The sequence below is a fragment of the Brachybacterium sp. GCM10030268 genome (assembly GCF_042666305.1).
Taxonomy (GTDB): domain Bacteria; phylum Actinomycetota; class Actinomycetes; order Actinomycetales; family Dermabacteraceae; genus Brachybacterium.
In genome coordinates this window covers 1-113,726 of record NZ_JBHTCW010000001.1, presented here as the reverse complement: position 1 = coordinate 113,726, position 113,726 = coordinate 1, and the positions used below count along the sequence as shown (strand labels likewise).

The window sequence follows — 113,726 nt, the reverse complement described above, 5'->3', positions numbered from 1 at the left end:
CCTGGATTCCAAGGACTTGGAGTAGACGGGCACGGACTCCGATTCGATCTCGATCGAGCCCTCGATGTCCTGCCATTCCCCGCCGTTCACGGAGAACTGCCCGGTGAATGTCGTGGTGAGGGTGATGTCGTACCAGCCCTCCTGCGTGTACGTGCTGGAGACGGCCTCGGAGGGGTATGGCTCGCCGGGGTTGTCCGTGGTGATCGTGTTCCCGTCGCCGAGGTCCCAGTGGTACGAGACGGGCGTCGCTCGGACGGCGACGGGGGTATCGAGGAGCGTGACTTCGAGTTCCTGGGACTCGGCCTCGGCGTAGAGCACGTTGACCATGTTCACCGGGAGCCAGCCATCGACCGGTCCGGCATGAGGCTTGAGCGGATCGACGGGCATCTGCGCGAAATCGCTCTGGGTGACAGTGATGACGATCGGTTCGGCCTCGGCCATCTCAGGAGACCCGGGCATGGCGCACCGGAACCCCATGTCGGTTTCTTCTCCAGTCTCGTTGTCGATACGCGTGCCGCGCTGCGTGACTCCCTCACTGTCGGTGTCGCCTCCGCCGCCGCCACCGCTGGAGTTGTACATGACGTCGCCATTGCCGCGCATGGGCGCGCTGTCTGATTCGCAGGATGCAGCGTCCGGGTCGCACTGCCACGCGGCGTCGGCGGACATCTCGCAATCGTCGAATGCGGAAACGGCTTCCCAGACATAGCTGTATTTTGGTGCGTTTCCATCCGATGAATCGTTTGTCGTCGATGAGGAGTCGGTAGACTCGCCCGAGTCTGTCGTGGCATCTTCCAGAGACGCTGCAATTTCTTCTGGCGTTAATTTTCCTTCTACTGGCGGGTCGTCTGCTTCGGCACTGAGTGGGGCGGAAAATAGAATGATGGCGGCGAGAAAGATCGTGACTAGATTGTGTTTTCGGTGGATGTGTCGATTAGCTGTGAGCATTCTCGCTCCACTCAATGCTCATTTCGCTGACAGTCCACTCTCCAGACGTCCAGCTCATCCCGCCGATAGCTGTGTACTCGAGATGGGTGACATTCTGTCGACCAGAGAAGTCGGGGCTCGGGCGGGAGTGTGGGCCAAGCTCGAATTCGTATCCGATCTCGTGTTCAAAGTTGGGTGATTCATGGATTGCTGTGGCGATGTCAGTCACTTCGACCTCGCTCCAATAATGTCCGCCGTCTGCAATTTGCTTTAGGTCTTCGTTCAAGTATGCGCAGCCTTCGCACGCATCGGATTGCAGCGTCTTGAGTAGTTCGTCGCTCCCCGTCTGGTGCGCCCACATGGAGACGGCGATGTAATACCGGAACGCCTGCTCCGCGCCCTCCGGCGTGTGCTCGTCCATGCCTGCATACTCCGCAGGATCGGGAGGGGGGATATCGGGGGCGGCTGCGCTCGGGTCCGCTTCGCCGTTGCCGCCGCCATCGCTGGAGTTTCCGCCGTCGCTGGGCGCGCCCTCGCCATCGGAGCCTCCTCCGTCGCTGGCACCTCCGCCGTCGCTGCCACCGCCGGTGACGGTAACGTCAGGGGGCGGGCTGGTGACGGGGCCGTCACTACCGTCGCCGCATGCCGCGAGGCCGAGGGTCAGAGCGGCGGCGGCCGCGGCGGAGAACAGGCGACGGGGCATGGAGATGCCTTCCGGGAGTGCGTCAGGTCACCTGCACGCTATCTGGCCCGCGTCTCCCGCGTCCTCCAGTCGCAGAGATTGTGGATAACCGGCTCAGCCGAAGGCCTCGACCGTCTCGGCGGGGTCGAGCACCGCGGCCGGGTGCGGGCCGGCCTTCTTCCACGCCGCCCGCCACGTCTCGACCTCGGGTGACGACAGTGCCCCGCCGGCGAGAAGCACCATGTTCCCGTCGGCCGGATGCGACAACAGCGTTGCGTGAGTCAGCGTCCAGACCCCGGAGAGGCCGCGCGCGGCCGCCGCCTCCTCGAGCTCGCGCACCTGACGTGCGAGGAATTGCTGGCCGGCGTCGTCGCCGACGTTGACCAGCAATACGCCGTCGTCCGTCAGGTGCTCGAGCGCCTCCACATAGAAATCCTGCGTGGCCAGATGGGCGGGGGAGGACTCGCCGGAGAACACATCGAGCACGATCGCCTCGAATCGTCGGACTCCCATGGCCGCGAGCTCGGCGCGGGCATCCCCGATCACCACGTCCAGATCCGTCCCGGTGGGCAGGGGCAGCGCGGAGGTCACCAGCGTCGGCAGCTCGCGCTCTATCTCGACGACCACCTGCGCGGAACCCGGCCGGGTGGCCTGGACGTACCGCGCCAGGGTCAGGGCGCCCGCCCCCAGGTGTGCGATCCGGATCGGCTGGCGACGCGGCCATGCCTCGTCCAGCACGTTCGCCATCCGCCGCAGGTACTCGTGCACGAGGTGCGTCGGATCCTCGAGGTCGACATGGGACTGCTCCACCCCGCCGATCTGCAGGACCCAGCCGCCGTCGACCTCGTCCTTCACGATCCACGCTGGCTGGTCGGAGGTGCTCAGTTGCACGGTGCGGCGCGCGGAGGGAGGCAGGTCGGATGCAGACATGGCGACATTGTCGCGGACACGGGAGGAGGTCAGCGGATTGAGGGCGTCGCCTGCGACGCCGCTCGCGGTGGCTGCACGTATCCTGCGCGTAACTCCGAGACCGAAGGACGAGCACTTGGCCGATCGCGAGCAGGATGCCGACGACCTGACCGCGGTGGCGGCCGAGGTGCTGGAGGAGCTGGCCTCGCTCGAGGACCCGCGAGTTCGGGCCGTCAACGAGAAGCGCGGCGACGACCATGGCGTGAATCTGTCCGCGCTTCGCGCCCTTGCCAAGCGACTCAAGACGCAGCCCGATCTTGCCCGTGAGCTGTGGTCGACCGGCGAGACCTCTGCCGAACTGCTCGCCGTGCTCATCTCGCGGCCCAAGGAGTTCGGCCGCGATGAACTCGACGCCATGCTGCGTGAGGCTCGCGCTCCCAAGGTCCACGACTGGCTCGTGAACTACATCGTCAAGAAGAGCCCACACCGCGAGGAGCTCCGCCAGGCGTGGTCGGCGGGCCCGGATCCGGTCGTCGCCAGCGCCGGCTGGGCGCTGACCAGCGACCGGGTGGTGAATAACCCGCACGGAATCGACCAGTCCCGGCTCCTGGACATCATCGAGGCCGAGATGAAGGACGCCCCCGATCGTCTGCAATGGTCCATGAACCACTGCCTAGCGCAGATCGGCATCCACACGCCGGAGCTGCGTGAGCGGGCGCGGCGGATCGGGGAGCGGCTCGAGGTGCTCAAGGACTACCCCACGCCCCCGAACTGCACATCGCCCTATGCCCCGGCCTGGATCGACGAGATGGTGCGACGCCGGGAGGCGATCTCCTGAGATCTACGTGAGCGGGCGCGAGAAGTCGAAGACGAGACCAGGAGCGTCGTCGACGGTGACGGAGGCCGAGCGCTCGCCGTAGTCCATGTCCTGTGGCTGCCGGACGGCGCGGGCGCCGCACGCGACGGCCTCGCGGAACGACTCGTCGACGTCGTCGGCTGTCAGGTGCAGTACGAGATTGCCGGTTGCGGGCTCGCCGTCCGCCGGGGCGTTGATCCACAGAGGGACGTCTCCCGGGAGCTGTAGCGCTGCGAACGTCCCGAAGTCGCTCTCCACGCTCCAGCCGAATACGGTGCTGAGCGACCGTGCTGCCCGGGAAGGGTCCGGCAGCAGCGCCGTGAGGGCTCGGATCGCGGGCATCTATGCCTCCTTCGGCTCCCGCCGGATCGTCCGACGGATCGGCTCCCGCCGGATCGTCCGACGGATCGTCTCGTACCGCGAACCTACGCCAAAGACGTGGTCTCCGTCACGCCGTTCCGGATCGGGAATGTGCGGCGCATCCCCGTAGTTGAGTCGGGTGTACTCAAGTTCGATGCGTCCCGGATTGACAACGATCGCGACGGGTCCTCTACTTGAGTGCGTACAGCTCAAGGCTTGCCGCCGGCCCACGGCGGCCGGCATCGCACGAACCCGTTTGCGGCGTTCCCGTCGCAGAAAGGCAGGCACTCATGTCCCGTGTCGTCGGAATCGACCTCGGTACCACCAACTCCGTCGTCTCCGTCCTCGAGGGCGGCCAGCCCACCGTGATCGCGAACGCCGAGGGCGCTCGCACCACCCCGTCGGTCGTCGCCTTCTCCAAGCAGGGCGAGGTCCTGGTCGGTGAGGTCGCCAAGCGCCAGGCCGTGACCAACGTCGACCGCACCATCTCCTCGGTCAAGCGCCACATGGGCACCGACTGGAGCACCGAGATCGACGACAAGAAGTACACCGCGCAGGAGATCTCCGCGCGCATCCTCGGCAAGCTCAAGCGCGACGCCGAGTCCTACCTGGGCGAGGACGTCACCGACGCGGTCGTCACGGTCCCCGCGTACTTCAGCGACGCCGAGCGCCAGGCCACGAAGGACGCCGGCACCATCGCCGGCCTCAACGTGCTGCGCATCGTCAACGAGCCCACCGCCGCGGCCCTGGCCTACGGCCTCGAGAAGGGCAACGACGACGAGCAGATCCTCGTCTTCGACCTCGGCGGCGGCACCTTCGACGTCTCCCTGCTCGGCGTGAGCAAGGACGAGGAGGGCTCGACCATCCAGGTCCAGGCCACCGCGGGCGACAACCGCCTCGGCGGCGACGACTGGGACCAGAAGATCGTCGACTGGCTGATCTCCCAGGTCAAGAACAAGGAGGGCGTGGACCTCTCCAAGGACCGCATCGCTCTGCAGCGCCTCAAGGAGGCCGCCGAGCAGGCGAAGAAGGAGCTGTCCTCCTCGACCTCCACGAACATCTCGCTGCAGTACCTCTCGATGACCGAGAACGGGCCGCTGCACCTCGACGAGAAGCTCACCCGGGCTCAGTTCGAGGACATGACCTCCGACCTGCTCGAGCGCACCAAGGCGCCGTTCCACCAGGTCATCAAGGACGCGGGCATCTCGGTCTCCGAGATCGACCACGTGATCCTGGTCGGCGGCTCCACCCGTATGCCGGCTGTGACCGACGTCGTGAAGTCCCTGACCGGTGGCAAGGAGCCCAACAAGGGCGTCAACCCCGATGAGGTCGTCGCCGTGGGCGCGGCCCTGCAGGCCGCGGTCATCAAGGGTGAGCGCAAGGACGTCCTGCTCATGGACGTCACCCCGCTCAGCCTCGGCATCGAGACCAAGGGCGGCGTGATGACCAAGCTCATCGAGCGCAACGCGGCCATCCCGACCAAGACGTCCGAGGTGTTCTCCACCGCGGAGGACAACCAGCCCTCCGTGGCGATCCAGGTGTTCCAGGGCGAGCGTCAGTTCACCCGGGACAACAAGATGCTGGGCACCTTCGAGCTGACCGGCATCGCCCCGGCTCCCCGCGGCATCCCGCAGATCGAGGTCACCTTCGACATCGACTCCAACGGCATCGTGCACGTGACCGCGAAGGACCGCGGCACCGGCAACGAGCAGTCCATCCAGATCACCGGCGGCTCCGCCCTGTCCGACGAGGACATCGACCGCATGGTGAAGGACGCCGAGGCCCACGCCGCCGAGGACGAGGAGCGCCGCAAGAACGCCGACGCCCGCAACACCCTCGAGCAGCTCGTCTACCAGGGCGACAAGGTCCTCAAGGACAACGAGGGCAAGGTGCCGGATGCAGATCGCACCAAGGCCGAGGAAGCCATCAAGGAGGCCAAGGAGTCCCTCGCCAGCGAGGACACCTCCACCGAGGACCTCGAGTCCAAGCGCGACGCGCTGAACGAGGCCCTGCAGGCTGTGGGCACCGCGATCTACTCCCAGGCCGAGCAGGAGGGTGCCGAGGGCGCCGCCGGGGCCGAGGGTGCCGAGAGCGGTTCGACCTCGTCGGACGATGACGACGTGGTCGACGCCGAGGTCGTGGACGAGGACGAGGAGAAGAAGTGATGAGCGAGGACCAGAGCACTCCCGACGACGCGCAGCGCCCCGAGGGTGAGCCCCGGTTCTCCTTCAACGACAAGCGGAAGGTGAACCCGGAGGACGGCAGCGTCCGTGACTCCGGCGCCTCGGAGACCGCCTCCGCCGGGAACGAGCAGGACCCGGCGGAGGGCGCCGAGCCCGTCGACCCGATCGAGGCCGAGGCCGCGAAGCTCTACGAGCAGGCGGCCGAGGGCGATGACTCCGGCAGCGGGGTCCCGGCAGATGCCGGCCGGGTGGCCGAGCTCGAGGGCCAGGTCACCGAGCTGACCGAGCAGCTCAGGCGCGAACAGGCGGAGTACGTCAACTCGCGCCGGCGCATCGAGGGCGCCGCCGAGGCGGGCAAGGAGGCGGCCGTGGGCCGTGTCCTGACCTCGCTGATCGGCGTCCTGGACGATGTGGAGCTGGGGCGTCAGCACGGCGACATCGCCGAGGGCACCCCCTTCCACTCGATCGCCCAGAAGCTCGAGGACACCCTCGGGTCGCACGGTCTGAGGCGCTACGGCGCCGTCGGGGAGGAGTTCGATCCGAACCTCCACGAGGCGCTGATGCACGAGCAGGCCGACGACGCCGAGACCACCACGATCGCGCAGGTCATGCAGCCCGGCTACGCCCTGGGCGAGCGCGTGCTGCGACCGGCGCGGGTGAGCACCCGCGGCCCGGCCTGACCGGTCGCACCTAGGGGCGGCGCGGGGCCCTGCCGGCCATCACCCGGCCGGCAGGGCCCCGCCCTCCCCGCCCCGGCGGGCGTGTCCCGTCGGCCCCATATCTCTCACCCACCGACTCACCGCCCACCGACCCCAGGAAGCCCCTGACGCTCCCGAAAGGAGACGCACATGTCCGGACAGGACTGGCTCGACAAGGACTTCTACGCGGTCCTCGGCGTCTCGAAGGACGCGAGCGCGCAGGAGATCAAGAAGGCCTATCGGGCCAAGGCCAAGAAGTTCCACCCCGACCGTCATCCCGACGACCCCACGGCCGAGGAGAAGTTCAAGGAGGTCGGTGAGGCCTACTCGGTGCTCAACGATCCCGAGCAGCGTCAGCAGTACGACGCGATCCATGCCATGGGTTCCGGCGGCGCGCGCTTCTCCGCGGGCCAGGGCGGCCCCGGCGGTGCAGGCTTCGAGGACGTCTTCTCCTCCATGTTCGGCGGCCAGGGCGGCGGCTTCTCCGGCGCCGGGGCACGCGGCGCCCGGGGCGGCGCGGCAGAGCCGGATCTCGAGGACATCCTGCGCATGTTCGGCGGGCAGGCCGGCGGTGGCTACAGCAGCGGTCCGGCCGGATTCGGCGCCACGGGCGGCTTCGGCGGCGCCGGTGGACCAGGCGGCGCCCCGCCGAAGGGGGCCGACATCTCCGCCCGCACCCGCATCGGCTTCCGCGACGCCGCGCTGGGCACCGAGATCCGCCTGAACGTCGAGGGACGCACCGTGACGGCGCGCATCCCGGCCGGCGTGCATGACGGCCAGAAGATCCGGCTGCGCGGCAAGGGACGCCCCGGTCCCGGCTCGGCCCCGGCGGGCGACCTGCTGCTGACCCTCGACGTCGAGGAGCATCCCGTCTGGAGCAGTGACGGCGCGAACCTGCGCCTGACCGTCCCGATCTCCTTCGACGAGGCGGTCCTGGGCACCACGCTGTCGGTGCCGCTGCTCGACGGCGGCTCCGTGAGCGTCAAGGTGCCACCGGGCACCCCGTCGGGCCGCACCCTGCGGGTGCGCGGCAAGGGCATCACCACGAAGAAGACCACGGGTGATCTGCTGGTCACCGTGCAGGTCGCGGTGCCCACCCACGTCGAGGGCAAGGCCAAGCGGGCCGTCGAGGATCTGCGCGAGGCGCTGGCCGACGAGGACCCGCGGGCAGGACTGGCGGAGGCCGCCGCCCGCTGACACCCGCTCCGGCGGGGCGGCCTCGCCGCTCCGCCGGCGCGGCCTCTCGCCACCGAGTCCTCGTGCGCCGGCTGCCGCCGGCGGCAGGCCCCGGCCTGGCAGAGTAGGACGGAGCAGAGAGCAGACCTCGCCCGACGTAGGTATCCCGCGTAGAACTGGCGCAGGAAGGAGCATCCCCGATGGCCGGCCCGCACCGCATCGACGAGCGCGCACCCGTGTTCGTGATCTCCGTGGCCGCGGAGCTGTCCGGGATGCACCCGCAGACGCTGCGCCAGTACGACCGGCTGGGCCTGGTCTCCCCGCAGCGCACCCGCGGGCGGGGCCGGCGCTACAGTGCGCGCGACGTCGCGAAGCTGCGCGAGATCCAGCGACTCTCCCAGGACCAGGGCATCAACCTCGCCGGGATCAAACGGATCATGGAGCTGCAGGACGAGGTCAACGACCTCGCCGACCAGCTCGAGAGCGTCCAGGAGACTCTCGACGCGATGACCCCCGCGCAGCGGCGGGTGTTCTCGGCCGACCGCGACGGGGAGATCAGCGCGCTGCGCCGGGGCGAGAGGCCCCAGCGGCGCGGCGGAGGCGCGCTCGTACTGTGGCGTCCCTCGCGTCGGCAGTGAGACCGCGCGAGCGGCGATGGGGCTGCACGCCCGTCAGCCGGTAGATCTCCTCGAGCCGGCGGGCCACCGAGCGCAGATCGACGTCCTCGGCGGCGAGCCGCCCGGCCTCGGTGAGGTCCTCGAGCCGCCCCTCCAGCAGATCGGTGAGCTTGCGCGCGACCTCGGCCGGGAACTCGGGGCCGTCGCCGGCGACCTGGTGGGTCAGCACCCCGTCGGGCATCCGGTCCCGGTACAGCGGGATGGCCCGCACCAGGGCGGGAACTCCGCAGGCCAGTGCCTCCCACAGCACGATCCCCTCGGTCTCCTCCTTGGTCAGGAAGCAGAACACGTCCGCGCCGCAGTAGGCCTCACGCAGCTTGTCGGGGCGGAGGTAGCCGGGGAACAGGGCGTTCGAGGGCGCAGTGGCCAGAGCGCGCTCGACGTCGGCCGTCAGCAGGCGCTCGTCCGTGCGGCCGTACCAGACGAAGGTGACCTCGGGCATCCGTCGGGCCACCTCGACCCAGTCGAGGATCCCCTTGCGCACCAGCTGCATGCCGACGCTGATGACCACCTTCGCATCCGGGGCGATGCCGAGGGACTCGCGCAGCCGCGGCCGCGCCTCGGGATCCGGACGGAAGAACGTGGTGTCCACGCCGTTGGAGAGCACATGGATGCTGCTGGTGATGCCGTACTTCGGGTCCGAGACCAGCTCCCGGGAGTACTCGCTGGGCGTGACCACGGCATCCCCGAGGCGGTACAGGTGCGAGATCCACCGCCGGAACAGCGGCGCGAGCTGGTTGGAGCCGGGGAAGGAATCGCGGAAGTCGTTCTCCGTCGAGTGCGCCCACACCAGCACGGGCCGGCGCCATAGACGGGCCCAGCGCGCGAGGAGCGGGGTGTCCGGGAAGGGGGTGTTGAGGTGGACGACATCGAAGGGGAGCAGCGGATTGGTGACCACCTTGTGCCCGAGCGCGCGCACCACGGACTCCTGATGCCGGATCGCCGCTCCGATCCCGGATTCGCGGGCGAGCCCGGCCATGCCGTGCGGCATGAGCACGCGCAGCGGCTCATGGGTGCGCACGTTGCGGCGCGGGTGCCGCCCGGGCAGGAGAGTGTGGACGACATGGTCCAGCCAGTGCACGGCCGGGTCCCAGGGCCGGCGGGGGCGCCTGACGGCGCGGGTCCTCATGAGCATGACTCTCCTCCGTTCACCAGGGCAGGACGCGGAGCAGGATGGCGCTGGCGCCGAGCCCGTACGCGATCAGGGCCCACGGCTTGCACAGCAGGATGATCGCCGCGTAGGTGCGCCACCGCATCCGGGTGGTCCCGGCGATGTAGCACAGCAGATCGTCCGGCGCGATCGGCAGCGCGATCGCGAGGCCGAAGGCGCGGGTGAAGTGGGCGTTGCGCGTCCAGCCCAGGAATTTCTCGACCGTCCGCGGGCGGAAGATCCGTTCGATGAGCGCGAGGCCGACGTGCCGGGCGATCAGGAAGTTCAGGAGCGACCCGGTGCACACGGCGATGTAGTTCAGCAGGGTGCCTTCGACGGGACCGAACAGGACCGGGCCGGCGATGACCAGGAGGCCACCGGGCACGATCGGGAACACCACCGAGGCGGCGGAGACGATCAGGAAGGCGACCGGTCCCCAGGCTCCGAGGGAGTCGATGAAGCTCTGGAGGTTCGCCAGTGACTGCAGCACGCCCGTCTGCAGGCCCCACCAGATCAAGCCGATGCTGAGCCCGAGTCCCAGCAGCGGGGAGAGGCGGGCGGCGATCCGCACGGGGTCCCGACGGGCCGGGGCGGCGGGGCCGGTTCCGAACCCTCCGAGCGCTCCGAGCTCCCCGTGGTCCCCGATGCGCGGTGGCGCGACGGTCCCGGGCTCCCCGGCGAGCTCCAGCGTCGAGCGCTCGGCGCGCGAGATCCCGCCGGGGACGGCCACGGCGGTCGGTGCGGACTGGATCGCGGTGCTCATGCCACGGCCGCCATCCGGGTGATGACGCGCGGGGAGTGACGCAGCAGCGTCTGCTGGTACACCTCGAGCACGGAGCGGCCGAACCGGCGGGCCCCGAAGGTGGCCGCGGCGTGCTCGACCGCGGCCGCAGCCATCTCGCGGCGCGTGCGCGGGTCATCCAGCAGTGCCGAGAGGTGCTGGGTGAACTCCGCCGCGGTCTCGTACTGGTGGCCGGTGCGGCCGTCGAGGACCACGCTGGCCAGCGACGGGTCCCGGTGGCACAGGAGCGGCAGGCCGCTGGCGAGGGCTTCGATGAAGGTCAGGCCCTGGGTCTCGCTCAGGGAGGCGCTGACGAACACGTCGCCGACGCGGTACCAGCGCTGGACCTCGGCGGGCTCGACCACGCCCGTGAACACGACGCGATCGGCGATGCCCAGCTGCCGCGCGCGCTCCTCGAGCTCCTCGCGATAGGGGCCCTCGCCCACCAGCACCAGGACCACGTCGCTGCGATCGGCGGCCGCGACCATGTCCAGGACCTCGTCGAGGTTCTTCTCCTTGGCCAGGCGGCACACCGAGACCAGCACCTTGTGGTCCGCGCCGATGCCCAGCCGCGAGCGCAGGGCGGCGGTGTCGGCCCGCTCGGCCTCGGAGGCGGCCGGCCGGAAACGCTCCAGATCCAGCCCCGTGGGGACGACGTGGACCGGCCGGCGCACCCCGTACCCGCTCAGCAGCGCGGCGACCTTGGCGGTGGGGACGACGACGGCGTCGGTGCCCGAGAGCACGCGCCGCGAGAAGGTCGCGACCACCTTGCGGCCGACGGTGCGGCTGGGGGAGTAATAGTGCGTGTAGTCCTCGTAGATGGTGTGGTACGTGTGGATCAGCGGCACCGAGAGGGTGCGGGCGATCCGGCGGGCCCACACATGGGTGGAGAACTCGCAGTGGGAATGGATCACATCCGGCCGCCAGCGCAGGATGTCCCGCAGAACTCGACGGCTGGCCGGCATGCCGATCCGCGCCCGGTCGTAGAACATGGCCGCGGAGACCGAGCCGATGCGGTAGACGCCGGGTTCGCTGCGGGTGCGGATCCCCTGGGAGAGGGTGAGGACGCGGACGTCGCAGCCCAGCGCGATCAGTTCCCGGCGCAGAGTGGCGACGGAGGCGACGACGCCGTTGACGACCGGCTCCCACCAGTCGGTGGTCAGCAGCACCCGCAGCGGTCGCTGCTCGCCGCCGGTGCGTTCACCGCCGGCACGCTCCCCGCCGCGGCGCTCGCCCCCGGTCCGCTCGGCGGCGGTCCGGGCGGTGGCCGCCCGGTCGGCGGGGCGCATCTGGATCACGTTCACCCCTCGACCTTCGCACTCGGAGGCGTCTCCGTCGTCCGTCGAGCGGATGAACGGGGTCAGAATCCGGTCTGATATCTGCCTCGTCCACTCACCGTGGGATGTCCTCGACCTCATGGTTCGAGCCTACGGGCGGCGATCTTCGACCACGACGGGGCACGCCCGAGCCGTCGCGGAGTGTTTCCCCCTGGTGCGTCAGTTCGTAACCTGGTAATGCGCGGTGAGCGAGGTGGAGGCCAGCTGCTGGCTGAAGATCGCGAACCGGGCCCCGATGTGCGGGCCGTCGGGGTCCGCACCCAGCGTCTCGACCGGCAGGGCGTGGACCGTGAAGGTGTAGCGGTGCGGCGGTCCGGCCGGCGGCTCGGGGCCGTCGTACCCGCGGTTGCCGAAGTCGTTGACGCCCTGCTGCAGGGAGGGCTCCTCGCGGGGGACGCCGAGGGGCAGCGAGGTCGTGGTGGCAGGGATGTCCCACGCGATCCAGTGCCAGAAGCCGGAACCGGTGGGGGCGTCCGGGTCGAACAGCGTCACCGCGAACGAGCGGGTGCCCTCAGGGGCGCCCGACCAAGTCAGGTCCGGAGAGAGGTTCTGCCCGCCGAGGTTCTCCACCAGCTGCTGGGGAGCCACCTCGGTGCCGTCCGGGGTCGCGTTCGAGGTCACGGTGAAGGTGTTCTCGCTCATGCCTGCCAGCGTAAGCAGGTGCGGGCGCGCTGTCGACCGGCCGGCGGCCCGGCCTACCGCTCGGCCGACCGCTCAGGCGACCGCTCTGCCCGCGCCGCCGTCGGTGGGGGCGTCCGGCTCAGAATCCGTCGGCCGACGGTCGCGGGTAGTGCTGGAGGAACTTCTTGACCTGGTTCGCCTGGGCGGCGAGGACGTAGGCGCGGCGCCGCGGTCCCTCCGGGCCGTAGGACAGCGGGTGGACGGTGCAGCGCCGACCGATCTCCCGCACCCGCGCGCGCAGGTCCGGATCGATGATGTACCGGCGCAGCAGCATCCAGGGCACGATCGAGTAGAGGATCTCCTGCTGCGGGACCATCCGCTCCGCCTCGCGGTCCTCGACCAGATCGGCGACGACGGGCACGGCGACATTCGCGCCGGCCGCGGTCATGTAGTAGTTGTTGCGACCGATGCGGGGATTGACCTCGAAGAACTTGGCGATGCCATCGCGCGGATCGATCTTGACATCGAAGTTCGCATAGCCGCGGTAGCCGGTGTGCTCGAGGAAGCGCACGGACTGCTCGAGCACGTCGGGCAGGTCGGTGGTGTACATCGCCGCCGGGTTCCCCTGGGCGATGGGTGTGTGCTCCTCCAGCAGCACCTGCGCCCCGCCCAGCAGCGTCACCTTCCCGCGGGTGTCGACGTACGCGGTCACCGACAGCATGGACGTGTCATCGCCCGGGATCATCTCCTGGACCACGAAGCGGTCGGTGTACCCGGCGGCGCTGAGCCGGCCGACCAGGTCGAGCAGCTGGGCGCGGTCGTGGAACTCGAAGACCTTGCGCTTGCCCGGGAAGGAGACCGCGTTGTACGCCGAGGAGCGGGAGGCCTTGGCGACCACGGGCCAGCCGAGATCGAGCTCGGGCACCTCCGGGGTGGAGCCGCCGGCGAAATCGAGCACGACGGTGCGCGGCGTGGGCACCCCGATCTGCTCGCAGACCTCGCTGAATGCCGCCTTGTCGGCCACCGTGGCCAGCACGTCGTCAGCGAGCAGGGGGAGATGGAAGTACTGGCTCAGGCGGTCGCGGTGGGCGGCCAGCAGCGAGACCAGGAAGTCGGCATTGGCCAGCAGGATCGGGCGGTGCCCGGCCGGCCCGGAGGCCTTGCCGGACCCGACCTCGAGCAGGGCCCGGATCAGCTCGTCCTCGCTCGCGGACATCCCGACCTCGACGGTCTCCAGGATGGAGGAATCCGCGACGGGGCCCACGACCCTGCGGGTCACCACGGTGGCCCGGATCCCGTACTCCTCGTGGAAGGCGCGGGCCAGCGCGTAGATGCCGATGTCACCGCCCAGCAGCACCAGGTCGATCCCGGGCGAGGGATCGACGGCGAAGGGGCGGGCGGGGGTGTCGGGCATCGGGGCGGGGTCCTTCCCAGGATCAGAATCCGGTGTCGGTGGGCCGCGGGTACACGGCGCGGAACTTGCGCACGAAGTTCAGGCCCGAGAGCACGGAGTAGGCGCGCATCCACAGACCTTCAGGACCGTACCGGAAGGGGTTGCGCAGGGAGGTGCGCGCCACGCGGCGGATCCGGTCCCGCAGCGCGGGATCGCGCAGGTAGCGCAGCACCAGGCGCACCGGCAGGATCGAGTACACAACGGTGTCGGTGACCACGACCTGCTCGAGGTCCCGGCCGTGGACGCGATCCTCGACGACGTGCCGGGCCACGGATTCCCCGGCTGCGGTGACGTAGTAGTTGTTGCGGCCGATGCGCGGGTTGATCTCGAAGAAGCACTCGCGGCCGGTGCGCGGGTCGACCTTCACATCGAAGTTCGCGAAGCCGACGTAGTCCACCGCGTCGAGGAACCTCTCCGCGGCGGCGGTCAGGGACGGGAAGTCGCCGGTGACCATGGCGGCGGGCCGGCCCAGGGCATCGGGGGTGTGCTCGCCCAGCAGCACCTGGGCGGCGCAGAGCAGGGTGACCTTGCCGCGGCTGGAGCGGTAGGCGGTGATCGAGCGCTGGGCGGTGTCATCGCCCTCGATGAGCTCCTGGAACAGGAATCTCCCGGTGAAGCCCGACTCGCGCAGCCGCCGCACGAGATCCTGCTGCTGCTCGGCGGATTCGAGGAAGAAGACCTTCCGCTTCCCGGGGAACTGCACGTGGTGGTACTCGGCAGTATTGGCGGCCTTGCCGACCACCGGGTAGGCCCACGGCAGCTCATCGGTGCCGTTCCAGTCGCTCTCGCCTGCCCGCGCGAAATCGACGATCACCGTGGGCACAGTGCCGATGCCGAGCCGCTCACAGATCTCGGCGAACTCCGCCTTGTCGGCCAGACGCGCGAGCAGATCGGCGTCGACCTGCGCCAGGAGGTAGTGCTCCTCGAGGTCGGCGCGGAAGCGGTCGATGAAGTCGATCAGGGAGTCCGCGTTGGTCAGCAGCAGCGCCGGGCGCCCCGGAGCGCGCCGGGAGGCGAGCTCGAGCAGAGCATCGCGCATGTCCTCATCGCTCGCCTCGGCTCCGAGCACCTCGAGGTCGGTGGTCACGGTGTGCTCGTTCATCGCCACCGGGATGCGCACCACGGTGGTGCAGCGCATCCCGTACTGCTGATGGAAGGCGATGGTCAGGTTCAAGGAGTTCAGACCGGCCCCGAGGACGACGACGTCGAACCCGGGATCGGCCGGGGCAGTGGCGGGCATGCGGAAGATCTTATCCGCGAGCGGCACGTGCAAGAATGCGCAAGCTCCTGCAGAGCGGCGGGGCGCGGCGCAGCGGCAACCCGCGGGGCCACGGCGGATCCGAACGGGGCCGCTAGCATGGAGCGGTGACCGCACCGACCTCCTCCCGCACCAGCTACGACTCCTCCCGCCAGCGCAGTGACGAGATCTGGAAGCAGATCGAGAGCGACCCCTCGGGGCTGCGCATGCTGACGGGGGACCGCCCCACCGGCGCCCTGCACATCGGCCACTACTTCGGGTCGCTGCGTAACCGGGTGCGCCTGCAGGAGGCCGGGATCGAGACCTGGGTGCTGGTCGCCGACTACCAGGTGATCACCGACCGCGATGTCGTCGGTGACATCCGCGGCTCGGTGCGCGAGCTGCTGACCGACTACCTCGCCGTCGGCCTGGACCCCGAGAAGTCCACCTTCTTCGCGCACTCGGCCGTGCCGGCGCTGAACCAGCTGATGCTGCCGTTCCTCTCGCTGGTCACCCAGCCGGAGCTGGAGCGCAATCCCACCGTCAAGGCCGAGCTCGCCGCGGCCGGGAAGTCCGCGATGGGCGGGCTGCTGCTGACCTACCCGGTCCATCAGGCCGCGGACATCCTCTTCTGCCACGGCAACGTGGTCCCGGTGGGCAAGGATCAGCTGCCCCACATCGAGCAGACCCGTGTCATCGCCCGGCGCTTCAACGAGCGCTACGCGGACGGAGAGCAGGTCTTCACCGAGCCCGACGCGCTGCTGTCGGACGCCCCCACCATCCTGGGCCTCGACGGTGCGGCCAAGATGAGCAAGTCGCTGGGCAACACCGTGATGCTGCGGATGAGCCCGGACGAGACCCTGAAGAAGATCAAGAAGGCCAAGACGGACTCCGAGCGACGGATCACCTATGACCCCGAGGGGCGCCCCGAGGTCGCCAACCTGCTCACGATCGCCTCGGAGGCCACCGGGCGCACGCCCGAGGAGATCGCCTCCGAGGTCGGCGACGCCGGCTCCGGCACCCTGAAGATGCTGGCCGCCGAGGCGCTGAACGAGCACCTCGCCCCGATCCGCGCACGCCGGGCCGAGATCGAACAGGACCCGGAGTACCTGTTCGGGGTGCTGCGCGCCGGCGACGAACGCGCGAACGAGGTCGCCGAGCAGACCCTGGCGCGCGTGCGCGAGGTCATGGGCATGGTGTACTGACCGGTTCCTCGCCGGGCGCGCCGCCGCGTCTCAGCGCTCCGTGGCCGGCGACTGGCCTCGCAGGATCGCGGCGATGCGCTCGAGGGTGGCGGGCATGCCGGCACGGGCTGCCTTCCGGCGGATCTCGATCTGCCTCGCGGCATCCTCGCCGTGCCGCTCGGCGAAGACCTTCTCGGCGCGCTCGCCGAACCGGGTGTACTGGATCAGCTCGGTGCCGCCGTCCTGTGGCTGCATGCGGTAGCCCCAGATCACCTCCGCCGGGCCCACGGACCACGCGAACTCCCGGCCGGGTTCGTCGATGACGACCGTGGAGACGGTCTGCCATGTCCGCTCCGGCGTGCGGTTACGACCGGTGAACGTCGCGCCCACGCCCCGGGCCTCGGAGTTCCATTCGGCCTTCTCGGTCTGGACGCTCCATTCGCCGGTGCGCGTGATGTCGCTGAGCAGTGCGTAGACCTCCTCCGGGGTGGCGGGCACGCAGAGGGAAGCGTCGAGCTCGTACGTCATGGCGCGAGCCTATGCGCTCAGCCGCGGGAGCTGTGCAGCCTGTGGACCCGCTCGAGGGGGTGACCCGAACCCGGGACTCCGCGGGTGCTGCCGAAGGACGGATCCGGCCACGGCCGTTCCGAGTTCCCGTTATGCTCGGGGAAAGTGCCCCTTTGGGGCTCCGGGAGATCCAGTCCACAGGAGGAAGCATGCCCGTCTACGAGAACGTCTCCGAACTCGTCGGCCGTACCCCGCTGGTCAAGCTCAATCGCCTCGGCGACGACGTCAAGGCCACCGTGCTCGCCAAGCTCGAGTTCTACAACCCCGCCAACTCCGTCAAGGACCGCATCGGCGTCGCCATGATCGATGCCGCCGAGGAGTCCGGCCAACTGCAGCCCGGCGGCACCATCGTCGAGGCCACCAGCGGCAACACGGGCATCGCCCTGGCCATGATCGGCAGCTCGCGCGGCTACAAGGTCATCCTCACGATGCCGGAGTCGATGTCCAACGAGCGCCGCATGCTGCTGCGCGCCTACGGCGCCGAGCTGATCCTCACCGAGGCCGCCAAGGGCATGAAGGGCGCGGTCGAGAAGGCCGAGCAGGTCGCCGAGGAGACCGGTGCCGTCCAGGTCAAGCAGTTCGACAACCCGGCCAACGTCGAGATCCACCGCCGCACCACGGCCGAGGAGATCTGGGACGACACCGAGGGCTCGGTGGACGCGGTCGTCGCCGGCATCGGCACCGGCGGCACGATCAGCGGCGTCGGTCAGGTGCTCAAGGAGCGCAAGAGCGAGGTCACGATGATCGCGGTCGAGCCCGAGGAGTCCGCAATCCTCAACGGCGGCCAGCCCGGCCCGCACAAGATCCAGGGCATCGGCGCGAACTTCGTGCCCAGCATCCTGGACCGCGAGATCTACGACGAGGTGCTCGACATCGACGCGGAGACCGCGATGGAGCGCGCCCGCGCCACCGCCCGTTCGGAAGGCCTGCTGGTCGGGATCTCCTCCGGCGCCGCGATCGAGGCGGCCGTGCGCGTCGGCTCCCGCGACGAGTACGCCGGCAAGACCATCGTCGTGATCGTGCCCTCCTTCGGCGAGCGGTACCTCTCCACGCCGCTGTTCTCCCAGTACGCGGACTGATCCCTTGGCTCTCGTCCGCGGCCTGGTCGGTCGCGCCATGGGTGCCGTCGCGACGGTCCGCGAGGACCTCGCGGCGGCACGCCGGCGCGATCCCGCCGCCACCGATGACCTCTCCCTGCTGCTGACGTCGCCGGGACTGCATGCGATCTGGACCTACCGCCTCGCCCATCAGATGTGGGAGCGCGGGGCGACGCTGTCGGCGCGGATCATCGCCCAGGGCGCCCGGTCGATCACCGGCGTGGAGATCCACCCGGGTGCCACCATCGGCCGGCGCTTCTTCATCGATCACGGCATGGGTGTCGTGATCGGCGAGACCGCCGAGGTCGGGGACGACGTCATGCTGTACCACGGCGTCACCCTCGGCGGCCGTTCCATGGAACCCGTCAAACGCCACCCCACCGTCGAGGACGGAGTCACCATCGGCGCCGGGGCGCGGGTGATCGGCCCTGTCGTGCTCGGACAGGGATCCCAGATCGGTGCCAACGCCGTGGTGGTCAAGGACGTGCCGGCGCTGGCCACCGCGGTGGGTGTGCCCGCGCAGGTGCGCACCGGTGCCGCCCACCCCCAGGAGCAGGTCGACCCGGCGATCTGGATCTGAGTCGACCCGACGAGACACCGACACGCTCCCGGCGCTCGGCCGTTCATCGCCCGGCGGGCCCGCCTCAGAAGGGGCGGAGGAACGAGGTCCCGCCGACGCCGTTGACCTCGCGCTCCCACTCGGGCAGCACCTCGTGGGCGTCCTCGGCGATGACATGATCGAAGGCGGCCCTCAGCGCAGGGTCCTGCGGCGGATCGACGTCGATCAGCACCGTCGTGGCCCCGTGCGACCGGGCGGTGGGTGCCAGCTGCGCCGCCGGGAACACGACACCGCTGGTGCCGACGGCGACGAAGAGGTCCGCCCGCTGGGCAAGCCGCGTCGCGAGGTCGAGGGGGCCCTGCGGCAGCATCTCGTCGAACAGCACCACGTCCGGCCGCGTCGGCGACCCGCACAGGGGGCAGCGGGCGGGGACCCCGTGGTCCTCGGGGCGCTCGCCGTCGCCGGGTTCGACCCGGCCGCGCCACGGGCATCCCGACCCCATGCAGGTGGCATGCAGCGCGCTGCCGTGCAGCTCGGCGACGACCTCGCTGCCGGCGGCCTGGTGCAGCCCGTCGATGTTCTGCGTGATCACGGGAGCACCGAGACGTGCGATCGCGCGGTGCCCGGGCGTGGGCCCGTGCTCGAGCGCGATCCGGCCCATCCTGCCCCAGACCTTCCACAGCAGCGGCAGCGACCGGGGCAGCTGGTCGGCGTGCATCGCCTGCTCCGTCTCCGGCTCCAGCGCCCACAGGCCGTCCGGTCCGCGGAACGTGCCCAGGCCGGTGCGGGCGCTGAGGCCCGACCCGGTCAGGAAGACGATCTCGCGGTGCTCACCGCCGGGTGAGAACCGGTCCTCCCGGCTCACCACTCCTCGTGCTCGCGGGAGTCCCAGGCTTCCTCCTCGCCCAGGTCCAACGTCGCCAGGAGCTCGCGATCCTCGTCGTCGAGGGTGATCTGGTCGAGGGTGGCGTTGGTGAGCTGGCGCTGCGGGTCGCTGGACTTCGGGATCACCACGATGTCCTGGTCCACGGCCCAGCGCAGCGAGACCTGGGAGGTGGTCACGCCGTGCTTGTCGGCCACCTTGCGCAGGGCGAACTGCGCGCCCAGCCCGTCGCGGCCGCCCAGCGGTCCCCAGGCCTCGGTGACGATGCCGTGCTCGCGATGGAAGGCGACCGCCTCGCGGCGCTGGAGCGCGGGGGAGAGCTGGATCTGGTTGACCTCGGGCCATACGCCGGTGGCGTCGACCAGCTCCTGCAGCTGCTCGGGGCGGAAGTTCGAGACGCCGATGTGCAGCGCCCTGCCCTCCTCCTTGAGATCGATCAGCGTGCGCCAGGTCTCCAGGGCGAGCCCGCGGGAGGGGTTCGGCCAGTGGATCAGCACCAGGGCGGCGCGCTCGAGCCCCAGGCGCCGCAGCGACTCCAGATACCCGGTGCGGGCCGCCTCGCGCCCCTGGTCGCCGCCGGCGATCTTCGTCGTCACCAGCACCTCGTCGGCATCGACGCCGCTGCGCCGCACGGCTTCGCCCACCGCGGCCTCGTTGCCGTACTGGGCGGCGGTGTCCAGCAGCCGGTACCCGGCGCGGATCGCCGCGGCGATGGACTCGCAGCCGTCGGCGCCCCGCAGGCCGGCGGTACCGAAGCCGACCAGCGGGAAGGGCGAGCCGTCGGCGAGGGTCGTGGTCGGGATGGACAGCGTGGTCATGGGGGCCTCCTGCGGGAACGACGTGCGGACACCGCCAGCGTATCGATCCGCGCCCGGCACGTCTCGGGGTGTTTACTGGCGTCCCCGTCCCCGTCCCCGTCCCCGTCCCCGTCCCTGCCCTCGCCCTCAGGAGAACCCATGGACGCTGCGTCCCGACAGACCCGAGAGCACGACCAGGCCGGAGTGCACGACGAGATCTCGCCGCTGCGGCGGGTGATCCTGCACGAGCCCGGCGCCGAGCTCGAACGGCTGACCCCGGACACTCGCGAGCGGTTCCTGTTCGACGAGGTGCTGTGGCGCGATCGCGCCCGCAGCCAGCACCGTGAGTTCTCCGCCCTGCTGCGCCGCGAGGGCGTCGAGGTCCTCGAGCTGAGCGAACTGCTGACGGACCTGCTCGAGGTGCCTGAGGTCCGCAGCGACCTGCTGCACCGGGCGCTGGATCCGACGGTGCTGGGAGACATCGCCGTCCAGGACCTGACCGAGGCGCTCGGCGAGATGCCGTCGGCCGCTCTGGGGGAGGTGCTGATCGCCGGGATCACCGTCGCCGAGCTGCGCGGACTCGGTGTCACTCCCCGGTCCATCGCCCTGCAACGGATGGGGGAGGAGCACCTGGTGCTCGATCCGCTGCCCAACCATCTGTTCACGCGCGACTCCTCGGCGTGGATCGGGGACGTGGCCGCGGTCAGCCCGATGCGGAGGTCGGCACGGCGCCGCGAGAGCCTGCACCTGGAGGCGATCTATCGGCACCATCCGCGCTTCGCCGGGGCATCCGGCCCGCGACGCGTCGTCGGCAGCGGCGGCGCAGGTGCAGCCACCGTCGAGGGCGGGGACGTGATGATGCTGTCCCCGCGGGTGGTCGCGCTCGGACTCTCGGAGCGCACCAGCGCCGTCGGCGTCGAACGGCTCGCGGGCGACCTGCTCGAGGACGGCACCGTGGACCGCGTGATCGCCATCGCCCTGCCGCACCGGCGCTCGATGATGCACCTGGACACGGTCACCACCGTTGTCGACCACGACTCGATGCTGCGCCACGGGCCGCTGGGGCCGTTGGAGACGTTCGAGATCGAGCGGCCCGGTGACCGTCTGATCTCGCGCTCGCGTGCCGCCGACGAGATGGATTCCGTGCTCGCCCGCGGGCTCGGCGTGGACGCACTGCGAGTGCTCAGCGCGCCGCTGGACCCGTACACCGCTGCACGCGAGCAGTGGGACGACGGGTGCAACGTGCTCGCCCTCGCCCCGGGGCGAGTGGTGGCCTACGAGAGAGCGGCGGCGACCAACGACTACCTCCGCGCCCAGGGCATCGAAGTGCTCGAGTTCGCCGGCGACGAGCTGGGTCGCGGTCGCGGCGGTCCGCGGTGCATGAGCTGCCCGGTCGCCCGCGGTTGACCTCCCCCGGGCGCCACCGAGAACCGCTCAGCGCCGTGTGGGCGGCGGAGGATCGGACTCCGACTGGATCATCAGCGTCTGCTCCGGCAGCGGATCCTCCAGCGAGCGTTCGAGCAGCAGCTGCTGGGTGCCGAACTCCTCGAGCCCCTTGCGGACGGTGAAGCCGAGCTTGCGCAGCAGGGCCACGCTGCGCTTGTTGCGGGTCTGGCTGACGGCGATGACGTGGTCGTCCTCGAGCTCGTCGCGGGCCCAGGCCAGCAGCGCCACGCAGGATTCCGCGGCATAGCCCCGTCCCGTCCACTCGGGCAGCAGCGCGTAGGAGAGCTCCAGCTCGCCCCGGTCGTAGTCCAGCGTGATGGACCCGATCATGGTGTCGTCCTCCGCCCGGGCCAGCACCCAGCGTCCCCAGGTCAGCCCCAGCGGGGAGAGCTCGAGCGCCTGCCGGGAGGCGTAGTCCAGGGCTCCGCCCAGGTATTCCCGGGTGACGGGATCGGTCATCAGGCGGATCATGGCGTCGCGGTCGCCATCACCGGGCGGCCGGATCACCAGACGCTGGCTGCGGATCCGTATCGGCCACTCGGTCGTGCCTTCCTTTGTCACGGCCTCCACGGTACAAGCTGGTCCCCGGGCGCTCGGCACCTTCGGGTCGCTCGGCCTCGCGGTGACCGGCCGACGGTGCGGACTGCGTGGTCACAGCCGCATGACGCCGGACCGAGCGGCCGCGTCGCGCCCTGCCGGGCGGTAGGGTGAGGCCTGCGGCGGCCGGATCATCGCACCGGGGCAGGCCGCCGGCGCGCCCGGTCCGTGCCGCGAGATGGACGGGCGGCGCTCGCTCCGTGGCGAGCACAGAACGAGAAGGAGCACCATGGTTGAGCAGGCCCTGCGCAGCACCGCGCTGGAGGCGATCCACGAGTCCCTCGGCGCGACCTTCACGGACTTCGCCGGCTGGCGGATGCCCGTGCGCTACGGCTCCGACCTGGCCGAGCACGCCGCAGTCCGCGAGCGTGCCGGACTGTTCGACCTCAGCCACATGGGCGAGATCCACGTCCAGGGCCCCCAGGCCGGGCAGGCCCTCGACAACGCCCTGGCAGGCAAGCTGTCCGCCATCTCCGTGGGACGAGCGAAGTACTCGCTGCTGCTGACCGAGGAGGGCGGCGTCATCGACGACGTCATCACCTATCGCCTCGCCGAGGAGCACTACCTCGTCGTCGCCAACGCGGCCAACGCGGAGATCGACGCCCAGGAGATCACCGCCCGCGCCGAGGGATTCGACGCCCGCGTCGAGGACGCCTCGGACCGCACCGCCCTGATCGCGGTCCAGGGCCCCCGCAGCCAGGAGATCCTGCTGCGCGTCCTCGCCGGCGCCGAGACGGGCATCGAGGGCATCGCCGCCGAAGACCTCACGGAGATGAAGTACTACCGCGTCGCCCAGGGCACCTACCGCGGCCGGCAGCTGCTGGTGGCCCGCACGGGATACACCGGGGAGGACGGCTTCGAGCTGTACGTCCCGGCCGATCTCGCCGCCCCACTGTGGGAGCAGCTCACCGTCGCCGGAGGCGAGGATCTCACGCCGTGCGGACTCGCCTGCCGCGACACCCTGCGTCTCGAGGCCGGGATGCCGCTGTACGGCCACGAGCTGGGCCGCGACCTGCATCCCGCCCAGTCCGGCATGGGCCGCGTGGTCGCGCTGTCGACCAAGGACGACTTCGTCGGCCGGGCGGGCGTGGAGAACACCGACGTCTCGTCCCGTCCTGTCCTGGTGGGGCTGGTCGCCGAGGGTCGCCGCGCCGCCCGCGCCGGCTCCAGCGTCCGCACCGCCGACGGAGTCGAGGTCGGTTCCGTGACCTCCGGAGCCCTCTCGCCGACTCTCGGCCACCCGATCGCCATGGCGCTCGTACGGCCGGACCTCACCGAGGCCGGCACCGAGCTCGTCGTCGACGTCCGCGGCAAGCCCCTCCCGGTCCGCGTCGTCGAGCTGCCCTTCTACTCCCGCCGCTGATCCGCCCCACCGCTGACCCCAGCACCCCCATCCGCCCGAGCCCCGCCCCAGGAAGGACCATCGCCATGACCGAGGAGATCCGCTACAGCAAGGACCACGAATGGGTCCGCGTCGAGTCCGACGGCATCGCCGTCATCGGCGTGACGGACTACGCCGCCGAGCAGCTGGGCGACGTCGTCTACGTCGACCTGCCCGAAGCGGGCACCGAACTCTCCGCCGGATCCGAGATGGGCGAGATCGAGTCCACGAAGTCCGTCTCGGACCTGCTCTCCCCGCTCGACGGCACCGTCACCGAGATCAACCAGGACGTCGTCGACTCCCCGGAGCTGGTCAACTCCTCTCCGTTCGACCAGGGATGGCTGCTGCGCGCGCGCTTCGAGTCGCTGCCGGAGGATCTGCTCAGCGCGGAGGACTACAAGGCCTTCACACAGTCCTGATAAGGCGCGGCGGCCCCGCTCCGAGCCCGGCCGGTCCCGCGCACATCGCCTGACGACGCACCACTCCCACGACGCGACACCCCAGGGGCACCCACCTCATGACCGCTTCGCCCGTCCACGACCACGAGTCCTTCGTCCGCCGTCACGTCGGCACCGACCCCGCGGCCCAGCGCCACATGCTCGAGACCCTGGGCTACGAGAGCCTGGACGAGATGCTCACCGCTGCGGTGCCCGGGACCATCCTTCTGGCCGGAGACGGTGCGGAGACCGGATCGGCGGTGCCCGAGGGCATCAGCGAGACGGCGGCGCTGGCCGAGCTGCGCGCACTCGCCGATCGCAACACCGTGCGCCGCTCGTTGATCGGCCTTGGGTACCACGGCACCCACACCCCGGCCGTCATCCAGCGCAACGTGCTGGAGAACCCGGCCTGGTACACCGCCTACACGCCGTACCAGCCGGAGATCTCGCAGGGACGGCTCGAGGCGCTGCTGACGTTCCAGACCATGATCTGCGATCTCACCGGGATGGAGGTCTCCAACGCCTCCACGCTGGACGAAGCCACCTCCGCCGCCGAGGCGCTGATGCTGGCCCGCCGCACCGCCAAGCGCAACGGCAACGTGTTCCTCGTCGACGCCGACACCCTTCCCGCCACGAAGGAGGTGCTGCGCGGGCGCGCCGACGGGCTCGGCATCGAGCTGCGCGAGGTCGACTTCGCCGCCGGCGACATGCCCGACGGCGAGCCGGCCGACGGCGAGTACTTCGGGGCGCTCATCCAGTACCCGGGCGCCTCCGGCCGGGTGTGGGATCCGCGCGAGACGATCGCCGCGATCAAGGAGACCAAGGCCGTCGCCGTCGTCGCGGCCGATCTGCTGGCGCTGACCCAGCTGGCCTCCCCGGGCACCCTGGGCGCGGACGTCACCATCGGCACCACCCAGCGCTTCGGCATCCCGCTCGGCTTCGGCGGGCCCCACGCCGGGTTCGTCGCCGTGCGCAAGGGACTCGAGCGCCAGCTGCCCGGCCGGCTGGTGGGCGTCTCCGTCGACGCCGAGGGCAACCCCGCCTATCGGCTCTCCCTGCAGACCCGTGAACAGCACATCCGGCGCGAGAAGGCGACCAGCTCGATCACCACCGCCCAGGTGCTGCTGGCCGTGATGGCCGCTATGTACGCCGTGTACCACGGGCCCGACGGCCTCGCCCGCATCGGTCGCCGCGTCGCGGCGCGCACCGCAGCGCTGGCCGACCACCTCGTGCGCAGCGGTTTCGAGCTCGAGAACGACTCGTTCTTCGACACCCTCGAGGTGCGCGCCACGGGCCTCGCCCACGACATCGCCGCCTCGATGGCCGAGGCCGGGTTCCTGCTCCGCCCCCTCGGCGACGACGTCGTCCACCTGTCCCTGGACGAGACCGTCACGCCGGCCGACCTGGAGGCGATCGCCGCCGCCTTCGCGCCCTATGCCCCGACCCCGGGGCAGGAGCTGCGCGACGTCACGGCGCTCGGGAGGGACGACGATGAGCTCGACGCCGACGCCGACGCCGACGCCGACGCGGACGCCGACGCCGACGCCGACGCGGGCAGCGAGGCTGCGACCGGTGCCGGCCCCGGCGCACGGCAGCGGTGGGGCGCCCTGGCCCGCCAGGACCGATTCCTGCAGCACCCCGTCTTCTCCTCGTTCCACTCCGAGACCGCGATGATGCGCTACCTCCGCCGCCTCGCGGACAAGGACTTCGCGCTGGACCGGGGCATGATCCCGCTGGGCTCGTGCACCATGAAGCTCAACGCCGCCACCGAGATGGCCGGGGTCACCTGGGCCCGGTTCAACGCCCTCCACCCCTTCGCGCCCCGCGAGGACGTCGAGGGCTACCTCGACCTGATCGAGCAGCTGGAGACCTGGCTGGCGGATCTGACCGGGTACGACACCGTCTCCCTCCAGCCCAACGCCGGGTCCCAGGGCGAGTTTGCCGGACTCCTGGCCATCCGCGCGTACCACGCCTCCCGGGGGGAGAGCGGCCGCGAGGTGTGCCTGGTCCCCAGCTCCGCGCACGGCACCAACGCGGCCTCCGCGGTCAATGCCGGACTGCGGGTGGTCGTGGTCGGCTCCGACGATCGCGGCAACATCGACCTCGAGGACCTGAAGCAGAAGCTCAAGGACCACGGGGACGAACTCGCGGCCATCATGATCACCTACCCCTCCACGCACGGCGTGTACGAGGAGGAGGTGCGCACCGTCTGCCAGCTCGTCCACGACGCCGGGGGACAGGTCTACGTCGACGGTGCCAACCTCAATGCCCTGCTGCAGGTCGCCAGGCCCGGGGAGTTCGGCGGCGACGTCTCCCATCTGAACCTGCACAAGACGTTCTGCATCCCCCATGGCGGCGGCGGCCCGGGAGTGGGCCCGCTGGCGGCGAAGTCGCACCTGGCTCCGTTCCTGCCCGGCCACCCCGCCATCCAGGAGGAGAAGCACCCGGTCGCCGGGCGGGACGCGCAGGTCCACGCGGGGCCCCCGGTCTCCCAGGCGCCCTACGGCTCCCCCTCGATCCTGCCGATCTCATGGACCTACATCCGTCTCATGGGTCCCGAGGGGCTGCGCCACGCGACTGCCGCGGCCGTGCTGGCGGCCAACTACATGGCCCGTCGCCTCTCGGAGGCCTACGAGATCCTCTACACCGGGGAGAACGGCCTGGTCGCCCACGAGTGCATCGTCGACCTGCGGCCCCTGACCGCGCGCACCGGGATCACCGTCGACGACGTCGCCAAGCGGCTCATCGACTACGGGTTCCATGCCCCGACCATGTCGTTCCCCGTCGCCGGCACGTTCATGATCGAGCCCACCGAATCCGAGGATCTCGCGGAGATCGATCGCTTCGTCGACGCGATGCTGATGATCGCCGAGGAGGCCGACGAGGTCGCCTCCGGCAGCTGGCCGGCGGATGACAACCCGCTGGTGGGCGCCCCGCACACGGCGGCCTCCATCGCGACGGGGGAGTGGAGCCACCCGTACTCGCGGGAGGTGGCCGTCTACCCCGGCAGCCGGTCCGCTCCGGAGGATCTCTCGGTCCACGACAGCGCCCAGATGCGGATCCAGTCGAAGTACTGGCCGCCGGTGCGACGCATCGACCAGGCCCACGGGGATCGCAACCTGGTCCCGACCTGGCCCCGCGACTGACCTGGCCGCGCGACGGACCGTCGGCCTCGGAGCGCGTCGATATGAACCGCTGTGACGGCCCGGTTTCCTGCCGCGATCGAGGGCCCATAACCTCGATGCCATGACAGAGATCCTCACCACCACCGCCGGTTCACTGCCACGCACTCCGGAACTGCTCGCGGCCAACGCCGCCCGACGCTTCGACGCCGACGGTCTGACGCCCCTGCCCTCGGCGGAGTTCGATGCCGCGCTCGCGGCCGCCGTCGACTCCGTCGTCACCCGCCAGCAGGAGATCGGGATCACCCTTCCCGGTGACGGCGAGTACGGCAAGGCGATGACCACGACCTTCAACTACGGCGCGTGGTGGAGCTACATCTTCCACCGCACCGCCGGCCTGGAGATCGTCGAGGAGGACACGTTCGTCTCCCAGCCGCCGACCGCGGAGAACGCCGACGGTCTCACGCTGACCTCGTTCGGCAACCGCCGGGACCGCCAGCGCTTCCCGGACGTGTACGCGAGCGACGCCGAGGTGAACAAGGCGACCCCCAAGGAGGGCGCGCTGACCTTCCCCGTCGCCTCCGGCGAGCTGGCCTACACCGGCCACGAGCAGATCGCCTCCGACGTCTCCAACTTCTCCCGCGCGCTGAAGGCCCAGGGCATCGAGCGGGGCTTTCTGACCTCGCTCTCCCCGGGCTCCGGCGCCCGCATCCAGGATCGCCACTACGGGTCCGAGGACGCCTTCCTCGAGGCATGGGCCGACGCCCTGCACGAGGAGTACAAGGCCATCACCGACGCCGGGCTGATCGTGCAGGTGGACGACCCCTCCATCGCCGAGAACTTCGATCAGATCGACCCCGAGCCGAGCATCGAGGACTACCTGCGCTTCACCGGCAAGCGCGTCGAGGCGCTCAACCACGCCCTCGAGGGGCTGCCCACGGAGCAGCTGCGCTTCCATCTGTGCTGGGGCTCCTGGCACGGCCCCCACACCACGGACATCGAGTTCAAGCATCTGGTCAAGCTCATGCTGGACATCGACGTCACGTACTACTCGTTCGAGGGCGCCAACGCCCGCCACGAGCACGAGTACGTGGTCTGGGACGACGTGACGCTGCCGGAGGACAAGATCATCGTGCCCGGAGTGGTCACCCACTCCACCAACGTGGTCGAGCATCCCGAGCTGGTCGCCCAGCGCATCCAGCGCTACGCGAAGCGCGTCGGCCCCGAGCGCGTCATCGCCTCGACCGACTGCGGCCTGGGCGGGCGCATCCACCCCGACATCGCGTGGGCCAAGCTCGAGTCGCTGGCCGAGGGAGCACGGATCGCCTCGCAGCGCGCCTGATCGCTCCCGGCGACGAAAAAGTTCACCTGGGCGTCGACGACACGTCACGCGGGCGTGAGCCCGAATCCGGCGGCGAAGAGGATCATCTCCGGTGTGAGGATCCTCTTCGTCGCCGAGTCCTTCCTGCCGCACATGAACGGGGTCACCAATTCGGTGCTCCGCGTCGTCGACCACTTCGCCGCCGCCGGTGATGATCTCTCCATCATCGCCCCGCAGTGGCCCCGTGCCGACAAGTTCCTGCGCACCGCCTGCGGGCGCAAGATCCGGGTGCGACGCATCGCGTCGGCCCCGCTGCCGGGGTACGCCGACGTGCGCGTGGCCACCACCAGCGCCGCCACGATCCGACGCCGCATCGATGATTTCCAGCCCGACGTCATCCACCTCGCCTCGCCGACGATCCTGGGCGGCCGCGCCGTGATCGCGGCCCACAAGGCAGGGGTGCCGACCGTCGCGGTCTACCAGACCGACATCCCCGGCTACACGGCCCGCTACGGGATGCCGTTCCTCGAGAACGCGACCTGGCAGCTGCTCAAGGACGTGCACAACCGCGCCACGCTGAACCTCGCGCCCTCGACGGCGACCCGCGATCAGCTCGTCGAGCACGGCATCAAGCGCGTCCAGCTGTGGGGGCGGGGCGTGGACACCTCGCTGTTCTCGCCCTCGCTGCGCAGCGAGAAGCTGCGCGCGAAGTACGCGGATCTGGGCGAGAAGCTCGTGGTCTACGTCGGCCGGCTCGCCCCGGAGAAGCAGGTCGGTGACTTCAAGGTCATCCATGACATGCCCGGGGTGCGACTGCTGATCGTGGGCGACGGCCCGGACAAGGACGCGCTGCGCCGTGCCATGCCGCGCGCGCGCTTCGCCGGCTTCCGCTCCGGCACGGACCTCGCCACCCACCTGGCCAGCGCCGATCTGTTCATCCACCCCGGCGAGCTCGAGACCTTCGGGCAGACCATCCAGGAGGCCATGGCCTCGGGCCTGCCCGTGATCGCCCCGCGGCGCGGCGGCCCGGTCGATCTGGTCGCTCCCAGCCGCACCGGCTGGCTGTACACGCCGGGCATGCACGACGAGATGCGTCAGCATGCCGGCGACCTGCTGTTCGACGACACGAAACGGCTCGCCTTCGGGCAGGCGGCGCTGGAGGCGGTGCACAAGCGCACCTGGCCGGTGCTGTCCGAGCAGCTGCGCGGCTTCTACCGCACTGCGATCGAGCAGCACGAGAGAGTGCACTCCTCTCACTGAGTCGTCCCACTGAGGTCGTCCCCCTGAGTGAACGCCCCGGGACAGCCGTGTCATCGCCCCGGGCGACTGCCTGCTCGATCCCGGTGCGTCATATTCCGCCACACAGCTCGCCCCGCACGTCGCGCGGGGAGTGAACTGTGGACGTCGCCGATACGGGCGGCTCGGATCTCCGCGGAAGGACAACTCATGGCGCAGCGCACCTCCACCCGTCGCCCGCTCATCGGCGTGACCGCAGGGACCCGCGCCATGATGACCGGCGCCTGGGCGGGCCATGACGCCGTGGTGATCACCGAGCACTACGTGCGCGCCCTCCGCGAGGCCGGAGCCCGCCCCGTCATCATCGCCCCGCAGGACCAGTGGAGCGACGAGGAGGTCGGCGAGCTCGACGGTCTCGTCCTCACCGGCGGCACCGACCTCGATCCCGCCGCCTGGGGCGAGGACGCACTGCCCACGGACATGACCCCGGACCCGGAGCGCGACGCCTTCGAGACGGCTCTGTACCGCGCCGCCCGCCGGGCCGACGTCCCCGTGCTCGGCATCTGCCGCGGACTGCAGATCATCGTCGTCGCCGAGGGCGGCACCCTGCACCGTCACCTGCCCGAGGACGTCCCGGCGCACCCGGCGACGGGCGTGAGCCCCACCCGCGTCGAGGTCGCCCTCGAGGCGGCCAGCGACCTCGCCCTCGCGCTGGGCACCCGTGCCGGTGTCACCGCGTACCACCATCAGGGCGTTCGGGACGTCCGCGGTGACCTCCGGGTCGTCGCTCGCCATGCCAGCGCTCTGCCGATGGCCGTCGAGGCCGCCTCCGGGTCGACCGTGCTCGCGGTGCAGTGGCATCCCGAGATCGACGGGGCCGACGGCAGCGCCGTGTTCGAGAGCCTGCTCACCGCCATCGAGCACCGGGAGGCGGCAGCACCGCAGCGCTCGCTGGTCTAGGATGGACCCTGACCGTGCGGGCCTTCGGGCCGCCGGAGGACCCAGGCGAAAGCGGAGGAAGAGGCACCATGAGCAACCAACGGGTCGCGATCGGCACCGACCCCGCCGATCAGCAGGAGGGGAAGGTCGCCTCGAGCGGCAACAGCCTCGTCCTCAGCGTGGTCCTGTTCCTGGTCCTGTTCGGCCTCTTCGCCGCCGGTCTCTACGTCATGAGCCTGTTCACGATGTGGACGTTCCTCGGCGGGCTCGGAATGTGCCTGGTCGCGCTGTTCGCCTCCCTCGAACTGGTTCCCCGCTTCCTGACCTGAGCGGGCTCCTGCGCTCGCCGCAGCAACCGGCCAGTCCCCACGTTCCTCGTGCCCGGCGCCTCACGGCGGCCGGGCACGACTGCATCCGCGAGGGCGTGCAGCTGCATCCGCGACGAAGCCCAGGCCACCGGGAGTGTCCGCCGGCCGCGTCCGCAGAGAGCACTCGCATGGATTTCGCGCGTCGGTTCCCGGACAATGAGTCCTCGTGAACGTTCCCTCCCCGGCCCGTACCGCGGCCGCCGACGCCCCGCCGGACGCCGTGCGGCGTGCCCGATGGGCCGTCTCCCTGCTCTTCTTCCTCAACGGCGCGTCCTTCTGCGCGATCCTGCCGCGCTACCCCGAGCTGGTCGAGAGCATCGGCCTGTCCCACACCGCCTTCGGGCTCGCCGTCGGCATCGGGCCCGTCGGCGGCCTGATCGCGGGGCTGACGGTGGCCGGCCTGATGTCCCGCTACGGCTCCGCGCGGGTCAGCGTCGTCGCCCAGGTCATCGCCTCGACCACCCATCTGGCGGTATACGTGTCCGGCTCGTGGCTCTGGCTGGCGGCGTCGCTGGGCCTGGCGATGGCGGCCGACGCCGTCACCGACATCTCCATGAACGCCCACGGCATGCGCGTCGAGCGCCGCTACCGCCGCTCGATCATGAACAGCTACCACGGCTGGTGGTCCCTGGGTGCCGTCACGGGAGGACTCCTCGGTGCGGGCAGCGCCCAGATCGGTCTCGCGCTGTGGCTCCAGGGAGTGCTCGGGCTCGTCGTGTTCGGGGCCCTGGGCGCCGCGTCGCTGCGCTTCATGCTGCCCGGGCACGACGCCACCGAGCGCACCCCGAGCGGGGGTCCGGCGGCCGGGCCGTCGGCCGGCTCCGCCGCGGAGGTGCCCGCCGAACCGGTCCCGGCCGGCTTCCGCCTGGCGGGGATGAGCCTGCGCGCACTGGGTCTGGTCGCGGCGCTGGGCATGATCCTGGTCTTCGCGGGGTCGACCGAGGACGCCGGCAACACGTGGGGCGCGCTGTTCATGACCTCCACCTTCGAGGCGACCCCGTTCGTGGCCGGACTGGCCTTCGTCGCCCTGCAGGGAGCCCAGACCGTGGGCCGCTTCACCGGCGACTTCGTCGTCGACCGGCTGGGGGACCGGCTCGCCGCCCGGCTGGGTGCCCTGGTCTCGATCTGCGGCATGAGCGTCGCTCTGCTGATGCCCACCCCGGCCACCGCGGTGGTCGGTTTCGCCGCCGCCGGGTGGGGCGTCGCCACCTTGTTCCCCGCCGCCTACCGGGCCGCCGACGACATGCCGGGCGTGCCCCACGGGGTGGGCATCACCGTGGTGGGGTGGTTCGCGCGGTTGGGCTTCTTCGTCACGCCGCCGCTGGTCGGGGCGCTCGCCGACGCCCTCACCCTGCGCTACGCCCTGTGGATGATGCCGGTGTACGCGCTGGGCATCCTGCTCTTCTCGGGGGTCCTCAGCAACCGCCCGTCGGCCGATGCGACCGCCGGTCGTGGCTGATACCGGTCCTGGCACCCGAGGGCACCCGCGGGTGCATCCACCGGCCCAGGTCAGAAGCGGCTGATGTCCCCGGCGCCCTCCCGAGCGATCTCGACGTCGCCGCCGGAGAGGTCGACGACCGTGGTGGGCTCGGTGCCCACCTCCCCGGAATCGATGATCACGTCGAGCTGATCGCCCAGCAGGTCCTGCACGACCCAGCCCTCCGAGGGGGATTGCTCGTGACCGGGCAGCAGCAGCGTCGAGGAGACGATCGGCTCGCCGAGCGCACGGACCAGCGCATGGGCGACGCGGTGATCGGGGATGCGCACCCCCACGGTGAGCTTCTTGGGGTGCGCCATCCGCCGCGGCACCTCCTTGGTGGCCGGCAGGATGAACGTGTACGGGCCCGGGGTCGCGTTCTTGACCAGCCGGAACGTCGGGTTCGAGACGATGACGAACTGGCCCAGCTGGGCGAAGTCCGCGCACACCAGCGTGAAGTGGTGATTCTTGCCGACCTGGCGGATGCGGCGGATCCGCTCGAGCCCCTCGTGCGCTCCCAGCGAGCAGCCCAGGGCGTAGGAGGAATCCGTCGGATAGGCGATCAGCCCACCGGCCTTCAGCACGTTGACGGCCTGGTCGATGAGCCGTGGCTGCGGGTCGACGGGGTGGATGTCGAGATAGCGGGCAGAGCGTGATGATCTGGCCATGCTCGATGCTACGACGGCGGCGCCGCAGGCCGCTATGGGGCTGCGGAGGTGTGCCTCGCGCAGCTCAGGCGACGACGACGAACTCCCGGCCGATCCACTTCGTGCGACGCAGACGGAGCACGGCCCCGACCGGCAGCGGCCCCTTGATGTGCGGATAGCCGCGGCCGCCCCCGTCGTCGTCGGCCTCGATGTCCACCGCGACGCCGGCCGCCTCCACGCGCGCCACGTCGATCTCGAGGATCACGAGATCCGAGGGGCGATCGGGGTAGACGCGCTTGGCGACCATGGAGACCTGCTCGGGCCAGGACGCGTGGATATAGCCGACCTCGGAGAGGTCGCGGCCCCGGGTGGCTTGGGTGTACGAGCCCTGCCGGGCTGCCGCCTCCCAGGCGGGCAGCTCGGTGATGTGCCAGATCAGGGGCGCGGGCATGCCCGGCAGTGTACCGTGACCGGCATGGATGAGACCTCCGCCGGACCGGGCGCGGTGCGCCTGGTCCATGACGACGACAGAGACCGCTACGAAGCGCTGGACGGTTCCGAGCTGCTCGCCGTCCTGTACTACGGCGATGAGCCCGCCGCCGACGCGAGCGAGAGCGCCGGGACGGCCGAGGGCCAGAGCGCGGGGGCCGCCGCCGGCCCCGGGCCGGCCACGGTGCGCGATCTGCGCTCGACCGTGGTCGCCCCCGAGCACAACGGCCGGGGAGTGGGCTCCGCGCTGGTCCGCTTCGCCCTCGACGACGCTCGCGAGCACAGCCTGCGGGTGCGCGCCACGTGCTGGTTCGTGCGCGGCTGGATCGAGCGGCACCCCGAGTACGCCGATCTGCTCGAGGAGCCCAGCGCCGGCAGCGGAACGGAGGGTCGATGAGCTACCGCATCCTCACCGTGTGCACCGGCAACATCTGCCGCTCCCCGATGGCCGAGTACGCGCTCCGCGAGGCGCTCGAGCAGGCCGGTCTCGATGACCACGTCGAGGTCGCCTCCGTCGGCACCTCCGGCTGGGAGGTCGGCAACCCCGTCGACGCACGGGCCGGAGCGCTGCTCCAGCGCCACGGCCTGGACGCCTCCGCCCACCGGGCCCGGCAGATGACCGCGGCGCTGCTGCGGGAGGCGGACCTCGTGCTCGCCCTGGACCACGACCACGTCGAACCGATCCGTCGCGCCATGGGCGACCGGGCCCGCGGCCGCCTCTACATGCTGCGCGACTTCGCGTCGGAGCCCGTGCAGGACACCGGCATCCGCGACCCCTGGTACGGGGACGAGAGCGGCTTCGAGATCGCATGGGAGCAGATCATGGACGCCGCTGACGGGATCATCGATCACGTCCGCTCCGAGCTTGCCTCGCAGGACGCCTCCCGCTCCAGCGACAGCCGTCGATGACCGCAGCGAACGGGGAGGAGGTGCTCGGAGCGCTCGAGACGGCCGCCGCGATCCGGGCGGGCGAGATCGACATGCGCGAGCACACCGAGCGCGCCCTCGACGCCGCTCGTGGCACGGGAGCCCGGGTGGGTGCGTTCGCCCACGTCCTCGAGGACCTCTCGCGCCGGCAGGCCCGGGCCGCCGCCGAGCGCCTCGCGGACGCGCGACGCACCGGAGATCTCGCGGGACTCGCACGTGACCTCCCGCTGCTCGGAGTCCCGATGCCCATCAAGGACCTCACCCAGATCGCCGGAGAGCCCTTCGAAGCAGGCAGCACCGCGCTGCGCGGCACCATCGCCCCGGTCACCGACGGCGTCGCGCAGCGAGTCATGGACGCCGGTACCGTGACGATCGGCAAGACCACCACTCCCGAGTTCGGGATGCCTGCCTACACCGAGCCCGCCACCGGAGCGCCGGCGCGCACCCCGTGGGATCTGCGCCGCACCGCCGGCGGCTCCAGCGGCGGGGCCGCCGCCGCGGTGGCCGCGGGAGTGGTGCCGCTGGCGCACGGCTCGGACGGAGGCGGGTCCGTCCGGATCCCTGCGGCCTGCTGCGGCATCGTGGGCATCAAGCCCTCGCGCGGGCTCGTCTCGCCCGGTCCGTACGGCGCCGAGGGCGTGGGCCTGGTCACCGACGGCGTGCTGGCCCGCACCGTGCGGGACCTCGCGGCGGGCCTGGACACGATCGCCGGCGACCGCCCCGGGGACTCCACCCCGCTGGCCCGCCGCGAGCGCCCCTACCTCGACGCGGTCGGCGAGCAGGCGGGCCCGCTGCGCATCGCGGTCCTCACCGAGCCCCTCGCCGCCGAGACCGACGTGCACCCGGCCGCCCTGCGCGGCCTCGAACGCGCCACCGAGCTGCTGCGCGGGCTCGGCCACGAGACGACGAGCATCCCGGCGCCGTTCACGGCCACCGAATGGGCTGCCTTCATGCCGCTGTGGACCGTCGGCGCCGCCGCCATCGAGCTCGACGCGGTGCAGGAGGGCAAGCTGCTGGAGCTGACCCGGTGGCTGCGGGAGCGGGGCCGCACCTACAGCGGCATCGACGTGGTCAGAGCCATCAGCGCCATGCAGACTCTCGCCCGGCGCACCGGGGAGGCCTTCGCGCCCTACGACGTCGTCCTCACACCGACCCTGGCGGGACCGCCCGCCTTCCCGGACGAGCTGCAGCTGCCCGATGGCGCCGCGGATTTCCAGGCGCAGTGCGAGTTCACGCCGTGGACGAGCACCTGGAACATGCTCGGCCGCGCCGCGATGTCGGTGCCGCTGCACCGGGAGCACGTCGACGGGGTGGAGCTGCCCTTCGGCGTCCACCTCGGGGCGACCCGGCCCGGGGATGACGCCCTGCTCCTCTCGCTGGCCGCGCAGCTGGAGGCGCACGATCCGTGGCCCCTGGTGCGGGAACCGGTCAGCCCGTGAGCACGCCCGGAACCGGCACCGGTCCGCAGTCGGTGCGGCTGGACGTATGGCTGTGGAGCGCTCGGCTGATGCCGACCCGCTCGGCCGCCACCACCGCGTGCCGGGCAGGGCACGTGCGCCGCAACGGGGAGCCGGCGAAGGCCTCGCAGCGCATCACCGTGGGGGACGAGCTGCGTGTCCGCTCACCCGGGCGCGAACGCATCGTGGTCGTCACGACGATCCTCACCAAGCGCGTCGGCGCCCCGGTCGCGCGGGAGGCCTATGAGGACCACAGCCCCGAGCCACCGCCGCAGCTGGCCGCCGCGCCGCCGCGACGCGAGCGCGGGACCGGCCGTCCGACCAAGCGTGAGCGTCGCCAGTTCGAGCGCCTGCGCGGCCGCGACGAGGACTCGCGCCGCTGAGCACAGCAGCCGCGGTCGAGTCGGGGACCCCGGTCGGCTAGGAGCCGGTGTGACCGGCCCTCGCGAGCAGGGCCTGGCGATTGGTGGTGAGCCTGCGCAGCAGGTCGGACTCGAGGGCGACCACCTTCGGGTTCGCGCCGTCGGCCAGCAGACGCTGGCGCACCGAAGCCAGGTCCGCGCTCTCCCGGATGAACTTCTTCATCAGCGGCTTCGCGCCCAACTGGTTCGCCCACCGCTTGCCCTCGCGGCGGCCTTTCCACGTGCCTAGCATGTCCACCTCCTCATGCGTGAGCCATCCGTGATTGGCGTAGTCCCCCAGGCGCACCCGCGTCAATCGTGATTCGTCCCAGACGAGAATCGCGATGAGGATCAGCCATGCCAGGGAGATGAGAGCCTCCAGGGCGTACATCACCAGCAGGGCGATGATGCCGGAGAAGAGGGTGGCCCCGAGGTTCCACAGAGCGTGCAGGAGCATGCCGGGGATGAGGGCGGGGATGAACGCCAGCAGGCCCATCACCGTCCCCCACTTCCTCACCACGAAGCCCACGGTGATGCCGGTGAGCGAGGTGTAGATGGCATGCCCGAAGATGTTCAGCACGCCGCGCATGACCACATTGATCAGCAGGCCCACCTCGCCCGCGCCTTCGAGAGCCCGGGTGTAGTAGAGGATGTTCTCGGTGAAGGCGAAGCCGCCGCCGATGAGCGTGCCGTAGATGAGCCCGTCCAGGGGGCCGTTGAAGTACCGCCGGCCCAGGAGCATCAGCAGCAGGAGGCCGAGCCCCTTGGTGGTCTCCTCCACCAGAGGGGCGCTGATGACTGGGCCCACGAAGTTCGCGGCGGCCTCGCTGCCGGTGACCCAGAAGGTCAGCATCGAGTTGGCGGTGTTGAGCAGATAGCTGAGGCCGGCCCCGACCGCCGCGCCCCAGAGCACGGCGACGATCAGCAGAGGGATCGGCTGCGGATCCCAGCGGTCGGCCAGGATCATGATCCCGATGATCACGATCAGCGAGATCAGCGCGAGGAACGCCGTCACCGGCCACCAGATCGGACTCGAACTCGAGCTGATGACGAATCCGAGGAAGAACAGACCCAGGATGACGATCAGCAGGATGCCCAGCATCGCCGCGACGATCCAGGACACGACCGTCGTCACCGGCACCTTGTTCGCGCTCTGGGAGACCTCCTGCGCACGTCGGGCCTGGGTGGTAGTCCACGCCGAGGGCGGCTGTTCCTGATCCGGCTGCCGGATCCGGGCCGGGGCGTACCGCGCGGCTGTCAGCCCGGACGCCGGTCGCACCGAGGTGTCGTAGGCGCGAGGATTGCCGTAGTCGACGTAGCGGGGCTGGGGCGGGCCCGACGGGGAGCCGCCTGCGGACCCCGCGCCGGGGCGCGGGCGCCCGTTGGGCATGTACTGGCCACTGGGCGGCTGCTGCGGCGGGTGGGACATGATGGCCTCGGTTTCGTCGGCAGAGGGACGGGAGCGCAGGGACGGTCGAGCGCCCCGGGACGTCGTCGGTGTCTGGTCCCCCACACGACAGGGCGATCGGCTGCCTGCGATGCTACAGGTGCCGATCCCCATCCTCGCCGATGACGAGACCCGAGCGGAGCCGATTGTGGACAGAACCCAACCTTGAGCGGAATAGACTCAACCTTGGCGTCGTTGCACTGGTCGCAGGACCGCCCGCGGGGCCGCTGACAGACCGCCGCGGGCCGCGCGCAGCGATCGCGGAACCACAGCGATCCTGCGGGCACGCCGCACAGAGATCGAGCAACCACACGGACCGCGCGATCACACCGACCGCACGGTCCAGGCAGGAGAGGAAGCGCCGTGGAGTTCCAGTTCACCACTCGTTCGCAGGAGGCCGTCACCGCGGCCGCGGAGAAGGCAGTCGAGCTCGGCAACCCCCAGATCAGCTCTCTGCACCTCTTGTGGGCGCTGGCACTCCAGAGCGATGGCATCGGCGCGGCGGCCCTCACGGAAGCCGGCGCGGATCCCCGCGACGTGGCTCGGCGTGCCGAGGAGGCCATCGGTGCACTGCCACGGGTCAGCGGCAGCGGCGCGCATCCGACCTTCGTCGGCGACGGCTTCGACGCCCTGGAGGCGGCGCGGCACGAGGCCGATGCCCAGCAGCGGACCTATCTGTCCACCGAGCACCTGATGATCGGCATCGCGCTCGGCTCGGACGAGGCCGCTCGCCTGCTGGCCGCCGCCGGCGCGACGCCGGCGGCCCTTCGCGATGCCGTGACCCGACTCTCACCAGGAGATGAGCGCATGACACAGATGGACACCCAGAACCCCGAGGGCACCTTCCAGAGTCTCGAGAAGTTCGGCATCGACCTCACCGAGCAGGCCCGCGAGGGCCGGCTGGACCCGGTGATCGGCCGTGACGCCGAGATCCGCCGCGTGGTCCAGGTGCTCTCGCGGCGCACCAAGAACAACCCCGTGCTGATCGGCGAACCGGGCGTCGGCAAGACGGCCGTGGTCGAGGGACTCGCTCAGCGCATCGTCGCCGGTGACGTCCCGGATTCGCTGCGGGACAAGAAGCTCGTCGCCCTGGACCTGTCCTCGATGGTCGCCGGGTCGAAGTACCGCGGCGAGTTCGAGGAGCGCATGAAGGCCGTGCTCGATGAGATCCGCACCAGCAACGGCCAGATCATCACCTTCATCGACGAGCTGCACACCGTGGTGGGTGCGGGCGGCACGGGCGACGGCTCGATGGACGCCGGCAACATGCTCAAGCCCATGCTGGCCCGCGGTGAACTGCGCATGGTCGGCGCCACCACCCTGGACGAGTATCGCGAGAACATCGAGAAGGACCCGGCCCTCGAGCGGCGCTTCCAGCAGGTCATCGTCGGCGAGCCCAGCGTCGAGGACACCATCACCATCCTGCGCGGGCTCAAGGACAAGTACGAGGCCCACCACAAGGTCTCGATCACCGATGCGGCCCTGGTGGCCGCGGCGACGCTCTCGGACCGCTACATCTCGGGCCGGCAGCTGCCGGACAAGGCGATCGATCTGGTCGACGAAGCCGCGTCCCGCCAGCGCATGGAACTGGACTCCTCGCCGGAGGAGCTGGACATCCTGCGCCGGCAGGTGGACCGGTTGAAGATGGAGGAGCTCGCACTGGATGGCAGCGATGATCCCGGCAGCATCGCCCAGCTCGAGTCGGTCCGCGCGCAGCTGGCCGACCGCACCGAGCAGATGACGGCGCTGTCGGCGCGCTGGGACCGGGAGAAGGCCGGGCTGAACCTGGTCGGTGACCTCAAGGCGCGACTGGAGCAGCTGCGGATGCAGGCCGATCGTGCCCAGCGCGAGGGCGACCTGACCGCCGCCTCCAAGATCCTCTACGGCGACATCCCGGAGGTGAAGTCGCAGCTGGTCGAGGCTGAGGAGAAGGAGGCCGAAGGCGTCGGTGAGGACGATCGCCCCCTGGTCGCCGACCACGTCGGTCCCGATGACATCGCCGATGTCGTGGGCAGCTGGACCGGGATCCCCGCGGGGCGCCTGCTGGAGGCGGAGAGCCAGAAGCTGCTGGAGATGGAGGAGCTGATCGGTCAGCGCCTGATCGGCCAGCACCGCGCCGTCGCCGAGGTCTCCGACGCCGTGCGCCGGGCCCGTGCCGGGATCGCTGATCCGAACCGTCCCACCGGCTCGTTCCTGTTCCTGGGGCCGACGGGCGTGGGCAAGACCGAGCTGGCCAAGTCCCTGGCCGACTTCCTCTTCGACGACGAGCGGGCGATGATCCGCCTGGACATGTCGGAGTACGGGGAGAAGCACACGGTCTCGCGCCTGGTCGGTGCCCCTCCCGGGTACGTCGGCTACGACGAGGGCGGTCAGCTCACCGAGGCCGTGCGGCGCCGCCCCTACTCGGTGGTGCTGCTCGATGAGATCGAGAAGGCGCACTCCGATGTGTTCGACATCCTGCTGCAGGTGCTCGATGACGGTCGTCTGACCGACGGGCAGGGCAGGACCGTGGACTTCCGCTCCACGATCCTGATCCTCACCTCGAACCTGGGCGCCCACTTCCTGCAGGATCCCGTGCTGAGCGAGCGCGAGAAGCACGAACAGGTGATGCAGGTGGTCAGGGGATCGTTCAAGCCCGAGTTCCTCAACCGCCTCGACGACGTCGTGATCTTCGATGCGCTCTCCCGCGAGCAGCTCTCGCGGATCGTGGACCTCCAGGTCCGGGAGGTCGCGGCACGGCTCGAGGATCGCCGGATCGGCCTGGAGGTGGACGAACCGGCCACGCAGTGGCTGGCCGAGACGGGCTTCGACCCAATGTACGGGGCGCGCCCGCTGAAGCGGCTGGTCCAGAAGGAGATCGGTGACGCCCTGGCGCGTCTCATCCTCAGGGGCGAGGTCCGCGACGGCGACCACGTCGGCGTCGGCGTCAGCGAGGAGGGGCACTCCCTGGAGCTGACCGTCATCGCCCCGGACGAGGCCGACGGCAGCGAGCGGGACGAGGCCGCGGCCGCGGTGAGCTGATCGCTGGAGCGGGGCGCATTCCGAGGTGCCGGGATGCGCCCCTCGCGCGCGGCCGGCCGGTCGAGAGACGCGCGGCTCACGCCTCAGCCCGCCGGCTGGGGCTGCGGATCCCACGGCAGGGGCGCTACCGCGCGGCGGAGGTCGTACCAGGTCTCGGCATCGGTGGCCTCGTCCCATGCCTGCGAAGCGGGCTCCAGGGTCTCCCGCCCGGCGTCCTGGCCCTCCCGAATTCGCGAGGCCGCCTCCGGGCTGACCGGCTCGATGATGTCCGCAGCGTGACCGATGCTGCTGTCCACCGCATCGGTCAGCGCCGGCACCGGGGTGGCCGTGACGATGCCGGCCACGCCCGCGAAGTGGCGATACATACCGCGCTCGCCGGCTCGGGCCGCGGCGGCGGGATCACCGTCGCCGATGGCGTCGACGACTTCGCGAGTGGTCTGGTCCGCATTCGCCACGAGGTGCTCCACGCCGCCGGTCACCTGGCCCATCACGGAGTTCTCGCCCACGGCGACGCCTGAGATCTCGTGCGGGATCCGGGCGAGGGAGACAGCCGGAGTGAAGGCACCGAGCCCGTTGTCCTCGAGCGTGCTCTCGGCGAGATCGAGCCCGTCCCCGACGGTGCTGTGGAGGTCCATGAGAGCCTGGGCCCCGGCGCTCCACTTGGTCATCTTGAAGGCTCCGCGGCGCACCTCCTCGGCCCGCTCGAGCCGTTCCGGAGCCAGGTCGAACTCCTCACCCTCGGGCAAGGAGTCGCGGCTCGGGCGGAGCTGTTCCGGCTCCCGAGCCATGGGCCCTCCGATCGGGGACCAGCTGCCCGGACCTCCGGTGACGACGGGCGGGAGGGGCGCGCCGAGCACCGGAACGAGCTCGAACGGGTCCTCCGCCTGGAACGGACCGCCGATGGTCGGCCCGAGGCCCTCGTACCACGGTGGTGGCGACAGACGCGGGAACAGCTCGGGGAAGGGCAGTCCGCGACCGCTGCCCCCGTTGCCACCGCTGCCCCCGCTGCCTCCTCCGGGGCCGGCGGGCATCTCCGCGCGCGCCCAGCGCAGCGGGTCGCTGCGATCGGACCGGGCCTCCGACGCGCTCACCTGCTGCGCCGACTCCTCCCGCAGCATCTCGGCCCGGTCGCGGATCGCTGCGCAGACGTCGCCGGCAGTGACTGCGACCGCATCGACCTGGCCCCGATGGGAGTCGGCGTCCGGCCCGGCCCACGCGACCGTGACGGAGGTCGTGCGCAGGAGTTCGATGAGCTCGATGATTCTCTTGGCGCTCTCGACGAGCTTCTCGGCCAGCTCGTCCAAGGTCTCGGGGTCGCATCCGCAGAAGATGTTCATGGACCGACCGTAGGCAGCCGAACGACTCGTCGACCGCCGCGCGGTCTCCATTGTGGACGCAGCCGCGTTGGGGAGGAACGATCCCGGCCGAGTGATCAGCCCGGCCGGGACGACCTTCTCAGACCACGATGTTCACGATCTTCGGCGCCCGCACGATGACCTTGCGGATCGGCCGGCCGGCGATGACCTCCTGGACCCGGTCCTCGGCCATGACCAGCGCCTCGAGGTCGGACTCGGAGATCTCCGGGTCCACCTCGAGCTTGTGGCGCACCTTGCCGCCGACCTGGACCACGCACGTGATCGCGTCGGCCTTGACCAGCTCCGGGTCTGCCACCGGGTACGGTGCCCGCGAGATGGTGCCCTCGTGGCCGAGGCGAGCCCACAGCTCCTCGGCCAGGTGGGGGGCCAAGGGGGCGACCATCAGCACCAGCGGTTCGACGGCCTCTCGGGGTGTGGCCCCCGTCCCGGTCAGGCCCTTCGTGAGGTGGTTGACCAGCTCGATCAGCTTCGCGACCGCGGTATTGAAGTGCATCTGGGCCATGTCGCGACTGACCCCGTCGATGGTGCGGTGGACGGCCTTGCGGGTGGGCAGGTCGGCCGGCTCCACGGAGACGGTCAGTGCTCCGGTCTCCTCGTCGACCATGAGCCGCCACAGGCGCTGCAGGAATCGGTGCGAGCCGACCACCGCGCGCGTCTCCCACGGCCGAGAGAGGTCCAGCGGGCCCATCGACATCTCGTACACCCGCAGCGTGTCGGCGCCGTAGTCGCGATACATGTCGTCCGGCGCCACCGCGTTCTTCAGCGACTTGCCCATCTTCCCGTACTCCTGGGTGACGGGCTCGCCCTGATAGGTGAAGGTGCCGTCCTCCTCGGCGACGACCTCCTCGGCCGGGACGTACACGCCTCGGGAATCGGTGTAGGCGTAGGCCTGGATGTAGCCCTGGTTGAACAGCCGGTGGTAGGGCTCCTGGCTGGAGACGACGCCGCGGTCGAACAGCACCTTGTGCCAGAAGCGCGCGTAGAGCAGGTGGAGCACCGCGTGCTCCTGCCCGCCGACGTAGAGGTCCACGCCGCCGACCTCGCCCTCCGCGCGGGGGCCCAGCCAGTACTCCTCGTTCTCGCGGCGCACCAGGGACTCGTCCTCGGTGGGGTCGATGTAGCGCAGGTGATACCAGGACGAGCCGGCCCACTGCGGCATCGTGTTGGTCTCGCGCAGGTAGCGCTTGGGGCCCTCGCCGAGGTCCAGCTCGACCTCGGCCCAGTCCCTGGCGCGGGACAGCGGGGTCTGCGGCTCGGTGTCGCCGTCGTGGGGATCGAAGGTCTTGGGGGAGAAGTCCGCGACCTCGGGCAGGTCCACGGGCAGCATGGAATCCGGCAGCGGGATCGGCACGTCCGGATGGTCCGGGTCGTAGACCACCGGGAACGGCTCGCCCCAGTAGCGCTGGCGCGAGAACAGCCAGTCCCGCAGACGGTAGGTGGTACGCGCGGTGCCGAAGCCCTTCTCGGCGGCGAACGCGGTGGCGCGTTCGGCGGCCTCGGCGGGGGAGAGGCCGTTGAGGTCCAGCTCCGCACTGGCGGAGTTGATCTTCTCGCCGTCCCCGGTCCAGGCCCCGCCCTCGAAATCGGCGGGCGGCCGCACGGTACGGATGACGGGCAGCTCGAACGTGGCCGCGAAATCGAAGTCGCGCTCGTCCTCGGCGGGAACGGCCATGATGGCACCGGTCCCGTATCCGGTCAGCACGTAGTCGGCAGTGAACACCGGCAGTTCGCGCCCGTCCAGCGGGTTGGTGGCGGTCAGGCCCGTGAACACGCCCGTCTTCTCGCGGTTCTCGGCGGTGCGCTCCTCCTCGCCGAGGGCAGCGGCTCGTGCGCGGTACGACTCGACGGCCTCGCGCGGCGTCGCGGCCTCGCCCTTCCAGGCCTCGGGGATGCCCTCGGGCCACTGCGCCGGGAGGGCCGAGGAATCCTCCAGCAGCGAATGCTCGGGGGAGAGGACGCAGAAGGTGGCGCCGAAGAGGGTGTCGGCCCGCGTGGTGAAGACGTCGAACGTCGGGTCCTCGTGGCCTGTCAGCCCTGCCACCGGGAACGTGATCTGCGCGCCCTGGCTGCGACCGATCCAGTTGCGCTGCATGGTACGGATCGACTCGGGCCAGTCGACCCGCTCCAGGTCGTCCAGCAGGCGGTCGGCGTAGGCGGTGATGCGCATGTTCCACTGGCGCAGGCGGCGACGGAACACCGGGAAGTTGCCCCGCTCCGAGCGGCCCTCGGCGGTGACCTCCTCATTGGCCAGCACGGTGCCCAGGCCGGGGCACCAGTTCACCGGCGTCTCGGAGATGTAGGCCAGCCGGAAGGCGTGGGCCAGCTCGTCGATCTCCGCGTCGCTCGCGGCGGTGACGTCGGCAGTGCTGCGACCGATCCAGGCGGCGGGCAGTTCGATGTCCTGACGCTCGGCGAGGGCGAACGGGTCCACGGTGCCGGCTCGCAGCTCGTCGCGCAGCTCCGCGATCGGGCGCGCCTTCCCGGTGATGCCGTCCACGTTCGGGGACTCGGGGTCGTACCAGGAGTCGAAGATGCGCAGGAAGATCCACTGCGTCCACTTCACGAACTCGGGGTCGGTGGTGGCCAGCGAGCGCCGCGGGTCGTGGGACAGCCCCAGCCGGTGCAGTTGACGACGCATGTTCGCCACGTTCGCCTCGGTGGTGGTGCGCGGGTGCGTGCCGGTCTGGACCGCGTACTGCTCGGCGGGCAGGCCGAACGCGTCATACCCCATCGTGTACAGCACGTTCTTGCCGAGCATGCGCTGATGCCGCGCGGTCACGTCGGTCGCGATGTACCCCAGCGGGTGCCCCACGTGCAGCCCCGACCCCGAGGGGTAGGGGAACATGTCCATGATGTAGAGCTTCTCCGCCGACCCCGCGGAGGCGGCCTGGTCGAGCGAGGCGGCCTCGCCGCGCAGCGCGCCGACGGGATTGTCGGCATGGAACGTGCCGTCCTCGTCCCAGCGCTGCTGCCAGCGCTCCTCGATCTCGTCCGCCACCGCGGCGGTGTAACGGTACGGGGCCTCGCTCATGGGGAACTTCCTTCGGAATCGAAGCGGCCGATGCCGCCGGGCGTCTCGTGACATGAAAAAACCCCCGCGCAGGCGAGGGTTGCCGCGTCGGTGCCCGCGCCGCGGGACCGATCCGCCGCGCGGGCGGTGGCCTGGGCAGGCGTTCTCCGACGCGGCTATCTAAGCAGCAGACGTTGAGCCACGTGGCCATGGTAACGCGCCCCGGGACGAAACAAGTCAGCCCGTCCCGGGGCGCAGATCCGATTCGATCTCTCAGACGTCCGCCGAGGAGAAGTTGGGATCGGGCTCGCCGAAGCCCTTGGGAAGAGAGATCGGGCAGAACTGCTGCAACGTCGGGTCCACGTAGCGCTGCGCCTCGGACACGAGGTTCTCCGGGGTCTCCGACTGCTGGTTGAGACTGCCCTGCATGGTCATCATGGCGTCCCACAGCTTCGTCCCGACCGGTAGCGGTGGCCGCGACAGGGCTACTGCCGCGAGCTCGACGAAGAAGGAGATGTCCTGGTTCCACCCCTCGGGATCCCGAATCGTCTCGATGTTCGTAGGGATGCGACTGATCTGCGGCATCAAGATCCGCTGGCCTTCGTAGCCTGCGTAGAACTTCATGAAATCCCAGGCGGGCTTCGACATGCTCGAACCCTTGGGCATCGCCAGGGCGAAACCGCCCGCCCAGGTGAAGGGATCGTCGCCCTCGTTCGGCACCGGCAGGTGGGTGACCGCGTAGTTCATGTCAGGCTTGTAGTCGGCCTGGCCCTGGATGCCCCAGGGTCCGGTTATCTGGAACAACTGCCGGCCCGAGAAGAACGACGTCTGCGTGGGCGGGGCGTTGGGTGGCTGATAAGTGGCCTTGAAGGCGTCCATCCTCGGGAAGTCCAGCCGGTCGATCCAACCCGCGTACATCTTCGCGACTTCGAGCATCTCGGGGGAGTCCAAGAGCATCTTGCAGTTCGCGTTGTCGAAGAACGAGACGCCGTGGGCCATCGCCCACATCAGCAGCGAAGCCTGATCATCCCAGGGAATCCACGTCACTCGCTCATACGTGCCGCGCTCGTCCTGGACATTGACCTTGTCGTTGATCTCCCACAGCTGCTCGAAACTTATCGGACCGTTCGCCGGGTCCAGCAGGGCCCGGTCGACCCCGGCTTCGTCGGCCAGGTCTGTGTTCACATACATGGCACGGGTGTCCGTGTCCATCGGTAGTCCGAAGTACTGGCCGTCGTAGAACAGCTCGTCGGTGGCGAACTTGACCCAGCCGGACATGAACTCCTCGGCGCTGACTCCTTCGTGCTCCTCGATGAGGGCGTCAATAGGCTCGAGCAGACCGAGGGACGCGAACTGTGCGCCGTTGAAGCGGTCCATGAAGTACAGGTCCGGCCCAGTGCGTCCGCGTACGGCCGTGATCACGCTTGAGGCGTCACCTTGCCCATTTGATGGGACCTGCGAGACCTCGATCGTCACGTCCGGGTTCTGTTCACTGAATGCCTCGATGACCTGCGCCTCCTTCTCGGCATCGGAGGCCCAGATGCCCCAGAGCCGCACCGTGTTCGGATCACGATCCTCACCGACGGGACGACTCGAGCAGCTCACGATCGAGCCGCCGGCGATGGAGACGCTCGCGCCTGCGCCGAGAGCGCGCAGCAGAGTTCTGCGATTGATCACTTGAAACCTCCGAGGGTGATGCCGCTGATGAAGTAGCGCTGGAATATGAAGAACAGGATTACCAGTGGCAGCAACACCAGGAAGGATGCCGCCATCAGCAGGTTGAACTGGATATCCTGAGCATTGACGGAACGGAAAACTTCCATACCGATGGAGAGCGTCTGCTTCTCTTCGTCCTGCAGGTAGATGAGCGGGCCCATGAAGTCGTTCCAGGTGCCCACGGCCGCGAAGATCGCGATCACGGTCACCGCGGGACGTGCCGTGGGGAAAACGATCCTCCAGGCAATCGACCATTCGCTCGCCCCGTCCACCCGGGCGGCGTCGAGCATGTCGCGTGGGGTCTGGAGCAGGAACTGCCGAAGCAGGAAGGTGAAGAAGCCACCAGCGAACAAGGCTGGCGCGATCAATGGCGTGAAGGTATTCACGGCGCCCAGCGCGGCCCACATGTCGAACATCGGGATCAGCGTCACCGGGAAGGGCAAGAACAGCGTGGCCAGCACGATGAAGAAGACGCGGTTACGGCCCGGCCAGTCGATGCAGGCGAAGCCGTAGGCGACGATGAAGTTCGATACCACGCTGAAGACCACGACGCTGATCGTGATGATCGCGGAGTTGCGGAAGAACAACCAGAAAGGCATCACCGTGACGGCGTCTGCGAAGTTCTCCCAGTGGATCTCGCGCGGGAAGAGGGTGGGCGGGAACTGAGCAAGTTCCTCCGGCGACTTCAGAGCCGAGATGACCATCCAGTACAGCGGGAGTGAGAAGAGGGCAAGGACCGCCACAATAACCAGGCGGGATATCCACGCGCTGGCCGGGCTCTGGCGTGAGCCGTCGGGATTGCGTCCGAAGTTCGAACGGGTCCGGAGTTTGGGAGCGTTGCCGAGGTTGCGGCTGCTCGTGTTCACAGTGTCGATAGCCATGGGGTTCTCCTGTTCCTCAACCGGCCGAGACGTCGTAGTTCACGAACCGGCGGGAGAGCCAGTAGATGAGTCCCGCCAAGAGCATTCCGAACAGGAAAAGCAGGACGGCCAGCGCCGACGCGAACCCGAGCTGCCCGTAGCCGAATGCGTTACGGTACAGATACAGCATGTAGAACAGGGTCGAGTTGTCTGGCCCACCATCGGTCATGATGTACGCCTCGGTGAACACCATCATTGCTCCCGAAACCCCCGTGATCAGATTGAACAGAATAGTCGGAGTCAACAGCGGCACTGTAATCCACAGGAATTGGCGGAACCGTGAGGCTCCATCGATGCGGGCGGCCTCGTACAGGGTCGCGGGAATGTTCCGCAGGCCCGCGAGATAGATCAGAGCCGCGTTCCCGGCGCCGAACTGCGCCATGAGGATGATGACGAGCTTTGCGGTGCTCGGCTCGCCGAGCAGGTTCGTGTCGGGCATTCCGAACAGGGACAGTATCCGGTTGACTACGCCGTACTGCGGATTCACGAACACGATAAAGATGAACGACATCGCGAACATTGGGATCAGTGAAGGCAGGTACAGCAGTGTGCGATATACCGCGACCTCGCGCACGTTCCGGTTCATTGCCAGCGCCAGGAGCAGGGCGACCACGAGTCCGAGTGGCACGGCTATCAACATGAAATAGACCGTGTTGCCGACCGCTGTGTGCACGAGCGGATCGGCGAAGGCCGAGACGTAATTTTGCAATCCGATGAAAGTTGGGGCTTTCATGCCCGAGTACTGTGTCAGGCTGATCGCGAACGAGTAGACCAGCGGATAGATCACGAAGACGCTGACTCCGATGATCCAGGGGGAGATGAATAGCAGCCCCATACGGAGGTTGCGTTTGTCCCGGTGTGTGAGCTTCCGCTTGGCTGGTTTACTACCGGGCCCTGATGGGGTCGGCAGCCCGCCGTGCGGGGTGAGGTCGGCAGAGGGGCCCGCCCCTGCGGCACCGGTGCCGGGGGCCCCTGCTGCGACGGCATTGCTCGCGCTCATCGCTCTCCCTTCGGATATTCGCCGCACCTCCATCGGTGCGGTGATACGCACCGCACCTGCAGCGATGCGGCGATATTCGCCGCGCCGTCGTCGGCGCGGCGACCGGGGAACGGCAGGCATCGGTGCCTTCGCGGTCACACTGGGAGGAGGGACCACGTCGTTCCTGTGAGGTAGGTTACTCACACCGATGGACTAATGCAACGGCATCCGCGTGGGAGCGTGAGAGATGCCGGGGAGGAGCATCATGCGCGGGTCGTCGATGTCCGATATCGGAGAGTTCAACGAGAGGCTGGTGCTGCAGACCATCCGCAGCGCTCCGGACGGTGTGGGGCAGGCGGAGGTGGTGCGGCGCAGCCGGCTCTCCCGCCAGGCCGTCTCGCTGATCACCCGCCGCCTGGTGGCCGAGGGGATGATCGAACAGGCAGGTCGTCGGATCTCCGGGCCCGGCAAGCCGCATACCCTGCTGCGCGTGGTCGCCGACGCCCGCCTGGCCGTCGGGGTGCACCTCGACCCCGCTCACATCAGCGTCGTCGTCTGCGACCTCGCCGCCCGGCCGGTGGCCCGGGCCACCCTCGCCCCGCCGACCGAGGAGCCGGAGGCCGATATCGATCGCATCGCGGCCGCGATCGCCGAGCTGTGCCGTGAGCTCGGTGCGTCCTCGCCGCAGCTGGGCGAGGAGTTGCCGGACCAGCCGATCCGCCGCCGTCTGCTGGGCATCGGGATCGCCGCCCCCGCCGGACTCGACGCCGCCGCCGGGATCCTGCGCAACCCGCCCTGGATGCCGGGTTGGCGCGACGTCCCCGTGGTCGACGCCCTCAGCGCCGTGACCGGCCTGCCGGCGCTCCTGGACAAGGACACCAATGCCGCCCTGACGGGGGAGATCTGGTCGCGTCACCTCGGCGGCTCCGAGACGGTGGTCTACGTGTACGTCGGCCACGGCGTGGGTTCCGCGGTCAGTGCGAACGGCCAGGTCCACCGCGGCGGAAGCACACAGGCCGGCGAGATCGGGCATCTGCCCACCGGTCGCGCCGACGAGGTGTGCTCCTGTGGACGCCACGGCTGCCTGAGCGTGTACACCGACGCCGACCGGCTGCTCAGCCGTGCCCGGGACGCCGGGATCGAGCTGCCCGACGGGGCGGGCACCACTGCCATGATCGATGCCCTCGCCGCCGCCGCGGACGAGGGGCGGAGCGCAGCGAGGGAGATCATCTCCCTCCATGGCACGGCTCTGGGGGAGGCGCTGACCGTTCTCGCGGGGATCCACGACCCGCAGCGGATCATCATCGGCGGGCCCACCTGGCCCGCGCTGCGGTCCGTCGCCGAGCCGTCCCTCCGCGAGGCCCTCGGGGAATGGGTGGCCGACGGCCGAGCCGTGCTCGAGTGCTCGCACCTCAGCGACGACGTCGGCGCCATCGGTGCGGCGAGCCTGTTCCTGGAGCGGGAGCTCGCGCCCGGGACCGGAGCCTCGGCCTCGGGGCAGGTCGGAGGCGGATCCGGGCTCGCCGTCGCGGCGGCGCGGTGAGGCAGAGACGCCCCCTCGAGGGCGGGCCAGGCCACGGAGTACGACCGGCCCGGACTCAGACCCCGAGCAGTCCGGAGATCAGCAGCAGCACCAGCACGGTGCCGATGGTGGTGATCAGCACCGTGTCCCGGGCGAGGTTCTCCGCCGCCCGGTAGCGCGCGGCGGCGACGAACACGTTCTGCGCCGTCGGCAGAGCGGCCATGACTACGACCTCGTACAGCGAATGCCCGCTGAGCCCGAACAGCAGACCCACCCCGAGCGCGATCACGGGCATCACCAGCAGCTTGGCGCTCGAGGCGACGGCGATCAGCCCGCGGTAGCCGTCGTCCTTGGCCAGCGGCGTCGAGCCGTGCAGGGACAGGCCGTAGGCCAGCAGCATCGCGGGGATCGCCATGTCGGCCAGCGACTGGACGGGCTCGAGCACCACCGCGGGGACGTCCACCCCGGCAAGGGCGAGCACCATGCCGAGGGCGCCGGCGACGATGACGGGATTGGCGCCGATGGTGCGCGCCACGCCGGCGGGTCCGAGCGACGTCTTCTGCGTGACCTGGTGGAGGACGAAGAGGTACAGCGGGTTGTAGACCGCCTGCTGGAAGAGGATCACCGGCAGCGCGTGGGAGATGTCTCCGAGCACGTAGGCGGCGATCGGGAAGCCCATGTTCGCGCCGTTGACCACGGACCCGCTGATCGCGGTGACCACGAGCTCTGCCCCGCGCCGCTTCGTCAGCAGCCGCACCGCCAGCAGCAGCAGCGCGCCGGTGCTGAGGCCCGCTATCCCGGCGACTGCCATGGGGATCGAGAGGATGTCGCGCACGTCGGACTCCAGGAGGCCGACGAGGACCAGGGCGGGGGAGGCGAGGAAGAACGTGGCTCGGTTGAGCACATAGCGACCGTGCGGGCCCAGCACACCGGTCCGCCCGGTCACCCAGCCCACGCCGATGAGGGACCAGACGATGAAGAATCCGGCCAGGACCCCGCTCACGGCTCGGTGCGGGGCAGTGGCGTCGTCATCTGGCCGATCCTAGAGCGCCGGGACGGCCGGGGCTCGCCGCGTCCGCAGGGCGGGCGGGACGGATGTCGGCGCGGCGGGTCGCTGACAGCCGGTCGCCAGCAGCCGGACACTGCCACCGGCCGGACGGGCAGCCGGTGACGGCAGGCGGACGGCTCGGCAGGGTCAGCGGATGCCGCTGGATTCGCGGCCGGAGATCTGGTCGGGCATCCCCGGGACGGGCTGGGCGGCGTCGTCCCCGGTGGCGACGATGCGGTTGCTCTCGTCCACGTGCACCACGTGCGGATGGTGGGCGGAGACCTCGGCCGCCTCGAACTGCCCGTAGGCCATGATGATCACCAGGTCGCCGGGAGAGACCAGATGGGCCGCGGCGCCGTTGATGCCGATCACGCCGCTGCCGCGCTCGCCCTCGATGACATAGGTGGTCAGGCGCTGACCATTGGTGATATCAGCGATGGTGACCTGTTCGTGCTCGACGAGACCGGCGGCCTCGACGAGATCGGGGTCGATTGTCACCGAGCCCACGTAGTGCAGGTCTGCCTGCGTGACGGTGGCCCGGTGGATCTTCGAGGTCAACAGAGTGCGGTACATCGCCTATAAGTCTTCCACGGACCGCCCGTGCGCGATGATGGTGGGGTCCGTTTCGTCAGGAGGATCACCATGCCCAAGGCCCGTCGCCGCTCCACCCACAGCTCGGAGCGTTTCGAGGACATGGCCCTGCCCGAGGAGCTGATCGGTGTGCTCGCTGATCAGGGCCTTCAGCGCGCCTTCGAGATCCAGTCCGCCATCCTGCCCGATGCGCTCGCCGGGCGGGACGTCCTGGCCCGCGCGGAGACCGGTTCGGGCAAGACGCTGGCCTTCACCCTCGCCATGACCTCCCGGTTCCGCGGCCGCAAGGTGCACCGCAAGCGTCCCCTCGGGGTCGTGCTGGTGCCCACGCGCGAGCTCGCCGTCCAGGTCGTCGACACCATCCATCCCTACGCTCGTGCGGTCGGGATCAAGGCGCAGCTGGTCGCGGGCGGCATGAACATCGAGAAGCAGGCCGACGCGGTGGCCCGCGGCGTGGAGATCATCGTCGCCACCCCGGGTCGGCTGATCGATCTCGCCGAGCGCGGGGCCCTGCAGCTGGACCTGGTGGAGTCCACTGTCATCGACGAGGCCGACCACATGGCCGATCTGGGCTTCCTGCCCGATGTCGCCGACATCCTCGCGGCCATCCCCATGGGGACCCAGAAGATGCTCTTCTCCGCCACCCTGGACGGGCAGGTGGAGGATCTCGTCGATACGTTCCTGGTCGATCCCGTCAGCCACGAGACCGTCCCGGTCGCCGCGGCAGTGACCACCATGGACCACCACGTGCTGGCCATCGAACCTTCCGCCAAGCGTGCGGTCACCGCATGGCTCGGCGCCCGCGAAGGGCGCACGCTGATGTTCACCCGCACCCAGCTCGGCGCGGAGCGCGTGGCACAGGAGCTGGTCGAGGTCGGCGTCCGCGCCGCGGCTCTGCACGGCAACAAGCAGCAGGGGCTGCGCACCAACGTCCTGGCCGGGTTCCGTCAGGGTGCCTATCCCGTGCTGGTGGCGACAGACGTCGCCGCCCGGGGTCTGCACATCGATGACGTGAGCATGGTCGTCCACGTCGATCCCTCCGCCGACGTCAAGGAGTACGTGCACCGTTCGGGCCGCACCGCCCGTGCCGGCGCCGCGGGAACCGTCGTCACCCTCGCCCTGCCGCACCAGACCCGCTCGACCCGGCGGATCGTCGAGGAGGCGGAGGTCGAGGCCACCTGGGCCGAGGTCGCCGAGGCCGAGGATCCGGCCCTGGAGCAGCTCGGGGCGCGTGCTCCCAGCGGTGAGCCCGCCGAGGACCCCGCGCAGGTGAAGTACAAGGGCGCGCCGCGCAAGCTCGACATCAAGCGCACCAGCGGGGCCGACGCCCGCCGCGCCGAGGAGCGCCGGGCCAATGAGGAACGGCGTGCCTCCTGGGAGGAGGACGAGGAGCCTCCTCGCGGTGGCAAGGGCCGCGGCCGGCAGGGCCAGGGTGCCCGTGGCCAGGGTTCCCGGAGCCAGGGTGCTCGAGGCCGGAGCGGCGGCAAGAGTGCCGGCGGCCGGGCCAGCACCGGTAAGGGCGGCGCTCGCGGCCGTTCCGGTGCGCCGTCCCGCAGTCCCCGCAAGCGCGGCAAGCCATGAGCATCAGCACGTTCGACCTGTTCAAGATCGGGATCGGGCCTTCGAGCTCCCACACCGTCGGCCCGATGCGCGCGGCGGCGCAGTTCGCCCGCGAGACCCTCCAGGATCCGGTGATCGCGCCCCATGTCGCGGACGTCGCGGTCCACCTCTACGGCTCCCTCGCCGCCACCGGCGTCGGCCACGGCACCCTGGACGCCGTGGTGATGGGCCTCGAGGGCGCAGATCCCGAGACGGTGGACCCGATCGCCGGGCGCGAACGGGTGGCCCACATCGAGGCGGGCGACGGCTTGCTGCTGGATGGGACGTTGCCGGTCAGCCTGCGTCCCTCCTCGATCCAGCTGCATCCGCTCACTGTGCTTCCGCAGCACTCCAACGGCATGGTCTTCATCGCCCTGGACGCGCTCGGCGAGGAGCTGGTGCGCCGGCCGATGTTCTCCGTCGGCGGCGGGTTCGTCGTCGAGGAGGCCGATATGGAGCAGTCCATCGCCGAGGTCGCCGCCGAGGGCGAGGGCACGGCGGTCTTCACCACCGGCGACGAGTTGCTGCGCGTGTGCGAGGACCGCGGCATCTCCGTCTCCGAGGCGATGCTGCTGCGGGAGCGGCAGTGGCGCGGCGACGAGGAGATCCGCGCCGGCATCCTGGCGATCTGGCACGCCATGGAGGAGAGCATCCAACGGGGGACACGCACCGGCGGCACCCTGCCCGGCGGGCTCGACGTCAAGCGCCGCGCGGCCTCCTGGTACGACTCCCTCAGCGCCGAGGACCCCACGCGGCTGCCGATGAATGCCTTCGAGTGGGTCTCCCTGGCCGCGCTCGCCGTGAACGAGGAGAACGCCGCGGGCGGCCGTGTGGTCACCGCCCCGACCAACGGCGCCGCCGGCATCATCCCGGCCGTGCTGTTCTTCGCCACCACCTACATCGAGGGCGTCGATCCCGACGAGGTCGCGGTGCGGTTCCTGCTGACCGCCGGCGCGATCGGCTCGCTGTACAAGGAGCACGCCTCGATCTCCGGCGCCGAGGTCGGCTGCCAGGGCGAGGTCGGCTCGGCCTGCTCGATGGCAGCGGCAGCCCTGTGCGAGGCGATGGGCGGCAAGCCCGCCCAGGTCGAGAACGCCGCCGAGATCGCCATGGAGCACAATCTCGGCCTCACCTGCGACCCCGTCGGCGGACTGGTGCAGGTCCCCTGCATCGAGCGCAATGCGATGGCCGCGGTCAAGGCGATCACCGCAGCGCGATTCGCGCTGCGCGGGACCGGGGAGCACTTCGTCTCGCTGGACACCGTCATCGAGACCATGCGCCGCACGGGCAAGGACATGAGCGAGCGCTACAAGGAGACCGCGATGGGCGGGCTCGCGGTCACCGCAGTCCCGGTCAGCGTCCCGGACTGCTGAGGCGCCCCGGGCCCGCCTCTCCGGGTCCCGGACGGTGCGCGTGACGTGGGTCTCCTGCGATACGGTGGGGGCGTCCATTCCGCCCCGGAACCGGGGCCCGTGTAGCAGGAGCGCTGATGTCTGACGACGCCGTCACCGGGATCGAGAATCTCTCGCAGGAGACCCGCACGTTCTCCCCGTCCTCCGAGTTCGTCCAGAACGCCGTGGCCCGTCCCTCGCTCTACCAGGAGGCCGAGCGCGACCGGCTCGCCTTCTGGCGCACCCGGGCCGGCCTGCTGAGCTGGAAGACGCCCTTCACCGAGACCCTCGACTGGTCCAACCCCCCGTTCGCCCGGTGGTTCGCCGACGGCACCCTGAACGCCGCCTACAACTGCGTGGACCGCCACGTCGAGTCCGGCCACGGCGATCAGGCCGCGATCCTGGCCGAGTACGAGGACGGATCGGACGCCACCTTCACCTACGCCCAGGTCAAGGACGAGATCTCCCGGATGGCGAACGTCCTGACCGATCTCGGTGTCAAGACCGGCGACCGCGTCGCCATCTACCTCCCGATGGTCCCGGAGGCGGCGTTCGCCATGCTCGCCTGCGCCCGCATCGGGGCCCCGCACTCGGTCGTGTTCGGCGGCTTCAGCGCCGACGCCCTGCGCTCGCGCATCGAGGACGCCGAGGCACGGGTCGTCATCACCGCCGACGGGCAGAACCGTCGCGGCAAGCAGCTGCCCCTGAAGCCCGCCGTGGACGAGGCGCTCGCCGGTGGCGCCGAGTCCGTCGAGAAGGTCCTGGTGGTCCGCCGCACCGGCGGCGACGTCGAGTGGACCGAGGGGCGCGACGTGTGGTGGCACGAGGCGCGGGAGAACGCCTCCACCGAGCACGAGCCCGTGTGGGTCGAGGCCGAGCACCCGCTGTTCATCCTCTACACCTCCGGCACCACCGGGAAGCCCAAGGGCATCGTCCACAGCACCGGCGGCTACCTCACCCAGGCCGCCTACACCCACCGCAACGTCTTCGACCTCAAGCCGTCCTCGGACGTCTACTGGTGCACGGCCGACGTCGGCTGGGTCACCGGGCACACCTACGTGGTCTACGGCCCGATGGCCAACCGCGCCACCCAGGTGATCTACGAGGGCACCCCCGACACCCCGCACCAGGGCCGTTGGTGGGAGATCGTCGAGAAGCACAAGGTCTCCCTGTTCTATTCCTCGCCCACCGCGATCCGCACCGCCATGAAGTGGGGCGAGGAGATCCCCGGCAGGTTCGACCTCTCCTCGCTGCGCGTGCTCGGCAGCGTCGGCGAGGCCATCAACCCCGAGGCCTGGATGTGGTACCGCCGCGTCATCGGCGGGGACCGCTGCCCGATCGTGGACACCTGGTGGCAGACGGAGACCGGCGGCATCATGATCTCCCCGCTGCCGGGCATCACGGCCACCAAGCCGGGATCCGCGCAGACCCCGCTGCCCGGCATCAGCGCCGACGTGGTCAACGACGCCGGCGAGTCCGTCGAGAACGGCAAGGGCGGATATCTGGTCCTGGATCAGCCGTGGCCGGGGATGCTCCGCGGCATCTGGGGCGACCCGGAGCGCTTCAAGGAGACCTACTGGTCCCGCTTCGAGGGGCTCTACTTCGCCGGTGACGGCGCCAAGCGGGACGAGGACGGCGACATCTGGCTGCTGGGCCGCGTGGACGATGTCATGAACATCTCCGGGCACCGTCTGTCCACCATGGAGATCGAGTCCGCGCTGGTCAGCCACGACTGGGTCGCCGAGGCGGCGGTGGTCGGGGCCGACGACGAGACCACCGGACAGGCCGTGGTCGCCTTCGTGATCCTGCGCTCCGGCCATGACGACGCGGTCGCCGAGGAGGGCGGCAAGGATCAGGTCATCGAGACCCTGCGCGCCCACGTGGGCAAGGAGATCGGTCCGATCGCCAAGCCCAAGAAGATCCTCCTGGTCACCGAGCTGCCCAAGACCCGGTCCGGCAAGATCATGCGCCGCCTGCTGCGCGATGTGGCCGAGAACCGCACCGTGGGGGATACCCAGACCCTCGCCGACGCCTCCGTCATGGACCTCATCCAGCAGGGGATGAGCGGCAAGAGCTGATCCCGGGCCTGCGTCGCAGCGTCTCTCGGCGGGTGACGGCGGGGCGCCGTGTACCTCGAAGCGGGTCACGGCGACGTCGCTGTCCCTCACCGCGTCACGGTGACGTCGCCGAGGTCCGAGACGACGGTGAGCGTGCCGACCAGCGGACCGTCGGCGCGGGTCAGGCTCGGGTCCACCCGGGCGTCGCCGGTATCCGCCCGGGCGTCGACGGCCCAGCGCCCGGTGCCGGGAGCCGCGACGTCTGCGGAGCCGACATCGGTGTGGACGTCCACGTCGCTCTCGGCGCCGGAGGGCAGCCGCAGATCGATGTCGCCCACGGAGCTGGAGAGGCCGATCGTCTCGGGGGCGGTGCCCTCCAGCTCGATGTCGATCCCGCCGACGTCGGAGCTGACGTCGAGCCCGCCCGGTGCGCTGACGGGGGAGAGGCGGACCTCTCCGACCTGCGACGAGATGGTCATGGCGGAGTAGTCGCCGTCGGCGCGGATGTCACCCACCGATGAGATGATGTCCACAGCGAGCCGATGCGCCTCGGGCACGATGACGAGCACGTCGCGCACGTCGTGCTTCCACGGCACCGAGCTGAACTGTTCGGGCTGGCGCACGTCGAGGACGGGGGCGTCGGCCGGTCCCTGCTGGTCGATCCGGGCACGGACCAGCGAATCGGCCGGCGGGAGCTCGGTGGCTCCGTTCTCGACCAGCGCCACCGAGACCTGATCGGCATCCGCCGACCGCAGGACGCGGACGTCGGCTATGCGCGAGCTCAGCGAGAGCGAGCTCGGTTCTCCGAGGTGCGTGGTGGCGGGCACGTCGTCGTAGCCGCGAGCGATGGTCCACTGGGTGATCGACATGGCGGCCAGGCCCAGCACCATCAGTGCCACGAATGCCGCGCCGAGCAGTGTGATCAGCAGACGCCACGGACGGTCGTCCTCGGGGGCGGGGGAGAGGCGGCGCGCCGGTTCGACGGACGTGGTCGGCCTGGGTGCGTCGGGGCCGGAGCCGTGCGGTGACCCGCCGGCGAGGCCGGGGCCGGTCGGTGGGGCCTGCGGGGGCTGTGGGGTCTGAGTGCTGGTCATCATCTGTCCTCTGATTCGAGATAGCGCAGAACGGCCATGACCCGGCGGTTCTCCCCGTCGACCGGGGGCAGGTCGAGCTTGGTCAGCAGCGAGGAGATGTGCTTCTCGACGCTGCCGGCGGAGACGAACAGGGTGTCGGCGATCGCCTGGTTCGAGCGTCCCTGCGCCATCAGCGAGAGCACCTCGCGCTCGCGGGGGCTGAGGGCCTCGAGCGTGCGGCGTCGCCGGGAGCGGACGAAGATCTGCTGGACGACCTCGGGGTCCAGCCAGGTGCCGCCGTCCCCGACATCGGAGACGACGGCCAGGAAGTCCTCGACATCGGCGACGCGGTCCTTGAGCACGTAGCCGAGCCCGTGGGGCGAATCGGCGATGAGCTCCGAGGCGTAGCGCTCCTCGACGTACTGCGAGAGCACCAGCAGCGCCACCGCCTGGTCCTGCTGCCGGATCAGGGTCGCAGCGCGCACCCCTTCGTCGGTGAAGGTCGGCGGCATCCGCACGTCGATCACCGCCAGGTCCGGCTTGTGGTGGGAGACGGCGCTGAGCAGCGCCGTGGCATCGCCGACCGCCGCGACCACCTCGTGGCCGGCATCGGTGAGCAGGCGCTCGACCCCTGCGCGCAGCAGAACGGCATCATCGGCGATCACGATCCTCATCGCGGGGCCTCCTCGGTGGTGGTCGGGCCGGTCGCGGCCGGGATCCGGTGTCCGGGACCGACGGGGACGAGGGCCAGCAGCACCGTGCCGCCGCCGGCGGGACTGGTGACCTCGAGCCGGCCGCCGGTGGCACGCACCCGGTCGGTCAGGCCCGCGAGGCCGGTGGAGAGTCCGTCGCGGCGCACCTGGGCCCCGCCGCGGCCGTCGTCCTCGATCCGCACCCGCAGCACGTCCTGGCTGCGGGTGACGGACACGGTGGCATGTGCGGCCTCGGAGTGCTTGGCGATATTGGTCAGTGCTTCGGAGACCACGAAGTAGGCCACGGCCTCGCGCTCACGATCCAGGGCGGGGCCGGCCCCGCGGCCGAGGTCGACCTGCAGGTCGACGGGAACCGGTGAGCGGGCGGCGAGGGCGGACAGGGCGGCGTCCAGGCCCCGGTCCGTCAGCACCGCGGGGTGGATCCCGCGGGCCAGCTGGCGCAGGTCCGTCATGACGGCCTTCGCCTCGGAGTGGGCCTGTCCCACGAGGGCTTCGGCCCGGTCCGGATCGGAACGGACCGTGTTCTTGGCCATGCCCAGCGTCATGGCGAGACCCACCAGGCGCGGCTGGACGCCGTCGTGGAGATCGCGCTCGATGCGCAGCCGCTCCTGGGCGGCGGCATCGACCGCGCCCTGCCGGCGCTCGGCGAGCTCGGCCACCTGCTCGCGCAGATCGTCCTCGGAACCGGACACCAGTGCGCGGGACAGGCCCCGGTCCGCGAGGGCTCCGAGCACGAGGGTCACCGTGGACAGCACGAGGGTCGCCACGCAGATGAGCCCCAGGATCCACCGCGGGAGCCGGACCGAGCCCACCTCGAGCGGGCCGTGGCGCAGCGCGATGTCCCCGGCGGTCCATCCGGTCCACACCAGGAGGAGGAACAGCACGAAGAACGCGCCGGTGACGAGCATCGCCAGATGGTGATGGAGGACCCCGCGCCAGAAGGCCGCGCTGCCCAGCTCGAGCCAGCGGTCGTGGATCCACCCGGACGCCCCCGTGCGCCACGACCGGCGCCGTGCGGGCAGGATCACGGGTATCCGGTGGATCGCCACGGCCCTCCGGCGCTCCAGACGCACGGCGGCCTGCATCAGCAGCAGCCACGGGATCAGCAGCAGCAGGCCGGTGCCCATGGCGGGCAGCGAGCCGAGCCCGGTGAACAGCATCGTCAGGCTGATCCAGAACCAGGTGCAGAAGAGCAGGCCTCCGACGATCACGGAGGCGAGCGCCGCGAGGCTGAGCCGGGAGCGGCCGTCCGGAGGTGTCGTCGAGGTCTCGTCCATGGCACCGACAGTATTCGGGCCCGCGCCGAGTTCCCACAGGGGCGTCCTGCCGTTGTGGCGGGGGATAACCCCCGCCGGCCCCGTCCTCGCGTCTGCCTGTCGCACCGGCCGGTCCCGTCGCCAGGGCCGAGATGCGGTTCAATGGGGGTCATGAGCAGTGACGCGAACGATTCCGCCGATGAGACCGTCCAGCCCGAGAGCGATGCCGGGACACCGCCGCCCGAGGCGGGGGAGACCGGCCAGGTGATCGAGCACATCGACCACACGGCCTCTGAGATGGAGGAGAGCGGACAGTCCCGCGGGACCCTGCGGGACGTCGCGGATTCGCTCGGCGTCTCCAGCGCGGTCGCTCTGCGCGCCCTGCGCGGCTCCGAGGAGATCAAGCCCCAGATGATCCGGCGCGTCCACGAGGCCGCCGAACGGCTCCACTTCCCCCTCGAGGAGCTCAGCGAGGAGACCGACCACCGCGGCGTGGTGGCCGTGCTGGTCAACACGATGCGCAACACGTGGATCTCGGACCTGGTGCGGGCCATCCGCATCGAGCTGACCGCCACCGGACGCTCGGCCGTGGTCGTCCCCACGCGTCGCCGCGTGCCCGAGCACCCGGTCGCTGCGGACACCGACGCCATCGAGTCCCTGGTCGAGCTCGGGGTCGACGGGTTCCTCATGATCTCGGACCTGGCCGACATGGAGAGCGTGCTGAAGGCCACGGGCGATCGCCCCTTCGTCGGCATCGGATGCTCCCGCGAGTTCGTCGGCCAGATCGACACCGTCCGGATCGATGACGAGGTGGGCCAGGGCCTGCTGGTCGACCATCTGGTGGGTCTGGGCCACCGGGAGATCGCCCACGTCGGCGGCGTCGGCCCGGAGGTCGCCCGCGAACGGGCCGAGGCCTTCCGCGTGGCCATGGACCGGCACGGCCTCGGGGACGAGGCCCGCGTCGAGCCCGGAGACTTCACCGAGCAGGTCGGGCAGACGGCCGGGTCGATGCTGCTGCGCGGCAGCCGCGTACCCACGGCCGTCACCTGCGCCAACGACGTGACCGCGGTCGGCGTGCTCTCCGCAGCGCGCGAATACGGCTTCTCCGTGCCCGAGGACCTCGCCGTGGCCGGATACGGCAACACCTCGCTGGCCTCCTCCGGCGTCTCGCAGCTGACCAGCGTCGATCCCAACTCCGACCGGCTCGGCGCACTGGCCGCCCAGTTCCTCGTCGAACGCGTCTCCGGTCACGACGTCGAGCCACGGGACGTCGCCGTCGCCCCGGACGTCGTCGTGCGTCGGTCCACCTCGGCCGGTCCCCGCCCGGAGACCACCAAGCGCAAGCGGGTCTCGGTCGACTGACCTCACCCGCCGGCGCCCCCGCGCCGACTGCGAATCCCCTGACCCCTGCGATAGGCTCCGACCATGATCAACACCACGAACGATCCGAGCACGCCGCCCACCCAGCGGTCCATCGGTGAACTCGTCCAGTCCATCCGGGACGAGCTCCTCGGAGTCGTCCATCACGAGATCGACATCGCCAAGAAAGAGATCACCGCGATCCTGATCAAGGCGGCCATCATCGCCGCCTGCGCCGCGGTGCTGCTGTTCCTGCTGCTCTCCGCCTGGGTGATGCTGCTGTTCTTCGCGGCCACCGGGCTCGAGGCGCTGGGGCTGTCCTACTGGCTCTCCTTCCTGATCATCGCCGTGGTGTTCATCGTGCTCGCCGCCATCGCGGGTCTGATCGCGTTCCTGGTGTACAAGCGGATCAAGGCGCCCGAGACCACCATCGAGACCGCGCAGGGCGCGGTCGGTGCGGTCCAGGGCAAGCGCCGCCACAACGCCGTCTCCTACGACGACACCTTCGAGGAGCTCTACGGCAAGAAGGTCAGCTCCCGCACGGAGTGAGCCCCGGCGGATCCGTCGGATCCCATGGGGTCTCCGGGGCACCGGGTCGAGCGGTCCGACGCGATCGAGGGATCGGCCACGGTGCGGCGGGGCCGCGGGCTCCCGCAGGCGGCATTACCCTGGAGGACGTGACTCTCCACCTGCACGACACCGCCACCCGCACGACCGCGCCGCTGACCCCGGTGCGCGAGGGGACGGTGTCGCTGTACGTCTGCGGCCCCACCACGCAGGGCGCCCCGCATCTGGGCCATCTGCGCACGTTCGTCGCCTTCGACGTGCTGGTGCGCTGGCTCGAGCGCAGCGGGTACGACGTCACCCACATCCGCAACGTCACCGACATCGATGACAAGATCCTGGTGAAGTCCGCCGAGGCGGAGACACCCTGGTGGGCATGGTCGCTGCGCTTCGAGCGCGAGTTCCAGGACACCCTCGAGCGCATCGGCAACCGCCGTCCCACCTATGAGCCGCGCGCCACCGGCCACGTGCCCGAGATGATCGAGCTGATGCAGCGGCTCATCGAGCGCGGCCACGCCTACGCCGACGGCGAGGGATCGGTGTACTTCGATGTCGCCTCCCACGCCGGCTACGGCTCCCTGACCCGTCAGTCCCTCGAGGACATGCAGGACGCGGGGGAGGAGATGGAGCCCGGCAAGCGCGACCCCCGCGACTTCGCCCTGTGGAAGGCGGCGAAGCCGACGGAACCGGCCACCGCCTCCTGGGACACACCCTTCGGCCGCGGCCGCCCCGGCTGGCACCTCGAGTGCTCCGCCATGAGCCGCAAGTACCTCGGCGAGACGTTCGACATCCACGCCGGAGGGCTGGACCTGCGTTTCCCGCACCACGAGAACGAGCAGGCGCAGTCCCACGCCGCCGGCTACGGCTTCGCCCGGCGCTGGATGCATTCCGGGGTGCTGACCGTGGACGGGATGAAGATGGGCAAGAGCCTGGACAACTTCGTCACCGCGGCCCGTGCCCTGGCGGACCACCCCACTCCTGCTGTGCGCCTGGCCCTGGTCAGCGGCCACTACCGCGCGACCGTCGAGTACAACGCCACCGCGATGCAGGAAGCAGAAGTGGTCTGGGACCGCTTCTCCGCGACGGCCCGCCGCGCCGCCGAGCAGCTCGGCCAGGAGGAGCCGGCAGGCGCCGATGCCGATCTCGCTGCCGTCGAGCTGCCCGCCGAGTTCATCGCGGCGATGGACGACGACCTGGCCGTGCCGGAGGCCCTCGCCGTCATCCACCGTGAGCAGGCGGCCCTGAACACGCTTCTGGCCGGCGGAGGTGCGGCGGGAGAGATCGCTGCGGGCCTCGGGCGGCTGCGCGCGATGCTCGATGTGCTGGGCCTGGATCCGCTCTCGGCGCAATGGGCCGGCAGCCATGCCGGCTCGACCGCCGAGCACGAGGCACTGGACGCCTTGATCACCACCCAGCTGGCAGCCCGGGAGGCGGCCCGCGCCGAGAAGGACTGGGCCCGGGCGGACGCCCTGCGGGACGCGCTGAGCGCCGCCGGGATCCGCGTCGAGGACGGCCCCGACGGCGCGCGCTGGACGCTCGAGACCACGGACTGAGGAGACACACATGGCAGGCAACAGCTCGCGCCGCGGCGCGGTGCGCAAGGGCAAGAAGGGCCCGACCGTCGGTTCCGGCGGCGTGCGCCGCCGCGCGCTGGAAGGCAAGGGACCCACCCCGAAGGCCAAGGACCGCCCCGCTCACAAGGCGTTCGCCGGCTCCTCCAAGCCCGCCTCGGGATCCTCGAGCCGGCGCGGCGGTGCAGGAGGCAAGGGCGCGAAGAACCGCCCCGGCAGCGACCAGGTGGTGGGCCGCAATGCCGTGCTGGAGGCGCTGCAGGAGAACGTGCCCGCGACGCAGCTGACCGTGATGGTGCGTCTCGAGACGGATGAGCGGGTGCGCGAGATCATGCGCCTGGCCGCGGCCCAGGGCCTTCCGGTCGCCGAGGCGTCCCGGACCGATCTGGATCGGATGAGTGACAACGCCGTGCACCAGGGCGTCGCCCTGACGATCCCGCCGTACGAGTACGCCGACGTGGAGGAGCTGCTGCAGATCGCCGCCGAGGCGTTCGAACCGCCGCTGCTGGTGGCGCTGGACGGCATCACCGACCCCCGCAACCTCGGCGCGATCCTCCGCTCCGCGGATGCCTTCGGCGTCCACGGCGTGATCCTGCCCGAGCGGCGCAGCGCCTCCATGACCGCGAGCGTGTGGAAGGTGGCCGCCGGCGCCGCCGGGCGCGTGCGCGTCGCCCAGGTCACCAACCTCAACCGCACCCTCTCCTCGCTCAAGGAGCAGGGCGTGTTCGTGCTCGGCCTCGATGCCGGCGGGGACGTCACCACGCGGCAGCTCGAGCTCGGCACGCAGCCGGCGGCGCTGGTCGTCGGGGCCGAGGGCAAGGGGCTCTCCCGTCTCGCCCGGGAGACCAGCGATCAGGTGGTCTCGATCCCCATGGGCGGGGGCACGGAGTCGCTGAACGCGTCGGTCGCCGCAGCGATCGCGCTGTACGAGATCTCCGGAGTCCGGGAGGCACAGGGCCGCGCGTGAGCTGAGACGGTCAGGCAAGGCCGGCCGGCGGCGTCGGGCCGACGGGCTCTCCCGTCTCCGGCGCCGCGGACGGGGACGCCGGTCCCGCGGTGCGTACGGGCATGATCACGCGGGGAAGGACCAGCTGGATGACCGGGCCGAGCCCGATCGCGTAGGCGAGGGTTCCGACGCCCACGGGACCGCCGAGCGCCCAGCCGGCGGCCAGCACGGACGCCTCCAGCGCGATCCGGACGGGGCCGACGGGGCGGCGCAGACGCCGGCCCAGTCCCGTCATCACTCCGTCGCGCGGGCCCGGGCCCAGCTGCGCGCCGATGTAGACGGCGCCGCTGACGCCGTTGATCACCACGCCGGCGACCATCATCAGCACAGCGATGGGCAGGGTGGAGGCCGGGGGCAGGATCGCCATCCCGAGGTCGAGGCTCACGCCCACCCAGATGGAGTTGGCGATGGTGCCGATCCCCGGCTGCTCGCGCAGCGGGATCCATGCCAGCAGCAGCAGGAAGCTCACCGTGATGCTCACCGTGCCGACGCTGAGTCCGGCCCGCTCGGCGAGCGCGGTGTGCAGCACGTCCCATGGCGCCCCGCCGAGTCCCGAGCGCAGCAGCATGGCGAGGGAGAGGCCGAAGCCCGTCAGTCCCAGCATCATCTGGGCGAGGCGGAGCGGAAGTCGGTCCACGCGCAGCTGAGCGCGCAGCGAGAGGTTCGCCAGCGGGGAAGGGCCTGCCATGCTGCTGCTCGGCCTCTCAGCTGTCGAAGATCGGCAGGGCCGAGGTCTCGGTCGTCACCAGCGACTTCTCATCGGGACGGTGGATGAGCACGGTGAGGATGTAGTCCCGCACGGTCTCGTCGAGACTGACGTCCGTGCCGGCCTTCTCCGACAGGAACCACTTGTGCTCGAGCACCTCGTGGAAGAACTCCGGGGGCTCGAGCTTGGAGCGCATGGAACGCGGGATCGCGCGGACGACGGGCTCGTACTGCTGCTGCAGCCACTCGTGCGCGACGAACTCCTCCTCCTCGGCCTGCTGCTCGGTGGCCGCCCGGTACTGGTCCAGGTCGTTGAGCAGGCGCCGGGCCTGGTTCTCCTGGGCGTCGATGCCGGTCAGTCGCATCAGCCGGCGCGAGTGGTGGCCGGCGTCGACGACCTTCGGCTGGATCGACAGGGTGGTCCCGTCCAGGTCCGTGGTGATCTCGAGCTCTCCCACGTCGAAACCCAGCTGGTTGAGCTTCTCGATGCGGGCCGAGACGCGCCAGCGTTCGTCGGCCGAGAACCGTTCCCGGGCCGTCAGCGCCGACCACAGGCTGTCGTATCGCCGCAGGAGCTCATCGCCGATGGCGATCGGATCGGCCTCGGCATCGAACATCTCGCCCGCCTGGAGGTCCATCAGCTCGCCGATGATGTTGGTGCGTGCCAGATCGAGGTCGTAGCTGCGCTGCCCGTCGGAGAGGGTCTCGTGGAGCGACCCCGTCTCGACGTCGACGATGTAGGCGGCGAAGGCCCCTGCATCGCGGCGGAACAGCGTGTTGGACAAGGAGACGTCGCCCCAGTAGAAGCCCTCCAGATGCAGGCGCACCAGCAGCACGGCGAGCGCGTCGAGCAGCCGATCGGTGGTGTCCTCGCGCGAGACCTGGCTGAACACCGCGCGGTAGGGCAGGGAGAACTGGAGGTGGCGGGTGATCAGCACCGCGTCCAGCGGCTCCCCGGTGGGCGTGGTGCGCCCCGAGATCACGGCGAAGGGGACGACGGAGGGCACTCCGATGCGGCCCAGGACGCGCAGCATGTCGTACTCGCGGGAGGCGAGGTCGTGGGTGATCTCCTTGAGCGCGAGGACCCGCCCGGAGACCCGGACGAATCGCACGACATGCCGGGAGAGACCGCGGGGGAGAGCGGCGAGGATGTCCTCGGGCCAGTCCTCCAGCGGCTGCTCCCACGGCAGGTCCAGCAGGGCCGGATCTGCGCGCGATGCGGTGATCTCCAGAGGTGCCATGGCTCCATTCTCTCCCGATCGCGGACCGTCTGCCCAGCCGGGCGCACTTCGTCACACCTCGCGCGCACCGTGCCGGCGAACTGTCTGTGCAGGTCGCCCCCGGCCGGAAGGGAATCGTACCGATCCGGGCACGGCGAGCGCCGCCCGGCCGATAGGACGGCGACGGGCGCCCGGCAGATGCCGGACGCCCGTCGCGCGATGTGCCGTGCTGGCGAGGATCAGTCGCCCAGTCGCTGACCGTTCGACACGTCGAAGAGGTGCAGGTGATCGGGCTTGGGACGGAAGAAGATCGTCTCGCCCTTGGCCGGGGGGCGGCGCCCGTCGACGCGTGCGATGAACGGCTTCGAGGTGTCCTCGCTGCCGGCGCGGCGCCCGTAGATGAAGGCGTCGGCGCCGAGCTCCTCGACCACGTCGACCTCGATGGCGATGCCCTCGTCCGTCGGGACCAGCTCGACGTCCTCGGGACGGACGCCGACGGTGACCGACTTCTCGTCGGTGTCCGAGAGCGTCTGGCGATCCACCGGCAGCACCGTGCCGCCGAACTGGACACCCTGGTCGGTGAGCGGGACGTCCATCAGGTTCATGGCCGGGGAGCCGATGAAGCCCGCGACGAACACGTTGTTGGGGTGGTCGTACATGCGGCGCGGGGAGTCGACCTGCTGGAGCACGCCGCGGTCGAGCACGGCCACGCGGTCACCCATCGTCATGGCCTCGATCTGGTCGTGGGTCACGTAGACGGTGGTGACGCCCAGGCGGCGCTGCAGCGAGGCGATCTGCGTACGGGTGGAGACGCGCAGCTTGGCGTCGAGGTTCGACAGCGGCTCGTCCATGAGGAACACCTGCGGCTGACGGACGATCGCGCGGCCCATGGCCACACGCTGACGCTGACCACCGGAGAGCGCCTTCGGCTTGCGATCGAGGTACTCGGAGAGGTCCAGGAGCTGGGCCGCCTCCTCCACACGCTGGCGGATCTCGGCCTTGGGCTTGCCGGCGATCTTCAGGGCGAAGCCCATGTTGTCGGCGACCGACATGTGCGGGTACAGCGCGTAGTTCTGGAACACCATCGCGATGTCGCGGTCCTTCGGCGGCACGTCGGTGACGTCGCGATCACCGATCAGGATGCGGCCGGCGTCGATCTCCTCGAGCCCGGCGAGCATGCGCAGCGACGTCGACTTGCCGCAGCCCGAGGGGCCGACGAGGACGAGGAATTCGCCGTCGCCGATCTGGATATCGAGGTTGTCGACGGCTGCGCGCTCCTGCCCGGGGTAGATGCGCGACGCATTGTCGAATGTGACAGTTGCCATGGTGTATCCCTTCACCGGCAGGTACGTGCCGGACGGTCCGTTGTGAAGTGTTGTCACCGGTCCTGGTCGCTCTCGCGAGAGGTGCTCCCTTGCACCGGCTCCGAGAGTGTATCCCACGTCTCATCCTCGTGGTGCATCGAGCTGTGCGGTGTGTCTCCCGCGGTGTCTCCTGCGCGCGGCGAGGCGGTGATGAGCAGTGGCGGCCGGGGCTGGGCGGAGATCGGCGGGGATGGGCGGGGATGGGAGGGGCCGGTTGTGGTCAGGCGATACTGGATGCGTGGATATCACTGAGCTGAGCCGGAAGATCCTGGAGCGTCGCCCCTCGGAGGAGGACCCGCTGCGGATCGTGCAGTCCGGCCACCCCGCCCTGCGCCGGCGCGCCGTCGCCGCCGGCGACCGGATCCCCGCCGGGCTGCTGCTGGAGCTCGCGGAGGCCATGACGATCACGATGCGCCGCGCCCCGGGCGTCGGGCTGGCCGCCCCGCAGATCGGACTGCCTCTGGCGCTCGTCGTGGTCGAGGACCGGTACGCCGGGGCCGGAGCGGGAACGGCCGCCGACGTGGACGCAGGAGCGGACGCGGAGGACGCAGCCCCCGGCGAGGCGTCCGCCGGGGAGGATCCCCTCGAACGACGTCCGTTCCCGCTGCGCGCGCTGCTGGACCCCCAGGTGGAGCTGCTGGGCACCCAGCGCGTCTACGCCTGGGAGGGATGCCTCTCGGTGGACGGTTGGCAGTCGATCGTCCCCCGGGCGCGGCGGGTCCGACTACGAGCCACCGAGCTGCTGCCCGGAGGAGATCTGCGTGAGATCGACGAGGAGCACGGGGGCTGGCCCGCCCGGATCCTGCAGCACGAGACCGACCATCTGGCCGGGATTCTGTGCCACGACAAGATGGTCCCGCGCTCGTTCATCTCGGCCCGCTACACCGCCCACTACACCGACATGCCCGACGCTGTCCGTCGGCTCGGGCTGAGCGGGGAGATCACTCAGCTCGGCGAGGGCGAGGTCATCGCGGACCGGGCCTGACGACCCGGGCCCGGCCTGATCGCCGAGTCGTCGAGGCGCTGCGGCGCGGCGCACTCGGAGCCCGGGTCGCCTCGGAGCCCGCGCGGGGTGTGGGCGCCGTCCGGCTGAGGACGGTAGCTTATTGCTGTCCAGGACCCCCAGGAACGGAGCCGATGATGCCCGGCAGCGACCCGACCACCCCGAATCCCGAGCAGGACGACAGCGGTGAGTTCGTCGAGCAGCTCGACGAGCGCTGGCTCTCGCTGATCGATGCCGCCCTGAAGGTCCAGTCGCCGTTCGCCCACAGCTACGTCGAGCGTCTGCGCGCCAAGCACCCCGAGGCGACGCGCCGCCAGCTGATGGAGATGGTCACCCGGCGCTTCACCGGGCTGACGACGGCCACCGGTGCCGGCATCGGCGGCATCGCGGCGCTGCCCGGCCTCGGGACCGCCGCCGCCGTCGGGCTGACCGTCGGCGAGGGGGTCTCCTTCGCGGAGAGCTGCGCGTTCCTGACCCTGGCCGCCGCCGACATCTACGACGTGGACATGTCCGACAAGCACACCCGCCGCCTGGTGCTGATGGGCGTGCTCAGCGGCGAGCGGGGCACGGAGATCATCGCGAAGGCCATGGGCAAGCAGGGCCTGCAGTGGAATGCGGTCCTCGGCGGGGGCGGCGGGTTCCTGCCGGGCCTGATCAGCCGCCAGCTCTCCCGCTACGTGCGCCGGCGCGTGATGGCCCGGGCCGGCGGCCTGTGGCTGGGTCGTCTGCTCCCGTTCGGCGTCGGCGCGATCATCGGCGGCTTCGGGGCCAACGCGGTCTCCCGCTCCGTCGTCGAGGCGATGCTCGAGATCTTCTCCCAGGCACCCACCATCGATGGCGAGCTCGCCGGCGACCGGCCCGAGCTCGACCGCTGAGCGGAGCCCCCGCTCGGCGGGGTGCCTCCGGCGGGGCCGCGGCCCCGCGCGGGCTCAGACCTCGCGGGTGAACTCGTTGGCGTGCTCGGTGCCGGCGGCCCGCTGGTAGGACTGGCGGATCTCCGCCTCGGCGTCGCTGCGCCCCTCCCAGTGGGCGCCCTCGACGCTCTTGCCGGGCTCGAGGTCCTTGTAGACCTCGAAGAAGTGCTGGATCTCCAGCCGGTGGAACTCCGAGACGTCGGTCAGCTCCTGGCGCCGCACCTGACGGCGGTCGCCGACGGGCACCGCGATGATCTTGTCATCGCCGCCGGCCTCGTCGCGCATGCGGAACATGCCCAGCGCGCGGCAGCGGATCAGGCACCCGGGAAAGGTCGGCTCCTCGAGCAGGACCAGACAGTCCAGCGGGTCGCCGTCCTCACCGAGGGTTCCCTCGATGAAGCCGTAATCGTCGGGATACCGGGTGGCGGTGAACAGCATCCGATCCAGACGGATACGCCCATTGTGGTGGTCCACTTCGTACTTGTTCCGGTTCCCGCGAGGGATCTCGATGGTCACGTCGAATTCCACGACAGCCGCTCCGTTGCTCCGGCCCTGGGGGCACTGGTTCTGACCTGGACACCATATCGTGGTGACCATGGTGGCGAGAGTATCGGAGCGAGTCTGGCGCGCGACGGCGATGGTGCTGTGCGCCGCCGTCCCCGGGAGCTTCTACCTTCTCGGTGATCTGACCGACGCCTTCCCGGGCGTGCTGACCCTCGAGACGTCGCAGGAGGGCCCCGGGACCGGGCCTGCCGCGCAGGCGGAGGACTGGGAGCGCGTCTCCGCGGACGCGCCGAGCCCTGCCGTCGCCCCCTCTCCCGACCCGGAAGCGGCGGCCGACCTGGAACAGCGCATGTCCGCCCATGCCGAGGACCCCGTCGTGGCAGGCGGGCTGGCCTTCAGCGTGACCGACGCGGAGACCGGCGAGACCATCGCCGCGCGCGACGCCGACACGGCCCGGATCCCCGCGTCCACCCTGAAGCTCCTCACCGCGGCCGCGGTGCTGCGCGTGTATGACGGCGACGAGGTGCTGACCACTCGGGCGGTCGTGACCGAGGGGACGATCACCCTCCAGGGCGGCGGTGACATGACTCTCACGGACGCGGACCTGCGCGACCTGGCCGGTCAGGCCGCGGCGCTCGCCCGCGAGCAGGGCACCGAGCAGGTCACCGTGAACCTCGACGACAACTACCTCACCGGCGGTCGGAACCCGGCCTGGGGAAACAACGGCCCCTCCGGCGGCTGGGTGACGCCGACGGCCACCCTCGCCCTGGACGAGGGGTGGCTCGACGGGGAGCAGTACGGTCCCAAGTCCACCGACCCGGCGGGCGACGCCGCGCTGCGGTTCTCGGAGCTGTTGGGCGAGGAGGGCATCGAGGTGGACGGCGAGATCACCGCGGCCGACGCTCCCGCGGACGCCCCGTCGGTCGAGGTCCACTCCGAGCCGTTGTCGCAGATCGTCCGTCACACGCTGCAGATCTCCGACAACACCACTGCTGAGCTGCTGGCCCACCTGGTCGCGGACGCGCGCGGCGAGGAGACCACCCCCGAGGGCGCCGCCGCCGCCGTGGAGGCGGAGATCCGTGATCTCGCCGCCGAGCTCGGCGTGCCCGACGAGGACCTGGATGCGCTGGACATCCGCGACGGATCGGGGCTCTCGCGGCAGAACCGGGTCCCGCCCGCCCTGCTCGCGGCGGTGCTCGGCGAGACCGCCTCCGGGGACGTCCCGACCCTGGAGCAGCTGCTGTTCGACGTGCCGATCGCCGGGCTCAGCGGCACCCTCGCCGACCGGTTCGACGCGGACTCGGCACGCGACGCCGACGGCCTCGTGCGCGGCAAGACCGGCTATCTCGGGGGAGCGGCGACGCTCGCCGGCGTGGTCGCGCTGCCGGACGGGCGCGCCGCCGGCTACTCCATCGTCGTGCACGGCTTCGACGGCGCCGATGCCGCTGCGGCCCGGGCGGCGGTCGACGACATCGCCGCCGAGATGGTTCGGGCCGACTGATGCCGGGACCCCCGCCCGTCGTCGCCCGCGCCCGCACCGCCGTGCGGGCGGCCCTGACCTCCCGGCTCGAGCAGCTCGCCGACGACACCGCGGCCGGCCGCCTCTCTCCTCGTCTGGTGGTGGGCCTCAGCGGCGGAGCCGACTCCCTCGCGCTGCTGGCCACCACGGTGTGGGTGGGCTCGCGGATGGGTCTGGAGACGGAGGCGGCGATCGTCGACCACGGCCTCCAGGCGGAATCCGGCCGCGTCGCCGAGCGCGCCCGCACCCAGGCCGAGCGACTCGGCGCCACCGCCCACGTGCTCCAGGCCCAGGTGCCCACCGACGCTGCCGGAGGTCTCGAGAACGCCGCACGGGACGCTCGCCGCGCCGCCCTGGAGACCCTCCTCGAGGATCGCGGAGGTCTCGCGCTCCTGCTCGGACACACGCTCGACGACCAGGCGGAGCAGGTGCTGATGGCCCTGGCGCGCGGCGCCGGTCCGAGAGCGCTGGCCGGCATCCCGCGCTCCCGCGACGGCCTGCTGCGGCCTTTCCTCGGCACCGGCCGCGACGAGACCACCGCGCTGCGCCGCGCGGACACCGAGGAGATCTGCCGTCTCCACGATCTCCAGTGGTGGCAGGACCCGATGAATGCGGACGAGTCGATGCTGCGCGCACGGGTCCGCCATCGGGCGCTGCCCCTGCTGCGGGAGATCCTCGGCGAGCAGATCGACGAGAACCTCGCCCGCAGCGCCGACCTCGTGCGCCCCGACGCCGACCATCTCGACGCCGAGGCCGCGGAACTGCTCGACTCGCTGCGCCGGGACGGCTCCCCGGCCCGCGAGGAGGGTGACCTGCTCCTGCTCGACGTCCACGCCCTGGCTGCGACCGCGGCCCCGCTGCGGACCCGCGTCCTGCGCGATGGGTCACTTTCCGCCCAGAGCGCAGCGCGCCCGCCCGGAGCTCCCGGGCCGACGAAGTCCCTGCTGCGGCGCCAGGTGCTCGCCATCGACGCCCTGGTGGTCTCATGGCACGGTCAGGCGGCTGTACCCGTACCGGGTAGGATCGAAGTCGCTCGTCGCGACGGCCTGCTGGTGTGGCGCCGTTCGGATCCGTGAGCCCCGACGGGCGACCTACCACATCCACGGAGGAGACCCGCGTGCCCTTGACGCACCACCACCCTGATGTCGACCGGGTGCTGCTGGACGAGCAGCAGATCCGCGACCGGCTCGCCGAGATCGGAGAGCAGATCGCCGCGGACTACGCGGAGGAACCACCGATCCTCGTGGGCGTGCTCAAAGGCGCGGTGATGGTCATGGCAGATCTCGCGCGCTCGATCGATCTCACCGTGGAGATGGACTGGATGGCGGTCTCCTCCTACGGCTCGGGCACCAAGTCCTCCGGCGTCGTGCGGATCCTCAAGGACCTCTCCGCCGACATCTCCGGTCGCAACGTGCTCATCGTCGAGGACATCATCGATTCGGGCCTGACGCTGAAGTGGCTGCTGTCCAACCTGCGTTCGCGCGGCCCCCGGAGCGTCGAGATCTGCACCCTGCTGCGCAAGCCGGACGCCGCGCGGGTGGAGATCGACGTCCGGTACGTCGGGTTCGAGATCCCCAACGAGTTCGTCGTCGGCTACGGACTCGATTACGCGGAGGTCTACCGGAACCTCCCTTACGTGGGCGTGCTCAAGCGCTCGGTCTACGAGGACTGACATGGCGGATTCGGCCACCAAGAACAAGAAGCGCAGGCCCTTCACCGGGGTCGCGATCTGGATCATCGTCGCGCTGCTGCTGGGCATGGTGCTGTTCTCGCTCTTCGGGCGCGACGGCTATCAGCAGATCGACACCGAGCAGGGGCTCGAGCTGCTCGAGGGAGGCACCGTCGAGCAGGCCAAGATCATCGACGGCAACCAGCAGCGGGTCGACCTGGTGCTGACCGAGGACTTCGTCGACGGCGAGGAGAACAAGGGCACCCAGGTCCGGTTCAGCTACGTCGACGCCCGCGGCGACGCCGTCGTGCAGGCGGTCGAGGACGCCGCACCCGAGCAGGGCTACACCGACGAGATCGCCAGCAGCTCCTGGTGGTCGACGCTGCTGCTGTCCTTCCTCCCGCTGCTGATCTTCATCGGGCTGTTCTGGTTCCTGATCATGAACGCCCAGGGCGGCGGCGGCCGGGCCATGCAGTTCGGCAAGTCCAAGGCCAAGCTGTTCTCGAAGGAATCCCCCAAGGTCACCTTCGCGGACGTCGCCGGCGCCGAGGAGGCGGTCGAGGAGCTCGACGAGATCAAGCAGTTCCTCGTCGAACCCGACAAGTACCAGGCGGTGGGAGCCAAGATCCCCAAGGGCGTGCTGCTGTACGGCCCGCCCGGCACCGGCAAGACCCTGCTGGCCCGGGCCGTGGCCGGCGAGGCCAGCGTCCCGTTCTACTCGATCTCCGGCTCGGACTTCGTGGAGATGTTCGTCGGCGTCGGCGCCAGCCGTGTGCGCGACCTGTTCTCGACGGCGAAGGAGAACGCCCCCGCGATCATCTTCGTCGACGAGATCGATGCCGTGGGGCGCCATCGTGGCGCCGGCATGGGCGGCGGCCACGACGAGCGCGAGCAGACCCTGAACCAGATGCTGGTGGAGATGGACGGGTTCGACGAGAACCAGAACGTCATTCTCATCGCCGCCACCAACCGTGTGGACATCCTGGATCCGGCCCTGCTGCGTCCGGGCCGCTTCGATCGTCAGATCGCTGTGGAGGCGCCCGACATGAAGGGCCGCCTGCACATCCTCGGTGTGCACGCCAAGGGGAAGCCGTTGGCGCACGACGTCGACCTCGAGGCCATCGCCAAGCGCACCATCGGCATGTCCGGCGCGGACCTGGCCAACGTGCTCAACGAGGCCGCGCTGCTGACTGCCCGGTCGGGCAACCAGATCATCGACAACCGAGCCCTGGACGAGGCGGTCGATCGCGTCTCGATGGGCCCGCAGCGCTACTCGAAGGTCATGAACGACCGTGAGCGGCAGATGACCGCGTATCACGAGGGCGGCCACGCCCTGGTCGCCGCGGCGATGAACAACTCGGCGCCGGTCACCAAGGTGACCATCCTGCCGCGTGGCCGGGCCGGCGGCTACACCATGGTCGTGCCCACCCAGGACCGCAACTACCAGTCCCGCAACGAGCTGCTGGACCGCCTCGCCTATGCGATGGGCGGATACGCCGTCGAGGAGAGCATCTTCCACGACGTCACCACCGGACCCGGCTCGGACCTCGACAACGCCACCAAGATCGCGCGGACCATGGTCATGCAGCTCGGCATGAGCCGGTCGGTGGGGCAGGTGGCCCTGGCCGGCGAGCAGGACGAGGTCTTCGTCGGCATGCAGCAGGGTCAGGCTCCGCGCTTCAGCGCCGACACCGCGCGCCTCATCGATCAGGAGGTCCGGGCGCTGCTGGACAACGCCCTGGACGAGGCCTGGGCGGTGATCGTCGACAACCGGCACGTCCTCGACCGGCTGGTGGCCGAGCTGCTCGAGAAGGAGACCCTGGGCGAGCAGGAGCTGGCCGAGATTTTCGCCCAGGTCAAGAAGCGGCCGCTGCGCGAGGTCTGGCAGTCCAGCGACGACCGGCCGTCCCTCGAGGCGCCCCGGGTCGGGGCGAGCACCACCGCCACGGGCGCGGAGGACTCCGACGCCGGCGAGCCGCTCCAGCCCAATCCGCCCGAACTGCCGCACCCCGGCGGCGACGGCCCGGAGATCCCCGGCGCACCGCATCGTGAGGCCCCCGGCGGGACCGGCGGGACCGGCGAGGGCTACCGCTACGGCGAGGGCCACGGCTACGGTGACGGGAACGAGACGAGGGGCTGAGATGGCGGTCGACCATGCCCGCCTCCAGGCGGCGGTCCGCGAGATCCTCGCGGCCATCGGCGAGGATCCCGACCGGGCCGGTCTGCAGGACACCCCCGCCCGGGTCGCGCGCATGTACGAGGAGGTCTTCGACGGCCTCGACCGCGACCCCCACGAGCCGCTGGCGACCACGTTCGACATCCAGCACCAGGAGCTGGTGCTGGTGCGCGACATCGGCTTCCACTCGATGTGCGAGCACCATCTGCTGCCGTTCGTCGGCGTCGCCCACGTCGGCTACATCCCGGACGGGGCCGTGGTCACCGGACTGAGCAAGCTCGCCCGGCTGGTGGACGTGTATGCCCGTCGCCCCCAGGTCCAGGAGCGGCTCACCTTCCAGATCGCCGACGCGCTGATGGACGAGCTCGGCGCGGGCGGCGCGATCGTGGTGATCGAGGCGGAGCACATGTGCATGTCCATGCGCGGTGTGCGCGCCGAGGGTGCCCGTACCGTGACCAGCGCCGTGCGCGGCATGCTCCGTGACAGCCCCAGCACCCGCGCCGAGGCCATGAGCCTCATCAACCGGAGCTGACTCATGAGCACCCGGACCCGACCGCGCAGCGGCCGACTGCGGCCCGACGGCCTTCCTGAGCGCCTCACGGGTGACGACACCCTGGTGATGGGCGTTCTGAATGTCACTCCGGACTCCTTCTCCGACGGGGGCGAGCACGACAGCGCTCCCGACGCGATCGCCCACGGGCGGCTGCTCGCAGCGCAGGGAGCCTCCATCATCGACGTCGGCGGTGAATCCACCCGCCCGGGGGCGCCCCGGGTCGAGGAGGACGAGGAGCTGCGGCGCGTGCTGCCCGTGGTGAGCGAGCTGGCCCGCGAGGGCATCGTCGTCAGCGTGGACACCATGCGCGCCTCCGTGGCGGCCGCGAGCATCGAGGCCGGCGCCCTGATCGTCAACGACGTCTCCGCCGGCCGCGCCGACGTCGACATGGGCGCGGAGGCGGCCCGGCTGCGGACCCGGCTCGGCACTCCGCCGGTGTTCGTGGCCATGCACTGGCGAGGGCACAGCGACGTGATGACCGAGCTGACCGAGTACGAGGATGTGGCCCGTGACAGCGCCGCGGAGCTCGAGGACCGACTGGACGCACTGCGGGCCGCGGGGGTCGAGGACCGGTTCCTGGTGGCCGATCCCGGCCTCGGCTTCGCCAAGACGGGCGAGCAGAACTGGGAGGTGCTGGCGAGGTGGGAGCACATCGCCTCCCACCGGCTGCCGCTGCTCATCGGTGCCTCGCGCAAACGATTCGTCAGCTCCCTCGGCGTCGACCGTGACGCCGCCACCGCCGCCATCAGCGCCTACAGCGCGGAGCACGGGGCCTGGGCCGTCCGGGTCCACGACGTCCCGCCCAACCTCGCCGCCGTCCGCGTCGGCGACCGTCTGCGCCGGAGCGCCGGCCGATGACCCCCGAGTCCCCCGTGCCGCGCGAGCCCGGTGCACCGGACGTCACGAGGGCGCCCCGGCGCGCGCCGGGACGACTGGACCGCATCGAGGTCACGGAAATCCGAGCGTGGGGGCGGCACGGCGTGCTCGCCGCGGAGACGGAGCTCGGACAGCAGTTCGTGGCGGATGTGACCCTCCATCTCTCCACCGCCCCGGCAGGCCGCGCCGACGACCTCGCCCGCACCGTGAACTACGCGGGGATCGCCCTGGCCGTCCATGAGGAGATCAGCACCGGCGCCCACAAGCTGATCGAGACCCTCGCCGAGCGCATCGCCGATCGGATCCTCACCGGCGAGGGCGCACCGTGGGTGCGCCGGGTGGCCGTGACCGTGCACAAGCCCTCGGCCCCCGTCGGCCTGCCCGTCGGCGACGTGGCCGTGAGCATCGAGCGCGACGCCGCGCCCATCGAGGCGGTGCTCGCCCTGGGCTCCAACCTCGGCGACCGGGCCGCTCATCTCGAGCGCGCCCTGTCGGTGCTCGCCGAGGCGGAGGGGATCGAGGTGGAGTGGACCGGGCCCGTGCTGGAGACGGACCCCGTCGGCGGACCCGACGGCCAGGGCGCCTACCTGAACACGGCTGTCGGCGTGAGCACCGTGCTGGGGCCCTTCGATCTGCTCGAAGCGGCACGCCGGACCGAGCAGGATGCCCATCGCCAGCGGGCGGTCCGGTGGGGGCCGCGCACCCTGGACGTCGACCTGATCACCTATGGCGACCATCGCCTCGACGATGCCGAGCTCAGCCTGCCTCACCCGCGCGCCCACGCGCGCGCCTTCGTGCTCGCCCCCTGGCACGCCGCCCGGCCCACCGCCGAGCTGCCCGGCCACGGCCGGATCGCGGACCTCCTGGCCCGCGCCGGGGACCGCGACGGTCTGCGGCCGGGCCCTGCCGTGACAGGATTCGATCGTCCGTGAGGCCGCTGAACATCCCGGTCCTGGTGCTGATCTTCGTCGTCGGCGCAGGCTTCGGCGCCCAGATGCTGGAGACCCTCGCCAGCCGCGGCCACTCGCTCCCGATCGCCGGCTGGCTGACCACGCTGGTCCTGGTGGCGCTGTCGACCGTGCTGCTGGTCTACGGGATCCCGCTGCGCCGCTACATGCTCGAGAGCGAGGAGCGCCGGCTGCATCCCACCCTGGCTCCACGCCGATTCCAGATCGACCTGCCCACCGCCTTCCGCACCGTGCTCCTGGCCCGGGCCTGCGCCTACACCGGCGCCGTGGTCGGCGGGATCTTCACCGGCCAGGCGCTCTTCCTGATCATCACCGGCACGGGCGATCCACTCGCAGCCATCCTGCCCACCGCTGCGGCCGCCGTGGCCGGGATCGTGCTCGGCGTGCTGGGAGTGATCGTCGAGCGCTGGGGCCAGCTGCCCCCGGAGGACGGCGACAGCGCGGCGGGCGCCGAAGCAGGACACTGAGCCCATCGGGCCCCGGGTGATGCCGACGGCGCCGAGGGCCCGCCCTGGACGGTGCCCGATCCGGACGAGGCCCGACCTGGACGACGCCCGACCCGGACGACTCCCGACCATCGACGGTCCGATCTCCCACCCGCGTCGGAGCGCCGAAAGGGCCCTGAGGTGACACGATGGATCCCATGACCTTCCCATCCGAGGAATCCGGGCCCGGCACCGCTCCGGCATCACCCGCCCCGGCAGCGCACGGAGGCCGTGCCGCCGTGTCGCCGGACGTCCCCGCCGAGCCCGCGATCCCCGCCGGCCCCGCGAGTGCCGACCGGCCGGCGATCCCCGACGAGCCCGACGGCCTGCTCGGGGCCGGGGCACTGCGCCCTGTCTCCGAGAAGCTGATCCGAGCGCGCTACGTCGCCGGCATCGTCGGCTACGTCATCTGGCTGCTGATGATCGCCGCGGCGATCGTCGGCACGGTGCTGACGGGCTGGTGGTGGATCGCCGCCCTCGGAGTCGCGCCCCTGATCCTGCTCCTCCAGAGCCTGATCCTCACTCCACGCCGGGTCCGGGCCATCGGATACCTGGACGCGGAGGAGGACCTCACCATCGCCGCGGGCGTCATGTTCCGCTCGGTCCAGACCATCCCCTACGGCCGGGTGCAGTCGGCGAAGATCGACGAGGGCCCGGTGGACCGCCGCTACGGCCTCGCCAAGCTGACCGTGACCACGGCGGCCGGGGCCTCCAGCGTCACGCTGCCCGGCCTGCCGAAGGAGGAGGCGGAGCGACTGCGGGAGCTGCTGACCGACCGCGGCATCGAGAACATGGCGGCGCTGTGAGCGAGACGGAGCCGACCGCCCCCGACGCCGCCGCACCGGCCGCCGAGCGTCGCCGTACCCACCCGATCACGCCCCTGGTCACCGGATGGAAGATCATCATCGGGCTGGTCGCCGTGGTCTCGGCGCAGAACGTCGCCCGCCTCATCGACGACTTCACCCTGACCCGAGCCCTCATCGGCCTGGCCGTGCTCGCCGGGGTGATCGTGATCTCGATCGTCCTGTCCGCCCTGGTGTGGTGGTTCACCACCTACGCCGTCGACGAGGACGGTGTCTCGCTGCACAAGGGGCTGATCAGCCGTTCGCGGGAGTACGCCCCACGGGCCCGCATCGAGTCGGTCTCCGTCGAGCGGCCGCTGCTGGCCCGTCTGCTGGGACTGGCCAAGGTGCGCATCGAGGTCGCCGGCGGGGGAGAGTCCTACCTCGACATCGAATACGTGCGATCCGCCGATGCCGAGGAGCTGCGCACACGGATCCTGGGCGTCGCCTCCGGTGCGCCGGGGCCGGCGGGGTCGGCAGGGACCGTCGAGGGCGCCTCCGCGCAGGAGGTCCGAGACGGGGACCATCGCGCGCCCGGGACGCCCGGTGACGTGATCGAGGGTGTCGGGGAGCCCGTGGGAACAGCATCCGGCGACGGCACCGGCGAGCACGGCAGCACAGCCACGGGTGGCGCCGCTGCGGCCGGGGGACGGCTGCAGCGGGTGCTCTACGACGGTGTCACCGACGGCGAGCTGATCGCGCAGATCCCCACGGGGCGCCTGGTGCGGTCCCTGCTGCGCGACCTCGGCTTCCTCATCGGCGCCGTGATGACCCTCGTCGGCGTCAGCCTCGCGGCCATCATGGTGATCTGGCAGGAAGGAGTGTCCCCGGCCGTGCTCATCCCTCTGGCCCCGGCCTTCATCGCCGTGCCGCGGTACGTGTTCGGCCGCATCGAATCCGGCTGGGGATTCGTCTCCCGCATCACCGACCGCGGGCTGCGGATGCGGCGCGGCCTGGCGAACACGCGGACGGACAACATCGCCTCCGGGCGGATCCAGCGGTTCGAACTGCGCCGGCCGCTGCTGTGGCGCGGGCCCGACTGGACGGCTGTGTCCGTGACCGTCGCCGGCATCGAGGACGACGACGTCAACGGCGCCCAGAGCGCGCTGCCCGTCGGCACCCGCGAGGAGCTCCAGGCCACCCTGGGCCACCTGGCCGCGCCGCTGGGAACCGCCGACGATCTCGCCGTCCTCGAGCGCCTGCTCACGGCCCCGGCCCGGCGCATCGAGGGGATGCGCACCCCGGTCGGGCTGTACTGGATCGACCGCCGCACCAGTGTCAGCGTGCTGCTGCCGGGGGCGCTCGTCCACCGCAGCGGCATCCTGACCAAGAAGCTCGAGATCGTGCCCCGCGAACGGATCCAGGAGCTCTCCCTCCAGGACGGTCCGATCGGACGCCGGCTCGGAGTCCTCGACCTCAAGGTCGGCATCGCCGGCAGCACCCTGACCCTCGGCGCCCTCTTGCGCCGAGACGCGCTCGCGCTGCACAGCGTGCTCGCCCGCGATGCCGCGACCCTGCGCCGGTACCGCGACCGCGAGCACTGGCCCCGGCCGGCGCTCGGGATGGCCGCCGCGAGCTCGACGGTCCCGTCGGCGGAGACCTCGGCGCCGTCCGCCGCGTCGTCCCCGTTGCCTCAGGAGGAACGATGAGCGCACCCCGGCTCGGCATCGGCGTGATCGGCGCCGGACGGGTGGGAGCCGTGATGGGCGCCGCGCTGCGTGCCGAGGGCCACGCCATCACGGGCGCCTACGCCGTCTCCGACGCCTCCCGCACGCGCGCCGAGGACCTGCTGCCCGGCGTGCCGCTGCTGGACGTTCCCGCCATCGTCGAACGCAGCGAGATGCTGCTGCTGGCCGTCCCCGACGACCAGCTGGGCCCGCTCGCCGCCGGCATCGCCTCCACCGGTCTCGCGCCCGGCGGACAGCTGGTGGTGCACACCTCCGGTCGGTACGGCACCGGCGTCCTCGCCCCGCTGGCCGACGCCGGCAGCGCGACGCTGGCCATCCACCCCGCCATGACCTTCACCGGTACCTCGGCGGATCTGTCGCGACTGGTCGGCTGCCCCATGGCCATCACCGCCGCGCCGACGTTCCTGCCGGTGGCAGGGGCGCTCGTGGTCGAGCTCGGGGGAGAGGCCGTAGTGCTCAAGGAGGGCGATCGCCCGCTCTATCACGCCTCACTCGCCCACGCCTCGAACCATCTGGTGGTGCTCGTCGACCAGGCCCGGGAGATCCTCGCCGGCCTCGGGATCGAGAACCCGGGCGCCTATCTGCGACCGCTGCTGGAGGCCGCCCTCGACGAGTCCCTGCGCCGCGGCGCCAAGGCCCTGACGGGCCCGGTGATGCGGGGCGATATCGGGACGGTGGCCGCGCACCTGGGAGCGCTCGACGACGTCGACCGGTCCTCCGGCGGGGCGGACCCCTCGGGCGTCACGAGCCGGCGTGGTGACGTCGGAGCGACCTACCGCGCCCTCGCGGTCGCGGCTCTGGCCCGGGCGGGGCTCCCGGACCGGACCCGGCAGCAGGTGCGCGAGCTGCTCGAGGATCACGGGCCCGCCGATGATGCGTGAGCCGCGGTCCCGACGCGTCCCGAGACGCCACGGGGCCAGGGCTCCGCAGATCGGGGGACCCCTCGAGGCAGGAGAGGGCATGTCGCCGCGCACGGCGGGCACGTGCTCGAGACAGGACACAGCACACGGCATGACACAGGAGACGGCATGAGTTCGCAGACACCTCCCACCACGGCGCTGGTCACCACCAAGGCCGAACTCCGTACGCGACGCGCGGCGATGGGGGGAACGGTCGCGGCGGTGCTGACCATGGGCGCGCTCCACGAGGGCCATCTCGCCCTGGTCTCCCGTGCCCGTGAGGTCGCCGACCACGTGATCCTCACGGACTTCGTCAACCCTCTCCAGTTCGGCCCGGGGGAGGACTACGAGGCCTACCCGCGGGATCTCGACGCCGACCTCGCCGTCGTGGACGGACTCGTCGATCTCGTCTTCGCCCCGAGCGTGCAGGAGATGTACCCGGTCCTGCCGCCGACGGTCTCGGTGACCGCGGGGCGCGCCGGCACCATCCTCGAGGGCGCGGCCCGCCCCGGCCACTTCGACGGCGTCGTCACCGTCGTCGCCAAGCTGCTGCAGCTGACCGACCCGCACGTCTCGGTGTTCGGCCGCAAGGACGCACAGCAGCTCGCGATCATCCAGCGCCTGGTCGCCGATCTCGACCTCCCGGTGCGGATCGAGCCCGTCGAGATCCAGCGGGAACCCTCCGGACTGGCCCGCTCCAGCCGCAACGCCTACCTCTCCGAGGCCGGGCGCGACCGGGCGCTGGCGCTCTCCCGCACGGTCGCCGCCGCGGACGCGGCAGGCGGATCGGTCGCGGGGATCCGCCGCGCGCTGGGGGAGGCCCTCGCACGCGCAGAGGTCGAATGGGCCTACGCGCTCGCCCTGGATCCCGCCACGCTCGAGGAGATCGGCCCGGACCACCGCGGCGACGTCCTCGTGGTGGTGGCCGCCCGGGTCGAGGGCACGCGGCTGCTGGACGCCGCTGTGGTGGTCGCGACAGCACCCTGACGAGGCGGGCACATCCTCGGGCAGTGATGAGAGAATCGCCCTCATGAGCGAGAATCCCCCTGCCCTCGATGCGACGGACCACTCCGACCAGGTAGCGGTCCGCAAATCCAAGCGGGAGCGCCTGCTGGCGCGCGGGGAGGACGCCTACCCGGTCGGAGTGCCGGTGACCGCCACGATCGCCGCCGTCCGCGAGGAGTACGGCCATCTGGAGGCCGGACAGGAGACCGAGGACGTCGTCGGCGTCGCCGGCCGCGTCGTGTTCCAGCGCAACACCGGCAAGCTCGCCTTCGTCACCATCCAGGACGGCGCCGGGCAGCGATTGCAGATCATGGCCTCCCTCGCGGTGCTCGGCGAGCAGCGTCTGGCCGATCTGAAGGCCGACGTGGACCTCGGCGACCACGTCTTCTTCCACGGCCGGGTGGGCGCCTCCCGCCGCGGTGAGCTCAGCGTGTTCGCGGACAGCTGGCAGATGGCGGCCAAGGCTGTGCGGCCTCTGCCGGTGCTGCACGCGGAGCCCTCCGAGGAGCAGCGGGTGCGTCGGCGCTACGTCGACCTCATCGTGCGCCAGCAGGCACGGGACACCGTGCGTCGCCGCGCCGAGGTGATGCACTCGCTGCGCACCTCGTTCCACGAGCGCGACTTCGTGGAGATCGAGACGCCCATGCTGCAGGTGATCCCCTCCGGCGCCGCGGCGCGGCCGTTCGTCACCCACATGAACGCGTTCGATCTGGATCTCTATCTGCGGATCGCCCCGGAGCTGTATCTCAAGCGCGCGGCCGTCGGCGGTCTCGAGCGGGTCTTCGAGATCAATCGCAACTTCCGCAATGAAGGGGCAGATTCCACCCATTCGCCCGAGTTCGCGATGCTCGAGGCGTACCAGGCGTACGGGGATTACGACTCCATCGGGGACCTCACCCGGACACTTGTCCAGGAAGCCGCTGAACGAGCCACCGGCTCCCAGGTCGTCACTCTCGCCGACGGCACCGAGTACGACTTCTCCGGAGAATGGGCGAAGATCACCGTGTACGGCTCGCTCTCGGAATCCCTCGGCGAGGAGATCACCCCCGAGACGGACACGGAACGGCTCCGCGGGATCGCACGGTCCCTCGATCTCGATCTCGATCATCCCAAGTTCGGGCACGGCAAGCTCGTCGAGGAACTCTTCGAGCACCGTGTGGGCGACCATCTCCACGAGCCGACCTTCGTCCGTGATTTCCCGGTCGAGACCAGCCCGCTGGTGCGCGAGCACCGCACGACGCCCGGCGTGGTCGAGAAGTGGGACCTGTACGTGCGCGGCTTCGAGCTGGGCACCGGGTACTCGGAGCTCGTCGACCCGGTGATCCAGCGCGAACGGTTCGCCCAGCAGGCCGCGCTCGCTGCCCAGGGCGACGACGAGGCGATGCGCCTGGACGAGGACTTCCTGGAAGCGATGGAATACGCGCTGCCGCCGACGGGCGGAATGGGTATGGGCCTCGATCGCCTGCTCATGGCCCTGACGGGGCTCGGCATCCGGGAGACCATCCTGTTCCCGCTCGTGAAACCGGAGGCCTGAGATGGACGGCGGATTCTGGTACGAAGCCGGTTCGCTGCTGCCGCCGATCGGTGCGGGGCTGCTCTTCTGGTTCGCGCTGCGGGCGATTATGCGGGCCGATCGACGCGAACGCGAGGCCGAGCGCCGGGCGGAACAGGATTACCGCGAACTCCACCGCGGGGATGAATAGCGTCACCGTTGTCCACAAATCTCCGTGATCGGATTGATATATGGGCGCGCGGACTGGATACTGGAACCAGCGTGCGACATCATCCCGAGGTCGCAAATGAAGCAGACCCGACCAACAAGGGAGACCCCCATGGCAAGGAAGACCTATGTCGAGCTCGTCGATGATGTCGATGGAGCGACCGCGAGCGAGACGGTGAGCTTCGCCCTCGACGGCGTCGCCTACGAGATCGACCTGTCCGAGCAGAACGCCCGCACGTTCCGCGACGAGCTCGGCACCTGGGTCGAGAAGGCCCGTCGCGTCGGCGGCCGCCGCACCCGGGGCGGTTCGAGCTCCTCCCGCTCCAGCAGCTCGAACGATTCCTCGCGCATCCGCCAGTGGGCCCGCGAGGCCGGCTACGAGGTCCCGGATCGCGGCCGCATCTCGGGCACCATCCGCAAGGCGTACGAGGATGCCCACTCCAACTGATACGGCACCCGCCCGGGTCGCTGGAACCCGGTGAGAGAAGGACCCGTCGCCCTCAGGGCGACGGGTCCTTCTCATGCTCGCCGCAGCATGTGCCTGTCCCGACCGGGCGTACTCACCAGCCCCGGATCGACCACGAGGCCGAGAACTCCTGGTCCGGACTCAGACGCACCACGTCGACGCCGCTGCGGAACGCGTCGGGCGGGCAGGTCATCGGCTCGACCGCGAGCCCGACCCGGTTGTTCTCCGGTTCCGGACGATCGGCGGTGTGCACCTGCAGCCAACCGCACTCCTCGCCCGCCGTCAGCTCGACGCCGGTTCCGCCGGGCGCGGAGACACTGACGCGCAGCCGGCCGTCGGCGTCGCGGCCGAGGTCGGTGAAGGCATGGTCGATGAACAGGTCGCCGATGACCCGCGGAGCGCGGAAGTCGAACTCGCTGCCGTCGGCGACGGGCGCCGTACCGGTGGGCAGCAGCCGGTCCTCGGTGACGGTGAGAACCGTCTCCGCCTCGAAGTGCAGCGACCACGTATCCAGCGGCTCCGGGCCGGCGACGAGATAGGGGTGCGGGCATACGCCGTACGGAGCATCGGCGTGGCCGATGTTGCGTGCGGTCACGGTGGTGGTCAGTCCCGTCTCGGCGTCGAGTGCGTGGCGGACGGTCAGCAGCAGATGGAACGGGTAGCCCGTGGACGGGAACAGCTCGCCGCGCAGGATGACCTCGTCCTCCGCGACGGTCGCGGCAGTGAAGGGGTGGAAGGCGATCAGTCCGTGCAGGGCGTTGCCGCGTTCGGGCTCGGTGAGGGCGGCTTGGATCTCCTGGCCGTCCCAGGTGTATTTCCCGTCCCCGATCCGGTTCGGCCAGGGGGCGACGATCCCGCCCCGGAAGTGCTGCATCGGCCCCTGCTCGGGGTTGCGCACCAGGAGGTCGCGTCCCTCGATGCTCAGCGACTCGACGATCGCTCCCACCGTGGAGACCTGCGCCTGGTAGGTGCCGGCGCTGAGGGTGAAGAGGTCGCCGCGGTCGCGGGGCGCATTCTGCGGGGGGATGCCGGTGCCGGCGGGGGTCTCGGCCACGGGATCGCTCATGCTGTCTTCTCCTGATCGTTCCGGGACTCGGTCTCGGTCTCGTTCTCGGGCTCTGGTTCGGGTTCTGGTTCCGGTTCGATGAGGACGACCTCGAGGCGGCGGGGGCCATGGACTCCTTCGACCCGGTCCAGCTCGATGTCGCTGGTGGCACTGGGGCCGGAGACCATGGTCCAGGCGGCACGCGGATCGGTGTTCATGCGTTCGATGCCCTTGGGCACTCCGAGCACCACCTGCTCCGCCTCGACCACCACGACATGGTGGTCGGGGATCAGCGTGACCGCGCGGCGCCCGCCGAGCTCGTCGGCGCGCAGCACGATCGTGCCGGTCAGGGCGATCGACGTGTGGCAGCCGGTGAGCACGGCGTCGATCGCGTCGAGCTCGTGCGGCGAGGCGCTGCCGTCGTCGAGGAGGACCGCAGTGCCCAGCTCCCGGGTCCAGCTCTCCGGTACCCCGGGCGGTGCGATGACCTGCCTGGCCTCGCCGACGGCCTCGGCGATGACGGCGGGCGCCCCGGCTGCGGTCGTGCGGTGGACGATCGCGGTGTAGTCCTCGAGGCGCTGGACCAGCACGTCGCGGATCTTGGCCGGGTCGGTGGAGACCTCCTGCTTGTCATCGGCGCGCTGATACGCGCGAGGGACGTCCTCGGCATCGGTGACCTCGTCCCGGCGGGGGACCGCCAGGGCGGAGCGGACCCGGGCCAGGATCTCCTCCTTGGCGCTCATCCCGCGCGTGCGCACGGGACGCTCGTCGGCCCAGGCGTTCATGCTCGCTCCTCGCCCTCGGTGCCGGTCTGCGACGTCTGCCCGGCTCCGCCGGGTTCCTCGGCGTCTCCGTCGCCGGCGGCTCCATCGGCCGTCCGTGACGCCGTCTCCTTCTGGTGCTCGTCCCACCAGCTGCGGAAGGACTTCCCGGGCTTGGGCAGGTCGCGGTGATCGGTCCAGCCCGGCATCAGGGGAACGATGCCGGGCAGCTTGCCGATGTTGGCGCCGGGCATCAGCTTGGTCAGCGGTCCGGCCGAGCGCACGGCGGCGTCGTACGCCCGCGGGGAGGACATCAGGGCACCGGCTCCCTTCATCGCCACGTCCCAGGTGCCCCGGAACTGGCCCTTCGTATCGCGGCGCTGGTCGACGTCCTCCGCCCGCAGATGCACGAGGATCTTGGGGATGTCGATCTTGACGGGGCACACGTCGTAGCAGGCCCCGCAGAGGCTCGAGGCGTAGGGGAGCGAGGTGCTGGGATCGTCCGCGTCGCCCATCCCGGTCATCTGCGGCGAGAGGATCGCCCCGATCGGACCGGGGTACGTCGACCCGTAGGCGTGGCCGCCCGAGCGGGCGTAGACGGGGCACACGTTCAAGCATGCGGAGCAGCGGATGCAGTGCAGGGCGCTGCGGCCCTCCGGGTCCTCGAGCACGGCGCTGCGGCCGTTGTCCAGCAGCACCAGGTGGAACTCCTCGGGTCCGTCTCCCTCGGTGACCCCGGTGAACAGGGTCGTGTACGGGTTCATCCGTTCCCCGGTGGAGGATCGGGGCAGCAGCTGCAGGAACACCTCGAGGTCCTCGAAGGTGGGCACGATCTTCTCGATGCCCACCACGGAGATGAGGGTCTTGGGCAGGGTCAGGCACATGCGCCCGTTGCCCTCGGACTCGACGACGACCATGGTGCCGGTCTCGGCGACGGCGAAGTTCGCGCCGGAGATCGCCACCGAGCCGGGCATGTCCAGGAACTTCTCCCGCAGGAAGCGGCGGGATGCCTCGGCCAGCTCGGCCGGGTCGTCGGTGATGGACTCGTCCAGGTCCGGCATCGCCTCGAGGAAGATCTCGCGGATCTGTGCGCGGTTGCGGTGGATCGCCGGGACCAGGATGTGACTGGGGGTGTCACCGGCCACCTGCACGATGAGCTCGGCGAGATCGGATTCGATGGCGCGGATCCCGGCGTGCTCGAGGGTCTCGTTCAGGCCGATCTCCTGGGTGGCCATCGACTTGACCTTGAGCACCTCCTCGGCGCCGCGCTCGAGGGCGAGAGAGGTGACGATCTCTCCGGCCTCGTCGGCGTCGCGGGCCCAATGGACCACCCCGCCCGCAGCGGTCACGGACTCCTCGAGCTGCTCGAGCAGCTCCGGGAGATGATCGGTGACCTGCCACTTCAGGGCGCTGCCGGCGTCCCGCAGCTTCTGCCAGTCGCGCACCTCCCGCACCGCCGCGGCGCGCTTGGTGGTGATGGTGGAGGTGGCGTGGCGGAGGTTCCCCCGCAGGGTCTCGTCGGCGAGGTCGTCCCGGGCCGCGGCAGGGAAGGAGCGATCACCGCGCAGGTTCGAGGACGGTGAGGCGTGCTGCGGGCGGACGGACGGAATCCCCAGATCGACGGTGCTCATGAAGCCCTCCCCAGAATGGTCTCGGACGGGATGAAGGGATCCTCCCGGGTGGAGGCGAGGATCTGTGCGAGGTGGATCGCCCGCGGCGCGGCGTCGGTGCGGCGGAGCTTGCCGCCGATGTTCATCAGGCAGGAGGCGTCCCCCGCGACGACGTACTCCGCACCCGTGGAGACGACATTGGCGGCCTTGTCGGTGACCATCGCGTCGGAGGTGGCGTCGTTCTTCACCGAGAAGGTGCCGCCGAAGCCGCAGCAGGTGTCGGACTCGGGAAGGTTCTTCACCTCGATGCCCTCGACCGCGCGCAGCAGCTTCAGCGGGCGCGGGCCCACCTTGAGGAAGCGCATCGAGTGGCAGGTGGGGTGGTAAGTGACGCTGTGGGGGAAGTAGGCGCCGACGTCGGTCACCTTGAGCACGTCCACCAGCAGCTGGGAGAGCTCATAGGTCTTCGCCGCCACGGCCTGGACGCGCTGTTCGAGCTCGTCGTCCTCCTCGTGCTGGGCGACCAGCTGGTGCTGCTCGCGCACGCAGCCCGCGCAGGAGCCGGACGGCATCACGATCGCGTCGATGGAGTCCAGGGCGGGTTCGAAGGTGTCCACGAAGCTGCGCACCACCGGCGCCGCCTCCGAGTAGTACCCGGAGTTGGTGTGCATCTGGCCGCAGCAGGTCTGGCGCTTGTCGAAGACCACCTCGTGCCCCAGCCGTTCGAGCAGGAGCACGGTGGAGCGGGCGACGTCGGGGGTCATCACATCCACCAGGCACGTGGTCATGAGTGATATGCGCATCCGGCGTCCTTCTTCCTTCGTCGTCTCGCGCCCGTCGGACCGCGGGTTCGCGCCTTCGGAGTTCGTGGGTTCTCGAATGGTGGGTTCGTGCGTCGTGTTCGTGCATCTGCGGTGCCGGCGGCCGTCCCGGGGTTCATCGGGCCGGTCCCCGGCGCCGCTGTCAGGGGTGCTCGAGGCCCAGGGAGGCCGCCGTGCGCTCCAGCGTCCGGTGCGCCGTCTCGGGGTCGTCCGAGAGTTTCGTGCCCCAGCTCGGGACCATCTGGGTGATGGTCGGGCGCCAGGCGTCGATGCGGTCGGGGTACATGCGCTCGAGGACGTTCAGCATGATGCTGGTGGCGGTCGACGCCCCCGGGGACGCGCCGAGCATGCCGCCGATGGACCCGTCGGCGGCGGTGATCAGCTGAGTGCCGAACTGGAGGACGCCGTGCTTGTCGCGGTCCGGTGCGATCACCTGGACCCGCTGTCCGGCGGTGACCTCCTCCCAGTCCGACTCCCGCGCCGAGGGCATGTACTCCCGCAGCGCCTCGAACCGCTGGTGACGGGTGGCCACGAGCTGGGAGGCGAGGTACATCATCAGATCCAGGTTCGGCGGGGCCACCGCCATCATCTGCGTGACGTTGGAGGGCTTGATCGACGCGAACAGGTCCGTGTACCGGCCGGACTTCAGGAACTTCGGGGACCAGCCGGCGTAGGGACCGAACATCAGTGAGCGCTGCCCTGCGACGTACCGGGTATCGAGGTGGGGGACGCTCATCGGCGGGGCGCCGACGGCGGCCTTGCCGTACACCTTGGCCTCGTGACGGTCGATGATCTCGGGATCGGTGCAGCGCAGCCACTGCCCGGAGATGGGGAACCCGCCGAAGCCGCGGATCTCGTCGATCCCGGACTTCTGCAGCAGCGGCAGCGCGTTGCCGCCGGCGCCGACGAAGACGCGGGGTGCGCGCACCACGCGGATCGTCCCGTCGGCCGTATCGCGGACCATGACGCCCCAGTCCTCACCCAACCGGCGCAGGTCGATGACCTCGGAACCGGTCGAGACGGTGGTGCCGACGCGTCCGGCGAAGTCCAGCAGCTGACGGCTCAGGGCGCCGAAGTCGACGTCGGTGCCGTCGGGGGAGTAGGTCGCGGCGATGGTCTCGGTGACCGGGCGGCCCTGCGAGACCAGTGGTGCCCACTCGGCCAGCTGGGCGTGCTCGGTGGTGAACTCCATGCGGTCGAACAGGGGGCTGGCGACCAGGGCCTCGTGGCGGCGGCGGAGATAGTCGACATTGTCGAGACCGTGCACGAAGCTCATGTGCGGCACGGAGTGGATGAAGTCCGACGGGTCGCCGATACGGTCGTTCTCGACCAGGTGGGCCCAGAACTGGCGGGAGACCTGGAACTGCTCGTTGATGGAGATCGCCTTGGCCGGGCTGACCGAGCCGTCCACGTCCTGCGGGGTGTAGTTCAGCTCGCAGAGCGCACTGTGGCCGGTGCCGGCGTTGTTCCAGGCGTCGCTGGACTCCGCCCCGAGGGTGTCCAGCTTCTCGAGGACCACGAGGTCCCACTCGGGCTCCAGCTCGGTGAGCATCGCGGCGAGGGTGGCACTGGCGACGCCACCGCCGATCAGCACCACGTCCGCACGGGTCACATCCAGGTCAGCCATGTCTCTCCGTTCCAGCTCGCACGGGGCCGCCCGACGGCGTGCGGCGCGATCACTCGCGCGACACCGGGCGGCCGTACCGCCAGGGTATCCCGCGCGGCGGGGTAGGACGCGAACGCATCCACAGCGCTCCGCCTCGAGGGCGGAGACGTCACGATGCGGCGGCGCGGTTGTTCTCGATCTCCTCGAGCAGCAGCTCGACCTTCCGGCTCAGCAGGCTCGTGGCAAGGTCGATCGCCGCCGCGGCTCCCAGCAGCACGGCCACCGGCCATACCAGGGAGCACAGCACCATCCAGACGATGAGGCCGAGGGTCAGGCCGATCACCCGCACCGGCATCGCTCCGGGCAGCAGCAGCGCCAGCCGCCACGCCACGAAGGGATCCTGCCGGCGCACCCGCGGCGTGGACATGATCGTGGCGACACTCGCCGTGGACCAGGCGGCGCTGACCGCGGCGAGACTCGCGAGCCCGGCGCTCATCATCGGCGTCTCCACCGCACCTCCGGCCACGATCCAGAGCATCGCCACCGAGCCGGCCTGGACTACCATCAGCGGAAGCATGCGCACGTTGGCGGTGACCAGATGCTCACGGAAGCTCGGCCACATCGTGGCCAGGACGCGGACCTTCGCCCCGTGGCGAGCGGCGATGAAGGCATCGGAGGCGGCCACGCTGGCCGGGGCCACACCGAGGACGACGAGACCGGCCAGGCTCAGGGCGATCCACACCAGGTTCACGCGCAGCACCAGGTAGATGCGCTCGATCGCCTCGATCAATCGCGTGGCCCAGGCCGGGGTCCCGGCACGGTCCGACGGGGTTCGGGAAACGGTCATGCGGTGCAGGCTATCTCCCGGCGTGATGCCTGGGTCACTTCTGACCGTCAGAGAGTCGAAGTATGTCGCTCGCGCGATCTCCTCGACTGCGCGGCTCTACGCCAGGCAGCCCAGAGGGACCGCGGCGATCCCCCAGTCAAGATCCGGGCGTCCGACGGAGGTGTTCGGCTCCGCGCTGACCGGAGAGATCGAGAGAAGGCCCTGCTGTGGCAGAAGCCGCCGTCCACACGGCAGAGGCAGGACGGTTCCGAGCTTTCACCACGCTAATGCGGTACCGATCAGGCCCTCGACTAATGCTCGCGCTACGCCAGCCATCCGATGTCTCGTCGTGGTGAGCCGTGGTGGTGTGCACGCCTGCCCCCGCGAAGGCTTCTGGCCAGCCGCAATGCTCTAGCGGTCAAATCCATCGGCTGGGGCGCTGTGAGGCTACTCTTGATTCATCCGACGTCTTCGATCATAGTGGGACGTGCCGTTGAGAGATCCGATGTCTGGGCGAGTGTGGTTCGGGCAGGTGGCGCAGTGAAGAACAACGACGATCTTCATCGACGAGGAGACGCTATGAAAGCGACGAGGGCCCCACAGGAACTGTCACGCCGCGCGGCCATCGCCGGTCTCGGGGCGCTGGCCCCGCTCGCGGCCCTGACCGCGTGCGGAGGATCGGGCGGTTCGAGCGGGACGGATCCGAGCACGACCCTGTACACCTGGATCTCGAACGACAACGACCGCGCTCAGTGGGAGGCTTTCATCGCGGCCGCGCAGCAGTCGGATCCGGAGTTCACCATGGCCCTCGAGGGGCCGAGCTTCGAGGACTACTGGACGAAGGTCAAGACCAGGATGTCTTCTGGAGACGCTCCAGCATTGTTGACCACGCAAGCGGCGCGGGCGCAGGAACTTGAGGCTCTGCTGGCCCCATTGGACGAGCTCGCCGAGGCCGCCGGTGTGGACCTCGCGCAGTACAACGAGGCGATGATCTCGGGAATGACCGTGGACGGTTCGGTGCGGGCTATTCCCTATGACGCGGAACCGATGGTGCTCTTCTGCAACCGCGCCATGTTCGCGGACGCAGGCCTCGAGGTGCCGAGCACGCGCTACTCCATGGATCAGTTCCTGGACGATGCCACGGCGTTGACGACGGACAGCCGACACGGGCTCGCGATCTCCGCGGGGCTCGTGCATCTCGGCATGTCCATCGGCTTCGCCAACGGCGGTACCCCGGTCACCGACGGGACGCTGACACTGACCGACCCGAAGATCGTGGAGGCGATCCAGTTCAGTTTCGATCTGGTCACCGAGTACGGCGTGGCTGAAGCCCCGGCTGCGGTCGATTCCGAGCCCGCGGCTCAACAGGACCTTATGAACGGGAACGTCGCGATGTATCTGGACGGGCCATGGATGTACCAGGCGTATGTCGATGCCCTCGGCGACGACCTCGCGGTCGCGGTCGTCCCCTCGGAGTCGGGTGAGCCCAAGGGGATGATCCAAGGTTCAGGATTCGGCATCGCCTCGAATGCGGATGATCCGGAAGCGGCCTTCCGGACAATCCAGGCGATCACGACGCCCGAGGTGATCGGCGACGTTGCGAACACTCGTGGGACGTTCCCCTCCGTCGCGAATCAGGAGGAGCGCTGGGCTGAGGGGAAGGCAGAGGACAATGTGGCCGCCGTGACGTCGCTGGCGCAGAATGGCGAGCCGCTGCTGACGACGCCCAACTGGAACGAGGTCGGCTCCCAGTTCGGCCAATACTCCACGGACGGCTTTCGCGGCAATCGGACGGCCCAAGAGATCCTCGAGGCGATCGAAGGGGCGACCGCCTGATGGTAGCGACGGTCCCGGCGCCTCCACGGCGCCCCGGGGCGAGCGCCGGTCGTGGCACTGCCATGACCGGGACTCGCCGGCGCAGCGGCGCACGAGCAGCGGCTGTCTATCTGAGCCCCGGGATGCTCGGCTTCACGATCTTCATCGTCGTGCCGCTGGCCGCATCCTTGGTCATCAGCTTCTTCGACTGGCCGCTGTTCGGGGCGCCTCGCTTCGTCGGTCTGGCGAACTACCGCAACATGATCGCCGGCGATCCGGCCTTCTGGGTGAGTCTGCGCAACACCTTGATATTCGCCGTCGTGTACACCGCGGTCAACCTGGCGGTAGCGCTGGGGATCAGCTACTGGCTGATGAATCTCGGTGGCCGGTGGGCATCCTTCTTCCGAGTGCTCTTCTTCATCCCCGTCGTGACGCCGATGATCGGGAACGCACTGATCTTCCGCCTCATGCTCAGCGATGACGGCATCGTCAACCAAGCGCTGCGCACCGTCGGGATCGACGGTCCGCAATGGCTGAACACCCCGGGATGGGCGATGACTTCGCTGGTCGTCATGTCCCTGTGGCAGGGGATGGGCTACAACATCATCGTGCTCGGGGCCGGCATCGCCGGGATCAATCCCAGTGTCATCGAGGCCTCTCGGATCGACGGGGCTGGGCCGGTCGGTCGCTTCTTCCGGGTGGTATTCCCGATGCTCTCGCCGACCATCTTCTTCTGCACGATCATGACGGTGATCGGAGCTTTCAAGGTATTCGCCCAGCCCTACGCCCTCACCGAGGGCGGCCCGGGCAACGCGACGAACACCCTTGTCCTCCACCTGTACCGAAGTGGCTTCTCCTTCGACCGGCTCGGTTACGCCTCGGCTCTCGCGTGGGTCCTCTTCGTGCTCGTCATGCTGATCACCGCGCTCGAGTTCGCACAGCAGAAGAGGTGGGTCACCTATGACAGCTGAGACTGTCACCCATGGTCGTCGAGCGGCAGCGGGGCCTCAGGTGGTCTCCAAATCCCTACTGGTCCTCGTCGGCATCATCTTCATCTTCCCGTTCATCTGGATGGCAGCGACGTCGCTGAAGCCGACCGACGAGGTCTTCGCGAGCGGCACCAGTTTCGTCGGTTCGCGGATCGAATGGTCGAACTACACCACGGCATGGACCGCGATCCCTTTCGGACGGATCATCGCGAACAGCTTCGTCGTAGCTCTGCTGGGCGCCGGGCTGACGGTCACCGTGTCGGTACTGAGTGCGTATGCGTTCTCCCGGTTCCGATTTCGCGGTCGCGCCGCTCTGTTCGGAGCCTTCCTCGCCACCATGGTGCTGCCCCAAGAGGTCCTGATCATCCCGTTGTATCTGATGATGCAGAAGGCCGGGCTGGTCAACTCGTATCCGGCGCTTGTACTGCCCTTCGCGTTCGGGGCGTTCGGAACCTTCCTCATTCGGCAGTTCATGCTGAGCCTGCCCCCGGACTACGAGGAAGCCGCGACGATCGACGGCGCCAGCCGCCTACGGACGCTCATCAGCGTCATCGTCCCGCTCCTACGGGCGCCGATATCGGTGGTCTTCGTATTCGCGTTCATCGACTACTGGGGGAGTTTCCTGTGGCCGTTGATCGTCGTCAACGACGCATCGATGGCCACGGTGCCGATCGGGCTTCAAATGTTCTCCGGAGAGCGCGGCACGGACTGGGGTCCGCTCATGGCGGCCGTCACGCTCGTGGTGGTGCCCAGTCTCGTGATCGTCGTGCTGCTGCAGCGGCAGTTGCAACAGGGCGTCAGCATGGGTGGATTCGGTGGCCGATGAGACTGACCCGGGCCACCGGTGCGCGAGAGCAGCTGCACAGTGAATCGTTGTCGTTTGAGGGAAAAGGAAAAGCTATGAGTGACGGGGAACGATGGGACCAGTTACCGCACCGGACGCCTGAGTGGTTCCGGGAATCACCTCTGGGGATATTCGTGCACTGGGGGGCTTACTCGGTCCCGGCATGGGCGGAGCCGACGGCCGAGCTGGGTGCGATCGAGGACGACATAGGCTGGTTCGCGCACAATCCGTACGCGGAGTGGTACTTCAACACGATTCGGATCGAAGGCTCACCTGCACAGGTGCACCACCGCCGCGTGCACGGTGATGCTCCCTACGACGACTTCCTCGACCGATGGGACGCCAGTGCGTTTGATCCGGCGTCCTGGACCGAGCTCTTCGTTCGCGCTGGAGCCGACTACGTCGTCCCGACGACCAAGCACCACGACGGGATTCCGCTGTGGGATGCGCCGGGGACCGGGAGCCGCAATACCGTGCGCCGGGGCCCGAAACGGGACCTGGTCGGGGAGATCGCGCGAGCAGCAAAGGATTCCGGTCTCCGTTTCGGCGTCTACTATTCCGGCGGGCTCGACTGGTACGTCCGTCCCACCGAGCCGTTGACTAGCGGTGAGGATGTACGAGATCGCAAGCGGCCCCGCGACGACGCGTATGGAGCTTACTGTTCCGCCCACGTTCGGGATCTGATCGACCGCTACGAGCCAGATGTGCTGTGGAACGACATCGGATGGCCGGACGAGAACTTCCACTTCGAGGAGGGAGGGCTGGGGCAGCTGCTGGAGTACTTCTATCGCCAGCGCCCGGAAGGCCTGATAAACGATCGATACGCCGGAGCGCACCACGATTTCATCACCACGGAGTACCAAGCAGGGACGATCCCTGACGGCGAAGCATGGGAGAACTGCCGGGGTGTCGGCCTCTCCTTCGGATACAACCAGGTCGAAGGTCCGGAGCAGTACCTCTCCGGCGCTGACGTGATCCGTCACGTCGTCGATGCAGCGTCGAAGAATGGGCGGGTGCTGCTGAACGTCGGCCCGAAGGCCGATGGCACTCTCCCGGATCTCCAGGTCAAGGCGCTCGAGGAACTCGGAGACTTCATGGCGATCCACAAACCACATCTCTCCGGTGCGCAGGGCCTCGGTGAGCTGGACATCCCGGGAGCGGAATGGGCCCGCGCCGTCGAGAAGGACGGACAGTGCCACATCTTCATCGGAGGGCCTGCAGAAGGGCTCACGATCGGCCTGGACCATTTGCCTGCCGGCTATGACTGGCCCGCCGAAGGCGTCAGCCTCCCGATGCAGGAGGAGCATGCCGGGCCGGTGTCGGTGAGTGCCGTTCGGGAAGGCTCTGCCCGTTGACCACCATCGCGCGAATCACGGTCCACGACGTCCGCTTCCCCACGTCGCGCGACCTCGACGGCTCCGACGCCATGAACCCGGACCCGGACTACTCGGCGGCATACCTGGAGCTGATGACCAGCGATGGGAATGCTGGCTACGCCCTCGTGTTCACGATCGGACGCGGCAACGACGTCCAGTGCGCCGCTATCCGGGCCCTGGCGGATCATGTCGTCGGGCGCGACGTCGAGGCTCTCCTGTCGGACCTCGGCGGCTTCTCCCGCGAGCTCGTCGGCGACTCCCAGCTGCGCTGGCTCGGCCCGGAGAAGGGCGTCATGCACATGGCGATCGGTGCCGTGGTCAACGCTGCGTGGGATCTGCGGGCCCGGCGCGAGGGCGTACCGCTGTGGCTGCTGCTGGCGCAGCTCTCGCCGGAGGAGATCGTGGATCTCGTCGACTTCCGTTACCTCTCCGATGCCCTGACCCGCCAGGAGGCGCTGGAGCTGCTTCGTCGCGCGCAGCCGGGCAAGACCGCGCGGATCGCCGCTCTCCAGGGGGTCGGCATCCCTGCGTACACCACCTCTCCGGGGTGGCTCGGCTACAGCGACGAGAAGCTCGTGCGCCTGCTGCGGGAGGCGCGTGCTGAGGGCTTCGGCATGGTCAAGCTGAAGGTCGGCGGCGACGTGGAGGACGATGCCCGCCGGCTCCGGATCGCTCGCGAGGAACTGGGACCGGGGTATCCGATCGCCCTGGATGCCAACCAGCGCTGGGACGTCGAGGAGGCGGTGGCCTGGCTGCAGCGCCTGGCGCCGGAGGGACCGGCCTGGATCGAGGAGCCCACCAGCCCTGATGATGTGCTGGCCCATGCCGCGATCCGTCGGGCGGTGTCGCCTGTGAAGGTCGCCACCGGCGAACAGATGCACAACCGGATCATCGCCAAACAACTGCTGCAGGCGGGCGCTGTCGATGTCCTCCAGCTCGATGCCGCACGTGTCGGAGGAGTCAACGAGAACGTGGCGATCCTGCTGCTGGCCGCGAAGTTCGGTGTCCCCGTCTGCCCGCACGGTGGTGGCGTCGGCCTGTGCGAGCTCGTCCAGCACTACGCCTTCTTCGACGCGGCGGCTGTCGCGGGGGAGCGCCCGGACCGGGTCATCGAGTACGTCCACCACCTGCACGAACATTTCGAGGACCCGGTCAGGATCGAGGACGGCGCGTATCGCGCCCCCGACGCCGCCGGCTCCGGAGCCCGCATGCACGAGTCCTCCGTCCGCGAGCACCTGTTCCCGGACGGCCCCGTCTGGAAGGATCCCGCCCATGTCGCCCACGCCTGACCCACCCGCCTCGCCGCAGGCCGACGCGGACCCCCACGGCTGGTTCGACCAGGCGCGCTTCGGTCTCTTCGTCCACTTCGGGCTGTATGCCGTCCCCGCGCGCCACGAATGGTCGATGACCCGCGAGAAGCGCACCCTCGAGGACTACGGACGCTACGCGGAGGTCTTCGACCCCGACCGGTTCGACGCGGCCGAGCTCGCCGGGCGCGCCCGGCAGGCAGGCATGCGGTATGCGGTCCTGACCACGAAGCACCACGAGGGATTCTGCCTGTTCGACTCCCAGCACACCGACTACTCCGCACCGGCCGTCTGCGGGCGCGACCTGGTGCGCGAGTTCGTCGACGCGATGCGCGCCGAAGGCCTCCACGTCGGCTTCTACTATTCGCTGCTGGACTGGGCCCACCCGGACTTCACCATCGACCACAACCATCCGCTGCGGGATCGGCCCGACGTCGTCGCACTGAATGCCGAGCGCAATATGGCTCGGTATCGCGAGTACCTCCACGCCCAGGTCCGGGAGCTGCTGACGAACTACGGGACCATCGACTACCTCTTCTTCGACTTCACCGACCCCGGCCCCCACGGCAAGGGACCCGAGGACTGGGACGCCGACACGCTGCTGGGGATGGTCCGCGAGCTCCAGCCGACGTGCGTGGTCAACGACCGCCTCGGCATCCCCGGCGACCTCGTCACCCCCGAGCAGTATCAGCCGGTCGCCCCGATGACCGGGGCCGACGGCAGTCCGGTGCGCTGGGAGGCCTGCCAGACCACCAACGGCAGCTGGGGCTACGACCGCGACAACCTCGACCACAAGAGCCCGGACCTGCTGGTGCGGATGCTGGTCGATTCCGTCGCCAAGGGCGGCAATCTGCTGTTGAACGTCGGCCCGGACGGGCGCGGCGCCGTCTCCCCGCCGGACCGCGAGATCCTCGCGGGGCTGGCGGATTGGATGGACGTGCATGCCGATTCCATCCATGGCGCGGGCCCGGCCGAGGGGATCGAGGCACCGCCGGGCGCGTTCCTGACCCAGCGCGGGGATCGACTCTATGTCCATCTGGCCGTGTGGCCCATGCAGCACGTGCATCTGCGGGGGCTGGCCGGCCGGGTGCGATTCGCACGGTTCCTGCACGACGGGTCCGAGGTGGCCGTGAGCACGATCGACCCGGGCCAGGCCGCGTGGAACACCACGATCGGCGGGATCGGCGAGGATGTCGCGACGCTGACCCTGCCGATCCGGCGCCCCGACGTGCTGCTGCCCGTCGTCGAGCTGTGGCTCGAGGAGTCGCCGGCCCGGGCGTACAGCGCGAAGGAGTGAGCGAGATGGAGACCATCGCCCTGCACACCCGTATCGCACCCGGCCACGAGGCGGACTACGTCCGCGAGCATCAGGAGATCCCCGAGGACCTCGACCCGGTGCTGCGCCGCGCCGGAGTGCACTCCTGGCGCATCTGGCGCGACGGCCGCGACCTCTTCCACCTCGTCGAGGTGGAGGACTACCGCGCGATGCGCCAGATGCTGGCGGCCTCTCCCGCCAACCAGCGCTGGCAGGAGCACATCAACCAGTTCCTCGAGGTCGCCGATTCCTACGCGGGGGACGACACGGGCATCGAGCACGTGTGGTGCCTGCCCGGCACGGGGCCGCGGCCGTGAGCGCGCCTCGGCTCCCCGCCCTCGGCTTCGGCGCCGCCCAGCTCGGCAATCTCTACCGGGAGACCAGCGACGAGGAAGCCGCCGGTGCCGTGCAGGCGGCGTGGGACGGCGGCATCCGCCTGTTCGACACCGCGCCCCACTACGGCCTGGGCACCTCGGAACGGCGACTGGGCGCCCTGCTCGCGGAGTACCCGCGCGAGGAATACCTGCTCTCGACGAAGGTCGGCCGGCTGCTCGAGCCGGGGCCCGGCACCGGGGACGACAGCGCCCACGGGTTCGCCGTCCCCGACCACCACGTGCGCCGCTGGGACATGAGCGAGACCGGCATCCGGCGCAGCCACGCCGACTCCGTGGAACGACTCGGCCTGGACGCGGTGGACATCCTCTATCTCCATGACCCCGAGGAAGGTCCCACCGAGCAGGCCTTCGCCGACGCCCTGCCCACCCTGGTCGCCATGCGCGAGGAGGGCCTGGTCACTCAGGTGGGCGTCGGCTCGAAGGACGTCGATGTGCTGACGCGTGCCGTGCGCACCGGCATGGTCGACGTGATCATGCTGTCCGGCCGCTACACCCTGCTCGAACAGCCCGCCGCGCGCGAACTGCTGCCCGCGTGCCGCGAGCACGGCGTCGAGGTGGTCGCCGTGTCCGTGTTCAATTCGGGCATCCTCTCGCGGCCCCAGGTGGCGGAGGATGCCCGGTACGAATACGCCGGCGCCCCCGTCGAGCTCCTCGAGCGAGCCCGTCAGCTGGCCGCCCTGGCGCGGAGGCACGGGGCCGAACTGCCCGACCTCGCCCTGCGGTATCCGCTGCGCCACCCGGCGATCAGCTCTGTCGTCCTGGGGATGCGCACCGGAGACCAGGTGCGGCAGAACCTCGAGCGGATGGCGCGCGAGATCCCCGAGGAGCTCTGGCAGGCGATCGATGGCTGAGGGGATCACCGATGCCCACCTGCACCTGTGGGACCTCTCGAGGGGAGGGTACGGCTGGCTGGACACCGCGCCGGAACCCTTGCGCCGCGATTCCCGCTGGGAGGAGGCCGCCCCGCAGCACGCCCGGCTCGGCGTGGACCGTGTCGTCCTGGTCCAGGCCGACGACACCCTCGCCGACACCTGCGCCCTGCAGAGGGCAGCGGCCCGGATCGAGCAGGATCCCAGTCCCGTGGTCCGGGCCGACGTCGTGGCCTGGCTGCCGCTGGCGGATCCGTCGCGGACCGCGGAGCTGCTCGCCGACGCGGAGGCGATGGACCGGATCGTCGGGGTGCGGCACCTGGTCCATGACGATCCCGACCCCGGGTTCCTCGACCGTCCCGAGGTGCGCGAGAGCCTGGCTCTGCTCGCGGGGCGCGGGCTGCCGCTGGACATCCCCGATGCCTTCCCGCGGCACCTGGACCAGGCCGCCCGTGTGGTGGGGGAGGTCGACGGGCTGACGGTGGTCCTCGACCACCTGGGCAAGCCTCCTCTCGGCGACCACCGGGCGATGGGGCAGTGGGAAAGCGGCCTGCGCGATCTGGCCGCCCACCCGTCGGCCGTGGCGAAGCTGTCGGGACTGTCCACCAGCGGGACCGGATCGCGCCGGCCCCGGCAGCTGCGCTGGGCCGTCGAGACCGCCGTGGAGGCGTTCGGGCCGCAGCGACTGATGTTCGGCAGCGACTGGCCGATCGCACCGGCCGCCTTCGACCTGGGATCGGGCACGGCGGACCTGCTGGCTCTGATCGCAGAGCTCGGAGCGGACCAGCGCCAGGAGATCCGGAGCGGAACCGCCGCTCGCGTCTACCGGCGGCTGGAGCGTGCACGGCCCTGAAAGGTCTGCGAGGTCTGAGAGGTCTGGGAGATCTGAGCATCCGTCCTGGTCACGACGTCTGACGTCGCGAACCGGCCTACCGGGATGCGGCCGGCGGCGCTCCGGTGGATCGGGGCGTCCCCGTCGAGTCAGTCGAGCGCTGCGCCTTTGAGGATCCAGCTCTCGACCCCGGCGATGTGGGCCGCGGCATGGACGCGTGCCAGATCTCCGCGGCCGGCCTTCAGCGCATCGAGGATCCGGCGATGCTCGGCGAGGGTGCGCTCGACGGCCGAATCCTCGGTCAGGCCGCGCCAGACCCGGGCCCGCGCGGTGGCGCTCGCGAGCCCCTCCAGCATGGAGGACAGGTAGGCGTTGGGGCAGCGGCTGGCGATGAGCTGATGGAAGTCGATGTCCGCCTGGACGAGCTCCTGGACCGAGGACTGCTCGGAGAGGTCGACCATCAGCTGTTCGAGCCGTTCGACGTCGTGCTCACTGAGATGCGGGCACGCCTGCTCCACCGCAGTCGGCTCCAGCAGGCGCCGCACTTCGAGGATCTTGCCCTCCGCGGAGCCCTGGTGCAGATCCAGGACGAAACCCAGCGACTCGACCAGCAGGTTCGGGGCCAGCGAGCTGACGTAGGTGCCGTCGCCCTGACGCACGTCCAGCACCCGGATCACCGAGAGGGCTTTCACCGCCTCGCGCAGGGAGTTGCGGCTCACCCCGATCCGCTCGGCCAGCTCCTTCTCGGGCGGCAGGCGATCGGCCGGGCCCAGCTCGCCCTCGATGATCATCTGCTTGATCGCATCGATAGCCCGGTCCGTCACGGCATGCGGTGCCGCCATCGCGCTCCACTCCTCGCTCGGACCGGTCGGTGTTCGTGCCGGTCACGGTGATCCTGATGCTAGCCGAGGTGCTGATCGCGAGTGCGGAGCAGTCGCCGGCGCGGAGCACCTCAGGGTGGCTCAGGCGGTGGGCGGGGGATCCCGGCGCTCGGAGACGGTGCGTCCCGGCCCGCTCTCGGTGTTGACCACGGTCTTGCGCGAGCGCAGCATCAGCAGCAGGCCGACGACGAACAGCACGGCGCCGCCCACCATGAGGATCGTGCCGAGCATCGCCGAGTCCAGGCCCGGCAGGTCGAACTCCAGAGCGAATCTCGCGATCGCGCCGAGGATGAAGAGAATGATTCCGCCGACGATGGCTCCCATGGCGTGCTCCTGACGATGAGGACGGACAGGTCGGATGATCATGCTACGGGCCGGCATCCTCCCAGGGCGGCTCATCCGACCACGGGGTCGGACTGTGCCGTTCCCGCTCCGCAGGCGATCAGGCCCCTCCCGCATCACGCCCGCGGCGAACAGGCGGGGAATCCGCGGCGAACGCGCGTAGTCTCGATGCAACACCACCACCGGACGGGGGAGGACCATGTTCGAACGCTTCACCGATCGCGCCCGTCGCGTCGTCGTCCTGGCACAGGACGAGGCCCGGCTGCTGAACCACAACTACATCGGCACCGAGCACATCCTGCTGGGACTCATCCACGAAGCCGAGGGAGTGGGCGCCAAGGCGCTCGAGGCCCTCGGCGTGACCCTCGATGCCGTGCGCGAGCAGGTTCGCGACATCATCGGGGAAGGCAACCAGACCCCCAGCGGGCACATCCCCTTCACGCCCCGCGCGAAGAAGGTGCTCGAGCTGAGCCTCCGCGAGGCGCTGCAGCTGGGCCACAACTACATCGGCACCGAGCACATCCTGCTCGGCCTGCTGCGCGAGGGCGAGGGCACCGCCGTCAAGGTGCTCTCCCGCCTCAAGGCCGAACCGTCGGCCGTGCGCCAGGAGGTCATCGAGCGCCTGTCCGGCTACCAGGGCAAGGAGCCGGCCACCGCCGGCGGCCCCTCCGAGGGCCAGCCCTCCGGGTCGCTCGTGCTGGACCAGTTCGGCCGCAACCTCACCCAGGCCGCGCGCGACGGCAACCTCGACCCGGTCATCGGCCGGGACAAGGAGGCCGAGCGGGTCATGCAGGTGCTCTCGCGCCGCACCAAGAACAACCCCGTGCTGATCGGCGAGCCCGGCGTCGGCAAGACCGCCGTCGTCGAGGGGCTGGCCGAGGCGATCGTCGCCGGCGACGTCCCCGAGACGCTCAAGGACAAGCAGCTCTACACCCTCGACCTCGGCTCGCTGGTCGCGGGCTCGAGGTACCGCGGTGACTTCGAGGAGCGCCTGAAGAAGGTGCTCAAGGAGATCCGCACCCGCGGCGACATCATCCTGTTCATCGACGAGATCCACACCCTCGTGGGAGCAGGTGCCGCCGAGGGCGCGATAGACGCCGCCAGCATCCTCAAGCCCATGCTCGCCCGTGGCGAGCTGCAGACCATCGGGGCGACCACCCTGGAGGAGTACCGCAAGCACATCGAGAAGGATGCCGCGCTCGAGCGCCGCTTCCAGCCGATCCAGGTGGATCAGCCCTCGGTCGCGCTCACGGTGGAGATCCTCAAGGGACTGCGTGACCGCTACGAGGCGCACCACAAGGTGACGATCACCGATGCCGCTCTGGTGGCCGCCGCCAATCTCGCCGACCGGTACGTCAACGACCGGTTCCTGCCGGACAAGGCGATCGACCTGATCGACGAGGCCGGTGCCCGGCTGCGGATCCGTCGCCTGACCGCGCCGCCCGAGCTCAAGGAGTTCGACGCGAAGATCGAGGAGACCCGTAAGAAGAAGGAGGAGGCGATCGACGGGCAGGACTTCGAGCTCGCCGCCTCCCTCCGGGACACCGAGCAGCAGCTGAAGTCCGAGCGCGATGAGAAGGAACAGGCATGGCGCCACGGTGAGTCCGACGTCGTCACCACCGTCGGCGAGGAGGTCATCGCCGAGGTGCTGGCGGCCGCGACCGGCATCCCGATCGTGAAGCTCACCGAGGAGGAGTCCTCCAGGCTGCTCCACATGGAGGACGAGCTGCACAAGCGGGTCATCGGTCAGGACGAGGCCATCAAGGCCATGTCCCAGGCGATCCGTCGTACCCGTGCCGGGCTCAAGGATCCCAAGCGCCCCGGCGGCTCGTTCATCTTCGCCGGCCCCACGGGCGTCGGCAAGACGGAGCTGGCCAAGGCGCTCGCCGAGTTCCTCTTCGGCGACGACGACGCCCTCATCCAGCTGGACATGTCAGAGTTCGGCGAGAAGCACACCGCCTCGCGCCTGTTCGGCTCGCCCCCCGGCTACGTCGGCTACGACGAGGGCGGTCAGCTCACCGAGAAGGTGCGCCGCAAGCCGTTCTCCGTGGTGCTGTTCGACGAGGTGGAGAAGGCCCACGTGGACATCTTCAACTCGCTGCTGCAGATCCTCGAGGACGGTCGCCTCACGGATTCCCAGGGTCGCATCGTCGACTTCAAGAACACCGTGATCATCATGACCACCAACCTCGGGACCCGGGACATCGCCAAGGGCGTGTCCATGGGCTTCAGCGCCGGCGGCGATCTGAACACCGACTACGACCGGATGAAGTCGAAGGTCCACGAGGAGCTCAAGCAGCACTTCAAGCCGGAGTTCCTCAACCGTGTCGACGACGTCGTGGTCTTCCCGCAGCTGTCCCCGGACGAGATCGTCCAGATCGTCGATCTGATGATCGCCAAGCTGGAGGCTCGCCTGGCCGAGAAGGACATGACGATCGAGCTCACCGAGGGCGCCAAGAAGCTGCTCGCGGACAAGGGCTACGACCCGGTCCTCGGTGCCCGGCCGCTGCGCCGGACGATCCAGCGAGACATCGAGGATGCCCTCTCGGAGAAGATCCTCTTCGGGCAGGTCCACGTCGGCGACACGATCGTGGTCGACTCCGAAGGCGAGGGGCTGCTCGGCGAGCTGACCTTCAACCGCCGCGGAGCCGACGGCACCCTGGAGCCGATCACGGAGGACATCGATGTGGAGTCGATGACCCAGGCCAGGGCCGAGGATCTGGCCCGCCCCGACAATGCGGGCGCCCCTGAGGACGACAACGCGGAGGCCAGCGCCTCCTGATCGGGCCGGCCCCGCCCAGCGGCGGGGCCGGCCCCTCGACGTCGGCCGGCCTCCATGAGGCCGGCCGCTCACGAACCGCTCCCGCTCCGCCGTATCTCCGGCCGATCGGGAGCGGTTCGCCCCATCCCGTGCGGCGACGAGCCCGCGCGGTGACGCCGGGCCCCCAGCAGAGGCAGCGGACGGAGAGGACGCATGGGCGGATTCATCGACTGGCTGCTGTCCCTGTCGGGGCAGATCGAGGAATGGATCCTCGCCGTCGCGGACGCGTGGTGGGTCCACCTGGTCGTCTACGCCTTCGCCGCCCTCGACGGGTTCTTCCCGACCGTGCCCAGCGAATCGACCATCGTGACGCTGTCCTCGCTGTGGGCGAGCTCGGGCAGGCCCTCGATCATCCTCATCGGCTTGGCCGCCTGGCTCGGTGCCTGGAGCGGCGACAACCTGGGGTACCTGCTTGGGAACAAGGTCGGCTGGGAGCGCTTCAGGTTCCTGCGCGAGGGCAAGGGCCGACGCGCGGTGGACGCCGCCGACCGCGGCCTGCAGCGGCGCGCTCTGCTGTTCCTCATGACCGCCCGCTACATCCCCTTCGGCCGCACCGCCGTGAACCTGGTGGCCGGGGCGGTGCACTACCCCCACCGCAAGTTCTGGCCGCGCTCACTGCTGTCCACGTTCGTGTGGGCGGTCTACTCCTGTGCGATCGGCGTGGTGGCCGGCTCGTGGTTCGAGGACAATCATCTGATGGCGATCACCGTGGCCCTGGTGGCCGCCGGAGTGCTCGCCCTGGTCGTGGAGCGAGCGATCAACACGGTTCACCGGGTGCTGGACCGACGCGCGGAACGTCGCGGTGATGCCGTGCGTGACCGGGTCGGGGAGGACGACGACTCCGGTGACGCCGCGGGGACGGACGAGGACACCGATCCCGAGCAGGCCACCGATCGCCGCGACTCCCCAGCCCTCACGGACTCACCGGACCCCGGCGACAACGCAGCTCCCAGCGACTCACCGGATGCCCTCGGCTCCGCAGATCCGCGCGACCCCGGAGCTTCCCGCGACTCCCCGGGATCCGAGGACCCCGCCAGAGTTCCCGCCCGAGAAGAGGACAGACCGTCGTGAGCGTCAGTATCCGGCCCGCGCTTCCTGCGGACGTGCGGGGCATCAACCGCCTCGTCGAACCGATGACGCATACGGGCATCCTGCTCGGCAAGGACCTGGTCTCCTACTACGAAGCGGTCCAGGAGTTCCTGGTCGCCGTCGACGAGGAGGGCGATGTCGTCGGGTGCGGCGCGTTGCACGTCATGTGGGAGGACCTCGCCGAGGTCCGCACCCTCGCGGTGCGTGATGATCAGCGCGGCACCGGGCTGGGCCATCGGATGCTGCTCGCACTGCTGGAGCGGGCGACGGAGCTGGGGCTGAGCCGCGTGTTCTGCCTGACCTTCGAGGTGGAGTTCTTCTCCCGGCACGGCTTCGAGGTGATGTCCGAGGACGTCGACCCGGAGATCTACAACCAGCTCCTGCGCTCGCCCGACGAAGGCATCGCCGAGTTCCTGGACCTCGCGCGGGTCAAGCCGAACACGCTCGGCAATACGCGCATGATCAAGCAGCTGGACGGGCGGGCCAGGCCCGAGTAGTCGGCTGGGCAGATGCCGACAGCTGCACGTCAGGGCAGGCGCAGCCCGTCCTGCTGACGCACGGCGAGCCCGTCGGCCACCAGGGAGTTCGCGCAGCGTTCGACCCGTGCGGCGTCGGCGGTATCCAGAGCCAGCAAAGTGGACCGTGTCGCGTCGCCGTCTCGCCTCAGCACGGCCATGATCTGGCCTCGCATCTGCCGGTCGGTGCCCTCGAAGGCCTGCCGGCGCCGCGCGCCGTCCTCGGTGGCGGGCCGGCCTGCGGCGAACCACGCGCATCCGGCCCCGGCCAGCGGACACTGCTCGCAGCGCGGGGAACGGGCAGTGCACACCAGCGCCCCGAGTTCCATGACCGCTCGGTTCCACTGCACGGACCGTCGACGCTCGAGGGGGAGGGTGCGCGTCGCGAGCGCGCGTTCGGCAGCGCTGTACGACGGTGCCGGCAGAGCCTTGCCCTGGACCGCGCGCGCCAGCACCCGCCGGATGTTGGTATCGACCACCACGGCCCGCTCATGATGGGCGAAGGCGGTGATCGCGGCGGCGGTGTACTCACCGATGCCGGGCAGTGCGCGCAGAGCATCCTCTCCGCGCGGGACCTCTCCGCCGTGCTCTCGCACGATCGCCCGCGCGCATTCCTGCAGGCGCAGGGCTCGCCGCGGATACCCGAGCCGGTCCCAGCGCTGCAGCACCTCGGCCGTCGGCGCATCGGCGAGGTCGGCCGGAGTGGGCCACTGCTCGATCCAGTCGCGCCAGCGGGGGAGCACACGCACCACCGGGGTCTGCTGGAGCATCACCTCGGAGACGAGGATGGCCCACGCCGAGACGTGCTCGTGGCGCCACGGGAGGTCGCGCCCCTCACGGCTGAACCACCCGGTCACCATGTCGATGGCGGGATCCGGCAGGGATTCGCAGGAGGAGTCCGGCTCGGTTCCCCGCGCGGGGGGATCCACATGATCGACGCGGGGCGGGGCCGCTCGGGTCCGCCCCGCGTCACGGGAGTGTGGTGCCGCAGCACCGGTGTTCTTACTCAGGGGTGCGAGGTCCTCAGATCTGGGGCGGGGTGGTGCCGGGCCGGGCGGTGCCGCCGGCCTGGGCCTGGAGCAGGTCGCGGATCTCGGTCAGCAGCTGGACGTCCTCCGGCGCGGTGGTCTCCTCCTCCACCGGGAGGCCGCGGCGCTTGCGGTCGAACTTGCGGGCCTGCGTCATGGGCAGGACGAAGACGAAGTACACCACGGCTGCGGTGATCAGGAAGGCGATGATCGCGGAGATGATGGCGCCGAAGTTGACCACCGTCGCCTCGTTGGTGATCTGCCAGGCGAGACCGTTGGTGTTCCCGCTGCCGCCGAACACGTTGATCACGGGCTGGATCAGGTATTCCACGAACGCACCGATCAGGGCGGTGAACGCACCGCCGATCACGACACCGACCGCGAGATCGATGACGTTGCCCTGCATGATGAAGTCCTTGAAGCCCTTCATGGGTCATCCTTACTGAGGAGTGGGACGGGGAGAGTCGACAGAGCGGACTCATCGGGACTCTAGCCGATGATCGAGATCGTCACCGCTCCCTCGCCGATCGCGCGCGCGAGCTCGGCGGTTCGGCTCCGGTCGACGGCGACGAGCACGTACGCCTGCCCCGCTGACCCCGCATCGAGCACGGCAGCCTCTCCCTCCCCGTCCTCGGAGAGCTCGACGACGCGGGCCGGTGTGGCTGTCGTGCCGGCGGTCACGGGAGACGAGGTGAGCACCTCGATCTCGGACCCAGGACCGAGATGGGGCGTCAGCACAGCGGGAACCGGAACCGCCAGCAGGGAGGAACCCTCCGGGATCGCCGCGGCGCCCCCGTCCAGCAGCCCGGACAGGATCGGAGTCCCCGAGGGGACGGCGAGAGCGGTCTCCTGGCCGAGCACCTCCGCGGGGGACTGCGCGGTTCCGTCGGGGACGAGTTCGGCGGCGACGCGCACGGTGCGCAGGTGTCCTGGTTCCAGGACCGTGCCCGCGGGGAGGTCCGCGCCGGCGATCACCACCGGCGTCCCCTGGGAGGCGGGCGGCAGCAGGGTGGGCACCAAGGTGGCGGCCAGCAAGGCGACGGCGAGCACCATCAGGGTGCGGCGGCGCCTGCGCAGTGCACGTCGCCAAGCGGGCAGATGAGCGCGGAACCGTGTGAACATGGCCTCGACGCTAGGCCGGAACCGGGCCACGATCCGAGGCCGCACTCCCACGGTGGACGACGGCGCGCTGGGGAGGAACCATCGCGCGCCGTCGCGCCGTCCGCGAGCACATCAGGGCATGGATGCCCCTTCGGAGGGGCGGAGCCCGTTCAGGACGTCAGCACGCCAGACCGTCAGGATGCCGGCGCAGCCGAGGCGGCAGCCGGCGTGGAGGCCGAGGTGCCGGAGTCGCCGGAGCTGCCGGCCCCGGAATCCCCGGAACCGCTCGCGCCCGACTCGGTCGACGCCGAACCGGAAGCGGACCCGCCCTTGCCGGACTCGACCGAGGCCGTCTCCGACTTCGCGGAGTCGGTGGAGTAGAAGCCGGAGCCCTTGAAGACGATGCCCACCGAGTCGAAGACCTTGCGCAGCGCATCCTGCGTGCACTCGGGGCAGGTCACCAGCGAGGACTCGCTGAAGCTCTGGTACTTCTCGAAGCGATGCCCGCAGCTCTTGCAGGCGTAGACATAGGTAGGCACGCGGAATCCTCCGGGATGTTCGTCGCAACGCGGCCGCGGGCGACGCGGCCGGAATGATTCTACGGCCGCCGACGTGCCCGAGGTGCTCAGGACGCGTCGTTCGTGACCAGCCAGACGAGACCGTCGGCCGTGAGCACCGCGGGCACAGGGACGTCGTGGGCGGCGCGCGGCAGGGTCCCGGCCTCCAGCAGCTCGTCGGGGTGGACGACGGCCACCACCGGTGTGCCCACGCGGACGGCGGTCAGCGCGCGGTCGTAGTACCCGGCGCCGTGACCGATCCGGGTCCCGGATCGGTCCACCGCCACGGCCGGGAGCAGCACGAGGGCCGCGCCTGCCAGGGCGTCCGGTCCGAGCCGGGCACCGGTGGGCTCCTTCCCGAAGCCGCGACCGGGGGAGTCGACGAAGCCGGAGAGGCCGTCCCACCTCACCCATTCGAGCTCGCGTCCGGCGGCCGCGGGGAAGATCAGCTCGGCGCCCGCGGCGGCGAGCGCACCCACCAGCGGCATCACGTCGGCCTCGGTGGGCGTGGGGTGATAGGCGGCGACCAGCGGGGCGCCGCCGCGGGCCGCCTGCGCCTCGAGACGGGAGACGAGGGGAGCGGCGTGCTCGAGCAGCCGTCCCGCCTCCTGCTCGCGGCGCCGGGAACCGGAGTCACCGCCATAGCGCTGCCAGCGGCGGGCGCGCAGCGTGCTGCGCAGCTCGCGCTTGCGCCGGATGATCGCGTCCGGGTCCGTGTCCGCGCCCATGGCACCAGAGTCCCACAGGACTCCACGGGCTCCGTGAACCACCTGCGCACGGAGGCATCGCCGCGTCTACGATGACGCGATGGTTCATGTCTGGCCGCTGACCCTGCGCGATGGGGAGCTGACGCTGCGCCCCCTGCGGCGACGCGACCGTTCCGATTTCGAGCGCCTGCGTCAGCGCAACAGCGACTGGCTGCGCCCCTGGGACGCCACCGATCCCGAGCGCGACGCTCGGCAGCTGCCGTTCTCCACGGTGCGCCGCTGGAACGAGCAGCAGGCCAGGCTGGGGGTTCATCTGCCCCTGGCGATCACCGTCCGCGGCCGGCTGGCCGGGCAGATCACGGCCGGCCCCATCCAGTACGGCGCCCTGCGCTCGGCAGTGCTGGGCTATTGGATCGACCGCGGTCAGGCCGGTCACGGGATGGTCCCGCGCGCGGCCGCCCTGGTGATCGACCATCTCTTCGCCGAGCTGGGTCTGCACCGTATCGAGGTCACGGTGCGGCCCGACAACGCGGCGAGCCTGCGCGTGGTGGAGAAGCTCCACCTGCGATCGGAAGGGCTGCGCCGTTCCGCGATCCACGTCGACGGGGCCTGGCGGGATCACCTCGTCTTCGCGCTCACCGCCGATGAAGTCGCCACGGACGATCAGGGCCGTGGGGTCCTCGCCCGACTTCACAGAGAGTTCCCCCGCGACACGCCCGCCACGTGACCAGGGAAATCACATCGGTGTCATTACTGTGTCGGTGTGGAGTCCATCAACCTCGGGGCCGTGCTCTTCGGCCTGCTGCTGCTGCTGTGGGTGGCCTATGCCCTCCCGCGCACCGCGAGCCGTCGCGACGTGATGGGGCGCGCCCGCGCAGCTGAACTCACCGAGATGACCTCGGAGGCGCGGGATCTGTCCGCAGCCGTCCACTCCCGCCGTTCGTCCCGTGAGGTGAATGCCCCCATGTCCCAGGACCGTCTGCTCCTGCGCCCTGCCGACCCCACCAGCCGTCCCCGGTTCGACGCCGTGCCCGGTATCCGCATCGACCACCTCGAGGAGCGTGCGCGCTCGCGCCGCGTCCAGCGGACCGTGCTGACCGTTCTGCTGCTGGGATCACTGGCCCTGACCGCTCTCGCGGCCGTGCAGGTCGCCCCGTGGTGGGTGCCCGCCATCGCCGTGATCGGCCTCGCCGCCTATCTGGTCGGACTCCGCCGCGCCGAGCTGGAGCGCAGGGCCCGCCTCACCCGCGCCGCGACCCTCGCCCGCCGGCAGCGGGCCGAGCAGGAGAACGCCCGCCGCGCGGCCGAGGCCGGCACGAGCTCGCCGACGAAGCCGGAGACCTCGCAGCCGGACCAGGACGCGCCGGCTCGGCGCGAACCCCTCGAGGCCGTGACCGAGCGCGCCGCCCACCATGTCGCCGCCGCGGGGGAGTGGACGCCGCGCCCGGTCCCGCGCCCCACCTACGCCCTGCATGGCGAGGTCGAGGATCTCGCCACCCGGCATGCCGCTCATCGTCAGAGCATGCAGGCCACTTCGGTGCCGCTCGAGAATGCCGATGTCGAGGAGCTCGAAGCGGCCGATGAGGAGTTCGCACCGGCGCTCGACCTCCGCCTCGACGAGGTCCTCGCACGGCGCCGCGGCGCCTGACCTCGCAGGCCCCGCGCACCGATTCGACGCCTGCCGCCGGCCGGCGCGACCCCGGGCCCCACACGTCTCGGGGCCGCGGACGAGCGTGACGGTCCCACCCCCTGACGGGGGCGGCGCGCCGGGTCCGGAGCGACATATTCTGGTCGCGATGAGCATCTCCTCCGCGCCCCGCACCCCGTCAGAGCCCGTCCCCGCGCCGTCGCAGCTGCTGGAGATCGCCAGCTCGGCGGCGACGCTCGCGGCCGATTACATCCGTTCGCTGGACCGCGACCACCTGGCGCGGGAGTACAAGACCTCCAGCCACGACATCGTCACCGTGCACGACCGCGCCAGCGAGGACATCGTCGTCTCCGAGCTGCGGCGACTGCTGCCGACCTGCCGCATCGTCGGCGAGGAGGGCGGAGAGCGGCCCGTCGAGGACGCTCCCGCGGAGGGGCCGGTCGTGACCTTCTACGTCGACCCCATCGACGGCACCAGCAACTTCGCCGCCGGACTGCCGCTGTTCTGCATCTCGATCGGCGTCGCCGTGGATGACGAGCTCGTCGCCGGCGTCATCGACCTGCCGATCCTCGGGACGGTCTTCTCCGCGGCCGACGGGCCTGCCCTGCTCGACGGGGTCCCGATCCAGCCGCGTTCCACGCGCCCCGCAGCGGATGCCCTGGTGCTCTCCGGGTTCCCAGGTCACCGGGTCACCGAGGAACTGCCGGAGCTGGCCGCGCAGGCGAACGTCCGCATGGCCCTCGACGTCTCGGCCGTCCGTCATCTCGGCTCGGCAGCGATCGAGCTGGCCTACGTCGCGGCGGGGTGGGCCGACGCCACCGCGCTGGGCACCATCAACTCCTGGGACATCGCAGCCGGCTTCCACATCCTGCGCCGCGCAGGCGGCTCGGTGCGCACCTGGCCCGGCACCGGTGACGCGGCCCGTCCGGACCATCTCCAGCCCGCCTACGTCGCGTGCACCGGGCCCGAGCGGATCGACGTGCTCGACGAGCTGATGCAGCAGGTCCAGGACGCCCGCCTCGCCGCTCGGTGAGGTCCGATGGTCGAGGCGGAGGATCTGTGATCCTCGTCAAGGGTCCCGCGACGAGTCGGCGCCTCGGCCCGCTCAGTGCTAATCTGTCGTGGTCGCCGCGCGACATGGGGCTATGGCGCAGTTGGTAGCGCGTCTCGTTCGCAATGAGAAGGTCGGGGGTTCGAATCCCCCTAGCTCCACCGAATGTCCTGAGTCGCGTCATCGTTTACGAACGGTGGCGCGGCTCAGGATTTTTTTCGTGGGTTCGCTGTTGGTGGCGGCGGGGCTGCTGGGGGCGTGGCTGTGGGGGTTCGCTGTTGGGGGCGCTGGTAGTTCTTGGCGGGGTTGAAGCGCCCTGGCTTCCGTTCCGCTTTCTATGCGGGGGCCGGTGAGGGCTCCCGGGACTCAGCGTAGGCGGCCTCAACCTCGATCGGGGTCGAGTA

The 113,726-nt window shown here is 70.3% G+C and carries 106 protein-coding genes and 1 tRNA gene (1 of these 107 running past the window's edge); 63 read left to right on the top strand and 44 right to left on the bottom strand.

All coding sequences use genetic code 11. The features are described from left to right. The 3 genes from ACFQRD_RS00535 to ACFQRD_RS00525 all read right to left on the bottom strand — a co-directional run. On the bottom strand, positions 1–945 hold the 5' portion of the coding sequence (locus tag ACFQRD_RS00535; protein ID WP_377019145.1) for a PKD domain-containing protein. The gene continues 111 nt to the left of window position 1, outside the view; the window shows 945 of its 1,056 coding nt (coding positions 1–945); its start codon is at positions 943–945; its stop codon lies off the left edge, out of view. Beyond that, positions 932–1,627: a DUF6318 family protein gene (locus tag ACFQRD_RS00530; protein WP_377019146.1), complete on the bottom strand. Its 696-nt coding sequence runs from the start codon at positions 1,625–1,627 to the stop codon at positions 932–934. Before ACFQRD_RS00530 ends, ACFQRD_RS00535 begins: the two co-directional genes overlap by 14 nt. Before the next feature lie 93 nt (positions 1,628–1,720). Further along, entirely contained in the window at positions 1,721–2,536 is an 816-nt protein-coding gene (locus tag ACFQRD_RS00525; protein WP_377019147.1) for a spermidine synthase, read from the bottom strand. Positions 2,537–2,651: 115 nt separating this feature from the next. On the opposite strand from ACFQRD_RS00525, the gene ACFQRD_RS00520 reads away from it, so the two are divergent. Continuing rightward, positions 2,652–3,353 (top strand): DNA alkylation repair protein, encoded by a 702-nt coding sequence (locus ACFQRD_RS00520; protein WP_377019148.1) that lies wholly within the window; start codon positions 2,652–2,654, stop codon positions 3,351–3,353. Positions 3,354–3,356: 3 nt separating this feature from the next. On the opposite strand, the gene ACFQRD_RS00515 is transcribed toward ACFQRD_RS00520, so the two are convergent. Further along, on the bottom strand, positions 3,357–3,713 hold the full coding sequence (locus ACFQRD_RS00515; protein ID WP_377019149.1) for a VOC family protein: 357 nt from the start codon (positions 3,711–3,713) through the stop codon (positions 3,357–3,359). Between the two features lie 308 nt (positions 3,714–4,021). Between ACFQRD_RS00515 and dnaK the strand changes: the two genes are divergently transcribed. From dnaK to ACFQRD_RS00495, 4 genes are all read left to right on the top strand, one after another. Continuing rightward, entirely contained in the window at positions 4,022–5,896 is a 1,875-nt protein-coding gene (gene dnaK / locus ACFQRD_RS00510) for a molecular chaperone DnaK (RefSeq protein ID WP_377019150.1), read from the top strand. After that, complete coding sequence (locus tag ACFQRD_RS00505; RefSeq protein WP_377019151.1) at positions 5,896–6,594, top strand: nucleotide exchange factor GrpE; 699 nt, start codon at positions 5,896–5,898, stop codon at positions 6,592–6,594. The genes dnaK and ACFQRD_RS00505 overlap by 1 nt, the downstream gene beginning before the upstream one ends. 168 nt (positions 6,595–6,762) lie before the next feature. Next, on the top strand, positions 6,763–7,809 hold the full coding sequence (locus ACFQRD_RS00500; RefSeq protein ID WP_377019152.1) for a DnaJ C-terminal domain-containing protein: 1,047 nt from the start codon (positions 6,763–6,765) through the stop codon (positions 7,807–7,809). Positions 7,810–7,988: 179 nt separating this feature from the next. Then, on the top strand, positions 7,989–8,426 hold the full coding sequence (locus ACFQRD_RS00495) for a heat shock protein transcriptional repressor HspR (RefSeq protein WP_377019153.1): 438 nt from the start codon (positions 7,989–7,991) through the stop codon (positions 8,424–8,426). Here the strand turns inward: ACFQRD_RS00495 and ACFQRD_RS00490 are convergent. The 6 genes from ACFQRD_RS00490 to ACFQRD_RS00465 all read right to left on the bottom strand — a co-directional run bounded on the left by ACFQRD_RS00490 (position 8,344) and on the right by ACFQRD_RS00465 (position 15,047). Then, a complete protein-coding gene (locus tag ACFQRD_RS00490; RefSeq protein WP_377019154.1) occupies positions 8,344–9,594 on the bottom strand; it encodes a glycosyltransferase in 1,251 nt (416 codons plus the stop codon). The two genes, ACFQRD_RS00495 and ACFQRD_RS00490, sit on opposite strands and share 83 nt — an antisense overlap. A 19-nt stretch (positions 9,595–9,613) precedes the next feature. Further along, on the bottom strand, positions 9,614–10,378 hold the full coding sequence (locus tag ACFQRD_RS00485) for a TVP38/TMEM64 family protein (RefSeq protein WP_377019155.1): 765 nt from the start codon (positions 10,376–10,378) through the stop codon (positions 9,614–9,616). Then, the gene (locus tag ACFQRD_RS00480; RefSeq protein ID WP_377019156.1) at positions 10,375–11,700 is read right to left on the bottom strand and encodes a glycosyltransferase; all 1,326 of its coding nucleotides are present in this window, start codon (positions 11,698–11,700) and stop codon (positions 10,375–10,377) included. The genes ACFQRD_RS00485 and ACFQRD_RS00480 overlap by 4 nt, the downstream gene beginning before the upstream one ends. A 192-nt stretch (positions 11,701–11,892) precedes the next feature. Further along, entirely contained in the window at positions 11,893–12,375 is a 483-nt protein-coding gene (locus ACFQRD_RS00475; protein WP_377019158.1) for a YbhB/YbcL family Raf kinase inhibitor-like protein, read from the bottom strand. 118 nt (positions 12,376–12,493) lie between these two features. Then, the gene (locus tag ACFQRD_RS00470; protein ID WP_377019159.1) at positions 12,494–13,768 is read right to left on the bottom strand and encodes a carboxylate--amine ligase; all 1,275 of its coding nucleotides are present in this window, start codon (positions 13,766–13,768) and stop codon (positions 12,494–12,496) included. A 22-nt stretch (positions 13,769–13,790) separates the two neighbouring features. Next, a complete protein-coding gene (locus tag ACFQRD_RS00465; RefSeq protein WP_377019160.1) occupies positions 13,791–15,047 on the bottom strand; it encodes a carboxylate--amine ligase in 1,257 nt (418 codons plus the stop codon). Positions 15,048–15,172: 125 nt separating this feature from the next. Here ACFQRD_RS00465 and trpS point away from each other — a divergent pair, with 125 nt between their 5' ends. Beyond that, positions 15,173–16,249, top strand: a complete 1,077-nt coding sequence (gene trpS / locus ACFQRD_RS00460) for a tryptophan--tRNA ligase (protein WP_377019161.1) — start codon at positions 15,173–15,175, stop codon at positions 16,247–16,249. Between the two features lie 30 nt (positions 16,250–16,279). Here trpS and ACFQRD_RS00455 read toward each other — a convergent pair whose 3' ends face one another. Beyond that, on the bottom strand, positions 16,280–16,756 hold the full coding sequence (locus ACFQRD_RS00455) for an SRPBCC family protein (protein WP_377803249.1): 477 nt from the start codon (positions 16,754–16,756) through the stop codon (positions 16,280–16,282). A gap of 188 nt (positions 16,757–16,944) precedes the next feature. On the opposite strand from ACFQRD_RS00455, the gene cysK reads away from it, so the two are divergent. Continuing rightward, positions 16,945–17,874 (top strand): cysteine synthase A, encoded by a 930-nt coding sequence (cysK, locus tag ACFQRD_RS00450; protein ID WP_377019163.1) that lies wholly within the window; start codon positions 16,945–16,947, stop codon positions 17,872–17,874. 37 nt (positions 17,875–17,911) lie between these two features. Beyond that, positions 17,912–18,472, top strand: a complete 561-nt coding sequence (gene epsC, locus ACFQRD_RS00445) for a serine O-acetyltransferase EpsC (protein WP_377019271.1) — start codon at positions 17,912–17,914, stop codon at positions 18,470–18,472. Positions 18,473–18,536: 64 nt separating this feature from the next. Here the strand turns inward: epsC and ACFQRD_RS00440 are convergent, their stop codons facing one another. Both ACFQRD_RS00440 and ACFQRD_RS00435 read right to left on the bottom strand, forming a co-directional pair. Continuing rightward, complete coding sequence (locus tag ACFQRD_RS00440; protein WP_377019165.1) at positions 18,537–19,316, bottom strand: NAD-dependent deacetylase; 780 nt, start codon at positions 19,314–19,316, stop codon at positions 18,537–18,539. Continuing rightward, positions 19,313–20,152: an aldo/keto reductase gene (locus ACFQRD_RS00435; protein WP_377019166.1), complete on the bottom strand. Its 840-nt coding sequence runs from the start codon at positions 20,150–20,152 to the stop codon at positions 19,313–19,315. Before ACFQRD_RS00435 ends, ACFQRD_RS00440 begins: the two co-directional genes overlap by 4 nt. Positions 20,153–20,290: 138 nt before the next feature. On the opposite strand from ACFQRD_RS00435, the gene ACFQRD_RS00430 reads away from it, so the two are divergent. Beyond that, positions 20,291–21,538, top strand: coding sequence for an arginine deiminase (locus tag ACFQRD_RS00430; RefSeq protein ID WP_377019167.1), 1,248 nt, complete (start codon positions 20,291–20,293; stop codon positions 21,536–21,538). A 27-nt stretch (positions 21,539–21,565) separates the two neighbouring features. Here the strand turns inward: ACFQRD_RS00430 and ACFQRD_RS00425 are convergent, their stop codons facing one another. Then, the gene (locus tag ACFQRD_RS00425) at positions 21,566–22,138 is read right to left on the bottom strand and encodes a GNAT family N-acetyltransferase (protein ID WP_377019169.1); all 573 of its coding nucleotides are present in this window, start codon (positions 22,136–22,138) and stop codon (positions 21,566–21,568) included. A gap of 265 nt (positions 22,139–22,403) precedes the next feature. Here ACFQRD_RS00425 and gcvT point away from each other — a divergent pair, with 265 nt between their 5' ends. The 8 genes from gcvT to ACFQRD_RS00385 all read left to right on the top strand — a co-directional run bounded on the left by gcvT (position 22,404) and on the right by ACFQRD_RS00385 (position 32,437). Next, entirely contained in the window at positions 22,404–23,537 is a 1,134-nt protein-coding gene (gene gcvT, locus ACFQRD_RS00420; RefSeq protein ID WP_377019170.1) for a glycine cleavage system aminomethyltransferase GcvT, read from the top strand. Between the two features lie 65 nt (positions 23,538–23,602). After that, positions 23,603–23,974: a glycine cleavage system protein GcvH gene (gcvH, locus tag ACFQRD_RS00415; RefSeq protein ID WP_377019171.1), complete on the top strand. Its 372-nt coding sequence runs from the start codon at positions 23,603–23,605 to the stop codon at positions 23,972–23,974. Positions 23,975–24,072: 98 nt separating this feature from the next. Then, the gene (gene gcvPB / locus ACFQRD_RS00410) at positions 24,073–27,138 is read left to right on the top strand and encodes an aminomethyl-transferring glycine dehydrogenase subunit GcvPB (protein ID WP_377803248.1); all 3,066 of its coding nucleotides are present in this window, start codon (positions 24,073–24,075) and stop codon (positions 27,136–27,138) included. Between the two features lie 100 nt (positions 27,139–27,238). Continuing rightward, positions 27,239–28,456, top strand: a complete 1,218-nt coding sequence (locus tag ACFQRD_RS00405) for a cobalamin-independent methionine synthase II family protein (protein ID WP_377019174.1) — start codon at positions 27,239–27,241, stop codon at positions 28,454–28,456. Between the two features lie 93 nt (positions 28,457–28,549). Next, complete coding sequence (locus ACFQRD_RS00400; RefSeq protein ID WP_377019175.1) at positions 28,550–29,695, top strand: glycosyltransferase family 4 protein; 1,146 nt, start codon at positions 28,550–28,552, stop codon at positions 29,693–29,695. A 186-nt stretch (positions 29,696–29,881) separates the two neighbouring features. Next, positions 29,882–30,631 carry a gamma-glutamyl-gamma-aminobutyrate hydrolase family protein gene (locus ACFQRD_RS00395; protein ID WP_377019176.1) on the top strand — a complete coding sequence of 250 codons (750 nt, stop codon included), beginning with the start codon at positions 29,882–29,884 and terminating at the stop codon, positions 30,629–30,631. A 68-nt stretch (positions 30,632–30,699) separates the two neighbouring features. Further along, complete coding sequence (locus ACFQRD_RS00390; protein WP_377019177.1) at positions 30,700–30,939, top strand: hypothetical protein; 240 nt, start codon at positions 30,700–30,702, stop codon at positions 30,937–30,939. Positions 30,940–31,144: 205 nt separating this feature from the next. Further along, positions 31,145–32,437: an MFS transporter gene (locus ACFQRD_RS00385; protein WP_377019178.1), complete on the top strand. Its 1,293-nt coding sequence runs from the start codon at positions 31,145–31,147 to the stop codon at positions 32,435–32,437. Between the two features lie 50 nt (positions 32,438–32,487). Here ACFQRD_RS00385 and ACFQRD_RS00380 read toward each other — a convergent pair whose 3' ends face one another. Next, on the bottom strand, positions 32,488–33,123 hold the full coding sequence (locus ACFQRD_RS00380; protein WP_377019179.1) for an L-threonylcarbamoyladenylate synthase: 636 nt from the start codon (positions 33,121–33,123) through the stop codon (positions 32,488–32,490). 64 nt (positions 33,124–33,187) lie between these two features. Continuing rightward, positions 33,188–33,553, bottom strand: a complete 366-nt coding sequence (locus ACFQRD_RS00375; RefSeq protein WP_377019180.1) for a DUF952 domain-containing protein — start codon at positions 33,551–33,553, stop codon at positions 33,188–33,190. Positions 33,554–33,577: 24 nt separating this feature from the next. Between ACFQRD_RS00375 and ACFQRD_RS00370 the strand changes: the two genes are divergently transcribed. Genes ACFQRD_RS00370 through ACFQRD_RS00355 form a run of 4 tightly spaced genes read left to right on the top strand, consistent with a single transcriptional unit; the run spans position 33,578 to position 36,358 of the window. Beyond that, complete coding sequence (locus tag ACFQRD_RS00370; protein WP_377019182.1) at positions 33,578–33,988, top strand: GNAT family N-acetyltransferase; 411 nt, start codon at positions 33,578–33,580, stop codon at positions 33,986–33,988. After that, positions 33,985–34,500, top strand: coding sequence for a low molecular weight protein-tyrosine-phosphatase (locus ACFQRD_RS00365; RefSeq protein ID WP_377019184.1), 516 nt, complete (start codon positions 33,985–33,987; stop codon positions 34,498–34,500). The genes ACFQRD_RS00370 and ACFQRD_RS00365 overlap by 4 nt, the downstream gene beginning before the upstream one ends. Beyond that, positions 34,497–35,957 (top strand): amidase, encoded by a 1,461-nt coding sequence (locus ACFQRD_RS00360; protein WP_377019186.1) that lies wholly within the window; start codon positions 34,497–34,499, stop codon positions 35,955–35,957. Before ACFQRD_RS00365 ends, ACFQRD_RS00360 begins: the two co-directional genes overlap by 4 nt. After that, the gene (locus ACFQRD_RS00355; protein WP_377019188.1) at positions 35,954–36,358 is read left to right on the top strand and encodes an RNA-binding S4 domain-containing protein; all 405 of its coding nucleotides are present in this window, start codon (positions 35,954–35,956) and stop codon (positions 36,356–36,358) included. Before ACFQRD_RS00360 ends, ACFQRD_RS00355 begins: the two co-directional genes overlap by 4 nt. Before the next feature lie 37 nt (positions 36,359–36,395). Here the strand turns inward: ACFQRD_RS00355 and ACFQRD_RS00350 are convergent, their stop codons facing one another. Beyond that, on the bottom strand, positions 36,396–37,805 hold the full coding sequence (locus ACFQRD_RS00350) for a PrsW family intramembrane metalloprotease (protein ID WP_377019189.1): 1,410 nt from the start codon (positions 37,803–37,805) through the stop codon (positions 36,396–36,398). Positions 37,806–38,186: 381 nt separating this feature from the next. Between ACFQRD_RS00350 and ACFQRD_RS00345 the strand changes: the two genes are divergently transcribed. Continuing rightward, entirely contained in the window at positions 38,187–40,844 is a 2,658-nt protein-coding gene (locus ACFQRD_RS00345) for an ATP-dependent Clp protease ATP-binding subunit (protein WP_377019190.1), read from the top strand. Positions 40,845–40,927: 83 nt separating this feature from the next. On the opposite strand, the gene ACFQRD_RS00340 is transcribed toward ACFQRD_RS00345, so the two are convergent. The 5 genes from ACFQRD_RS00340 to ACFQRD_RS00320 all read right to left on the bottom strand — a co-directional run bounded on the left by ACFQRD_RS00340 (position 40,928) and on the right by ACFQRD_RS00320 (position 49,004). Next, entirely contained in the window at positions 40,928–42,181 is a 1,254-nt protein-coding gene (locus ACFQRD_RS00340) for a hypothetical protein (RefSeq protein WP_377019191.1), read from the bottom strand. 118 nt (positions 42,182–42,299) lie between these two features. Continuing rightward, the gene (gene leuS / locus ACFQRD_RS00335) at positions 42,300–45,251 is read right to left on the bottom strand and encodes a leucine--tRNA ligase (protein ID WP_377803247.1); all 2,952 of its coding nucleotides are present in this window, start codon (positions 45,249–45,251) and stop codon (positions 42,300–42,302) included. A gap of 252 nt (positions 45,252–45,503) precedes the next feature. Beyond that, entirely contained in the window at positions 45,504–46,907 is a 1,404-nt protein-coding gene (locus ACFQRD_RS00330; protein ID WP_377019194.1) for an extracellular solute-binding protein, read from the bottom strand. Further along, the gene (locus tag ACFQRD_RS00325) at positions 46,904–47,827 is read right to left on the bottom strand and encodes a carbohydrate ABC transporter permease (protein WP_377019195.1); all 924 of its coding nucleotides are present in this window, start codon (positions 47,825–47,827) and stop codon (positions 46,904–46,906) included. The genes ACFQRD_RS00330 and ACFQRD_RS00325 overlap by 4 nt, the downstream gene beginning before the upstream one ends. A 16-nt stretch (positions 47,828–47,843) precedes the next feature. Next, a complete protein-coding gene (locus tag ACFQRD_RS00320) occupies positions 47,844–49,004 on the bottom strand; it encodes a carbohydrate ABC transporter permease (RefSeq protein WP_377019196.1) in 1,161 nt (386 codons plus the stop codon). Positions 49,005–49,125: 121 nt separating this feature from the next. On the opposite strand from ACFQRD_RS00320, the gene ACFQRD_RS00315 reads away from it, so the two are divergent. Continuing rightward, positions 49,126–50,388 carry an ROK family protein gene (locus tag ACFQRD_RS00315; protein WP_377019197.1) on the top strand — a complete coding sequence of 421 codons (1,263 nt, stop codon included), beginning with the start codon at positions 49,126–49,128 and terminating at the stop codon, positions 50,386–50,388. Positions 50,389–50,443: 55 nt separating this feature from the next. Here ACFQRD_RS00315 and ACFQRD_RS00310 read toward each other — a convergent pair whose 3' ends face one another. Continuing rightward, the gene (locus tag ACFQRD_RS00310; RefSeq protein ID WP_377019198.1) at positions 50,444–51,370 is read right to left on the bottom strand and encodes an AEC family transporter; all 927 of its coding nucleotides are present in this window, start codon (positions 51,368–51,370) and stop codon (positions 50,444–50,446) included. A 192-nt stretch (positions 51,371–51,562) separates the two neighbouring features. After that, positions 51,563–51,988: an aspartate 1-decarboxylase gene (gene panD / locus ACFQRD_RS00305; protein WP_377019199.1), complete on the bottom strand. Its 426-nt coding sequence runs from the start codon at positions 51,986–51,988 to the stop codon at positions 51,563–51,565. Positions 51,989–52,057: 69 nt separating this feature from the next. Between panD and ACFQRD_RS00300 the strand changes: the two genes are divergently transcribed. From ACFQRD_RS00300 to acs, 3 genes are all read left to right on the top strand, one after another. Then, on the top strand, positions 52,058–53,587 hold the full coding sequence (locus ACFQRD_RS00300; protein WP_377019200.1) for a DEAD/DEAH box helicase: 1,530 nt from the start codon (positions 52,058–52,060) through the stop codon (positions 53,585–53,587). Further along, positions 53,584–54,978 (top strand): L-serine ammonia-lyase, encoded by a 1,395-nt coding sequence (locus ACFQRD_RS00295; protein ID WP_377019201.1) that lies wholly within the window; start codon positions 53,584–53,586, stop codon positions 54,976–54,978. Before ACFQRD_RS00300 ends, ACFQRD_RS00295 begins: the two co-directional genes overlap by 4 nt. A 116-nt stretch (positions 54,979–55,094) precedes the next feature. After that, positions 55,095–57,074 (top strand): acetate--CoA ligase, encoded by a 1,980-nt coding sequence (acs, locus tag ACFQRD_RS00290; protein WP_377019202.1) that lies wholly within the window; start codon positions 55,095–55,097, stop codon positions 57,072–57,074. Between the two features lie 86 nt (positions 57,075–57,160). Here the strand turns inward: acs and ACFQRD_RS00285 are convergent, their stop codons facing one another. Genes ACFQRD_RS00285 through ACFQRD_RS00275 form a run of 3 tightly spaced genes read right to left on the bottom strand, consistent with a single transcriptional unit; the run spans position 57,161 to position 60,116 of the window. Continuing rightward, positions 57,161–58,147 (bottom strand): hypothetical protein, encoded by a 987-nt coding sequence (locus tag ACFQRD_RS00285; RefSeq protein ID WP_377019203.1) that lies wholly within the window; start codon positions 58,145–58,147, stop codon positions 57,161–57,163. Beyond that, a complete protein-coding gene (locus ACFQRD_RS00280; protein WP_377019204.1) occupies positions 58,147–58,800 on the bottom strand; it encodes a response regulator in 654 nt (217 codons plus the stop codon). Before ACFQRD_RS00280 ends, ACFQRD_RS00285 begins: the two co-directional genes overlap by 1 nt. Beyond that, a complete protein-coding gene (locus ACFQRD_RS00275) occupies positions 58,797–60,116 on the bottom strand; it encodes a sensor histidine kinase (RefSeq protein WP_377019205.1) in 1,320 nt (439 codons plus the stop codon). The genes ACFQRD_RS00280 and ACFQRD_RS00275 overlap by 4 nt, the downstream gene beginning before the upstream one ends. 150 nt (positions 60,117–60,266) lie before the next feature. Between ACFQRD_RS00275 and ACFQRD_RS00270 the strand changes: the two genes are divergently transcribed. The 4 genes from ACFQRD_RS00270 to rlmB all read left to right on the top strand — a co-directional run bounded on the left by ACFQRD_RS00270 (position 60,267) and on the right by rlmB (position 64,556). Next, positions 60,267–61,457, top strand: a complete 1,191-nt coding sequence (locus ACFQRD_RS00270) for a LacI family DNA-binding transcriptional regulator (protein WP_377019206.1) — start codon at positions 60,267–60,269, stop codon at positions 61,455–61,457. 63 nt (positions 61,458–61,520) lie between these two features. After that, positions 61,521–62,003: a phage holin family protein gene (locus tag ACFQRD_RS00265; protein WP_377019207.1), complete on the top strand. Its 483-nt coding sequence runs from the start codon at positions 61,521–61,523 to the stop codon at positions 62,001–62,003. Between the two features lie 128 nt (positions 62,004–62,131). Beyond that, positions 62,132–63,571 (top strand): cysteine--tRNA ligase, encoded by a 1,440-nt coding sequence (gene cysS, locus ACFQRD_RS00260; protein ID WP_377019208.1) that lies wholly within the window; start codon positions 62,132–62,134, stop codon positions 63,569–63,571. Between the two features lie 10 nt (positions 63,572–63,581). Continuing rightward, positions 63,582–64,556: a 23S rRNA (guanosine(2251)-2'-O)-methyltransferase RlmB gene (gene rlmB, locus ACFQRD_RS00255; protein ID WP_377019209.1), complete on the top strand. Its 975-nt coding sequence runs from the start codon at positions 63,582–63,584 to the stop codon at positions 64,554–64,556. 10 nt (positions 64,557–64,566) lie between these two features. On the opposite strand, the gene ACFQRD_RS00250 is transcribed toward rlmB, so the two are convergent. The 3 genes from ACFQRD_RS00250 to ACFQRD_RS00240 form a co-directional block, all read right to left on the bottom strand. Then, on the bottom strand, positions 64,567–65,283 hold the full coding sequence (locus tag ACFQRD_RS00250; protein ID WP_377019210.1) for a YitT family protein: 717 nt from the start codon (positions 65,281–65,283) through the stop codon (positions 64,567–64,569). A 16-nt stretch (positions 65,284–65,299) separates the two neighbouring features. Continuing rightward, a complete protein-coding gene (locus tag ACFQRD_RS00245) occupies positions 65,300–66,541 on the bottom strand; it encodes a DUF4032 domain-containing protein (protein WP_377019211.1) in 1,242 nt (413 codons plus the stop codon). Positions 66,542–66,759: 218 nt separating this feature from the next. Continuing rightward, positions 66,760–67,845, bottom strand: a complete 1,086-nt coding sequence (locus ACFQRD_RS00240; RefSeq protein ID WP_377019212.1) for an ABC transporter ATP-binding protein — start codon at positions 67,843–67,845, stop codon at positions 66,760–66,762. A 277-nt stretch (positions 67,846–68,122) separates the two neighbouring features. On the opposite strand from ACFQRD_RS00240, the gene ACFQRD_RS00235 reads away from it, so the two are divergent. Both ACFQRD_RS00235 and ACFQRD_RS00230 read left to right on the top strand, forming a co-directional pair. Beyond that, positions 68,123–68,869 carry a peptide deformylase gene (locus tag ACFQRD_RS00235; RefSeq protein WP_377019213.1) on the top strand — a complete coding sequence of 249 codons (747 nt, stop codon included), beginning with the start codon at positions 68,123–68,125 and terminating at the stop codon, positions 68,867–68,869. A gap of 155 nt (positions 68,870–69,024) precedes the next feature. Continuing rightward, a complete protein-coding gene (locus ACFQRD_RS00230; protein ID WP_377019214.1) occupies positions 69,025–69,762 on the top strand; it encodes a hypothetical protein in 738 nt (245 codons plus the stop codon). A 54-nt stretch (positions 69,763–69,816) separates the two neighbouring features. On the opposite strand, the gene ACFQRD_RS00225 is transcribed toward ACFQRD_RS00230, so the two are convergent. Continuing rightward, positions 69,817–70,329 (bottom strand): inorganic diphosphatase, encoded by a 513-nt coding sequence (locus ACFQRD_RS00225; protein WP_377019215.1) that lies wholly within the window; start codon positions 70,327–70,329, stop codon positions 69,817–69,819. A 67-nt stretch (positions 70,330–70,396) separates the two neighbouring features. Here ACFQRD_RS00225 and ACFQRD_RS00220 point away from each other — a divergent pair, with 67 nt between their 5' ends. The 15 genes from ACFQRD_RS00220 to ACFQRD_RS00150 all read left to right on the top strand — a co-directional run bounded on the left by ACFQRD_RS00220 (position 70,397) and on the right by ACFQRD_RS00150 (position 85,153). Next, positions 70,397–71,806, top strand: a complete 1,410-nt coding sequence (locus ACFQRD_RS00220) for a D-alanyl-D-alanine carboxypeptidase/D-alanyl-D-alanine-endopeptidase (RefSeq protein ID WP_377019216.1) — start codon at positions 70,397–70,399, stop codon at positions 71,804–71,806. Further along, positions 71,806–72,900, top strand: a complete 1,095-nt coding sequence (gene tilS, locus ACFQRD_RS00215) for a tRNA lysidine(34) synthetase TilS (RefSeq protein ID WP_377019217.1) — start codon at positions 71,806–71,808, stop codon at positions 72,898–72,900. The genes ACFQRD_RS00220 and tilS overlap by 1 nt, the downstream gene beginning before the upstream one ends. Positions 72,901–72,941: 41 nt before the next feature. Then, positions 72,942–73,496 (top strand): hypoxanthine phosphoribosyltransferase, encoded by a 555-nt coding sequence (gene hpt / locus ACFQRD_RS00210; RefSeq protein ID WP_377019218.1) that lies wholly within the window; start codon positions 72,942–72,944, stop codon positions 73,494–73,496. A 1-nt stretch (position 73,497) separates the two neighbouring features. Then, positions 73,498–75,633, top strand: a complete 2,136-nt coding sequence (ftsH, locus tag ACFQRD_RS00205) for an ATP-dependent zinc metalloprotease FtsH (protein ID WP_377019219.1) — start codon at positions 73,498–73,500, stop codon at positions 75,631–75,633. A 1-nt stretch (position 75,634) separates the two neighbouring features. Next, positions 75,635–76,201: a GTP cyclohydrolase I FolE gene (folE, locus tag ACFQRD_RS00200; protein WP_377019220.1), complete on the top strand. Its 567-nt coding sequence runs from the start codon at positions 75,635–75,637 to the stop codon at positions 76,199–76,201. Between the two features lie 3 nt (positions 76,202–76,204). Continuing rightward, a complete protein-coding gene (folP, locus tag ACFQRD_RS00195) occupies positions 76,205–77,080 on the top strand; it encodes a dihydropteroate synthase (RefSeq protein ID WP_377019221.1) in 876 nt (291 codons plus the stop codon). Next, entirely contained in the window at positions 77,077–78,030 is a 954-nt protein-coding gene (gene folK / locus ACFQRD_RS00190; RefSeq protein WP_377019223.1) for a 2-amino-4-hydroxy-6-hydroxymethyldihydropteridine diphosphokinase, read from the top strand. The genes folP and folK overlap by 4 nt, the downstream gene beginning before the upstream one ends. Continuing rightward, the gene (locus tag ACFQRD_RS00185; protein ID WP_377019224.1) at positions 78,027–78,533 is read left to right on the top strand and encodes a DUF3180 domain-containing protein; all 507 of its coding nucleotides are present in this window, start codon (positions 78,027–78,029) and stop codon (positions 78,531–78,533) included. The genes folK and ACFQRD_RS00185 overlap by 4 nt, the downstream gene beginning before the upstream one ends. A gap of 176 nt (positions 78,534–78,709) precedes the next feature. Next, positions 78,710–79,357, top strand: a complete 648-nt coding sequence (locus ACFQRD_RS00180; protein WP_377803246.1) for a PH domain-containing protein — start codon at positions 78,710–78,712, stop codon at positions 79,355–79,357. Next, on the top strand, positions 79,354–81,042 hold the full coding sequence (locus ACFQRD_RS00175; RefSeq protein ID WP_377019226.1) for a PH domain-containing protein: 1,689 nt from the start codon (positions 79,354–79,356) through the stop codon (positions 81,040–81,042). The genes ACFQRD_RS00180 and ACFQRD_RS00175 overlap by 4 nt, the downstream gene beginning before the upstream one ends. Further along, a complete protein-coding gene (locus ACFQRD_RS00170; RefSeq protein WP_377019228.1) occupies positions 81,039–81,962 on the top strand; it encodes a Rossmann-like and DUF2520 domain-containing protein in 924 nt (307 codons plus the stop codon). Before ACFQRD_RS00175 ends, ACFQRD_RS00170 begins: the two co-directional genes overlap by 4 nt. A 147-nt stretch (positions 81,963–82,109) precedes the next feature. Beyond that, positions 82,110–82,967, top strand: coding sequence for a pantoate--beta-alanine ligase (gene panC / locus ACFQRD_RS00165; RefSeq protein ID WP_377019229.1), 858 nt, complete (start codon positions 82,110–82,112; stop codon positions 82,965–82,967). A 43-nt stretch (positions 82,968–83,010) separates the two neighbouring features. Then, the gene (gene lysS, locus ACFQRD_RS00160; protein ID WP_377019230.1) at positions 83,011–84,519 is read left to right on the top strand and encodes a lysine--tRNA ligase; all 1,509 of its coding nucleotides are present in this window, start codon (positions 83,011–83,013) and stop codon (positions 84,517–84,519) included. A gap of 1 nt (position 84,520) precedes the next feature. Further along, positions 84,521–84,688, top strand: a complete 168-nt coding sequence (locus ACFQRD_RS00155) for a hypothetical protein (RefSeq protein WP_377019232.1) — start codon at positions 84,521–84,523, stop codon at positions 84,686–84,688. Between the two features lie 129 nt (positions 84,689–84,817). Next, the gene (locus tag ACFQRD_RS00150; RefSeq protein WP_377019233.1) at positions 84,818–85,153 is read left to right on the top strand and encodes an Lsr2 family protein; all 336 of its coding nucleotides are present in this window, start codon (positions 84,818–84,820) and stop codon (positions 85,151–85,153) included. Positions 85,154–85,265: 112 nt separating this feature from the next. Here ACFQRD_RS00150 and ACFQRD_RS00145 read toward each other — a convergent pair whose 3' ends face one another. The 6 genes from ACFQRD_RS00145 to ACFQRD_RS00120 form a co-directional block, all read right to left on the bottom strand. Beyond that, on the bottom strand, positions 85,266–86,237 hold the full coding sequence (locus tag ACFQRD_RS00145; RefSeq protein WP_377019234.1) for an aldose 1-epimerase family protein: 972 nt from the start codon (positions 86,235–86,237) through the stop codon (positions 85,266–85,268). Further along, a complete protein-coding gene (locus tag ACFQRD_RS00140; RefSeq protein WP_377019235.1) occupies positions 86,234–87,001 on the bottom strand; it encodes a lactate utilization protein C in 768 nt (255 codons plus the stop codon). Before ACFQRD_RS00140 ends, ACFQRD_RS00145 begins: the two co-directional genes overlap by 4 nt. Beyond that, a complete protein-coding gene (locus ACFQRD_RS00135; RefSeq protein ID WP_377019237.1) occupies positions 86,998–88,608 on the bottom strand; it encodes a LutB/LldF family L-lactate oxidation iron-sulfur protein in 1,611 nt (536 codons plus the stop codon). Before ACFQRD_RS00135 ends, ACFQRD_RS00140 begins: the two co-directional genes overlap by 4 nt. Next, positions 88,605–89,390 carry a (Fe-S)-binding protein gene (locus ACFQRD_RS00130; protein WP_377019238.1) on the bottom strand — a complete coding sequence of 262 codons (786 nt, stop codon included), beginning with the start codon at positions 89,388–89,390 and terminating at the stop codon, positions 88,605–88,607. The genes ACFQRD_RS00135 and ACFQRD_RS00130 overlap by 4 nt, the downstream gene beginning before the upstream one ends. A gap of 160 nt (positions 89,391–89,550) precedes the next feature. After that, on the bottom strand, positions 89,551–91,035 hold the full coding sequence (locus tag ACFQRD_RS00125; RefSeq protein ID WP_377019239.1) for a malate:quinone oxidoreductase: 1,485 nt from the start codon (positions 91,033–91,035) through the stop codon (positions 89,551–89,553). 148 nt (positions 91,036–91,183) lie between these two features. Further along, entirely contained in the window at positions 91,184–91,861 is a 678-nt protein-coding gene (locus ACFQRD_RS00120) for a DUF624 domain-containing protein (RefSeq protein WP_377019241.1), read from the bottom strand. 519 nt (positions 91,862–92,380) lie between these two features. On the opposite strand from ACFQRD_RS00120, the gene ACFQRD_RS00115 reads away from it, so the two are divergent. The 9 genes from ACFQRD_RS00115 (at position 92,381) to ACFQRD_RS00075 (ending at position 101,603) form a co-directional block, all read left to right on the top strand. Next, positions 92,381–93,676 (top strand): ABC transporter substrate-binding protein, encoded by a 1,296-nt coding sequence (locus tag ACFQRD_RS00115; protein WP_377019243.1) that lies wholly within the window; start codon positions 92,381–92,383, stop codon positions 93,674–93,676. Positions 93,677–93,738: 62 nt separating this feature from the next. Continuing rightward, on the top strand, positions 93,739–94,626 hold the full coding sequence (locus ACFQRD_RS00110; protein ID WP_377019244.1) for a carbohydrate ABC transporter permease: 888 nt from the start codon (positions 93,739–93,741) through the stop codon (positions 94,624–94,626). Beyond that, on the top strand, positions 94,616–95,470 hold the full coding sequence (locus ACFQRD_RS00105; RefSeq protein WP_377019245.1) for a carbohydrate ABC transporter permease: 855 nt from the start codon (positions 94,616–94,618) through the stop codon (positions 95,468–95,470). The genes ACFQRD_RS00110 and ACFQRD_RS00105 overlap by 11 nt, the downstream gene beginning before the upstream one ends. Positions 95,471–95,544: 74 nt before the next feature. Further along, the gene (locus tag ACFQRD_RS00100; protein WP_377019246.1) at positions 95,545–96,843 is read left to right on the top strand and encodes an alpha-L-fucosidase; all 1,299 of its coding nucleotides are present in this window, start codon (positions 95,545–95,547) and stop codon (positions 96,841–96,843) included. Further along, a complete protein-coding gene (locus tag ACFQRD_RS00095; protein WP_377019248.1) occupies positions 96,840–98,153 on the top strand; it encodes an enolase C-terminal domain-like protein in 1,314 nt (437 codons plus the stop codon). Before ACFQRD_RS00100 ends, ACFQRD_RS00095 begins: the two co-directional genes overlap by 4 nt. After that, positions 98,137–99,468, top strand: coding sequence for an alpha-L-fucosidase (locus ACFQRD_RS00090; protein ID WP_377019249.1), 1,332 nt, complete (start codon positions 98,137–98,139; stop codon positions 99,466–99,468). The genes ACFQRD_RS00095 and ACFQRD_RS00090 overlap by 17 nt, the downstream gene beginning before the upstream one ends. Before the next feature lie 5 nt (positions 99,469–99,473). Beyond that, on the top strand, positions 99,474–99,803 hold the full coding sequence (locus ACFQRD_RS00085; RefSeq protein WP_377019251.1) for an L-rhamnose mutarotase: 330 nt from the start codon (positions 99,474–99,476) through the stop codon (positions 99,801–99,803). Further along, positions 99,800–100,732, top strand: coding sequence for an aldo/keto reductase (locus ACFQRD_RS00080; protein ID WP_377019252.1), 933 nt, complete (start codon positions 99,800–99,802; stop codon positions 100,730–100,732). Before ACFQRD_RS00085 ends, ACFQRD_RS00080 begins: the two co-directional genes overlap by 4 nt. After that, positions 100,725–101,603 (top strand): amidohydrolase family protein, encoded by an 879-nt coding sequence (locus ACFQRD_RS00075; protein WP_377019253.1) that lies wholly within the window; start codon positions 100,725–100,727, stop codon positions 101,601–101,603. Before ACFQRD_RS00080 ends, ACFQRD_RS00075 begins: the two co-directional genes overlap by 8 nt. A gap of 128 nt (positions 101,604–101,731) precedes the next feature. On the opposite strand, the gene ACFQRD_RS00070 is transcribed toward ACFQRD_RS00075, so the two are convergent. Together ACFQRD_RS00070 and ACFQRD_RS00065 are read right to left on the bottom strand one after the other, a co-directional pair. Next, complete coding sequence (locus ACFQRD_RS00070; protein WP_377019254.1) at positions 101,732–102,424, bottom strand: FadR/GntR family transcriptional regulator; 693 nt, start codon at positions 102,422–102,424, stop codon at positions 101,732–101,734. A 120-nt stretch (positions 102,425–102,544) separates the two neighbouring features. Next, on the bottom strand, positions 102,545–102,787 hold the full coding sequence (locus ACFQRD_RS00065) for a DUF6458 family protein (protein WP_377019255.1): 243 nt from the start codon (positions 102,785–102,787) through the stop codon (positions 102,545–102,547). A 217-nt stretch (positions 102,788–103,004) separates the two neighbouring features. Between ACFQRD_RS00065 and ACFQRD_RS00060 the strand changes: the two genes are divergently transcribed. The 3 genes from ACFQRD_RS00060 to ACFQRD_RS00050 all read left to right on the top strand — a co-directional run bounded on the left by ACFQRD_RS00060 (position 103,005) and on the right by ACFQRD_RS00050 (position 107,212). Beyond that, entirely contained in the window at positions 103,005–105,587 is a 2,583-nt protein-coding gene (locus ACFQRD_RS00060; protein WP_377019256.1) for an ATP-dependent Clp protease ATP-binding subunit, read from the top strand. A 192-nt stretch (positions 105,588–105,779) separates the two neighbouring features. Beyond that, the gene (locus ACFQRD_RS00055) at positions 105,780–106,697 is read left to right on the top strand and encodes a VTT domain-containing protein (protein WP_377019257.1); all 918 of its coding nucleotides are present in this window, start codon (positions 105,780–105,782) and stop codon (positions 106,695–106,697) included. After that, a complete protein-coding gene (locus tag ACFQRD_RS00050) occupies positions 106,694–107,212 on the top strand; it encodes an amino-acid N-acetyltransferase (RefSeq protein ID WP_377019258.1) in 519 nt (172 codons plus the stop codon). The genes ACFQRD_RS00055 and ACFQRD_RS00050 overlap by 4 nt, the downstream gene beginning before the upstream one ends. 29 nt (positions 107,213–107,241) lie before the next feature. On the opposite strand, the gene ACFQRD_RS00045 is transcribed toward ACFQRD_RS00050, so the two are convergent. From ACFQRD_RS00045 to ACFQRD_RS00025, 5 genes are all read right to left on the bottom strand, one after another. Next, a complete protein-coding gene (locus ACFQRD_RS00045; protein WP_377019272.1) occupies positions 107,242–108,090 on the bottom strand; it encodes an A/G-specific adenine glycosylase in 849 nt (282 codons plus the stop codon). Between the two features lie 163 nt (positions 108,091–108,253). Continuing rightward, entirely contained in the window at positions 108,254–108,688 is a 435-nt protein-coding gene (gene mscL / locus ACFQRD_RS00040) for a large conductance mechanosensitive channel protein MscL (RefSeq protein ID WP_377019259.1), read from the bottom strand. Positions 108,689–108,747: 59 nt separating this feature from the next. Then, a complete protein-coding gene (locus tag ACFQRD_RS00035; RefSeq protein ID WP_377019261.1) occupies positions 108,748–109,380 on the bottom strand; it encodes an SAF domain-containing protein in 633 nt (210 codons plus the stop codon). A gap of 173 nt (positions 109,381–109,553) precedes the next feature. Then, complete coding sequence (locus tag ACFQRD_RS00030; RefSeq protein ID WP_377019262.1) at positions 109,554–109,898, bottom strand: FmdB family zinc ribbon protein; 345 nt, start codon at positions 109,896–109,898, stop codon at positions 109,554–109,556. Positions 109,899–109,984: 86 nt separating this feature from the next. Next, complete coding sequence (locus ACFQRD_RS00025; protein WP_377019263.1) at positions 109,985–110,644, bottom strand: 5-formyltetrahydrofolate cyclo-ligase; 660 nt, start codon at positions 110,642–110,644, stop codon at positions 109,985–109,987. A gap of 79 nt (positions 110,645–110,723) precedes the next feature. Here ACFQRD_RS00025 and ACFQRD_RS00020 point away from each other — a divergent pair, with 79 nt between their 5' ends. The 4 genes from ACFQRD_RS00020 (at position 110,724) to ACFQRD_RS00005 (ending at position 113,483) form a co-directional block, all read left to right on the top strand. After that, entirely contained in the window at positions 110,724–111,350 is a 627-nt protein-coding gene (locus ACFQRD_RS00020; RefSeq protein WP_377019264.1) for a GNAT family N-acetyltransferase, read from the top strand. 36 nt (positions 111,351–111,386) lie between these two features. Next, on the top strand, positions 111,387–112,271 hold the full coding sequence (locus tag ACFQRD_RS00015) for a hypothetical protein (protein WP_377019265.1): 885 nt from the start codon (positions 111,387–111,389) through the stop codon (positions 112,269–112,271). A 148-nt stretch (positions 112,272–112,419) separates the two neighbouring features. Further along, positions 112,420–113,304: an inositol monophosphatase family protein gene (locus tag ACFQRD_RS00010; RefSeq protein WP_377019266.1), complete on the top strand. Its 885-nt coding sequence runs from the start codon at positions 112,420–112,422 to the stop codon at positions 113,302–113,304. A gap of 106 nt (positions 113,305–113,410) precedes the next feature. Further along, positions 113,411–113,483: transfer RNA gene (locus ACFQRD_RS00005), tRNA-Ala, on the top strand. Positions 113,484–113,726: the final 243 nt, after the last annotated feature.

Coding starts and splice junctions, on each gene's coding strand:
- ACFQRD_RS00150 (WP_377019233.1), top strand. CDS start 84,818: ATGGCAAGGAAGACCTATGTCGAGCTCGTCGATGATGTCGATGGAGCG.
- ftsH (WP_377019219.1), top strand. CDS start 73,498: ATGGCGGATTCGGCCACCAAGAACAAGAAGCGCAGGCCCTTCACCGGG.
- ACFQRD_RS00245 (WP_377019211.1), bottom strand. CDS start 66,541: ATGGCACCTCTGGAGATCACCGCATCGCGCGCAGATCCGGCCCTGCTG.
- ACFQRD_RS00125 (WP_377019239.1), bottom strand. CDS start 91,035: ATGGCTGACCTGGATGTGACCCGTGCGGACGTGGTGCTGATCGGCGGT.
- ACFQRD_RS00530 (WP_377019146.1), bottom strand. CDS start 1,627: ATGCCCCGTCGCCTGTTCTCCGCCGCGGCCGCCGCCGCTCTGACCCTC.
- rlmB (WP_377019209.1), top strand. CDS start 63,582: ATGGCAGGCAACAGCTCGCGCCGCGGCGCGGTGCGCAAGGGCAAGAAG.
- ACFQRD_RS00060 (WP_377019256.1), top strand. CDS start 103,005: ATGTTCGAACGCTTCACCGATCGCGCCCGTCGCGTCGTCGTCCTGGCA.
- ACFQRD_RS00375 (WP_377019180.1), bottom strand. CDS start 33,553: ATGCCCGCGCCCCTGATCTGGCACATCACCGAGCTGCCCGCCTGGGAG.
- ACFQRD_RS00045 (WP_377019272.1), bottom strand. CDS start 108,090: ATGGTGACCGGGTGGTTCAGCCGTGAGGGGCGCGACCTCCCGTGGCGC.
- ACFQRD_RS00300 (WP_377019200.1), top strand. CDS start 52,058: ATGCCCAAGGCCCGTCGCCGCTCCACCCACAGCTCGGAGCGTTTCGAG.
- ACFQRD_RS00065 (WP_377019255.1), bottom strand. CDS start 102,787: ATGGGAGCCATCGTCGGCGGAATCATTCTCTTCATCCTCGGCGCGATC.
- ACFQRD_RS00230 (WP_377019214.1), top strand. CDS start 69,025: ATGCCCGGCAGCGACCCGACCACCCCGAATCCCGAGCAGGACGACAGC.
- gcvPB (WP_377803248.1), top strand. CDS start 24,073: ATGACCGCTTCGCCCGTCCACGACCACGAGTCCTTCGTCCGCCGTCAC.
- epsC (WP_377019271.1), top strand. CDS start 17,912: ATGGGTGCCGTCGCGACGGTCCGCGAGGACCTCGCGGCGGCACGCCGG.
- ACFQRD_RS00515 (WP_377019149.1), bottom strand. CDS start 3,713: ATGCCCGCGATCCGAGCCCTCACGGCGCTGCTGCCGGACCCTTCCCGG.
- ACFQRD_RS00285 (WP_377019203.1), bottom strand. CDS start 58,147: ATGACCAGCACTCAGACCCCACAGCCCCCGCAGGCCCCACCGACCGGC.
- folP (WP_377019221.1), top strand. CDS start 76,205: ATGAGCACCCGGACCCGACCGCGCAGCGGCCGACTGCGGCCCGACGGC.
- ACFQRD_RS00505 (WP_377019151.1), top strand. CDS start 5,896: ATGAGCGAGGACCAGAGCACTCCCGACGACGCGCAGCGCCCCGAGGGT.
- ACFQRD_RS00465 (WP_377019160.1), bottom strand. CDS start 15,047: ATGCCCGCCACTGCCCCGGCCGATCCCGGGTTCGACGTCGTCGTCCTC.
- ACFQRD_RS00020 (WP_377019264.1), top strand. CDS start 110,724: ATGGTTCATGTCTGGCCGCTGACCCTGCGCGATGGGGAGCTGACGCTG.
- ACFQRD_RS00085 (WP_377019251.1), top strand. CDS start 99,474: ATGGAGACCATCGCCCTGCACACCCGTATCGCACCCGGCCACGAGGCG.
- folE (WP_377019220.1), top strand. CDS start 75,635: ATGGCGGTCGACCATGCCCGCCTCCAGGCGGCGGTCCGCGAGATCCTC.
- ACFQRD_RS00090 (WP_377019249.1), top strand. CDS start 98,137: ATGTCGCCCACGCCTGACCCACCCGCCTCGCCGCAGGCCGACGCGGAC.
- ACFQRD_RS00275 (WP_377019205.1), bottom strand. CDS start 60,116: ATGGACGAGACCTCGACGACACCTCCGGACGGCCGCTCCCGGCTCAGC.
- ACFQRD_RS00110 (WP_377019244.1), top strand. CDS start 93,739: ATGACCGGGACTCGCCGGCGCAGCGGCGCACGAGCAGCGGCTGTCTAT.
- ACFQRD_RS00430 (WP_377019167.1), top strand. CDS start 20,291: ATGGACGCTGCGTCCCGACAGACCCGAGAGCACGACCAGGCCGGAGTG.
- ACFQRD_RS00250 (WP_377019210.1), bottom strand. CDS start 65,283: ATGGCAGGCCCTTCCCCGCTGGCGAACCTCTCGCTGCGCGCTCAGCTG.
- ACFQRD_RS00455 (WP_377803249.1), bottom strand. CDS start 16,756: ATGACGTACGAGCTCGACGCTTCCCTCTGCGTGCCCGCCACCCCGGAG.
- tilS (WP_377019217.1), top strand. CDS start 71,806: ATGCCGGGACCCCCGCCCGTCGTCGCCCGCGCCCGCACCGCCGTGCGG.
- ACFQRD_RS00220 (WP_377019216.1), top strand. CDS start 70,397: ATGGTGGCGAGAGTATCGGAGCGAGTCTGGCGCGCGACGGCGATGGTG.
- ACFQRD_RS00035 (WP_377019261.1), bottom strand. CDS start 109,380: ATGTTCACACGGTTCCGCGCTCATCTGCCCGCTTGGCGACGTGCACTG.
- ACFQRD_RS00495 (WP_377019153.1), top strand. CDS start 7,989: ATGGCCGGCCCGCACCGCATCGACGAGCGCGCACCCGTGTTCGTGATC.
- ACFQRD_RS00315 (WP_377019197.1), top strand. CDS start 49,126: ATGTCCGATATCGGAGAGTTCAACGAGAGGCTGGTGCTGCAGACCATC.
- ACFQRD_RS00390 (WP_377019177.1), top strand. CDS start 30,700: ATGAGCAACCAACGGGTCGCGATCGGCACCGACCCCGCCGATCAGCAG.
- ACFQRD_RS00145 (WP_377019234.1), bottom strand. CDS start 86,237: ATGAGCGATCCCGTGGCCGAGACCCCCGCCGGCACCGGCATCCCCCCG.
- ACFQRD_RS00100 (WP_377019246.1), top strand. CDS start 95,545: ATGAGTGACGGGGAACGATGGGACCAGTTACCGCACCGGACGCCTGAG.
- mscL (WP_377019259.1), bottom strand. CDS start 108,688: ATGAAGGGCTTCAAGGACTTCATCATGCAGGGCAACGTCATCGATCTC.
- ACFQRD_RS00380 (WP_377019179.1), bottom strand. CDS start 33,123: ATGGCCAGATCATCACGCTCTGCCCGCTATCTCGACATCCACCCCGTC.
- ACFQRD_RS00360 (WP_377019186.1), top strand. CDS start 34,497: ATGACCGCAGCGAACGGGGAGGAGGTGCTCGGAGCGCTCGAGACGGCC.
- ACFQRD_RS00500 (WP_377019152.1), top strand. CDS start 6,763: ATGTCCGGACAGGACTGGCTCGACAAGGACTTCTACGCGGTCCTCGGC.
- ACFQRD_RS00120 (WP_377019241.1), bottom strand. CDS start 91,861: ATGACCGTTTCCCGAACCCCGTCGGACCGTGCCGGGACCCCGGCCTGG.
- ACFQRD_RS00075 (WP_377019253.1), top strand. CDS start 100,725: ATGGCTGAGGGGATCACCGATGCCCACCTGCACCTGTGGGACCTCTCG.
- folK (WP_377019223.1), top strand. CDS start 77,077: ATGACCCCCGAGTCCCCCGTGCCGCGCGAGCCCGGTGCACCGGACGTC.
- ACFQRD_RS00365 (WP_377019184.1), top strand. CDS start 33,985: ATGAGCTACCGCATCCTCACCGTGTGCACCGGCAACATCTGCCGCTCC.
- ACFQRD_RS00135 (WP_377019237.1), bottom strand. CDS start 88,608: ATGAGCACCGTCGATCTGGGGATTCCGTCCGTCCGCCCGCAGCACGCC.
- cysK (WP_377019163.1), top strand. CDS start 16,945: ATGCCCGTCTACGAGAACGTCTCCGAACTCGTCGGCCGTACCCCGCTG.
- gcvH (WP_377019171.1), top strand. CDS start 23,603: ATGACCGAGGAGATCCGCTACAGCAAGGACCACGAATGGGTCCGCGTC.
- ACFQRD_RS00270 (WP_377019206.1), top strand. CDS start 60,267: ATGAGCAGTGACGCGAACGATTCCGCCGATGAGACCGTCCAGCCCGAG.
- ACFQRD_RS00070 (WP_377019254.1), bottom strand. CDS start 102,424: ATGGCGGCACCGCATGCCGTGACGGACCGGGCTATCGATGCGATCAAG.
- acs (WP_377019202.1), top strand. CDS start 55,095: ATGTCTGACGACGCCGTCACCGGGATCGAGAATCTCTCGCAGGAGACC.
- ACFQRD_RS00155 (WP_377019232.1), top strand. CDS start 84,521: ATGGACGGCGGATTCTGGTACGAAGCCGGTTCGCTGCTGCCGCCGATC.
- ACFQRD_RS00485 (WP_377019155.1), bottom strand. CDS start 10,378: ATGAGCACCGCGATCCAGTCCGCACCGACCGCCGTGGCCGTCCCCGGC.
- ACFQRD_RS00170 (WP_377019228.1), top strand. CDS start 81,039: ATGAGCGCACCCCGGCTCGGCATCGGCGTGATCGGCGCCGGACGGGTG.
- ACFQRD_RS00055 (WP_377019257.1), top strand. CDS start 105,780: ATGGGCGGATTCATCGACTGGCTGCTGTCCCTGTCGGGGCAGATCGAG.
- ACFQRD_RS00280 (WP_377019204.1), bottom strand. CDS start 58,800: ATGAGGATCGTGATCGCCGATGATGCCGTTCTGCTGCGCGCAGGGGTC.
- ACFQRD_RS00370 (WP_377019182.1), top strand. CDS start 33,578: ATGGATGAGACCTCCGCCGGACCGGGCGCGGTGCGCCTGGTCCATGAC.
- ACFQRD_RS00240 (WP_377019212.1), bottom strand. CDS start 67,845: ATGGCAACTGTCACATTCGACAATGCGTCGCGCATCTACCCCGGGCAG.
- lysS (WP_377019230.1), top strand. CDS start 83,011: ATGAGCGAGAATCCCCCTGCCCTCGATGCGACGGACCACTCCGACCAG.
- ACFQRD_RS00295 (WP_377019201.1), top strand. CDS start 53,584: ATGAGCATCAGCACGTTCGACCTGTTCAAGATCGGGATCGGGCCTTCG.
- ACFQRD_RS00490 (WP_377019154.1), bottom strand. CDS start 9,594: ATGAGGACCCGCGCCGTCAGGCGCCCCCGCCGGCCCTGGGACCCGGCC.
- ACFQRD_RS00475 (WP_377019158.1), bottom strand. CDS start 12,375: ATGAGCGAGAACACCTTCACCGTGACCTCGAACGCGACCCCGGACGGC.
- ACFQRD_RS00105 (WP_377019245.1), top strand. CDS start 94,616: ATGACAGCTGAGACTGTCACCCATGGTCGTCGAGCGGCAGCGGGGCCT.
- ACFQRD_RS00405 (WP_377019174.1), top strand. CDS start 27,239: ATGACAGAGATCCTCACCACCACCGCCGGTTCACTGCCACGCACTCCG.
- gcvT (WP_377019170.1), top strand. CDS start 22,404: ATGGTTGAGCAGGCCCTGCGCAGCACCGCGCTGGAGGCGATCCACGAG.
- panD (WP_377019199.1), bottom strand. CDS start 51,988: ATGTACCGCACTCTGTTGACCTCGAAGATCCACCGGGCCACCGTCACG.
- ACFQRD_RS00325 (WP_377019195.1), bottom strand. CDS start 47,827: ATGGCTATCGACACTGTGAACACGAGCAGCCGCAACCTCGGCAACGCT.
- ACFQRD_RS00350 (WP_377019189.1), bottom strand. CDS start 37,805: ATGTCCCACCCGCCGCAGCAGCCGCCCAGTGGCCAGTACATGCCCAAC.
- ACFQRD_RS00140 (WP_377019235.1), bottom strand. CDS start 87,001: ATGAACGCCTGGGCCGACGAGCGTCCCGTGCGCACGCGCGGGATGAGC.
- ACFQRD_RS00130 (WP_377019238.1), bottom strand. CDS start 89,390: ATGCGCATATCACTCATGACCACGTGCCTGGTGGATGTGATGACCCCC.
- ACFQRD_RS00470 (WP_377019159.1), bottom strand. CDS start 13,768: ATGCCCGACACCCCCGCCCGCCCCTTCGCCGTCGATCCCTCGCCCGGG.
- panC (WP_377019229.1), top strand. CDS start 82,110: ATGAGTTCGCAGACACCTCCCACCACGGCGCTGGTCACCACCAAGGCC.
- ACFQRD_RS00395 (WP_377019176.1), top strand. CDS start 29,882: ATGGCGCAGCGCACCTCCACCCGTCGCCCGCTCATCGGCGTGACCGCA.
- ACFQRD_RS00180 (WP_377803246.1), top strand. CDS start 78,710: ATGACCTTCCCATCCGAGGAATCCGGGCCCGGCACCGCTCCGGCATCA.
- leuS (WP_377803247.1), bottom strand. CDS start 45,251: ATGAGCGAGGCCCCGTACCGTTACACCGCCGCGGTGGCGGACGAGATC.
- ACFQRD_RS00525 (WP_377019147.1), bottom strand. CDS start 2,536: ATGTCTGCATCCGACCTGCCTCCCTCCGCGCGCCGCACCGTGCAACTG.
- ACFQRD_RS00435 (WP_377019166.1), bottom strand. CDS start 20,152: ATGACCACGCTGTCCATCCCGACCACGACCCTCGCCGACGGCTCGCCC.
- ACFQRD_RS00265 (WP_377019207.1), top strand. CDS start 61,521: ATGATCAACACCACGAACGATCCGAGCACGCCGCCCACCCAGCGGTCC.
- ACFQRD_RS00010 (WP_377019266.1), top strand. CDS start 112,420: ATGAGCATCTCCTCCGCGCCCCGCACCCCGTCAGAGCCCGTCCCCGCG.
- ACFQRD_RS00340 (WP_377019191.1), bottom strand. CDS start 42,181: ATGAACATCTTCTGCGGATGCGACCCCGAGACCTTGGACGAGCTGGCC.
- dnaK (WP_377019150.1), top strand. CDS start 4,022: ATGTCCCGTGTCGTCGGAATCGACCTCGGTACCACCAACTCCGTCGTC.
- ACFQRD_RS00025 (WP_377019263.1), bottom strand. CDS start 110,644: ATGGGCGCGGACACGGACCCGGACGCGATCATCCGGCGCAAGCGCGAG.